The following is a 115,343-nucleotide window of genomic DNA, read 5'->3' as shown; positions in this document are numbered from 1 at the left end:
AGTGCCAACAAAAGGTTCAGCCAAAAGAGCGGGGAAGGTACTTTCAGATAAAATAGGCGTAGTCACACTTAAATGATTAATTTCACCGATAAGAGGCCCAATATTAACATCTGCAAAATTGATAGAAACAGAAGTAAATTGACTCGAACTTCCAGCCCCAAAAATTGGCCAATCCCCATCGCCATAAAGAGCATGCGCCTCTTCAATTAGATAGACTAAATTAAGCCAGCGTATACTTGGGTTACTTAAGCGATCGTTTAATCGATAGATAGCTTCTGTACGCAATTTTGCCGTTTCAACATAATACTCAACCATTGCCGTATTTAAATTTATCGCTCGGTTACTTGCTTGTATTAAATCATCATTATCAGATGAACCTGAGATGTTAACTCGACTCTCCTTTGGATCAACAGCGTCAACAATTGCGGTTACCGTTGACATAACATCACCTAATGCGCCTAATGAAGCAGTAATCCCTTTTAGCATTTTCATACTTTTCATTAACGACTTTAATCGTAATGTATTTTTTTCCCCTCTTGCTGCTACAGACAATGATTTCTGTAATTGAACATGTTGTTTTTTAATATCCTTAAGCTCTTCAAAAGCAGAGGTTAGTTCATTCTTTACATTTAAAGATTCTGACTTCCAACTGTGAAGTAAAGGCATAGTATTTTGTTCTATTCGTTGAAGTTTAAACAGTTTTTTTCCTGTAATCTTCGCCTCTTCAGCGCTAACTTTAGCCCTTTTTAATTTATCTTCAGCCGCCCTAAGTCGATCAAGCATTTCTGATGCACTAGCTCGTTGGCTCTCAGGAAGAAAAGAAAGAGCCTGTTTGTATTCTTGATAAACATCCGAATTTAATTGCTCTAGGATAAGTAGAGAGCCTTCACTTGTGTCTTTTAATGCCCCTACCATAGAGTTTGTCGTTTTAAAACTGGTTGCTGCCGCTTTAAATGCTGAGCTTTGGGCTGGTTTAGAGACTGCATTTTGAGCCACTCTTTCCACCTGAACAAATTCATCACTTAAATCAAGTTTATTCCCTAAATCGACGAGAAAGTCATTCATATCTATATTACGAGAATATAAATATGACTGATAATTCTCTATTGAATAATGATAGCTACTCAAATTACCAAATACTGGTAAGGCTATAAAAAATAAACTCATTACTAATTTTAGTCTCATTTCACTTACCTAAACTTAAAGCCCGCACATAATATACGATTAGATATGTGACAATTTAATGACCTAAATAAATGCATGATATGTTTAGCGGGTTTAGTAAATCAGCGCTCTACCAATACACTGCAAGCGTTACCTCTTTTCCATTTAATTAAATATGACAATTAACTCTAATGTAAAAATCAGACCTAAACTAATTGTAATATGACTCTCCCTAAATCTAAGCGCGTATTGGTAATTGGAAAAATCAAGAAACCGATTAATAATAACTGCCTTAATAAATCTAGTAAATACATAAGACTGCGCCAAAGCTGCCTTATTTTACAGGTAGATATATGAAAAACCTTGACATACACTCCTAAAATTTTATAACAGACCATTTTTATTTATGAAGTGTATTAAGTTGGTATTTATGAGTAGCATTAAGCATGAAATTGAAAACTTGATGAAAGGTACAAATGAAATAACAGCGTCGATATATGATTTTAAGAGAGAGCTGCCATTTATTTCAACGCACCCTACTTTTTATCATGAAGGTTTTTTTTATATCCTATCCTCAGAACTGGCCAGGCAAACATATTATTACGACATTGGTGGAAAAATATCTGTAATTATCATCAATGAGGCGACAGTAAAGGGAAATTTATACTCTCGAAAAAGAGTGACATTGGAGTGTGAAATTAAAAAATTAGAAAAAAAAGAGCTAATACGGAGTATGTTTGAAAAATAGCTTGGTGTTTTTTCTTCGGGGATTTTCGATGTTGATGATTTTAAATTATTTATAATAAAGCCAATTAAAGGTTTGTATTTTAGAGGTTTCGGCCGAGCATTTGAGTTTATATCAGACTGTGTTGAAACTATACATGTTAAAGAGCCGCACAAAACTAAAAAAGGTAATACAATGGCAAAAATACTCAAAAAAAGTTTAACTATAGAAAAGTGATAATCAGTACGAAAAAGTAAGCTATAACTCGAGTGAATCAAAAGATATACGAATTAAAGTTGAAAAAATTGAACAACATCATGATTACTTTTAGTTCGCAGAATATTAAATAATGAGAGCCTCATTATAACTAAGTTTAAGGTGATTCTTATCGTTGCCATTACCACCTAAAAAAATGAGTAGCAGTTAAATCAATAAATAGATCAACATCGTATTAATAAATATAATACTTCCAATTAGAAAGCTTATTTCTTAGATTAATCTAACTAACAAGAAGGAATTATTGCACTAAAAAACGGCCCCCCTTTTAAAGAAGTGCCGTTTGATTATTTAATGACGGTTTCTAATGTAACTCTAGCTTAATTATTTAACGCTAGTTACCCGGCTAACACGTTCGCCAGTAAATGACGCAGAACGAATTTGAACGTCACCCGTTACTTTTGGTTTGTTCGCATTGTCGTATGCAGCCCATGTTTTACCGCCATCTACAGAGTATTGTAGTGTTACGCCAGGGAATGAAATATTCATGCTTAGTTCGCCGTTTGCAATTTCTGCACCTGGGACTGGTAGACGGTAATCAATGCCCGCTCTTTCAAGCTTAGCTAATTCACGTTGACCCATAGTGTTTGCAAAGTTCGTCCAATCAGTAAGCTGTGCTTTCTTATTCACTAGGTTTGTTTCTAGAGAGTATTTAACACCTGCTTTGTATTCATTTTCCCAAGATGCTTCATGCCATGCACGCTCTGCTGCTGCGATAACACGTGGGAATACCATGTATTCATATTGCTCATCAGTACGTACGGTTTCAGACCAAAGTTGTGCAGACAGACCGTAGAAAGGTTTCTTAGGTGTTACTGTACCTGCACTTTCAAAGCCGTTACCGTCACGGTCAACTGATGTTTCCGCATTTTGAGGTAGGTTTTCTGGTGCAAAACCGAACATCTTACGTGTATCTGTTGCACGAGTTGCCCAGTAGTAGCCACGCTCTTTTGCGTCAACTTCATATGGGAAATCCATGTAAACGTAATCTGGGTTAGAGATAACTACGTCGTAACCTTTTTCAGCCCACTCGTACGCTGAAGCACCGCCGCCCCAGTATAAAGTATCCCAGAAGTTTGCACGTACTGATTCAGTTGCGAATGCATTAGCGCCTTCAGAATATTTCAGACCATCTTGCCACGCTTGAAAGTGTGGGATGCCTTTAGCTGCAACAATTTTAGATACTTGCTCAGCAAAATGGCTTGGTAGATGTTCGAAATCTGCAACTTCACCGCTTGCAATCAGAGACTGACACTGTGGCGATTTTTCAAATGGGAAGTCTTGCTTAGATAAGTCTAAGTCACCTTTCCATGCAATTTTTTCTTCATCGTTGATGTCTTGGAAACCAGCGTGAAGTTTGATGTTTTTCGCTTCATCACCACCGAAGTGCCATGTTGATAGAGGAACACCTGCCGCTTTGTGCATTGCTGCAACTTCAGTGATCACTTTATCTACAAATGTTGAAGATGAATCTAAACATGGGTTAATGAAGCTTTGTTTATTGTAGAACTGAACCGTTGTTACGTTTGATTCGTCTTTTGGATCCATCAGGCGGTATTGGTTCGCCTCTTCCATCTTACCTTCAGCAGCAAGACGCGCGTAACGAGCTTCCATTGACATAACTGCTGCACGTGAGTGAGCTGGCATATCGATTTCTGGAATCACTTCAATGTTACGGTTTTTCGCGTACGTTAGGATCTCTAGGTAATCTTCTGTTGTGAAAAAACCAGAACCAAAGTTATCTGAATCAGCACCTGAACCTAGCTGAGGCAGTAGACAAGATGTTTCTGACTCATCAAAACAACGATTACCACCGATGTCAGTTAGTTCAGGAAGACCAGGGATCTCTAAACGCCAACCTTCATCGTCCGTTAGGTGAAGATGTAATTTGTTAAGCTTGTATGCTGCCATTTGGTCAACTGTCGCAAGAATCGCTTCTTTTGAGTGGAAGTTACGAGCAACATCAACCATTACGCCACGGTATTCAAAACGTGGAGCATCTTCTACGTTTAGAGTCGGGATTTCTGAACTATCTAGGCTTACTAGTGCTAATAAAGATTGCACGCCGTAAAATGCACCGGCTTCATCAAATGCTACAACCGTAGTTTTGCCTTCAGTTACATCTAGTTTGTATGCACCAGATACGCCATCTTTAAATTGGCTCTTATCTACAGAAACAGATACAGGGTATTCACCTGAAGTTTCTAGCCCTAGAAGTTCAGCACGTTGATTTAATGCAGCAAGTTGGTCTGCATCAATGCCATTAGCAGTGATCGAGATACCTTTTGCTAAATCAACCGTTTTATTCGTTAGTGTCGTCTTTAAAGGCGTTGGAATAATGTGAGCAGATGCATCTACTTCAGCTACATCAGCATTTTTCTCAAAACGTGTATTAGCTGTTGCTGTTACATTATTATCAGTAAGTGTGCGCTTTAATTGAACGCCGATGATTTCATCTACATATTCGCCAGTATCTTCAGTATCCAAAGAAATGATATTACGAGCTTCAGCACCTGGAGCCGTTACAAATGCACCAGGCATGAAGTCAGTTTCAAATAACTGCCAGTACTCAGCTACCAGTGGAAGAACTACTTCTTCGCCAGCAGCAAAACCATCAAACTTATCTGTTGGTTCAAGTTTGTGTAAATCACCCGTTACACGAGTAATCTTAAATTGGTCATTTTCAACATCTAGAATTAAACGAATGCTGTGAAAATAGATTGTCCAATCAGCAGAATCAACCGCTTCACCAGTGTTGGTGATTGTCATGTTTACTTTGTTACATGATGCCCATTCAGCCTGAAGTTCTTTACAAGCAAGGCCGTCATCAGCGCCTTGGTTAGTAATCACTGTGTAGTTAATATCTAGGTTTTCAGCCAGCTGGTTAACTGTTGATTGTTCAGAAGAAGTAGAAGAACAAGCCGCTAAGCTTGCCATAATAACAGTAGAAAGAAGGGTTCTTTTCAACATGATTCCATTCCTAAAAATAAAGTAATTAAAATTCAAATCTGGAATTACAATACAAAAGTTTTTTAGTTTTACAAATTAAGATAAATCCAAATTATGCTTTGAATCACACTTAATTCTATATTTCACGGTATAAATTAAAATAATGAGAGTTACATCAACCTATAACAGAACGGAATACTAGCAGCCCCACTAAAAATATAATTATCATTATGTGAGGTAACCCACAATAACCCCCAACTAACTGAGGTACAAAATAAAAATTTAAGATCAGCAATACACATTACAACCCCAAGATACTTAATTCACAGTGAAATAAAGTTTTACATGTATGTGTGTATTTACTTAAAACTTTATTTTTCTATTTACATTTTGACTTCATAAAAGTGCAATCGATTGCACTCTCAATTTTCAAAGAGAGCAATGTAACAATAATTAATTAAGGAGATTTAAATCACTAAAAATCACAGTTAAAGACATTATGATAGGTGATTAGCAAATAACCGATATTATAGGTATAACCATGAGTACATTAATTGCCATTGCGATTACTACAGGCATTCTTTCAGGTCTTTGGGGCTGGGTAGCAGTAAGCTTAGGATTATTAAGTTGGGCTGGTTTTCTTGGTTGTACTACCTACTTTGCATCCCCTACCGATGGACTAAAAGGCATAGGGTTAAGTATTGCTACTAATCTTAGTGGTGTCTTCTGGGCTATGGTCATCATTAAACTTTCATCAATGGTAAGCCTAGAGATCATTGGTTATGTTATTACAGCTATTGTTGCTTTCTTTATGTGTGCACAAGCAAAAAAGAGTTGGTTAAGTTTTATTCCTGGTACCTTTATTGGCTCATGTGCAACTTTTGCGTCAAATGGTAACTGGCAACTTGTTATTCCATCTCTAATCTTAGGGGTTGTCTTTGCATATGCAATGAAGACATCTGGTTTGTGGCTAAAAGAAAAATTAGAAAATAATAAATTAATGGCAGTGAGCAAAAATTAAAGAAAAATCCCAATTAAGAAAAGCCTCTAACTAATCTAATGATAACTCGTGGGGCTAATTACAAAATTTATAACGCAGATATAATCGATTTTAACAAGCAGGAATGATCAAATACTTATGTAGATTGGTATTATTCATCCTTGAATATCTTCCTGAGCTTCTAGCGTTGTAAAGTGACAGGATTGATTTAAACACATTTCATAACTTTAAAAACAATCACTTATGAGACATCTTTGTAAATATATTCAAAAAAGAAGATTATTTTATAACTGACAAATACAAAAACGCCGCTTGATATTGCTATCAAGCGGCGCTCTTAAAGGTGGCTCCCTTTGCTGGACTTGAACCAGCGACATACGGATTAACAGTCCGGCGTTCTACCAACTGAACTAAAAGGGAACAGGTATTTCATCTCATAAAGAGAAAACATGGTGCCGACTACCGGAGTCGAACTGGTGACCTACTGATTACAAGTCAGTTGCTCTACCTACTGAGCTAAGTCGGCACACTATATCTTTTGTCATCATCAAACTAACTTAGCTCAACAATGGAATATGGTGGAGGGATAGGGATTTGAACCCTAGAACCGCTATTAACGGTTGCCGGTTTTCAAGACCGGTGCTTTCGACCACTCAGCCATCCCTCCACGGGACTCTATCTGAAGCATCTGCCTCATCAAGTGATGTCGCGCATTATAGAGAAAATGAGATCAGGCGCAAGCCTTTTTTTGAAAAAAAATGTTCGTTTGATTAAAAGTAACTCTAATTGATTGATTTTTATTAAAATTGAATAAATAACCGACAACTATCAAATGGTTATAGATGAAATACAATTACGTCCATTTCCTTTCGCTTTATACAATTCTTTATCTGCCGTTTGTAATAACAAAAGCTCAGAGTATTCATCTTTACTTTCTGCTAAAGCGACACCAATACTAATACTGACTTTTTGATGGAATGAGTATTCATGAAGGATATCTAAGTTATAAATACATTGGCGCAATAACTCTGCCGTTTGTTTTAATTGCTCTAGATCAGTATCAAATTGAATAAGAGTAAACTCTTCACCTCCATATCGATAGACTCGATCGGTTTGTCTTTGCAGTGCTCCCATTAACGCTCTTGATACTCGAACCAGTGCTTCATCTCCTGCAGAGTGACCATAGTTATCGTTAAATTGCTTAAAATGATCGATATCGAACATAATGAGGCCAACATTTACTCCCAACCTGCGCCCTTCAGCCCATTTACTTTCTAAATCCGAATCAAACATACGTCGATTTAATAAGTTAGTTAACCCGTCTAATGAGGCATGCTTTTCAAGTAAATCCGACTTCAACTTTAATCTTAATTGATTACGAACTCGTTTCTGTAAAATAACCAAATTAAAGGGTTTGGTAATAAAATCTACTGCTCCTAAATCCAAAGCACGAATTTCATCTTCTGTTGAGTGGTTAACGGTAATAACAATGATGGGAATGTCTTTTGTTTTATCGTCATTTTTTAACCTTTCAATGACTTCAAAGCCCCCCATAATAGGCATATGGATATCCAGTAGAATTAAATCAATCTCCTCTCTATCGATAGCCTCAAGAGCTTCAATTCCATTTTTAGCTACAATAGAAGTCAAAGGTTTCAATAAATGCCGTAATACCTGACTACTTATTGGCTCATCTTCAACAATCAATATTTTTTGTTCTACTAACATACATCCCCTATTTTTATTACCTACATCAACCCATTATTTTTTATAGGTTAACTGAAGTTTTGCAATTTTTTCTTGAAGAATTTCTCTTCTAAAAGGTTTAGGTAAGTAATCATCCATTCCACTATCAAAACATTTTTGGATGTCATCGTCCAATATTGAGGCCGTTAACGCAATAATAGTAGTAGTAGATGTCATGTTTTCGTTTTCTTCCAATTGTCGAATAGCTTTAGTGGCTTCGAAGCCATCCATTACTGGCATCATACAATCCATTAATACCACTAAAGTTTCGTCATGGTAACGTTTATATAATTCAACCGCTTCTGCACCGTTATTTGCTATTTTGTATTCAATACCCAGCATCTTAAGGTTAATAGAAGCGACTTGTTGATTCACTTTATTATCTTCAACAATTAGAACCATCCCTGACTGTATTTGCGGCCCCCTCTTTTCAACGTCAGCCTCTGCATTTTCATATGAACGCTCAAACACTGAGCACAATAGATTTTCGAGACGAGCTCCTAATAGGGGATAAGTAACATAGCCATTAACACTTTCGATTTCTAGATTCGTATCCGTGTTATTCCTAATCAGTATGATAGGTAATGTTGGGTATTTTTCTTTCACTAGATCAACTTGATCTAAAAAGTCTTCTTTTTCTAATACAATTAAAGACTCTGAGGTTTCTTGAACTTTAATCTCTTCAACTGAGTACACTTTTTCTATGCTATAACCGTATTCATTCACTTCGTTAATTAGCAGCTCTTTAGGCGATTTAGAGCAATAAATAATCGTTTTATTCTCTCTATTTTTAGCACTCTTTTGAGGAGAATGATCTTTTTCTAATTCAAGAGAGAAATAGAACTCACTGCCAACGCCTTTACTTGATTTCAACTTAATTTCATCCCCCATCATTTTGATCATTTTTGATGAAATAGCCAAGCCTAACCCTGTACCACCATAGTTCTTTGATGTGTCATCATCTTCTTGTTTAAATTCTTCAAATACTTGGTCATGCTTATTTTCTTCAATCCCTAACCCTGTATCTTTAACTGAGAAAAAATATTGGTAAGTCGTCTCTGTTTCTTCTTTGAGTGATAGTTCAAATGAAATAGATCCAGCATCGGTAAATTTGACTGCATTTGACGCTAAGTTCATCAATACTTGTCTGATTTTTTGTTCATCCGCCTTGACGTAAGTAGGAAAGTGTTCGCTCATGATTATCTTTATATTTACCCCTTTTTGCTGTGCTTTAGGTGCAATCAAAGCGGCGGTATCAAAAATAACTTCTTTGAGTTTACAACTGTGTACATTCACTTCGATATTGCCAGATTCAATTTTAGATAAATCAAGCACATCGTTAATTAGCATGAGTAATGTTTGAGATGATGCGTTTATCGTTGCTAGGTAATCTTTTTGGATGGCAGTCAATGTAGATGCGGACAATATTTCAGTCATTCCAATAATGCCATTAAGCGGTGTTCTTATTTCATGAGACATATTCGCCAGAAAAGAGCTTTTCGCTTTATTGGCTTTTATTTCTTGATTTTGCGAGCGTATGATCCGTTTTTCTAAACGAGAAGTCATCACAACGACGCCACTTAGAACACTCACAATAAGACAAAAAAGAACAACGGACAGTATTTGGCTATAGAGATAAAATCGACTGATTTCTTGAGTGATTTGTAAGGAAACAGTATCAAATAAGACATTTAATCGTGCCTCTATCGCATGTACCGCCTTACGCAATTCTCCATGTAAGCCTAATCGGTGATTATAACCAGCTATGGCGTGAATGCTTTGAATATTAGCAAAACTATTTTTAAAAATTAGATATTGGTAACTTACCTTATCATTATTAAAGCGAGCGATATCTGCTCCCATAATCTCAATCAGTTGAAATATTTGATCGCGTTCATACAGAATGGTTGCTTCTTCTTTTCTTGATATATTGGAGTAAAAATCATAAACCTTTTCTTGTAGTACAAGCATGGTTTTATTTAATGCCAAATTATTCAGCGATAATAACCCTTCTTCTAGACTGATTGATTCCTTTTTTAGCTGCTCAAATAACCCTTTTTTATTCCCCTCCCCATTTAGTATACTTAAAAGTTCAGTTAATTCATGAAACGAGTCCCCATACTTATGGATGTCTTGTATTAACTCTAAACTGTTACCGCCTATATCAATTTCCTCAATCACGAGTACTCGATAAATTTGGGCTAATCTTACCTCGAAATGTTCAATTCCAACTTCTAAGCGATCATGATATTTCACCTCGTTTCGACTTATAAAATCTTTTTCATATCGACGTAACATTAACATGTCATTTTTAGCGAGATTTATTTCTAATTGCAGTTCAGTGAGTCGCTCTTCATGCTCATGAAATTGATAATTCATATAAAAATACATCAGTAAAAGTGTCGTAATGATGATTCCAGCCATCTGCAGCAACAGCTTTATAGAAAGAGAAGTTAAACGTTTCATGCATATCCTTATGACACTTCTAGTGATAAAGATAGTCTAGGATACTTTCTCATAATAAAAAAAACCTTGGCCTCTCTTTATCGTTAGATATTGAGGTAAACCAAGGTTTTCGTCTTTTGTCACTACAATAAAGTGTTATTGATCATTCAGTATAGATAGATCATCATCAGTATTTGTATCTTGAGCTGGAGAATCAAAGCTTGCGCTGTCATCCATGACATCCACACCAACATCAGTATTATCTACGGTTGTCCAATCTTGGTTTTGTAGATCGCCTCCATCTTGAACTCCTGCATTATTACTGTCTGCACTTGTCCCTTGCATCTCATAGTTTGAATCAACATCAATTAAACTAAATCCAGTGGCACCATCAATTGGGTCGTCCATTGCGGTCATTCCAACCATTTCAACTCTGACTTCTCCAGAGAAACTCTCATCAATGGCAAGAGCAACAGGTTGCGATATATCACTCACGACATATCCACCCTCTCCATCAGATAGTCCTTGAACTGGTTCTATGCCTTCAGGTAACCCATTAATTTGAATATGATCAACCTCATCATTACTAGAGATCTCACTAGGTATATCTACATTAAGAGTATCACCCGGTGCTGCGGTGTAATCAGCCTCACTTTCTGATGAATTATCAACACGCAACGATTCAGAATCATCAGTCTGAGCATTGGATGAAGATGCGTCATCAATATTATTTTGAGTCAGCGCTACCTGGTGGGTTCCTCCATCAGAGGTAGTGAAATCCACATTAATTTCGCCGTCATAATCAGGGGTAGTCCAGAAGCTCCATGTCCCGTTATCATTATCAATCAGAGTGCCGTTATCCCCCGAGTAAGAAACACCAGAAATACTATTTTCAGGCGTATTTTCTTCTAATGTATTAAGTAAATCCGAACTCAACAATAACGCATAACCATCATCATCAAAAACAAAAGAAGACTCATATTCCGGTTGGCTACCAAGCTCTTGAGTTACAGAGTTATCCGCAGGGTCTTCCACTTCATCCAATGATACGACTGACACGGTCACAAAGAAATTACCATTAAAATCTGCTGGCGGTGTCATGGTCATACCATCAAGATTCCAATCACCAATATCGATATTCTGTCCTTGCTCGGTTATCGTCACGCTATGCTCGCCATCTCCGACAGCAAATCCAATTGGATACCCTGTCATCATGACACTGGTCATAATTTCTGATGTATCTAATTGTTCAATATTCAGTCCGAAATGTCCTGTTGAATCTTCAGGGAAAACCAGAGGCCCATCGAAGCTTGTAGTAATTGCAACACCATCAGCAACAGGACGAATATAGACGTTCATATCCATGCTGACTTCTGTTGTGCCATCAGTCACAACAACTTGTAAACCGGTAGTGCCAGCAAAATCATCCGTTGGGGTGAATGTCCAAGTACCGTCTTCATTATCAATGACTGTGCCTTCCGCTTCTTCTCCTTCAGCGGTAATCACTCGTGATACGGTTAAGACGCTATCAACATCACCAAAAAGATCAATCAAATCAGCACTATTGAACGTTACTTCACCGTCTTCATCCGTTGCTAAATGTGCATTGCCTGATTGGAATGGCGCATCATCAACAGGAATGATAGTCAGGTTTACGGTTCCTTCCGTTGTTAACTCTCCATCACTCACCGCATAAGCAATATCTATCGGGCCATTGAAATGTTCAGGCACAATAACTTGATACATTCCTTCTTGGTTTTGAGTAATTGAAGCTTGAGCAGGTGAGCGAACACTGACGCTTTCCAACGTAAGTTCTACGCTATCGACATCACTTACTTGCGATAAAATGAAGTTAGGGTCAATCAATAAGACTTCGTCTTCATTTTCACTTATCACCAATGTAGGGGCAACAGGAGCATCATTAATTGCGGTTACGGATAATTGAAGTTCTGTAGCAACAATATGTAAGCCATCACTTACATCAAAACTCACATCAACAGCACCATTAAAATCAGCGTCTGGTATAATTGTGTATGAGCCGTCTTCATTTAAAGTAACGGTTGCTTGCCCGTTGGTAACCACTAAATTTGTTGCTATTAAATCATCACCATTAATGTCACTTGCATTTGCTAATAGATCCGCTTGGCTTAATGTTATTGAATTATCTTCATCAATGACAGCAGTTATTGGCGTCACTTCTGGCGCATACTCTATAGCATCAACATGGATTGTTTGTGTCGTCGTTGAACTGTCTTGATTAGACTCTTCAGTCGACGTAGCTTCAATAATCAGGTCAAACTCATCGCTATATCCCTCTGGTAATTCAAGAGAAATAATTTGATCTAATATAATCGTTGGTATAACTACCGGATCATCACCAATGATTGGAATTTCACCACTATAGATAGATTGGTTCGTTTCACCTAAATTAATTGTAAAAGTGAAATCATCATAATCTCTATCGCCACCACCATAGATATCTTCTATACCATAGACTAGCTCACCCTGCTCATTCATTGTTGTTCGAGTATGCTCTACTCCGTCTTGATTTAGGTTGATGCTATTACCACCATGATAAATGGTATCTCCATTTTGACTTTGAATCAGAGTTTCAATGCCACTTTCATCAATAAAAACAAGTTGAGGATCTATTGAATCCATTGTGGATGGTGACCCATCTTCATCTCTAAAAGCAAATTCGCCATTGTGCATCTCAGCAAAGTGATTATGATTAAATCCATTTGGTACAACGAATAAATTAAAGCTTTTCCCTTCTTCAATATCAAATGAAAAAGAAGAAGAACCAGGAATGAGATCACCACCAGAACCTTGCTCTGAGGCATTTTCATACACTAATTTAACATCTGAAATTGCCCCATCAGCTTCAACAATATAGTAACCTGCAGAGTTTTGATAACCGGCCTCTTCTCCTTGGAAAGTAACGGTAACATTAGTATCCGCATAGCTCGTTAATCCATAATTTTGGTCATTAATAATTGCATCGCCATTATAGTGAATGACACTCCCTTCAGGCGCGCCTCCCATTGTGACAACTAAGCTTTCTGATAAATCTTGGTCTACAAGTTCTGCAGCTAAATTCAGTTCAATAACATTTGCATTATCTCTAATGTCATCGCCATCATTAATCGCTTGGCCTTCACTATCAGTAATTACCAAATCAGGAGCATCAGCAACAGCATCAACAGTAATGGCAATATTCGCATTCACACTATCAGTACCGTCACTGACGCTGAAGTCGAGATTTAACGAACCACTAAAATGTTCATTTGGTGTAAACGTATGTGTTCCATCATTATTAGAAATCAGAGTCCCATCGTCACCAAAATAAGTGACTGATTCAACACTTAATTCATCGCCGTCAACATCAGAAGATCCCGTAAGAAGCTCTTCGTCTGTAATAATCAGCTCACCATCTTCGTTTAATGTAAAGGTATGATCTTGAACTACCGCTAAATCATTTACCGCTGTAACAGACACATCAACTTGGGCAGGAACAACTGCACCATTACCATCATCAACACTGTAATTGATTGAAAAATCACCATTAAAGTTTTCATCTGGTGTAATAGTGTAAGTACCATCACTATTGTCAGTAACTACACCATTTGGAACAGAAATATTGCTAATCGAGCTTTCGCCACTGACTGAATGTTCCCCTTCTCCCTCAGAGCTACCAGAACCTTCAGTATTGTTGTCAGGTTCATTACTTTCATCATCAGTGCCATTTACTACATCACTAATATCAATAGCGTCTAAATTACCACTCACTTCAGCTTGGCTAGGTACTGCAAACTGACTCTCTGAAGCAACAAATTGTGCTGGGACAATCACACCATCAACAATATCAAAAACATGCCAATGATCACCTGTCGGGTTTTCAGGTAAGTTAGGCACAAATGAGGTAACTAAAGTGTCTCCAACAAACACATCAACCTTCACATCATCAACACCTTCAACATCCCATGAGCGAGCGGTGTAGTTATGCACTGAATAATGCATATTTGCATCAGCGTAATTCGGAATTGAAATCGTTTCAGGGCCATAACGATTGGTATCATCTACATCTTGTAGGACGCTTCCATCTCCCAATTGATGCGACATATCTTGATAATAGATATGATCAAGTTCATCACCTGTCTCGGTGTTATACAACCATAAGTGATTATCCAAGTCACGAGTTTCGCTCGAATCACCCCATGTCACAACAATACGCATATCAGTCACATCCATGACCTCAGATATCGCTATTGTACCGCTGTTTAATGTTTCCCCTTCATTCACAGAGAAGCACGAAGTAATACACCCTTCTTCAGTAATGAATACCGTACCTTCCTCTAAAACGAATCCAGTGACAGAATATGAACCATCCGTATCAGTAACTGTGCTCGCACTATTGCCAAACCCATCACTTAACTCAATAGAGACGCCAGAAATAGGCTCTCCGCTTTCGGCATCAACCACAATCCCTGTTGCTGTTGTTTCTGTTCCTTGCGCTCCAATATTCGCAGTTAAGTCATCACTATCTACATCAGTTGCAAATTGCAGTAATTCTTCTTGAGTAACAGTATAAGAGCCATCTTCCTCAATCGTGATTTGAACATCAGCTGAAATAACAGGCGCATCATTTACAGGGTCGACCGTTAATAATAAATTCGATACAACGGTATCAGTTCCATCATAAATGCCATAATTGACATTAATCATTCCGTTAAAGTCTTGATGTGGCGTAATAGTGAATGACCCGTCATCATTAGCAACTATTTCTGCATTTTCAGCCACTAAATTCAGTGCAGAAAGTGCATCACCATCAATGTCCGCAGCATTAGCAAGTAGTTGAGCTTGAGTTATCGTAATTGAGTGATCTTCGTCAGTAGATGCTGAAATATCGCCAGACACAACGGTTAAATCATTCACTGCATTAACGGTTAAATCAATCCCTGTTTCTACAACATCAATGCCATCAGTAACGTCAAAACTAATCGCTAGCTCGCCATTGAAATTCTCATTAGGCGTGATCGTAAATGAGCCATCTTCATTCTCGATAATTTGTGCATTTCCACCCACAGAAAGATTAGAAGCAGTAAGATCATCGCCATCAAGATCAACCGTATGCGCAAGTAACTCGGCTTGAGTTAACGTAATAGAACCGTCTTCATCAATAGCTAACTCAAGATTACTGGAAACAATTGGGGCATCTTGCTGCGGAATGACATCAATAGTCACTGTTGCAGAATCAAATGAACCATTACCATCGGTAACTACATAATGAAAATCAGCCTCTCCTGAATAATTTGGTTCTGGAATATAAAGTACCTGACCGTCTTCAGTTAAGCTCACTTCCCCATGAGAATTATCAGTTGTATGCACATCAATAATAGTAAGAAGATCACCATCCGCATCTGAATCATTTGCTAATAAATCACCGACGCTTAACAATAACTGCCCATCTTCAAGCACTTGTATTGGTGTTGACGTAATGGTGTCATCAATATTAATCAGATCTTCTGTTACATCAATCGCTTGATCTGCTGTGTTGTAATTCAAATCAAGTGAAAGCTCACTGTTAATTTCACTGCCATCAGGCTGAATTGTAATTAACTGGAGATCTTCTGATAACGTACGTGAAACCGTCATATTCTGAACGACATACGTACCACCACCACCGCTAGTCCCTAATTCAAAGTGATGAACGGGTTGATCGGTTGTAAATGAGTATAAGTCTTGATACTCGCCTGATTCTCTAAACCCCCCCTGAGAATCAATAACATTACCTTCACTATCATAGGCCGTAATAACTACTTCTGTTGCTTGCGGATGCGATTCATCAAACCAACCGCCGAGACCATCCAATTGAAAGGTAATTTGATTAACATCCTCCCCATCAATCGTCACAACCAACGTATCGTCATTGGATAATCCATTATCTGATTGGTCACCAATACCGGCGCCCATCGAGTTTCCTGCCCCATTCCAAGCAAACAGGTCTCCATTGCTAACTTCAGTTGTTATTGTGACGCCATCTTCAGTAAAGATTGCGGTATTTCCATCAACAACCCCCCAATCAGAAGCTGAAGCTGTTCCATCAAAAATTGCTGTTTCTGTATTGTTATCAAAACTACCAACTTGAATATCACACGTTGCAGATTGAACGTCTTCCACATTAGGTACAAATTGAACTTCTGTATCAGCAGGATATTCCTCACCGACCACCATTTCTACCCATTCATACTCATCATTTAAATACTCTAATGTACCGTGCTCAGGTGCGGAATCTAGACGAATAAGAGGTTCACTAGCTGGCAGTGCCGAATCATCAACAGCAACAACAGGATCATTAATAGAGACAATTTGAATATTTGCTGTTGTACTTGCAGTCGCTCCTTCGTTATCAACAATAACAACGTTAAAGTCTAACTCTCCGTAATAATTAGGATTTGGCGTAAACGAGTAAGTACCATCTTCATTCTTAACTAATTCTCCTTCAAAGCCAGAATACGTTACCGATTGAACGAATACGTCCCCCTCAACATCACTTGAGTTAGCCAATAACTGTTCAGTTGTAAATGTCAGTACATGATCTTCATCTACTTGATAAGCGGTTGCTCCCGCAACGGGGATGTCATTAACGCCTTCAATCGTTAATTCTATACTGGCTTCAACCGTTGCTTCACTGTCTGAGACAGTAAAACCAAGATTAACATGACCATTAAAATTTTCATTCGGAGCAAAAGAAAAACTGCCATCTGGATTTTCAGATAACACACCATTCATTCCGGTATAAGTTACCGCATCAATGTGTAAGGTATCATTATCAATATCAGCAGAACCCGCCAATAACTCTTCGGCAGTAAAAGTAATGACACCGTCTTCTTGCATCGTAAAAAGCTGATCAACAACAGTTGGGGCATCATTCACAGGAGAGACATTAACAGCAAAAGTCATCGTATCGATTGTTGTATCTGAATGCTCCAACTCGTCAGAGTAAATAGAACGCTCAGATTCAACATTAACACCAAAGGTATGGCTATCCATCGCCTCATCACTAAATGCGCCACCTTCAGAGTTAGCACCTTGAGCACCACCACTAACAGAAAAAGACGATACTTCGGGCTCTTCAGCATTTCCATTATTAACACTAGACGTTGGGGATCCTTCTTGAGGTTCCTCGCCACCAACATCTTGAATTTCTGTATTTGATTGTGCTGATGTCGAGTTAGGCTCTTCAGTACCACTTTCATCAAGCTCGCTATCAACCACATTTGAACCTGTGTCGTTGTCAGCGTTATTGCCTTCTTCTTCATTTACGGCTTCAACATTGTTCTCCTCACCTTCTTCTGCTGTGGGTGAGTCATTTAAGTCTTCATTGCTATTGTCTTGCGATTCTTCTTCTGCCACTAATGGAGCAACAGCATCAGTTCCTGTGGCAACGGTATTTGCCGCGGTCGATTGTTGATTATTTTGGTTACCAGTCAGACTATCCGAAGAAGATGCGCCATCCTCCGTAATTACTTGTTCAACAGCACCATTTAGATCATCATTTTCGTTATTATTCTCACTAGCCATGTGTTGCTCCTTGCCATTTATACTGACTTAAACACACCAATAAAGAGTATGCAGTTCATCAGAGAGCATAGGAAAGAGAGTAAGAAAAAACCAAAAAACAAATTTATTATGGATAATAGGAAGTTCTGTCCTATAGTGATTATATGTATTGAATTAATAGGTTAGTGGTTGTGATTAATATAGAAATGCTAGAAGAAATGTTTGGCGGCGATAAAGAGATAACTCAACAATTGTTTGAGTTGTATCTTGCTGAGAATGCCACAATGGGCAGTACCATATTAGAACAATATGAAGCGAATGATTTACCGACATTATTTCATACAGCACATACACTTTCTGGCGCATTAGGAAATTTATGTGAGATGGATATCTTACCTGCGATTAAGGAAATTGAAGCCGCAGCAAAAACAGAAAACACACCAAATAGGGACACCATAAACACCGTAGTAGAAGGGCTAAACAACATAAAAGATCAAATGGAAAACCATCTATCTAATTAACCGAATTCTTGGCAATACATCAATGGCATAAAGAACAAGGATGAACTTAGCCCATGAGTAATTTAGATAAAATAATAGAAAAATCCATCAATAACACTCATGTTGAGCGATTTAACAGTACAGGCACTAATGAAACAAAAGTCTCTACCCATAAGATCTTTATCATTCTTGTTATATTCGCTCTGTTCTTTCTGATCTGGTCTTCTCAAGCCAGTATTGATATTACTGTTTCAACACGAGGTGAAGCACTACTCGACTCGGATGTTGAAAAAGTACAGCACCTTGAAGGAGGGATCCTAAACGAGGTGTATGTTTCCCCCGGTGATTTAGTTTTTAAAGGCCAAAAGATTGCTTTATTGACTTCAAAAGATCGTGTATCTGAATTAAGTTCAACGCAATACGAAATTACCGGATTGCAAATAGAACAACAAAAATACAACGCTCTGATCAACAATAATACGCCCAACTTTAGCAACTACATTGATTTCCCAGAACTCGTTGAGACACACTCTTTATCATGGGAAGAAGAAAATAATCGTAATCGTTCAAGTGACGAATTAATTTTGCACGACATTAAACATAAACAAAGCTTAATCGCTTCAATGTTACGTCGTGTAAAATCATCCAACTCCCAACTCGGCTTAATCAAGCAACAACTCAAAATCAAACAACAACTGTTTGATGAAGAAATGGCTTCTTATATTGATGTTCTCAACATGAAAGTTCAGCACATGAACATGGTTAGAGAAATCGAAAATTTACGTGAAGCGATTTTAAATGAAGAATTTCAATTAACTCGCCTTGAAAAGCTTTTAGATGATACTCAAAAAGCCCGCAGTACCGATTACTACGCCAAGCTCACTGAAGTAAATAAACAACTAAAAATCAAACTTACCCAATTACCAACGATCAGCGATAAAGTAGATCGCTTACTCGTTTTCTCTCCTGTAGATGGAACCGTCGATAAAGTTAACTATAACTATTTATCTGCCATTATTTCCCCTGGAGATAGCATTGCTGATATTACCCCTTTGAGAAATACCCTTCACGCTGAAGTAAAAATACCTCGTAAAGATGTGGGATTTATCGAGAAAGGCCAAGAAGTTAAATTAAAATTCGATGCGTATAATTTTGCCAAATATGGTGTCATTACTGGCAGCATATCTTCTATTTCACGCAGCTCGTATGAAGAAAAAGAAGAAGAATACTACCTAGCAACAGTCAATATTAGTCAAAATTATTTAGAGCGTAATGGCATTAAATATCACATTTCTCCTTATATGGAATTTACGGCTGACATCAAAACAGGCAGTCGAAAAATTATCGATTACGCATTGAAGCCTGTAATGGCGGCATTAGATGAATCTTTTGATGAAAGGTAATGAATAATGAAACGATTTTTGCAGCCAAACACGCCGGTTATTCATGTCCTTTTTTTTATTACGTTAGGAATAATCCTTGCACAAGGTGCCTATTCTCTGCGAGAAGTATTGTCCGTAAATGACAACAACGAAAGCAAAAAACAAGTCTTACTGGTAAACAAATCAAGAGAAATATTAAATGGTATCAGTAGATTAAATGCCACATTAGAAGTGTGTACCCAAAGCAATTCAAATTGCAGTACCGCACAAGTGCAGTTATTTACGAGTGAGTTATCACGTGAAATTGATAATTTTCATGCCCTTATTGCGAATGAGAAATCTCTTGCATCATCCACAGGTATATTAGGGTTTGATTTAATTCAACTTTACATTAAAAAATACAATCGTACCTTTGACTTGAATGAACTCAAACAATCACTGGGCCTAGCCTTTACCAACAGTACTTCAATCATAGACAGTTTATTACTCAATCACGCGAGATTAAGCAAAGATAAACAAGATAATCACCTTTATATTCTACTGATATTAAATGGAAGTTTAATATTGGTTTTTGGTCTCTATTACTTTTTAAATACCCAATTAATACGGGTAGCTAACACCGAAAAAAATCGTATTTCCACCACTTTTAAAACCATTTCTAATGATTTAAAAACCATTGACCATGGTAAAGTGAAAGAGCGAATTTCAAACGTATCAACAAGCAGTATTGAAAAAAACATTTACGCCAAATTACTCTCTAGCTATGACCAACTTGAAGAACAAAAGTCAAAAACAGACTTATACCAGCGATTATATAATCTATTAGGTTATGAGGTTCGTGGTATTACAAACACCATTCAAGGTGGAGTAAAACTATTAATTAAAGATGCGGATGAAAGTGGAGCATTACTGGCTAAAGAAATTATGTCTGCCACAAACACATTAGAAAACCTTGCTGATAATTTTAATCGTCTCTCAAACATTGATGCAATGAGTCACAATAAAACCATTCATTTCTATCATCTAATAAGTGAACTCATTGTCTTAACTTCAACCAAAGCCAAACAACAATCCAAAAGTATTGAATGCTTTGTAGATAATGCCATTCCTCTAAAAATGTACGGCAACCAAACGGGGTTATTTTGGTTATTACTACTGCAAGTTTCAAACATGATTTCAGGTTCTAACCAGCCTAAAATACTATTAAACGCAACCTGCAGCAGCTCTGATCGTGTCGATAAACTCACTATAAATTTGCACTTGTATTTATATTTAGACGATTACGATACGATGACAAACCTTGATGATTTGGCGTGGGAGCAAGCACCAGAAAAGAACGTCGCGAATGATGAGTTATCTAACAATCTACTCAACGGTATTAATAACTACGTAGCAATAACGCAAGATTTAGGGTATGCAGAAAGACTGTATATTTCTTTTGATATAAATACATCAGAATACCAAACACACAATAATCGCTTAGCTGGCAAAAGCATTCTGCTTTGTGGTGAATCCGGCATTCAAGTCGATGTCATTGCAAATACGCTATCTAATCAAGGAGCAACCGTACTTGTTGCTCATACTGCCAATGATATCTTTAAATCTATGAAAGAATTAAATGCCAACGACGGTATCTTCTTAACCGATCGTATTAAAGGCATCACCCTCGATTCTTTCTGTAAAACATTAAAAGCACGCTTAACCAAGCGAAACATTAAACTTTTCTTGTCAGTCTCTAATTCTGCCGATATTGATGATATTTATAACCACGTTGATTACGTCTTCTATCACCCGTTCACCCCTGTTGATTTTATCGATAATATCCTCACCACATTAAATAGTGATTCAGGAGAAACAGAAGAAATCACAAGCCGATTCTTAATTGTTGAAGATGATAAAGTACAGCAATTCATTTTAAGCAAAATTCTCACCGGCTTCGAATTCCAGAGTGAAGGCGTTGATGATGGAGCTAAGGCTCTGGCGTTAGTAAAAGAAAACAACTTCGATATTATCTTCATGGATTGCATTATGCCTGGAATGGGGGGGATGGAAGCCACATCATTAATACGCCAATACGAAAAAGAACAGCGCTTACCACCAACAACCATCATAGGTGCAACCGCATTAACCAGTAACAAAGAACACAAACAATGTATTGATGCCGGAATGGATTACGTCATCAGTAAACCATACAAAAATGAAGAAATTTATGCTGTCATTAAGAAGTACATGGCCATAAGGAAAGTAGGTTAATGACAAAATCAACTCGTCCGCATGCATTTTTAATGTTAAGTTTATTGACGACATGGCATCCTATCAGCCATGCCAGTGAGTTGTCAGCGTTAATTAATGAAGCATTAGAAAACAATTATCAAATCATAAACTCTAGATACGAAGTAGAATCTTCTGAGTTCGATCAAAGCATTAGTGGTGCCTTCTTTTATCCAACCATTAATGCTAGTGCAAACACCACGTGGAATGATTCAGAAGTCGATTCCACTACCCCATCAAACAGTGAATACAATAGTTATGGTTATCGTGTATCGGTCTCTCAAACCATTTTAGATATGTCAAAAATTCGCTCTTATCAAGAAAGTGGCATTGACTTACAAATCAATAAACTAAAGCACGATAAGATCGTTAACGACATTATTATTCAAGTGGTAGAGAATTACTTTTCATACTTGAAATATCACTCTCAGAAAAAAGCGACCGATGCTCAATTTCGCTCATCAGAAGCTCGATTAAAACAGATCAGCCGTAACAATGAATTAGGCAATTTACCTAAAACTGACGTGTATGAAACTCAAGCTCAAAAAGAATCCACCTATAAGAAATTGGCCGACATTCGTAAACGCATTAACCTTGCTTTAGTGCAGCTACAATCCACCACTCAGGCTCCTATCAGACCGTCTTACGATGTTAAACTTAATAATCAATATGCTGAAATTGATTACTATGAAAAAAGCACTCTTGAGAAAAATCTTATTAGCAGTAACTATGATATTGCGATTGCGAAATCAAATTTAGATAAATCCAAACGCTCACTGACTCAATCTCGTTCTGATTTCTATCCGACACTATCTGCATCGGCTAATTATGAATACACCGACAGTAATTTTGATAGTTCAAAAACAGACGACGCTACCTATGCGCTTACTTTAGATATACCGATTGTAAATGGTGGCTCGGATTACTACGATTACCAAAAAAGTAAAACAAAAATTAGCCAATTTTCATCGCAATATGATCAAGCCGTAAATGATAATCGCGTCAACTTTGAAGAACTTATCTACAGTATCAATACCAATGTCGAATCTTTAGCTATTTTAAAATCCATCATAAAATCTAACTACCTTGTCTATAAAGGCAATCAACGCGCATTTAAGTTAGGCACAAAAACCTTAACTGACTTACTGAATTCTGAATCTGATCTGTACGACAATATTCGTGAGTATCACTCAAATCAGTACGATTACATCATTAACATGACCAAGCTTTACGCTTTATTTGGGGCGGTTGATTTGGCTTCTCTTGAAGATATTTCCAATAAAATGGAGCCCATCAGTGACACTTTTGATATTACTATTTTAGAGCGATTCACTGCAGGAGGAGTTAAGTAATGAATAAACTCCATTATTTACCACGACTTGGATTCTTCGACACTGTCTTTTTATTTGCATCAAGTTTAACAACAACCCTACTCGGCTTGGTGTTACCTTTTTCTATTTTGATTATTTTTGATCGTATTCTACCGAACAATTCAAGCTCTTCTCTTTACTTCATTTTTGCCATTATTTTGGTCGCTATCTTTCTAGATTATAAAGTGAAAAGCTTAGAGGATTCGATGGTGTCTCGTATTGGTAATCGTTTTGAAAAGAAAATAACCAATCAATTATTTCAGGCTATCTGTCATTCAAACTTATCTCTTTTTAAACGATTAGAAACTGGCGAATATTTAGAACGATTAACCACCATTCCGGGACTAAAATCCTTCTTTAGTGGCGATCTTATTCGCTCTGTTATTAATGCGTTTACCTGCTTAATCACCCTTTTGATCATCAGTGTGATTAATCCGGGGGCCGGGATAATCCTCACTCTTGCCTCGCTATTTTTATTATTGGTCTCTCTTCGTTTATCCAAAACAAAAATAGAATTAATGGAAAGAAAGTCTGATATTGAAGGCGTAACTAACTCAAAAGTGATTGAGATTATTTCTTATCCTTTAGATATTAAAAGTCGCTCAATGGAATATCGCTTAGAAAACCTTATGGAAACAATGGTAAATGAACGAGAACACCACACGACAGAATTTGAAAAACAAGAATCTCGATTTAATCTCACTTTACATTTAATTCAACAGCTCGCCGTTACCCTTACTGTCGTAAGTAGTGCTATCGCCGTGATTAGCTTAGATATTAGCCAAGGGGTAATGGCGGCAATTATCCTACTAACGAATCGTTATTTTGCTCCATATCAACAAACAATGAGAACCATTAGTCAATGGCGTGTGAACAAGAGTTATATCCAACGATTAAACGATATTTTATCAATGGAAGAGTCCCAACAAAGGGCAACCGCTCCTCAACCAACACCGCGCGTATTAACCTATCATGGCAGCAATGATTATCACTTTGCGGCAGAAAAGATATCAATTGTCTCTGGGCCGTCAGGTTCAGGAAAATCATCAATTGTTAGAGCCTTTACCAATAAACCTTTAACACAAGAATACCGACTCTCAATAAATGGATTACAAGCAGATAACTATTACCAATCCGATACGATAAGTAATGTGATCCTCGTTGATAAGCACAGTACTTTTGTTGATGGGACAATCATTGATAACATCACCTGCTTTCGCCCTCAGCTTCATAAAGCCGCGTATTCTCTTTGTGAAGCATTATCGATAAAAAGTGACATTGATGATCTTAAACTCGGTTTCTATACCGATATAACCACCACGGGTATCAAGCCTTTTTCTCGAAAAGTACATTTTGCATTACTCATTGTACGAGCATTACTGAGTAATAAAAAAATCATCCTAATAGACGATTTTGATTTGGTTTTTGACGACGATTTCAGCCTTAACTTACTCTCTTGTCTTCGCCCTCGAATTCAATCTTACTTGTTTATTATTGTGAGTAATAAAATTCAAGACACAGACACTAAAATTCAACACACTCCGATAAATGAGGTGGCTTAGTATGGATACATTAATTGCCTTTGATGAGATACAAGAGCGCCTCCATCACTTTAAAAATGGACACTTACACACTCGATTTTCAGAAAGCCCACTATTACTTGGGTTGGCTTATACTTTAGTGGCTCTTGAGTGGGAAGGCACACCAGATATTCTTTCTGATGCATTTTTGTCTGACGATAAGCACTCGATTTCATTCAATAAAACACTGACTCGCCTTGGGTATCAATGCATTGAAAATAACATTACTCACGCTGACCAATTTCTAGAGGTTGACTGCCCTAGCTTTATCACTCTACAAGACCAGCATTATATTTTATTAAACTTTGACGACGGTATCCTCTATCTTTACGACTATGAGAATGACATTACTATAGAAAGCGAAGCAAAAGGAAAGATCTTATCCAAAGTATGTGCGATTTCTAAATATTCTCGTTTATTTAGAGAGCCGCCACCAGAATCACAAGATAAACGTAATTGGATAAAGCACGTGTTTTATCATTACAATAATGAGTTCAAAAGCCTTGCATTATTAAGCCTATTAATTAGCTTACTAGGTACATTACAGCCTTTCTTTATTATGGGAGTATATACCTTTGCATTAACTGCCGATTCCGTCTCAACGCTTTACTGGCTGGCCTCTGGCGCGGTCGTTATTGCGGGTATGGAATACCTATTTAAAAAACAACGCATAACTATTTTAAATACCTCAGGTCAAGAATTAGCACGTTATATTTCTTATCAAGTCATATCAAAACTACTGTGGCTACCGTATGCATTAACATCAAATGCGGCGACCTCCTCTCAACTTGCTCGCTTAAAAGACATTGACCAATTCCGCCAACTGGTGACCGCAGAATCGAGTTTAAGTTACTTTGATTTACCCTTCATTTTTATCTTCTTAATCGCCATTTTCATTATGTCTGGCAGTGCTGCTGTCACTGTTATTATTGGCATCGCTATTATGGTTTTATTCTGTATTTATGCTCGATACATTTACATGCAAGCGACATCAAAAAGCTCCCGTGCAAATGCAATGGTGTCTTATCAATGGAATGAAGTGCTTGGGAACGTTAATTCAATTCAAAAGTTGCCGCTATTATCCGTGATTAAGTCTCGCTTCAATTCAGCCTTAACCCAACGTTTACAAGACTCTCATCATGTTTCTGTTACTAACTCTAAAATACAACAGCTGGGTAGCAGTTTTATTCAAGTCATCGGTACAACAACCATTGTTATCGCGGTGAATGCAGTTATGGCTGGCGATACCAACCCAGGAGCTATGCTTGCCATTATTATTTTAGTTTGGAAAACACTTACGCCAATTATGGGAATTTATAACTCATTAGCTAAAATAGACACCATTAAAGCCTCAACTGCACAAATCAATGCATTAATGTCTTTAGATGATGATAAGAGTCGCATTGAAAAAAGTCCGCCAATTCACCAATTCAGTGGCGCACTGTCCATCAATGGCCTATCTCATCGCTATCAAGGGGTAAATAAAGGGCTAACCAATCTCTCTTTTACCATTAAAGCTGGCAGTAAAGTGTCAGTTTGTGCACCATCAGGAAGTGGAAAAACAACATTAATGAATATTCTTGGCGGTATTGAATCTCGTTTCCAAGGGCGCTTATTATGCGATGGGTATAATGTAAATCAATTCAACAATTTTAGATTCCGTAACAGTATTTGTTATGTTCCTTTTAATATGCATTTATACCACGGTACGGTTCACGCAAATTACACCATGTATAATGGTTATGTCCCGCCAACCTTTATTGACGAAATGCTTAACTTTCTTGATTTATTACCTTATCTTCCTCAAGGAAAAAACACCTTACTAAGTGCTGATTTCCTTTCATCCATACCCGATGGAATACTGCGCAAACTGACCCTTGCCATTGGCATTGGATATTGCAGAAAAAGAGTCGTAATAATGGATGAGCCTTTTGTTGGTTCTGAACATGAGAACAGTAAGTATCTGACCTCATTATTTAACAAATATTTAAGTAATAGTACCGTTATTTTTACGACGACAAGTAAGTCAATGGTTGCCCTTTCAGATCAATGCTTATTACTTGAAAAAGACGGTTCTCAGAAGTTTTATGGTACATCAGATAAAGTATTACAAGCAGCGCCTCTAATGCTGACTTAGGCTACTTATCGTTACCACATGACTGTTCAGGCTGAAATGAAAGGTTACGATAGGTACCGCTTAATGGCTGATTCAAAGCACTAACCTTTCCAGCCCAAGACGATAGTTTATTATCCACAGGCCAAACGTTAGCCATGATTTTTAACCGAGAATCAAGAATGGTTGGCGTCGGATTATTTTTTGACCGCACAACTTCATAACGCATTAATCCATCCACAAACCACTGAATTTTATCTTCTTTCCATAACATCGCGTATTGATGAAACTCTTTCGATGCATCGAAACCTAACGGGATCAACACGGCATTGTCACTAAGATACTCATCATCATTCGCCCAAAAGTTAAACTGCACAACTCTGGTGTTTTTACCTAAAAATTCAATATCAATTTCATTATGCATTCCATTACTGCCTTCATGTTTATCATGCTCGCCTGAAAAGAGAAAAAAGGACGTAATAATCCCAGGAGAAGATATAGGTTTAACTTCTACCGAAAAGCAACCATAACCATAAAAATGCCGACTGCGTAATTCACCTGAACGGTACTTGTTTTGTTCATTACTTTGAGGAGCATCACTCACCTCAATATTCATTCCTACCTCAGAGAAATCAATCGCACCTTCTTCCCATCTATTTAAAAACGGAAAACCATTACTCCAATGGTGGGAACGTTCAAATAAATCACGATTTAACTCCTTAAGAGGCTCAGAGAAATAGCGATCATTACATTCATCCACATTACACGCCCCCGCAGTAAAAGAAGAGAGTCCAACAAGGAACAACGCATCGTATTTATTCATCATTGTCCTTATTATCTATCGGCATCGTTATCGACTTATTATTAAGATTAGTGTCTTTATTTAATATCGCGGTGCTATTTTTCATCTTGTATAACAAAGAGGACAAAATCATTGAATTGGTATTAATGTTATAAGCAGTATTGATCGATTTATCGCTGTATATACCCGTTGGAACAGAGCGAGAATATAAACTATGATTTATTACCTTTTTAACCAATCGTCCAGCATACTCATCGTTATAAATAACTCCCAACCCAAAAGCTACTTTATTACTAAACACTTGAAACACCTCAATTGGTTTTCCCCCTGCCGACGTACTCAGCCAGCTTTTCCCATAAAAATAAAGATTGTTATAAGCAAACCACGGTGCTTGATTCATGGCATCTTCTGCAAATACCCACAATTTTTTACTTTGTATTTCCTTCGCTTTATGTAGGGTATAAATAGTATCAAGCTGATCCCACCACACACTTCCTTTACCCAATTCTAAGCGAGTTAACACATAAGGATCTGGTGTTGAAAATGGCATATTTCTTGAGTCGATATAAAAAGGAACACCATCAATAGAGACTTGTTTTACTGCCGTTCTCTGATAGCTTTCACTGACATCAAAACCAAACAAAGCAAAACCAGAGGCGGCATATTGTAGGTAACCTAAGCGACCTTCCTGGCGATAATGCTCGCTTTTTTTTCCTAATTTAGTGCCATATAACGTATTTTTATGAACCGCAGAAGCAAGTGACCACTCACTTGCAATACGATTAACTAAAGGAGATAATGAAGGTTTTTCTTGTTTGATGATGTGTAACCAAATCAATAATCGACCAATATCTAATGCCGACCAACCATTACCATTACTCGCTGTTTCGCTGTACCTTCCTGATGGTTTACCTGTTTTTGTACTGTATTCTCGATTTGGCAGTTTACCTTGGTACAAAGGTGCATTCAGCAAAGTGGTTAATAATATTTCTAATTTACGATTGGTAAGGTCTTCTGATTGTAACCCTAATCCTTCAAGAGAGAGTTGAGCACTAATATCGCTCGCAACATCCCACATGGTCACGTGTTGGTAACCCTGAACTGAATCAGTAAGCCCTGTGCTTTTATTCCAATTTCGTTCAAAATAATATTGCGCTTTTTTAGCTAATAATTTTTCATTTCGAGAAAGTGCAACCAAAGGAAGGGAAGAGTCGAGAGAAGAAGCCTTTTCTTCTTTCACAAATACTGTCGTTGTCTTTGTTGCTTCAATCGACACCGTACTTTCACCAGTCACATCCTGTTCAAGTTCAAGAGGTGCAATCACAATTGAACGACGCTGAAAAGTGGAAACGGGTTGTTCTGATTGTGTTTCACTAGGCGCAACAGAGCGCTTCCCATAAAAACTAGGGGAACCCGTTTCTGCTATTACCGATATTGAAAATGAGGATAAAACAATCCCTATAAGCACTAGCCAAACTCTAATTAGGCCCATCACACCTCCTTTGTGTGTACCTCCTAAGCATAGGATAACTCAGTGCATTTTCGTAAAAATAATCATCAATGATTTAAAGCATTAAGAAAATACCTTTTCCCATTACGAATACGACATTCTTTTTCCTATACTTCTTTCATTGGATTAATCTTAATACCGAGGTGTGCTTTTGTTTAAGGATAAACTGAAAGAATCACTATCAGACACCAAGAAAGACATCTCTTTCGCGTTGTTATTTAGCTGTGCTATTAATTTTTTGGTTCTTACGTTACCTATTTACAGTTTACAACTTTTTGACCGAGTGCTTGGCAGCTCTAGCCTAGATACTCTTTATGCTTTGTTGTTCATTGCCGTTTTTTTATTAACTGCACAATCTGTGATTGAATATTTTCGTATCGCCTTGTTGCAACGTTCAGGATTAAAACTCGATGTTTCAATCAGCTCTATCATGTTATCCGAAAGCATTCGACAATCAGCCATGTCAAAAAACATTAATAAACAAGGGCTGCAAGATCTGTCTGAGATAAGACGCTTTTTATTATCCCCTTCTAGCTCTGCTATTTTTGATATGCCGTGGATCCCTCTTTTCCTTGGCATTTTATTTATGCTCCATCCTGCTATTGGCTTAATCACCTTATCTGGTTGCGTTATTTTTATTATTTTAGCGGTTGTGATGATGCATTCAGCGAAAGAATCAACGATAGAAAGTAATAAGGTCGCGACAAAAACCACATTAGAATTAAACGATTACCTTCGCAATGCATCGACACTAAAGGCGATGGGAATGTCTGAGAGCATTGGGAATTATTGGAATAAAAAAAATCACAAGATGCTAAATTTACAATGGGTAGTGAACTCTCGTATCGGACAACTACTTGCTATCAGCCGTTATTTTCGAACTATTTTACAAGTCTTGATTTTAACGGTTGGTGTTATGCTAGCGCTGCAACAAGACATTGGAACAGGAGCTATTATCGCCAGTTCCATTATCATGGGTCGAGTATTATCCCCTTTTGAGCAAGCCGTGAATGGCTGGAAATCATGGTATAGCGCATTTAGAGCTTACCAACGACTTAAATATTTTTCTTTTCTTGAAGAAAACGCAGCTAAAACCGCACTTCCAAACCCTAAGGGCGACATTATTTTTCAAAATGTCGGGTTAAAGCTTCCACATAAAAAAGAACCTGTTTTGCAAAACATCAACTTCAAATTAGGTCATGGAAATGCACTCGCTATTTTGGGGAATTCAGGTTCTGGCAAATCAACCTTAGTTTCTTTATTAATGGGGATCCACACACCTAGCGTCGGTTCTATAAAAATAGACGGTGCAGCCATTCACCTCTGGCCTGAAAAGCAGTTTGGCCAACATATTGGGTATTTACCACAGCAAGTGGCTTTATTATCGGGAACGATTGCTGAAAATATTTGCCGCTTCACCAATGCTCCAGATAGAGACATTATTGCTGCCGCTCGCTTAACTTGTATCCATGAACTAATTATCTCCCTCCCTCAAGGTTACGATACATACTTAGAGGAAGGAGGCAGCTCCCAACTCTCTGGTGGACAAAAGCAACGCATCGCCTTAGCCAGAGCGGTATTTTCTAACCCTTCTATTCTTGTTCTCGATGAACCCAATTCAAATCTCGATCCCGAAGGGGAAATCGCGTTAGCCATTGTTCTTCAATACTGCAAAGAAAAGAAAATAACAGTCATCATGATCAGTCATCGTCCGGGATTTTTACGTCAAATGGATTGGGTAATTTCATTAAAAGACGGCCAAGTTCAAAAAGCAGGGCCATCAAAACTGTTCTTAGAAGACATGTCGGCGATTGATAGCGCTAACTCTACCCCCGTTCCACAACCCGCTTGAGCAAGGATGATTTTATGACTCAATTTAATACATCGCGCCTTATTGTTCTTTGCTCTGTGTTTATTCTACTGACTGTTGGTGGATTTATTTGGTGGGCGACAACAGCACAACTAAGCTCTGCATCTATCGCAAACGGCTCTTTAATTGTGGAATCACAGCGTAAAAAAATCCAACATCTACAAGGTGGTTGGGTTAAGGAAATCTATATCACGGAAGGACAACACGTTGAAAAAGGCGACCTTCTCATTGAACTTGCTAACACCAAAGCCGATTCTGATTATTATCGATTAATGCTGCGTTCTATTTCTTTAAAAGCCACTATTGAACGACTGCAAGCAGAGTTAACTGATAATGACACGGTGTCATGGAGCGAGGAATATCATAATGAAACCAACAGTGCAGACGTTATGAATATTTTGAATAACCAGACGCTTCAATTTCAACAGTTTTTATTACGTAACGAGCTGAGAACTAACCAATATACTCAAAATAAAGAGCAACTAACGGAGCAAATTCGAGGTTCGAAATCTCAATTAAAATCTATTAAACGTCAGCTTCAACTAGTCAATAAAGAAATCAGCATGATGAAGGGCTTAGTTAAAAAGGGATATGTATCTCAAACTAAAATGTTTGAAGTACAGCGTCATCAAGCCAGTATTGAGTCTCAGCGTGAAGAGTTACAAACCAAAATAAATGTATCAACCCGACAACTCACGTCACTTAAACAAGATTTTGAAGCCAAAGACATTGAGTTAAAACAATCTCTTTCTTCTCAATCAACACAATTAGAAAAAGAATGGTTAGATACAAATCAAGCTTTAAAAACAGCTCTCGATGTTCGCTCTCGAATAAAAGTAAGAAGTGAACACACAGGAACCATTGTCGGCTTAAATGTCCACAGTATTGGTGGCGTGGTAAACCCGGGTGACATTATTATGGAGATAGTACCAAACAACGAACAGCTCATCGTGCAAGCCATTGTTAAACCGGAAGACATTGATGTAGTAAGAACCGGACAAACGGCTAAAGTGAGGCTAAATGCTTATAACATCCGAAAAACACCCCCAATTACAGGAACGGTGATTTATGTTGCCGCTGACCGGTTAAATAAAAAAGATGAAAAAGAGAACGGTTATTTAGTAAAGGTTCAGCTACTTCAAGAAGAGATAACCAAGCTCTCAAACGTAGAGCTTTACCCTGGAATGCCTACTGACGTTTTAATTTTATTAGAAAAACGAACACTTTGGGATTACCTCACTGCGCCTCTGTTTAATTCATATTACAAAGCATTTCGCGAACAATAAGGACATATCATGATTTTTTGGCTCAGTTTTTATTTCTTCTTCTTTGCCTTAACTGCTTTTATTGGCTATCGAAAAGGCAATTTCATTGCTGGAATTTTGCTTGGGTACGTTCTAGGACCTGTTGGTTTATGTCTTATTTTATTAAGTAAAAACCGCGTTAAATTACCTTGCCCACACTGCCAAACCTTAATTCATAAGCATTCTTATTTTTGCCCACATTGTGATGCAAAAGTACTGCATACTTTAGTTTGATAGAGACCATTTTATGACCAAGCACACCAAAAAACTTCAAATTTTTCTGATGTTCCTTATCGCCTGTCTGTTTATAAGTGGTATGACTCTACTATCTTTAAGTTCATCGATTAATAATAAGAATGAAATGATTCAACGATTAACCGATGAACTCATCGCAGAGCAATTACTATCAAGTTCGTTAACGGATTACGACCAAATAATCATTGAGCTTCAATCAAAGAATGACACCCTACATCGAGATTTAAGTATCACCAGCGAAACCTTGGTGGAAAAAAACTTCACCATCAGCCAACTACAAGAACAGTTAACAACAGAGCGACGTAAGTTGGCTCGTTATAAATCAAGTTACAATAAAAACTTAAAATCACGGTTAGCCAATGAACAAAAGAAATTAAATGCTCAGTTAGAAAAAGATCGCCTCGCCTTACAATCTCAAGAAAGTGAGCTAGAACAACAACGTGTAGAATTAGAGAAATTAAAAAATACCCCACCACCAGAAAAAACCACCTCCGCAGCCGCTCAAAAAGCGATTGATGAAGAGCGAGTAGAAGAATTAATGAAAAAATTTAATGCTTACCAAGTTGATTTAAGCGTTGAAAACCAATGTGATAAAGACTACTTATACCGTTATAACGAGGCTAAAAGTACCCTGAACCACATTAGAACTTATTTACAGAAAAACAAGATGGATTCAAATTATTATCATTTTGTGATTGCTAATGACACGTCAATTACGGCACAAAACCGTAAACTTTGTTTAGATGATTAGCCATTAAAAACAAATAAAAGAACGACAAAAAATGCCGAACATTTCTATTCGGCATTTTATTTTAAGGATGTTTTATTTCAGCATCGAAAGTGGCTATTTATGCAATATCATTAGGATCTGCAATCGTGATTTGGTCTTCATCACAATCACTCCATATGGTGACTTCATCCCCTGCACTGTTTGCAAACGTATAACCATTTAAGTTACTGGTATCAATATTACTGGCTTCATAAGTGTCTTTTAAGCCACTGTCCATCATTGCAGTATTACCCGTGAGCTGCCAGTGAGAACCATCTATATTTAAAGTTTCAACACCTGAACACACAAACTGACCATTAGCTTCTCCTGCGCTGTCATTCACCAATATTTTATCTAGCGCTATTTTTAACTCAGTATTTGACGTATTAACAACCACCCCTTCAATCTCTTGATATGCGGTTTGTGTCATATCAATAATACTGTCTTGACCATCATTGCCTACAACCATGACATCAAAGCCTTCACCGCCACTAAAATGAACGGTTGCCCCATCTGTTGCATCAATATCATCTTGGTCAAAAACAAGCGTATCATTACCAGCACCTGCGAACAGTTGATCGCTACCAGAACCACCATCAAGAGTATCGTTACCTTCCTGACCAAAGATTAAGTCGCTGCCAGAGCCACCATCAAATATATCGTTACCAGCACCGCCGTCTAGGTAATCATCATCGTTTCCACCTGACAGTGAATCATTACCTTCACCACCAGACAGATTATCATCACCTGAACCACCTAATAACGTATCGTCACCAAGATCACCATAGAGAGCATCAGCATTGTTACCGCCAGATAAATTATCATTACCTTCTTGGCCATAAAGAATATCCTCACCAGAGCCGCCTTGAAGTGAGTCATTACCATCCTCTCCCCACAGCACATCGTTTCCGCTGTCTCCTTTTAAGGTGTCGTTGCCCTCGCCACCATAAGCGACATCATCACCAGAGCCGGCTGATATATAGTCATTACCCGAGTTTCCATACAGTTGATCATTGTCATTTTGACCAAACAATCGGTCATCACCAACGCCACCATCAAGAGTATCTGCCCCTGAGCCACCATACAGTTTATCGTTATCTTCACCACCAAAGAGCTGATCATTCCCCGATCCTGAAATCAAGGTGTCATTACCACTATCACCTTGCAGTACATCGTTACCCGCGCCTGATTCAATTCTATCAGCGCCTTCACCACCAGACAGTTGGTTGTCACCTCCAGAGGTAAATAAAGAATCATTACCGATACCACCGAGTAAGGTATCATTGCCAGAACCTGAGGTTAGTGTGTCGTTACCTTCTCCACCATCCAATGTATTAATACCCTCTCCGGCATCAAGCACATCAGAACCTAATCCACCAACTAAGGCATCATTACCTGAACCTGATTTAAGGTTATCATCACCTTCACCACCATCAAGAGCATTGTTACCGCTAAGGGCTTCTAAACGGTCATTACCGGCATCACCAAATAAGGAGTCGTCACCTGAACCACCATACAAAATGTCATTGTCATTATTCCCATAAAGAATATTGTTACCCAATTCCGCGTGTAACTCATCTTGGCCATCACCACCAGACAAACTGTCGTTACCTGCACCTGCAAAGAGTTTATCTTCGCCCGAACCACCTTCTAAAGTGTCGTTACCTTCTCCACCAACAAGAATATCATCACCTTCTTGCCCTTGAAGTAAATCAGCACCTTTACCACCATCAAGATAATCAACACCACTACCCGCAGCTAACATATCGTTACCTTCGCCACCGTATAATGTGTCATCGCCACTGCCTGATGTTGTGTTGTCTGATCCACTACCACCAAATAAGGTATTTGTCCCTTCACCCAAATCAATGGTATTTGTTCCGGCTTCACCATAAACAATATCATTGCCAGAGCCTGCAGTTACAGTATCAACTCCATCACCAGAAAATAAAACATTATCGCCTTCACCGCCTTGAATGACATCGGCACCTTCACCGCCATATAAGGTATCACTAGCCGCGCTACCAACTAAAGTATCATCGCCAGAGCCACCATATAACTGATGACTGCCCGTTGCTGCTGCTGTAAGTGTATCGTTACCGCTACCACCAATTAACGTATCTTGCCCATCATCGACGAGCGTATCATTACCGGCACCACCATCAAGATAATCATATCCTTCACCACCAACAAGATTATCGTCACCATCACCACCAAATAGGTTGTCATTGCCAATTCCGCCATCAAGTGTATCGTTACCAGATCCACCATCCAGAACATCATCACCTAGACCAGCAGTAATATGGTCGTCATTTCCGCCACCATGCAATTCGTCATTTTCAGCCGAACCAACCAGTTGATCGTTACCTTGCCCACCAATTAATACACTGCCATTATCACCGGCGTATAAAGTGTCATTTCCGCCTTCACCAACTAAACGGTTACTGCCTTCTTCACCATAAACAATATCATCGCCTGAACCGGCATAAACCGCATCATTCCCAGAGCCTGCATAAATAATATCTGCTGAGCCTCCAGAAAAAATAGCATCATCACCATCACCAGCTTGAATTATATCTATCCCTGAACCCGAGAAAATCTGGTCATCACCAGCACCACCTACAACGTTATTATCCCCATCACCCGCATACACAGTATCGTGACCAGAACCAGTATCAATGGTATCACTACCCGCATCGGCATAGACCACATCACTTCCTTCACCCGTAGCGATCTGATTAGCGCCAGAACCAGAAAAAATGAGGTCATCACCCGTACCAGAGTCGATAACATCGTTGCCATAGTCAGTATAAATTGTGTCATTACCATCACCCGAGACGATGGAGTTATCGCCTGTTTCACCGAATACCGTGTCATTCCCTTCACCTGAATCAATCACATCATTACCACTACCAGCGTAAATGAAATCATCCCCTGAACCAGAATTAATAATGTCATCCCCTTCATTAGCATGAAGAACATCGTCTCCGGATCCACCTTCTAAAATATCGGTTCCCTGCCCACCAAAAAGTTGATCGTTCCCTTCGCCACCGATGAGATGGTCATCACCATCATCACCATAAAGGCCATCATCGCCTAAACCGCCAATGATCGTATCATCACCTAACTCACCAAATAACAGGTCATTACCCGCATCACCTGACAGTTGATCATTACCGTCACCACCAAGTAATAAATCATTATCATCTTGGCCTGAAATTACATCATCACCTGCGCCACCAAGGACAAAGTCATCCCCTGCACCACCTTGAATTACATCGTTTCCTGCATCACCTTGCAGTTCATCGTTTCCTTCACCGCCATAGAGTTGATCGACACCAGCCCCACCAAGCAATAAGTCATCTCCAGCGTCACCATATAAAACATCATCTCCATCATCACCGATAATGATGTCATTGCCATCACCACCTTCAATCCGATCATTTCCTAATTCACCAAGAAGAATGTCGTTACCTGCGTTGCCAAAAAGCGTATCATCACCATCACTGCCTAATAAGGTGTCGGATCCATCACCTCCATGAAGTTCATCATCTCCATTACCGCCAATCAGAACATCATCACCTTCTCCGCCGTATAAGCGATCATCGTTGATATCTCCATCCAGAAAATCATTACCGGCACCACCAATCAGTAAATCAGCCCCTTGCTGTCCAAAAATAACATCATCGCCTTCTCCGCCATCAATACGGTCGTCATAGATGTTATGGGCAATAAATTCAACCGATTCAATATCTGTAATTGGAGAGCCTGAGGGATCTTTCAAAACAAAATTAACAACTTGATCATCAGCAATTTCATTTGCGGTAAAACTAATGTCTATATCGATATTGCCATTTTCATCAACAGGAGCTTGAACGGTTTTAATGACATTGCCATTTTGATCGGTTAATTCAACAGTAACGGTGGTTAACACCGTGTTTAGGGTAAATTTTGTCGTGATATTACCGATATCATCCACCAAATAATTACCCAATCGAGCACCATGACTGGCTTCTTCAGCAGGAGCATCTTCTTCGTCTGAGGTAAATTGATAGACGGATTGAGAGGTTCCCCAACTGTCATTCGTTGAATTGGTTTCAGCATTATCTGATGCGTCAGTTACCGATGTTTGTTCAACATCTCCGAAGATAACATCTTGTCCTTCGCCACCAGAAATAACATCACTGCCTTCTCCCCCTGCGACGTGATCATTACCTGCTAATCCTTCAACATGATCGCTACCAGATTGTGCATTCACATTATCATCTTCTGATGTACCTATGATGGAATCATTATATTTGGTTCCTTCCATTTGGACCTCTCTATTATTAATAACAATTACATTAATTAGTAATGAAAAATAAGCGACCATTTAAGTAATGGTGTAATACTAGAATAGGAACAAATAATAGGATATCCAGAGAGAGATAATAAAAGTTAATAAGTTTAAAAGGTGAATGAATAAGACAGAGAAATAGCACCATCAATAAATCTCCCCGTTCCTTCAGATCTATCTGATGAATTCCAACGATTTCCTGAATAATTATTATATTGAAGAGTAATAGTTCCCGGATGCCAATCGAAATAACCAAATCCATAGGTATAATCTGGATTCCATGGTTGTTGTTGATTTTTATCTAAATAATAAAAAGCAGTACCGTTAATATACCAATTTCCAAAAATAGAATACTTACACCCGAGCGAAATAGTCTTATGCCCATTTAAATATTCAGAGGTATCTAAATTGAAGTATTCATGAGTATAATTAAAATCGACTTGGCAACCGATGCTGCCCTCTTCAGTAAATGTAAACCAATCAACCACAGGTTCAACTATCGGGAATTTCCAACCTAAAGACCACGTTCCTTGGTTAAAATTAGTGACCGACTCTCCCTCATCAGGACTAAACCGGTTTCCTCCATAATTCGCATAAACTAAACTTAACGTGTATGGACGCCAATCACTGTAGCCAAAGACATAAGTAAAATCTGGGTTCCACGCTTGCTGCTGATCTTGGTCTATATAATAATATGCCGTACCAGAAATAAACCAACTGCCTAAAATACTGTACTTTAAAGAAAGGGTTACTGTTTGATTGGTATTACTTGGACCAGAGGTAGCATCCGCCGGAATATTCGCTTCAGGAGTTTCAAGCAAGGGGTAGTTGTAGCCTACATTGCCACTTAAACCGTGGAAGAATCCTTGCTCATCATTCCATTGTTCAATCGGAAAATAGAATGAGCTTTGCACCCCATTCCAAATATGCTCACCTTCTGAAGGCTTGTCATCTGGCTCTGCTGTATTTCTTGGAGAAGTAATGTTAGGAGATGTCGGTGCACTTTTATGTTTAGCGCTATTAGATAGATACTCATTTGCTATTGCCCATGATGAGAAACACACACAAGCAAATAAACTAATGATAATCCTAATTATTTGTTTTATTGCATTCTTCATAAAGGCATTCATCCATCCATAGATAAGCCACTCAAACTCTAAAAATCCCTTATTTATAAATACAGAATTAAAGAGATAAAATAAACCTCCAAATAAAAAGGAAGTTTACATATTGTCTATCTCTACTAACTTAGGATGAAATCATTACAAAAACAAACCTCTAAGCCATTGCATGCTCTGTTTTTGACTTTGATTTAGCTTTATCAAACCATTGTTGTAGCGCTTTCGGAGACATTATTTTAGGATCCCCTAATTGATAATCTTCTACGTTCATCAACTCTGGAGGTAAAATATCGATAATCAACTCAAGATCTTTATACGATTTAACCTCTTTATCAAAAATAGCGGCCATTTCGTTACTGTGTGTTGCATTTCTTGCTCTAACCGCCTTCACTAACCCATCTAATAACGTATACCAAGTCGTCATTGGCCCTTGCGTGATGGACGCAGATTCTGCCGCCGAATCAATAAACGCAAAAGGCACCGTAGTAATCGATTTATTTTGCTCCATTGCAGCCAGAATCCAATCAGTATCAAACGAAAAATCATACACAGTTGGCGCCTTTAAAATATCAACTAACGCACTATGGCTATACAGTTTAAACGCCGCTTGTGTATCTTTAATTCCTTGACTAAAAATTTGATTACCTATCATTCTTTGCATATGTCGCAATGTTTTAATACCAACTCCCCAGCGCTCTTCTTGTTTAACAAGAATGGAGTCTTTGTGTTTTCTATTACCAAGGATAACCTGAGTATTACCTTCCATATATGGAGAAAGAAGTAAGCCTATTTGACCTAAGTGAACCGAATTATCGGCATCCGTATAGACAACACAATCCATGCCATCATCTAATGCTTTTTGACAGCCAAGAATAATCGCCCCTCCCTTTTTTGAATCATCAACATGGTCTAAATTCTTTAATGGTCCCGTAATTGTAGGAATTGCATCATCTAATCTCATGACATTTACTTGTGAATTTGACTCACTATTCTGTGCAATTCGATGCGCAATACCAAAGCTGTTATTAGGGCAACCATCATCAATTGGATACAAATGCCAATGCACATTACTCCCTTGCGTAATCCAATTTAATTGTTCAATTTTAGTCTCTAGTGAATTCTCACCATGTGGATTTCTCTTCGATTTTTTATTTAATCGATGATGTTCCCCCCACATTGCAAATACAATACCGACAGTTAACGGGGTCGATATATCCATAATTAACCGACGAGATTCAACTAATTTAACCGCCAACTTAAACATCAAAGGAGGGAATTCTAACTCTATGAATTCTTTATATTCAGAAATGGATATCATTGAAAATGAATGTAATTTATCTGCCAAAAATAATAATTCTTTTTGATCATTCTCACAGGTCAAATCAAATGAATCATTTGAATTAGAAATAATATTTAAAATGGTTTCTCTGTCCATAAGTCTACCCTTTTCTTCTTTCAAATTTAATTGCAGTTAGAAAAATGATAGGAAAGAGAAGGTAGAAAACCAGTAAATAAAAGCAAAATAAAAATTAATATACCCTTCCCTTGAATCCTACGTTTTATATCCTAGGCTAGATAAAAGTATTCAATTACACACAAGACATTTAGGGTAATTACGAAAAGGATTTTCAATGGAATACATTTTAGTAGTAGACGATGACCCTGTTAGCCTTCTGTTTATGTCATCCCTATTAAAACGTTGTGGTTTTCAGATTGTTTCAGCCAAAAATGGCTTAGAGGCTTTGTCTATCTTGGCTGAAAACCCAAACATTCAATTTGTACTCAGTGATTGGATAATGCCAGAGATGGATGGCATTGAATTATGTACCAAATTGAAAGAGCTTGAATTTGATCGTTATATTTTCTTTGTACTTCTTTCAGGTAAAGATGATCAACGCTCGATCATTGATGGCATCAACGCTGGTGCTGACGATTTTATTGTTAAAGGAACTGATGTTAAAGAATTAGAAGCTCGCGTGAAAGCAGGGTTTAGAACCTTAGAGTTACACAATAAAATTACGGATAAAAATCAAGAACTCGATTCGGCTTACGCAACCATCCGTAAAGATCTTGATGCCGCTGGTGATTTAGTTCGTCAGTTACTCCCAACCCAAACCAATTTCACAGGTGTTGAGCTTAATTACATGTCAATTCCAAGTGCTCAAATTGGAGGTGATATGTTGGGTTATATGCAGCTTGATCCTGACCATCTTGCTTTCTACTTATTTGATGTTGCAGGACATGGGGTTTCTTCAGCATTAATGTCATTCTCCGTGCAGCAGAGTTTATCCGTCGTAGGCGGTCCCTCTTCTATCGTTAAAGACATTAACAATAATATTATTCCTCCTGAAGACGTCATTGATAAATTAAACAAACTCTACATCAGTGATGACAAGATCCAACTTTATTTCACCATGATTTATGCCGTTCTAAATGTCAAAACTGGAGAGGTAGATTATTGCTCTGCGGGACATCCACCACTTGTTTGGCACCACAGTCAAACAGAGCAGGCTGAGCTGATTGGAGACGACAACTTTGTGGTTGGAGCTTTTGATTTTGTTGAATATAAAGCGTCAAGCATTCAATTGAATCCAGGCGATAAGATCTGGCTTTATTCGGATGGTATTACAGAAGCAGAAAAAGATAACACCCAATTTTCGGAAGATGGGCTCAGAAAAACCATAATGGACATTCACTCCCATCCAACCCATTTACAAACCGAATTGCTCGTTAATAGAGTAAGAACCTGGCAAGAATCAGATACGTTTGAAGATGATGTCAGTGTGCTTGCTGTTGAGTGGAAAGGTTATTCTAAACAAGAGGATGATTCATGCAATACGAAATTAACAACCAAGGTAAATGCACAGTTCTTCAGATAAAAGAAGAACGTTTTGACGCAAAACTGGCTCCTCAATTTCGTAAAGAAGCAGAGGATTTATTAAGCCAATTTGGCGATCACCTTATTCTTGATCTTGGCAGTGTCCGATTTATGGATAGCAGTGGCTTAGGTGCCATTATGGGGGTATATAAATTATGCCGAGGCAAAACAGTCAGTGTCGTTAACCTACAGAAACCCGTTGAAGATTTATTAAAACTCACTCGAATGGATCGTTTAATTCCAAACTATCCAACCCTTGAGGATGCGATGTTAACTTCAGCATAGAAGGAACCATTATGAAAGGAATGATTTTAGCCGCAGGTAAAGGCACCAGAGTTAAGCCGATTACCCATACCATTCCAAAACCGATGATCCCTATTTTAGGTAAACCGGTGATGGAATCCATGATTGAGCTTTTTGCAAAGCACAACATCAATAAAATAGTTATTAATACCAGTCATTTATCAGAAGTAATTGAAGGCTATTTTAGAGATGGTCACCATTTTAATGCTCAGCTTTCTTATTCTTATGAAGGTGAGATTATTGATGGCGAATTTAAAAGTAAAACATTAGGCTCTGCGGGTGGAATGCAGAAAATCCAACAGTTTTCTGGTTTCTTCGATGATACTTTTGTCGTGGTTTGTGGTGATGCTTGGATTGATTTAGACCTCACCAAAGCGGTTAAACATCATAAAGAAAAGGGAGGTATCGCAACCATTGTGACAAAAGCGGTGCTAAATGAAGACATTCATAAATACGGTATCGTCGTTTCTGATGAGCATGGGCTAATTAAAAACTTCCAAGAAAAGCCCCCTGCTGAAGAGGCGTTATCGAATCAAGCTAATACAGGGATTTATATTTTTGAGCCTGCTATTTTCGACTTCATTCCAAAAGAAGGAGAATATGATATTGGTAGTGAATTATTCCCATTACTCGTTGAAAAAAACATTCCTTTTTATGCCGTAAATATGGATTTTCAATGGCTTGATGTGGGTAACATTACCGATATTTGGGATGTAACAAACGACATATTAAATGGCAAAGTGAATGGTTACCCTATTCCTGGAATGCAAGTTAAAGCAGGAATTTGGCTAGGCATCAATACTGTAATTGATTTTAAGTATTGTAATATCACACCTCCAGTAGTTATTTCTAGTGGCTGTCATATAAAAAATGGGGCGACGATTGAAGGACCAACAGTTATTAGTCCAAATTGTACCGTTGATTCAGAAGCAATTGTTCGTAATTCATTGATTTATGATTACATTCATATTAAAGATTTCATGTTATTAGATCAAAAAACCGTCTTTAATAATTACTGTATTGATAGAGAAGGAAACAGCACCTCTTATTCGGAAATAAGTGAGAGATGTATTTCAAGCGTGATGAATGACACTCTAACGGATATGTCAGCCTTCACTAACGGCACAACGGAAAAGTAACATAAGGAGGGAAGGAACTGTGGCTGCTATTTTTTCAAACACCTATTCAAGTTCTATTGAGGCATCTCGAGTCGTATCGAATGATATTCGACTCTACTGGGAGTCCTTAAACATTGGAGAAGACGCGATAAATCAAATAGAGTTATGCTTGGTCGAGATGGTCAATAATGCCTATGAACATGCCTATCTTAACCAAGATGGGCCAATCATTGAGGTTAAATCATACTTACAAACACCGAGAATGCTGTTAGTTGAGGTATCAGATTATGGTCAGTCTCTTCCTCAAGAAGTCTTAGTGGAATCCACCGAAAGAAGCTTTATTGTGCCAGAAGAAGATAAACCCGAAACATGGCTAACCTCAGGACGTGGGTTTATTATTGTAGAGCAACTAATGGACACCATTGCCTATGAAAATAAAGATGGAAAGAACACTTTTTATCTAGGTAAACGCTTAAACTAATTTAAGCGTTCTCTTTTTCTTTAAAGTGAATTTTATTTAGACTCTTCAGTCACTGTGGGAATAAATGTTCTTCGTTGTAATACTTCAACTTTATTCTTATCTTCAGTACCGATATTGGCTTTATGGATAGGGTTGTATACTGCTTTATTTGTAACCTTGTCTTCTTTTTCATTATTTTTTTCTACTGCTCGATAATCAAACTCCTCATCTGGAGTTATTACAACAGTGTTCGATTTCTCCGAAGAAGATTGTATTACTTGATCTGTTTTAATACTTTCCTTTGTCTCTTTTTCGTCTTGCTTCTCTTCATTAAGCACAGGGATCACACTCTGCCCTCGTGAAAAAGAACGACTTAATCCCGTCAGTTTTTTCTTACCTCCCCCCTCAGAGGCTTTGGATGCCCGTGCTGAATTATAATTGGGGGTTTCTATTGTATTACTCGCATTATAAGAGATAGAAGATCCCACTGACTTCAATCCTAATTTAGGCCCTTTAAAAGTAAAAACACCTAACTTTTCTTCCCATATTTGTAAAATGGTCAGCTCTTGTTGCCATTGATTATCTAAAGAGACACCGACATCAGAAGTGGTCAGTTGAGTTGATAATTGAGTATTAATATTTTCATAGCGACGATGTAAATACTTCTGCATCTGTGGCCACTCTGTTCCACCCGTTAATAAATAACGAGTGCTGTTTGACCAATATTCATAAGCTTTAACATCATTACGTTTATTTGCAGCAATCGCGGCTAATGCCTCTGATAAACCTGCATATTGCCACATTTTTTGAGCGCCTAGCTTAGATTCAGACGTCATGATTTTGTTTGATAAGCGATGCCAATAATCTGCTGATTGTCTTTCTCTTGGACTATTAGCTAACATTGTCCCCTTACCATACATAGCAAGGTCAATCTCAACTACCTTTGCTAAAGAGACTGGAGAACTTAATAACATTACCGCTAAAGAAATCGATGTGTATCTCATCATCGGAATGTCTCCACTAAACAATGACCAGGATGTGAAAAGCGAGATTTAAACTGTACGTCTCTATACTCTTTACTCTTCTCTGGTTGATAAAGTTTACCATTGGCTTTATACAATAACGCCTCTAATACCCCAGCATTAGTCTGTAAAGAAATACTTTTTTCATAGCGGCTGTTTAGCTCATAACGTCCCTCATACCACCCTCTATCTGGATCATATAATTCTTGGACAAGGACCATCAATCTATCGGTATAATCTGTTCGCCATAGTGCCCACATTTGAAAAGCAACACGAGTAGAAACCAACGCCAACTCATCATACGAACTGCCATCTTCCGATAAGGTAATCCAAGGTGTCCCTAAGGCATAAATAGCATCATAAACAAAGTAAGGATCACCAGAAACAATGTGCTCACCTCTCGCGGTATAAATACGCTCATTGTCCCAGCGAGCCTCTTGAATTCGATAAACAGAATCCGCCATTGCAGACATCACTTCATTACTATGACTTGCATCACTAGAACTGCTGTCTGTAATGTCATCCCAATTAAATTCTAACCCTAAGCGTAAATAAGGCGTGCTATAAACAGGTCTAAGAACATCAAATAGGCGTGGATCTCGTCCATCAAATAAAAAATCGATTCCATACATGGTGGCAACATTGTAAGGATCTAGCCTCATCGCCTTTTCTGGTACAATTTGCCAGTCTAAATAGCCATAAGAGGTATACTCCTCAACACCTAAACGGCCTTCTTTATAACGAAACACATTACCGTTATTTACTGTCCCGCCAAACAATTCACCGTCCTCATTAACCAGTTCGCAGAAGTTCCACTTTAATACCGCTTTATCAATGTACTCAATAAATTGAGGGTTATATTGCTTCACGATGGCAAGAACAATCAATAAACGGCCAACATCAATAGAAGACCAGCCAATATCATTAAGTTGATTACCATAATCAACCATTTGACCCGTTTGGGTGCTATAGACTTTATTCGGTATTTGACCAATACTGAGTGGCATTTCATTGAGAAAAGTTAAAACAAGCGAAAGGCGCTCATCGTGCTCTTTACTAGTAATAAATTCAAATTCACGCGCAGCTGTCAACGCTAATAAATAATCCGCAATTCCTGACATATTAGTAGTAGGGTAATTATCAATACTGTTTACAAGGCCTGTTTTTAATTGAGTATTATTTTCTACATACACCCAAGCCAGGCGAGCCCATTCAAGCTCATCCTCAGTTAAATCACCATACCGACCTTGCCGTATTGCCTGTGATTGATTAAGAGAACTCACTCCGTCTTGAACGCCCTTATACAACACACCACAAGATGACAAAAGAAGGCTAATTAAGATCAGTACTACACTTTTTAGCATTCATATTCCTTTATCAATACTACAAGCGGGAAGGTTTCATGGGTTTTCGTGGTAAACATTGCCCCTCATAACCAAAGGGTGACTCTAGTGCTTTCTCCCAAAGGCTTGGAGGAACATTATCTTTATAAGTTAAGAGTTTTCCTTGCTCTTTATAAAGTAAAATTTCCAGGGTGATACCATTATTATTAGAGGTAAACGTATTAATTAAGCCAGTTCCGTTTTCAAATACACCTTCATAAAAACCTTTATCTCGATCATATAAGTTCGAAATATGATCAAACAATAAATCAGTATATTCCGTATCCCACAGAACCCACATTCCCATTGCACCTTTTACTGCAACCGCTGAATATTGCGGTAAAAAATCTCCGTTTTCAGAAATCGTATTCCAAGCAAATCCATCGGTATAAATAGTGTCATAAACGAAATATGGGGCACTGGCTAATTGGTGCTCTGTTCGTGCAGTAATGATGCCCGTTTGCTTGTATCGCTCTTCTTGAACTCGATAAATATTCAAGGCAAATTCAGCCATCCAACCATTAGAATAACTCGTATCATGCTTACTACGGTCACTGGTTAGATCCCAACCTAATTCAATCGCATCAAGTACATAACTTTCGGTTACCACATAACTGTGAGCTTTCAATTTGCGAGGGTCTCGCGTGTCATATGGGACATCATATCCATATAAGTTAATCGTGCCATATGGCTCAGGCATTGATGCTTGAGAGGTATCAAACCCCCATAATTGGAATCCTTTTGCTGCGTATTCTTCGTACCCTAAGCGCCCTTCTTGAAGGTACTGAACCGGTTTTCCTTGCTCGAATAACGCCCCAAACATGGTGCCGTTTTCATCAACAACATTACAAAAATTCCAACGTAGAACAACAGAATCAATACTGGTCGCAAACTCTGGGTATCTATTTTTTAAAATATGAAGCCAAATAAGTAAACGCCCTAGATCTAAAGCTGAGTAACCAATTTCCCCCGGTTGATTACCGTAATCCACTTTTGCTGCATTCTGGGTATTGTAAGCTTTATTTGGCAGTTCCCCACGGAACAGATCTAGAGTGTTTAAAGTTGTCAAAAACTTAATCAAACGCATATCGAACTCTTCTTTCTCGATAATGCCTAGCTCATACGCACTCGTCATTCCCGCAAGGTAAGACGCAGCATCCCACCAGGTCACTGATGGGTAGTTGTTTACCGCATTCACAAGTCCTGTTGATTCTTGATAGTTATTTTCAAAATACGTCCAAGCGACTCTCGCCATGTCCATTTCTTTTTCTGTTAATGTACTTTGGCGTGCTTGAGGCACTGTCCAATGGTCTTTTTTATCGACAATATCTTCTGAAAAATGATCGTATTTATTACCACAGCCAATGATAAATAAACTCAGTAATCCAATTGAGATATAACGCATAGAGCTCTCCTTTCCCAATGCTTATTACTTAACACCAACACTTAATAATGAACCATTTTCAATATACGCAAGAGATTCTAAGACAATACCATTGGTGTTTGCAGTAATGGCTTTGTTAATTTCTCCGGTGAGTTCATAGCGACCTGAATACCAACCTTTATCTTCAGAGAATAACGTTTGAGCTTCCTGAATTAATATCTCGGTATACTCTGTTTTATACAAGGCATACCAGCCAAATGCAGCCTTAGTAGATAACGATTTAAACTCTGATGCATCTTCACCAGTATCAGTGATCGCATTCCATTCTTTACCATCAGAAAACACAGTGTTATAGACAAAGTAAGGGGCCTGATCTAAGTTATCCTCACTTACCGCAGTTACAATACCCGTGTCGTTATAGCGAGCCTCTTGAGCTTGGTAAACACGATGCGCAAATATTTTTGATACACTGTCCGCACCAAACTCTAAACTATCAAGAATATAAGACTCACTCACTACGTAGTTATGAGCATGATATTTTGCGGGGTCTCGAAGGTCTGTTGGAACCTCTACCCCACTGATGGTTTTAAATTCAAGATAATCAATATATTTCATCGCATTAAAAACATCACGTCCCATCAAAGACATGGATTTAGCAGCGTATTCTTCGTAACCGATTCGACCTTCTTGAACTAGCTCAAACCCATCTGAAGACGTTGATAAACGAGAACCATATAAATACCCCTCTTTAATCATATCTCCGACATGCCATGCATTCAGTACATTGTTCACTTGCTTATTAAATTGTGGGTACTGCCAAACAATAATATTCATCGGAACAAGAATTCGACCAATATCAATCGCGGACCAACCAATGCCTTCTGGTGTAGGCTTATTACTGTAATCCACCATTTCCAAAGTAACGGTATTGTAAGCTTTATTTGGCAAACGATTATCTACTAGAGGTAAACGAGCAAGGGTTTGTAGCACCTTTTCCATTCGAATAGTAAAGACATCATCAGTGATTACGTTCAGTTTCTCTGCCGAGATTAACCCCATAATGTAAGAGGCGGTATCCCACATCGTCGTTGATTCATAACCATCTACTGAATTTACTAATCCGGTATTTTCTTGATAATTGTTTTCAAAATATTGCCAAGCAGTATTCGCCCATTGATACTCTTCTTGAGTTAAAATACGGCTCGTTTTTAATGGGATCGGCTCAGAACTTTCAAAGGTTATGTTACCTAATACTTGAGGAGCCTCTCGAGTTTCTATCGTAAACGAGATGAATAATGCGGTCGCCAATCCAAGAATAAATACGATATGATGACGAGCATTCACAACGGCTTTTTTAAATTCCATATTCTACTTCCTCTTTTCCTTGTCCTGATTCTTGTTGTTCATCATCACTTGGTTTTGGATTCCAAAATGCCGAGGCTATCATGCCCCACATCGCCATCATATTATTAATAATCCAAAACGTATTTAGCACTAAACCACCAAACGAGTAACTTCCATATGTTCCTGTTGAGTAGCCAGTCCACGCATAAATTAAGCTAAATAAGCTCAAGCCAAATACCGCCATTTGAGGAATAACCAGCTTAAAGAAGGTTCCGTTTTGTCTCTCTTTAGGTGTCGTAGGAAAACTAATTTTCTTCCCTCTTAATACTGTCCAAAGTGCTTTAAAATTAACAGGGAAGAAGGAAAGGAAGTTTGTCTTCCCTTTGTAACCAGCTACCCCCCAAGTCCCCACCATCATTGCGAGTTCAGCAGTAAGAACAAAAGGTAAGAAGTGCATATAAAAAGTGACATCATAAGCACTGACAGGGGCGATGCTCGTTAAGAAATAGACGATTGGGCATAATAAGAAAATAATGTTCCACACGGCAGATAAGTTCGACCAAAAGCTCGCACCATACATTAGCTTTTGCTTTAAGCTCATCCCTTTCCTAAATAAAGGGTTATCATTCATAAAGATATCGATAGACCCGCCAGAATATTTAAACCGTTGCACAGTCCATGTTTGTAAGTCTTGTGGAGACAACATTTTACTTTCAACTTCAGGATGCATGACTGAACGCCAATTCCTTTCTGAATCAGAATGCAGAACTAACGAGGTATACAGGTCTTCTGATACGTGGAATTTATAAGGAGTAAATTCGGTATCAATAAAAATCTCTTGCTTTAGATTATCAGAAACATCTTTATCTACTGATTTTTCTTTGGTCATCTTTCTGATTTGTTTTTCTATTTCAGATTGTTCTTTTACTATTTGTTCGCTGTAACTACGAAGTGCGGCTTCCATAACAGCTTCACGGCGGTGAATAGAACCTGCGCCACAACAAAATGAAGCATTTGCCCAATTTCTACGACGCTGAATGACGTCGTAAAACATTTGAGGATCATTAACAAAAGGATCTTCCCCTAACGTAACTGGACCATAAAACTTCTCAATACCTCTCCCTATTTTCCCTGAAAACGAACCAAATTTACGAGTTAAAAAGGCTGGTAATCGCTCTCCTTCAGGAATATCAAAAAACCATTGTGGCGTCTGAACCCAAGCAACATCAGGATCTCTAAAGTAACCTAATGTATGCTCTAAAATGGTAGAAAACGGACGGGTATCTGCATCACAAATAACAACGAAATCACCATAAGTTTGCTCCATTGCATTACGTAAGTTACCTGCTTTAAATCCGGTATTGCCTTCACGAGTGATATAACCTATATTCATTTCTTTGGCAAGTTCAGCCATCGTTTCACGTTTACCATCATCAAGGATAAAAATATTGATATCAATGTCATGAGGGTACGTCACCTTTTGAGCATCTAAAATACTCAATTTCACTAATTCAGGTTCTTCATCATAGGATGGAAAAAAAACATCAACACTGATCGGTCTATCTTCGTCGGTATCTAACACACATTCTTTGATTTTATGTGGCGGTTCTCTCTTTGGCTCATCCTTTGTTTTCCATAAATTGAAGGTAAACAATAATGACCCAATAAATGCACAAGACTCAGCAAAAGCCAAAGGTAAAGAAAACCACAAAGCATCATAATTCAGAGCGAAATTCCAACGCCACCATAAATACCAAATACCAAGTGTCAAATTACACGTAGCTAAATACTGATACATTAGCTCTCTTGAGTGGCTATGAGGAACTGGCTCTGGTGGTTTTCGATATTCGAATTTCTTAAAATAAAAATCCATTTAATCACTCCAAAATGAGACAGAGAAAATCAAATTCCATCACTAGAATTCATTGTGTTCATAAAAAATAACTTAGGATAAAAAAAGCAAAAAAAGTAATTAAAACAGGCTTTTTTTCAATTATGCGATAACCAACTGTTTTTCTCTTTCTACCTGCTTTAGAGACCAATGAACCATTTTAATAAATTCTTTTGGCTTACTGATGTAATACCCTTGAATATAATCACAGCCAAGTTCTTTAAGTTCATCAAACAACTCAGTGTCTTCAACCCCTTCAGCAACCACGTTGCAACCCAAACTATGAGCAAGATAAATAGTAGAAGCCACAATAGCGTAATCACTATTACCAATAGACATATTACGTATAAAGGACTGATCAATTTTGATTTGATTAAATGAAAGTATCCTAAGAAGCGATAATGAAGAGTAACCAGTACCAAAATCATCAATACTAATGTAAAAACCGAGCTCTGATAATTTTGAAAGCATAAGGTAAGCAGAATCAACATCAGTCATTAGTGCACTTTCTGTCACCTCTAAAATTACATCTGATGGTTTTAACTTTTGACTCCGCACTAAACTAAATAGTAAATCGTAAAGATCATCATCATGAAGATCCAATGTAGATACATTAATATGAACTTGTGGGTGTAAATTCTCCCTTTTAAAACCAGCAATATCATGAGTTACTTGGTTTATCACCCAATGCGTTATTCCTTTGATATAGTTATTATTTTCTGCAATTTTAATAAATTTATCAGGAGGGATCATTGAACCATCTTCTTGAGGCCACCTTATCAATGCCTCATAACCATGAATGGTTTTATCAATACTATTCACTATAGGCTGATAATGTAACTCAAATTCATTATTAGGAATGGCGTAAATTAATTTATTTAAAATTTCAACTTCTTCATGGATAGATTTAGTATAAGTACTGCGATAAAAATCAATAATTAACCCCAATTTTTTTGCTTTGTAACAAGCAATATCAGCTTGCTTAACAATCTCTTCTGCAGTGTTTATTTTCGAAGTAGAAATAACACACCCCATAATTGGTTGCAAAAGAAAATGCTGCGCATTCATCAAGATCGGGGACATCAGTGCTTCATGCATCTCAGTTGAAATATTAATTAGTTCATCTTTGCTTGTCGAATAGCTAATAATAATAATTTCACGATTGTCATGAAAGAAATCTAAATGTTTATTTTTTAATGTTTTTTTTAATATAAGAACAGCATGTGATATCACTTTTCCAAAGACTTTATCAGTTGATGTATCAATGAGTTTCTTATTATTATTAATTTTAATTTTAATAAAGCTAAACGGAACCCCTAGTTCAATTTTATTAGATAATGACTTAGTATAAGTAACCTTATTATTTCCTGAAGATAAAATACCATAACTATGATTAATTTTCTTTATTACTAAGAAATGATTAAGTAGCCTTCTTATTATCCATAATGTCATTACTAATGCTTGTGTTGAGATTGTAGACATGACTAATACCGCAGTACTAGAGTTTTCTACAAAGCCATGCTTTATAAAATAACCTTCAACATATAAAAAGCCACAAAGATAAAAAATAAAAACAATTGATAAATATGTTTTTATACGCTTAACATTATGAAATCCTATTTTCTTGATGAGATACATAGAATAAATCAGTGCTAGTACATTAAAAACAGTTAACACATTAAAAACAGTTAACACATTAAAAACTATATTAATATCCATATAGAGTTCCTCAATGCTAGACAGGCTATTACCCTAATGCTGATTCTAAATTTAAATTATTTGTTGAAAATATAGCATTTAACTTAATTAGCGTTTCTGATTGTATTTGCCTAACTCGTTCTTTTGATAAATCTAGGGCATGACCTAATTCTTCAAGTGTTTGAATATCATGACCAAATAATCCATAACGATTAATAATAATTTGCTTTTCTCTCCCTTGTAGAGAGTTAATCCAAGATGACAAATTCTCTTCTAAATTAGCCTTAGAAAGAAACTCATCTGGATCTTTTGCATTATCATTAATACATAAATCAACAAGAATTGAGGATTTGTCTTCAATTAATGCAGAGCGAAACGTTGTAGATGAAGGAACTAAGCCCATGATTTTATTTACTTTAGATTCATCTTTTTCACAATAAAAAGAGATATCGCTAATTGAAGGTTCTTTTTTAAGAGACTTAGTTAACTCACGAGCAGCTCTCAGGTAAACATTCAATTCTTTAGTAATGTGAACGGGCAAGCGTACTGTTCTTGAGTGATTAAATAGAGCACTTTCAATCGATTCTTTTATCCACCATACTGCATAAGTCGAAAAACGATAGCCTAGTTCAGGATCAAACTTATCAATAGCTTTCATTAATCCTAAATTACCTTCTTCAATAATATCAAGAGGAGACAAATCGGTTTGATTTCTATTTCTATATTTATTTGATACCTTAACCACAAGTCTCAAGTTGGATTCAATCAGTTTATTTCTTGATTTCATACAACCAGACTTATAAGAACGGCTATAGCTTACCTCTTCCTCAGCAGTAAGGAGTTGATATTTATTTATTTCTTTTAAATATAATGAATATGAATCTAAACTTCCATTGTCAGTATTTTTATTTGAACGAATCATAAGTTATCCTTTACCTAGCAAACGTAACATTTTTTCCGACTGTATTTTCAGCGGTATAAGTAAACTATGGTCCAAATACGATTAACACACAATACTGTAACAAGTGTTTTATGCTCTAAATAAAAGTTATGGGATATCAATCACGAATAAACAACGTCTAGTATCATAATTAAGACGTCAGGATATTGACACCAAGACAAATATACTTTAACGACAATAGTTTAAAATTGATTAACAATGCCATTTAAAATATAGTTATAACAATAAATATCATTATATTCATCTAAACCTTATACCTGCGAATAGTAACCTATCCTGATTTTACCTCTTTACTCCCTATTAACTTAATTAATCCTCACTAAGGTTTAATTGATAATTAAATCAAAATAATATTATTCACTTTATTCATAACCTATAATTAATGAAATTATCACTTTGCTAAAAAGATTAAAATCTAAGCATTAAGCATCATTACCCCCTATCATGTTTAGATGAAGTAAATAATAAAATCAGTAATATAAACAAGTATTACGATATTAAATAATTAGATTTTTTGAACAACTTACTACCTTTCTTTATTTAATATCCTATGCTCTTAAGATAAGTCAGGACGAATGACTTTTTCAAACAAGGATTGTTTTTATGTCATTAATGAATAGATTTTCACTAAAATCAAGGTTGCTCACCTTGGTAATTATCCCTTTAATTATTTTGTTTTCCTTCTCTACAGAAGAGATCAAAAGACAGCAAGAAAACTTAACTACGCTTGATTCAATCAACGAACGTTTATTGTTTAACGATGCTTTATCTACTTACATTACAGCTATGCACAACTTACGCTTGAACTCTTTATATGAAAATAATAATGACATTGAAAAATCATCATCAAAAATAGCACTGGAACTATTGCAAACCAATATACATGAAGACAGTAATTCCGAACTGCACAGTTCACTCAGCGAACTTATCAAAATAAACGCTAAAATCAGCAATTTTTCCTCTAATGATATCGAAAAATGGTCACATTCAATTTCTGATATATTAAATACAATATACTCATTAGAATACGTAGAAAACTTTCAAACCCAATTCAAAAATATCAACCAAAAACAAAATCTTATATTGCAACTTCAATGGCTAAGTTTCTGGGCTACACAAGAAAACTGGTATATAAATCTTGATATTAATACTCAAAATCAAGAATACCATGATGAGCTACATTCCCTTTTTTATCGTCAAGAGTTATACATTGATCAGTTTATCTCTATGAATGCTAACTCTGGAGATATAGAGCTACTGCTAAAAACATTTAGCAATGACAGTTTTATCATCAGCATGCAATTTCGCAATGATGTCATCGAAAACAAAGCTAAGAACTATTCACTTAAAAATATGAACTCAAGCATTCAAGCACTTCACCACCGTCTGCTATTGATCCAATCAGTCACGAAAGTGCTAACTAATGATTTAAAAGTAGCTCTTCAAAATCAGTTAAAAAAGATTCATTATTCCATTTTGATTTCAATTAGCGTTCTGACCTTATCACTACTCATTATTTCTTATCTTGGAATATCATTATCAAAACGTATTATTTCTTATTTAACTACCATTACAGAATCAATGTCAGCAATTGAAAGAAATCACGATTACAGCATTAAAGTTGATGTTGAAGGTAAAGATGAACTTTCTTTATTTTCTAAAAATATAAATACCCTAATTTTAGAAAGAGCCATAAATGAAGAGAAAATTATTGGTGCCAAAGAGGAGGCAGAACAAGCTAACTTAGCTAAAAGCTCTTTTTTAGCAAACATGTCACATGAGATAAGAACACCATTAAATGGCATCATTGGTATGTCTGGCATCTTATCAGAAACAAAGCTGTCCCCTATCCAGCATGATTATCTCAATACTATAGAAACATCATCTCAAACATTGTTAATTCTAATTAACGACATTCTCGATATATCTAAAATTGAAGCAGGTAATTTAGCTCTGCATGTCCACAGTACCAATGTTAGAGAGCTTATTTTTGATACCATATCTATTAGTGTCTCTAAAGCAACAGAAAAAAACCTTGAGATAAATGTTCAAATAGCACCAAACTTACCTCGCTATTTAATGCTAGATGATCATCGAATAAGACAAATCTTAATGAATTTAACCTCCAATTCAATTAAGTTTACGCATGAAGGGCACATTACTATCGCAGCCGATTTTGTGGCAACAACTCCAAATAAAGGCTTAATTACTATTTCAGTATCAGACTCTGGTATAGGGATAAATAAGGGTGCCCAAAAGAAAATTTTTGATCCTTTTACTCAAGAAGATAACTCAATCACTCGCCAATATGGTGGTACAGGGTTAGGCCTTGCAATTACCCAGCAGTTAATAAAATTAATGGGAAGCCAATTAAAACTCACCTCCGAAAAGCACAAAGGAAGCCAGTTTTCTTTCTCAATTGAAACCGAAATAGTAAATGAAAATGTCCTACCATTAAAAGAATTAGAGCAAATATCGATAATTTTAGTCGGTAATAATGCTGACTTTGAAAGCAACATAATTGAAGAGCTTAAGTATCAAAAACTATTTAAATCAATAGCAGTAGATTCTATTAATGACATTGTTTTATTTGAAAATGAGCAAGCTATAATTCTTTATTGCATTGATGATTGCGTTAATATGTGCTGTAAAAACAAACTCTTAACGCTTCGTGACAAATATCCTGCAACACCTCTTGTCTTAATTCAAAATCACCAAAATCGAGCGGCTAATTTCGAATCAATTATTGATGGTTTAATCACTTACCCTTTATTAGGTCATCGCTTTACCAAAACGTTAACTAACTCGCTCACTTTCCATTCAGAAAACATATCTACACTATTCACTGATGTTCAAAAGAAATCAGTTTCACAGCATATAGAAGGTAGCCATGCTCCGAAAGAACGCAGCGTCAAAGAACACATTTTAATTGTTGAAGATAACCTTGTTAATCAAAAAGTCGCTTCATTATTTTTAAATAGTTCAGGATACACTTTTGATATTGCAAGCAATGGACAAGAGGCCATCGATAAATTTACAGAAAGTGATATCTATAATCTAATTTTAATGGATTGCATGATGCCAATTAAAGATGGATTTTCTGCCACTAAAGAAATCAGAGAAGTAGAAAGAAAGCAAAACAGAAAGCAAACACCCATTATTGCACTCACAGCCAGTGTTCTTGATCAAGATATCTCTAAATGCTATGAATCTGGAATGGATGACTATGTTGCTAAGCCGTTCAAAAAAGAAGTCTTATTAGAAAAAATAACAAAAATAAAAACAGGATAAGATTATGAATTTATTAAAAAATATAGAGCAAAAAAAGAAGATAGACCAATTCAATATTCTTATTGTCGATGACTGTCGAGTGTCATCTTTATCACTTTCAAAGCTTCTCATATTATTAGGTTTTAATACGATAAGTTTCGCACACTCTTACCAGCAAGCGCTTCAAATGTGTTCAAAAAAACATTATTCTTTACTGCTGATTGATTACCACCTAGAACAAATCTTAAACGGTTCTGAGCTTTATGATTTATTGAAAGAAAAAGGGTTTATTCAACCATATACAAGAGTGATCACTATTTCTGGAGACAATACGACTCAAACGGTACTTAGCACCCTTTCAAAAGGAAATGGGGACTACCTTTGTAAGCCAATTAGTCAATCAATTCTTAGTTATAAAATGACTGATGCATATCAGGAGTTTAAAATATTTAAACATCTCTATTTTTTAAAAAAAGAAGGAGATAACCCGAAAGCGTTGAAAGAGAAAACCCTTTCTTTAGCAAAAACTAAAAACCTTAATGAACTAGACTTTTTCTTATTTGATCTTTTTCTCCCAAATAATAAAGAAGAGTTAATCGAACTGTGCCAGCAGCCCGAATTTATTAATCGACGTAATTACATCTTAGTAAGGTTACAACTAGAGGCCGAACTTAATTTAACAACACCAGATGAATTAATACAGAAGACGTCCTCTCTTTGTCGTAAACATCCTTTGTTTGCTGCGGCTTTTGATTTTTTAAGCTCATTACAGAGCCAACAGTTACGTTATGAAGATGCTCTTTTTTCAGCAAATACGGCTTTAGAACTCACGCCAAGCGTACCATCGAGAGCTTTACAGACATTAAAATTAGCTCTACATTGTAATAATAAAGGCTATTTTCTGAGGTCATCCCATTTACTAGCTAACCATTTGCCCATTGCAGATCAAAACTGGAGTTCATACGTCGCGGAGTGCTTTAGTTACTTTGGAGAATACATTCAAAACTGCCAATCTGAAAGTGATAAGAAACAATTACTTCTTGAACAAAAGAACTTCGTTCGCCGTTCTGAATATCGCTTAACTGAAACACAAAAAAAACAATTGAGTATTTTATTTAGCTTTAGCGAATGCAAGCTACTAATGAAAGAAGGGCACATTGTTAAAGCAAAAAAAATCACATTAAAAGTCACCCAACCCTATTTTGATAATTTACATCGACTCAACTCCGTTGTTCTTGTTGAGCTATTATATTTACTGTCATTCTTTGGCGAACTATGGCTACTAGAAAAAGTAAACATGGTTATCAAAACAAAGCATCAATTTAACGATTATTGCCTTGATTACTTAAAAATACTCAAGAACGATACTCAATTAAAAGAAGCTATACAGGTTCTTTCATATACTATAAACCAGGTGGATAACTATCCATTATCCATCAATACATTACATGAAAAATTAGACCGCTATCAGAAGGCATTTGTGCAATTCCCATACTCATCAGAATTAAACATTGGTATATTAGAATGCTACATTGCTTTGAGCATGGATAACCCAACAAAAATAAGTTCGATGGTATCATTAATTCAAAATATGCCTCTCTCTCAACATTTAATGGAAAGAAGAGACGCAATACTTCAGAAATTGCATGCTAATGAGAATTTTATCGAAGAAAAAAGTGGGCCATTAATACATTCAAAGATTGAAGACGAAGACGATAATAATGTATTACCTAGTTTATTAAATAAACTACCGACAAAAGAAACATAGCGTTCAAAAAAATCTTTTTATAAATACCCTAGGGATAAGAAAATCTCTTATCCCTAGGGTAAATTACCCATTACTCCCAAACAAGATCTCCTCCATCGATTTCAAATTTTCTTTGTAAAGGATCGCTGCCATCATAAGACCAAATTTCAGCGACAATACTTGATTGACTCTCTGCGACAGAAAATTCAATCATTCCCTCACCATTGCTAATAGAGGAATCAATCACTTTGCTGTCGTAATCAACGATAAATCCTCCGTCTTCTTTATCTTTAAACCCTGAATAAATAGTGAGATGAGTTCTCTCTGGTAATGAGCCGCTGAGATTAATTTTCAATGCTTGGCTTATTACTGGATTAAATGCAAACCCTTCAGGAGCCACTAAATCCTGTGTTTTTACTGGTTCTGAATTATCTGATGCAATAGGACTATCTGCCACTAGAGGTGGATTACTTCCTGTCCCTCCATCCGAAGAGCCGCCGCCTCCGCCAGAACCAGAAGACGATCCCCCCCCACTGTCACTACAAGCCATTAAGAACAGTGACGCCATAGTTACAATAATTACCTTTTTCATAATAACGTCCCCTTCTTAATAATATTTATTGGTTATTGCATTATTGATGTCATACCAATCTGTATGTGTCTCACCACCAGAGAGTGTGTAGTCTGCAAAATCAGGATATGCCGTCGTTAAATCCACGTACTCTCTTGGCCATTGCCATTCATCGTAAATAAGTAACGCCCACGGCATATTATTCACTGTTTTGAAATATCGAGAGGTACTTGGGTCACTGGTATCTTGAGCAAGTTGATAAAATTCCGTATTAAATTGCTCAGTTGGAGCTTGATCCGCTAGATGTATTTCATAGGCTCGACCAGGAGCTTGAGCAAAAACAGGGCCATGATAATAGCCAGGAGTAGCAAACAAGAATGGGTCATACGGCATTGCTGGCATATTTTCTGTTGCTACTGGTGTTGTTAAACTAAACTGAAGTTCAAACTCTAATCCAATGTCTTCTCGGCAACCATTGTTAGTTCGGAAGAAATAACAGCCATAACTTGATACATCAATAGCATCATTAATTAAAATGAAACTTGCTTCACTCATCCCCGTTTCTTGTGGAGATCCACTTTGGAGTACTGAGTTGTAATATAAGCGTGTTTTCGTTATATCAATATCACTCGCAATTATGTTTTCCAGTCTAACAGCAAAGCCACTGTGATAACTAGCACCTACTGCTGCTAACTTACCACTAATAATAACTTTTGCGACTTCTCCATCCTTCAATACTTCAGTAATTCGGTATCTTAATACTAAATCATTCATATCGTAATCAGCGGTTTCAGGCCAATTATCTTCATAAGCTAAAGTAACGTAACCGGTAGCTGATGGGAAATGACGCTGTGTTGTATTTGCATCAACAATCGTTATTTGGTGATCCTCTACCTCACCAGAGGTTGACCCACCAAAATACGCCAAACCACTCTGTTGACTAAAACGGAATCTTGACCAAGTACTACCAACCGTTGCTCCAAATGGCACGCTAATAACAAGATTATTACTGCCTGTCACTAATGCTTTATCAGTGATAACTTGCTCACCTTCATCGGTAAAATCACCGTCATTATTCCAGTCAAACCATGCAGATAGCACCCCTTCAGTTGAAGCAGTCACACTAATTACAGAATCTAATCCCGGTTCTAGTGCAGTCACAAAGCCAACACCATCTTCATCATCACTGGTAATTGAATCATCAGAATCAGGAGACTGAGCCGCATAATAGTCACCATCAACACTATTACCTAACCAAGTCGTATCATCAAGCGCATGACGGGCACCATTAGAAGCAAGAGTTGAACCATAACTGTCTGGAGCATCACCAAAGTCAATGGTTGCTGGTTCATCAGTATCAATCAGTGGTGCATTAGCACAACGAGCCCCATCATTTTGGCTAGAGAATGGACCATCCGCAAATTTAACCGCAGGAACCACTCCAGAATCAATAATGGCTTGAGTCGATAAATTCACACGATATACCTGACCATCTTGATTACGAGAAAGGTAAAGGTTGCCATCAACATCAAAATACATGGCGCCAAATGTGCCTGTTTCACCGGTATCCCCAATATAAGTTGCTACGCCAGTAGAAATATCAAATTCATACAAACCACCACTGCCATTATCTACACCATATAAATGATCATTGCTTGGATGGAAAGCAAAATCCGTTAAGCTCACAGACGCTGTCGACGTAATTAACTCTGCAGTGAGTGTGGCATTAACATTACTATCTAAAGGAGACAGATCAATTTTATAGAAACCAGTGCCACTTCTATAAACGTAATAATGATGTTGATAAACATCCCCTACATAAAATGTTTTTCCAGAAGGAAGCCCACTGACATTCAAGGTTGTTGCTTGGAAATTTTGCCCTAAACGAACAACAGTATAATTAGTTGTATCATACCCATATATATATCGGTCAGTTTCATTAAAACCAACCCCATTTATATTTGAAGACAACCCAGTATCATCTTGTAATAAACTGTTTGTCCCAGTAACTAAATTAATACCATAAACTGAAACAGGTTTGCCTTGGAATAAATAAGCCTTACTAGGGCATGAATCAAAAGCAACCGCAAAGACTTTTGGGCTGACTAATAAGAGTATGAATGTCATTATCTTAATAAATAGATACATAGCTTGTCCCTTCTAGTTATGATGTTCTACTTACTGATCATTCAAAAGACATGCCAATTTTAACCTATTGATTAATAAGAAAACTTTAACTTATAATTTTATCATTACTATAATGAAAATCACTTTGCATCTCTATTCAAGCGTTTAAATCAAACTATATCGTGACTTTATATTCGGATTGAATTAGTCAAATAATATCCTTTCGTATTATCTTATTTCTCTGTGACTTCTTCCTTCTATATTCTTCTTTTTTCTTATTCTGCAAACTGCATTGCAAATTGAGAACATCACTTTAAAAACACATTCCCAATTTAAGAAAATATAATAACCATATGAAATATAAGTAATATATTTTTTGGCACACTTACTGCTCTATTAAACCTATCAACACTACATGGATTTATTCTTAGGAGCTTATTATGGAACTACATCAATTTGAATCTAACACAAATACTCTAGTCCTATCCGTTCAAGGTGATATGGACGCCGTAGGTTGCCGAGATATTCAACCAACCATTGATCAAGTTATTGAGCAAGAGCACCGTCAGGTACATATCGATCTCGCTCAAGTCGCTTTTTTGGACTCTTCAGGCATTGGGGCAATTGTATACCTTTACAAACGACTCGTTGAAAAAGAGCGCACTATGCAAATCCAAAACGCACATGGCCAACCATTAGAATTGCTTAAATTACTCCGTATTGAAAATGCAATTCCAGTAAATAACACAACACATTAATTGTCTCGTTTTAATGGATGATCATTCACATGGAGAGCCGAATCATGAACAAACAAAAATTGCTCATTCTAAGCTTAGGATTTCTTTCTATTTCAGGTTGTACCTCGTTTGCCGAACCTGGTGAAGGTGGAGAAGCAGAAAACTATCCTCAAGCGGCATTCTCTCCTGTGATGCCAGATCAACCTTTAGGCCCAGAGCATGGTTTACGTTTTGATTGGGAGCTTGCGGCTCGTCACCTTGATATTCTTATTTTAGAAAAAGCAGAGTGGTGTTTTCCTGCAACCGTTCATCAAGCAAAACAGAATGAAGCTCGTATTGCTCGAGAGCTAGAAGGTGGATTACAGCTAGATGCTGCTAATGATCTGATTATTCAACGAAACTTACTCAAACGATTAGAACGCCAATTAGATTACGTAAAAAGACAAGAAACATGTCAACCACCTTCAGATTCAAATTCAGGAAATTCAGACATTGAGTTAGCACAAAAAATCTATGATCTCTTAAACCGAGACAACCAATTTGCTTTTAACTCAGCTGAATTAAATCCTAAATACATTGTAAATCTATCTGAAGCATCTCAGTTACTTATTAAAAATCAGGATTTTAAATTACTCGTAACAGGCCACGCGGATGCTGTTGGAGAAGAAGATGGAAATCAAGAATTAGCACTTAAAAGAGCAAAACAAGTAAAACGTTATTTAAGTATATTCGGACTTGCTCAAAATCGTATTCATGTTGATGCTGTTGGCTCTAACGACCCTTATTTTGAAGGAACAGAGCCTCACGTAAGATTAACAAACCGCCGAGTTACGATTGAGTTATTAGAACTTGATCAACCTTTACAACTTGACCAATAACAGAGGACAAGATCATGCGTATTTTTCATATTTTACTCATCACCATGTTGTTCTCTTCTATCTCAATGGTGCATTCAAAAGATAAAAACAATACTGTACGTGTAGGTGACGTTATTACTATCATGTTACCCGGTGAGGATTCTTTAAATAAAGACTTCCAAGTCGATAAACAAGGACGAGTAATACTGCCTGAAGTCGGACCTTTATTTGTCGCAGGAAAAACAGAAGCTCAAATGGTATCGAGTGTGACTTTAAGCTTAAAAACCATATTACAAGACTTACGAAATCTTCAAGTATTTATAAGTAAACGCCAATTAATCGTAAATATTCAAGGTTATGTAAAACAACCAGGAGAATATACGCTGTCCGATGGTGATTCTGTACAACTGGCACTTTATGCTGCAGGGGGCTTACGCTCTGGTGCTCAACTAAACCGTTTGCAGCTTCGTCGAGAAGATAAAGTCAGCACGTTTAACTACAAAGCGTTTTTAGATTCTGGTGACCAATCATTGCTCCCTGCTCTTCAATCACTAGATACCTTGTTTATCCCTGCGTCACCGATGGTTGGGAATATAGAACAAGAATTTGATCCATCAAAATTATCCCAAGCGGGTGATGCTACTGATGGTAAAAAAGCGATTAAAGTCTTTGGTGAAGTAAACGCACCAGGTACCTTCTCTTATAAATCAGGAACAAACCTTGTTGATGTGTTAATGCGTGCTGGTGGGGTTACCCGTTACGCAGGTGTCGAACAAATTCGAGTTATCTCAAAAAACCAACCTGCCCTATTTAATCTAAAACGTTATTTAGATACCGGTGATGACAGTTTATTACCGCCACTTGAAGTCGGATCAACCATCTTTGTTCCAAAACAAGAAGAAGAAATAAAATCCGGCTCAAACATGGTCTATGTCATGGGTGAAGTAGCAAAACCGGGTGCTTTTGAAGGTAAAAAAGGCGCTACCTTTATGGATATCTTAGCGAACTCAGGTGGCCCAACACGATTTGCAGAATCTCGCCAAATACGAATTATTAAAGCCAATGGTGCGGTGATTAACTTTGATTTATCTGGTTATACAGAAGGCACGAACTACCAACGTCCCCCACCAATTTCAGCAGGTGACGCGATTTTTGTCCCAGAGAAAACAGACATGAATGAAAAATCATGGTTAAAAATAGCACCAAGTCGTGCCGTCCGAGTATTAGGCGAAGTACAACACCCCGGACGTATTGAATGGTCAGATGAAATGTCATTTTTAGATTTATTAGCACACGTAGGTGGGCCAACACTTCGAGGTGACACCACTCGAATCGAAATCGTAACCCCTGACCGTGAAGGTAATAATCAAGTTTATACTTTTAATTTAGATTCATTTATTACTAAAGGGAAGCCAGACTCAGCCCTACCAACCATTCGAGCTGGAGCAACCATTCGAGTGCACGATTTACCTCAAGATCCATCAGATAACAAAGCCCAATGGGTTCGTCAAAGTTCAGACAGCTCTATCTATGTATTTGGTCAAGTAAACGCAGCTGGTCGTTACCGTTTTACCAATGAAATGCATTTCCTAGACATCCTTTCAGCAGCAGATGGGCCAACATTGGATGCCGACATCCATAATATTCGAGTAACTCATCGTGATAAAAGCTACTCAAAAGTAAGTAAATTAAACCTAGCACTGTATTTTGAAACAGGTGATGAATCACTACTTCCAATAGTAAAAACTGGTGACACTATTTACGTTCCGGAGAAGAACCGAATTTGGGTTGATGAAAGTAAAGAAACCACGATTCGTGTACTTGGTGCCATCAATAAACCCGGTCGTTACCGTTTTAATGATTCAATGACCCTATTAGATTTACTGGCAGAAGCAGGAGGCCCAAGCAATGTCGCTTATCTTGAGAAAATCAGTGTCGTAAACCATTCATTAGACAAAGGGCAAGCAAGAACCTTTGATCTTGTAAAATTCAGCCGTACTGCCGATTTTAGAAGCTTACCAGTACTAAGAGCCGGTGATACCATCTACATTCCAAATAAAGATGAAAGCGTCATGGAGCAAGTTCGTGTCGTAATGAAAGACGTATTCCAAGTCGTCGCAACCATTGCTTTAATAGGAGCCTTGTAATGAAAATCCCCCCATGCAATATGGAAATAGAACAAGTCTTCTTACAGCTTGAGCAACAGGAGTGTCGTTCGCTGTGTATCACCTCAACGAACTCAGGAGAAGGAGTGACTTCGTTAGCTCAAGCGTTAACTGAACGACATTTATTGGCAGGTTATCGAACTTTATTGGTGGATCTAAATTTACAAAACCCTAGTTTAACCGCGTTGTCTTTTGTAACTGAACCAAACAAAGATAAAGAACCCACACCACATTATCTCGCCCTTACTCTGCAAGATAATGTGGTGTTATCAGGACTACCCATACCAACAGATAAAGCTAATATGATGGAGCTACGCCAACCAAAAAACCTTAAACATCATATAGAACAGTGGTTAACTGACTTTGATAAAGTAATTATTGATTCATCTTCCCTATCTCAACTACAAGTTGATAGCATTCCTGCACAAACTGTCGCTGGATCATGTGACGGAACCATTATGGTAGTGCTATCAGGTCAAACCCTACAGACTGAATTTAAAGCAGCTATCGAATCATTAGAAAATAATAAAGCAAATATCATCGGCCATGTCTTCAATGATAAATATCACCCTAGTTTAAAAAATGAATTATGCCGAGAAATTGAACGCTTGCGCTTTTTACCTACTCGTTTATCAACTAAATTAATATCAATGATTAACAAGAATCGATTCTTATCAACAGTGGTGTAATGATGACTAATTCCATTCTACTTTTTGAAGACACTCAAGATGCATCATTAGATTCTGTTAGGATACTACGCCAATCACTCTCTAAAATTCTTGACCGTCTAGATACCCAAAAAACGTTCAAACACCAATGCTTACTGTGTTTTTCAGAGTGGAGTACCAATCTTGTACTTCACCCTAAACAACCTAGTGAAATCATTACCATTGCATTAAGAAAAACCACGAAACATTGGCAACTCGATATTTGCGATACTGGCGAGCAATGGGATCCAACCACTCAGCACACAAATGACAACCTCAGTAATTTCAGTTTAAAGTGTGGAGGCCGTGGCATTGATATCATTCAAGATCAAACCGATGAGATTATTTATAACTCAAGCGATAAAAATAATATGCTAACCATGAAATGGGAGCGTGCCGCTTATCAAAGACAACACCACTTATTGATTGTTGAAGATGACCCAATGTTACGCACGCTTTACCAAGCCTATCTTGGAAAAGAATTTACAATTACCACTAAGAATAACGGGAAAGATGCACTTCAATTCTTAAATAATGAGACCGTTGATTTAATTATCTCTGACATTCAAATGCCAGAAATGGGCGGTTTAGAGCTAAGGGAAGAACTAGAAAAATCGACATCTTTCGTTACCCCTTTTATCTTTTTATCACGCTTACAAGATACTCATACATTAAATAATGCCAACCAATTAGGCATTGACGACTTCTTAGAGAAACCCATTAAAAAAGAACAATTATTGCACTCAATTCATCGTGTATTAGCCCGATTTAACCAAGTATATAAAGCGCTTTCTCAGCAAGTAAATAAAAAAATAACTCATAGCCTTTTGCCACACACTGAACTAGATTCAACGCATTGGAACATTGCGACTCAACAGCGAAATACAGGGCATGGCGGTGGTGATTTCTTACTTTCTAGAACAGAAAATAACGTCTCACTGTTATTACTTGCCGATGTCATGGGCCATGATGAAAGTGCGAAGTTTTTCGCTTATGCCTATGCTGGCTATGTTCGTGGGTTAATGCAAAATTCAGACATGGCTCAACCAGCACAATTGTTATCCCAGCTCTCAAATAATGCATTTAAAGACCATCTGTTATCACAAACCATGTTAACAAGTTGTTGTTTAAGCTTTGTTTCTAATGATACGATAAAAGTCAGCAGTGCAGGACACCCTGCACCTCTGCATATTTCACCTAACGGGTTAAGTAGTATCGATATTCAAGGAACATTACCAGGCCTTTTACCTATCACGGACTATCAAGAACAAACCCTTACGCTAAAACAAGGTGAGCGTTTAGCATTATTTACTGATGGTTTATTTGAATCTGGCAATACAGTGTCTGAAAGAGAGACCTTAGAACGCGCCATAAAATCAACATTATTAGCAACTCTAGAAAAACCAATCGAAGAAGCACTTGAACAAATAATGCAATGCTTTGACAAATTGGCAGGCACACCACCCAATGATGACGCATTATTACTTTTAATCGAAAGAAATAATTAATGAAATGGTATGCAAGCAATGAGAGGTTCATTATGAAAACACAGCAACGTACAACCCTAGCTACATGGATTGGCATAATCATTCTTATTGCATTTCTGGCTGTCGCCATTCAACTAACTAATGGCCTCATACTTATCATATCAATAATGAGCTTTTCCTTTTTACTTGGAGCTCTCATTGCTCGATCTCACTATTTACATATCGATGAAACCCTCACAACTCAATTCCCCACTTCGACAACAAATACAAGAGCAGAAGCAGAAGCAGAAGCAGAAGCAGAAGCAGAAGCAGAAGCAGAAAATAAACCTAAAGAAATAGAACAAACAAAGGTTGGGGAGAAAAAATCGATACACTCTGTGACACCGACTTTATCTATGCAAGCTTCCACCGAAGAAACAATCCCACAAGAAGATGACGAACCATCGACAATATTAGTCGATGAAAAAATTCTTCAACAAATAATCAAAGATACCGATGTAGAGGTCATGCCTGAATTAATTAAGTTCTATATCATTGAATCTAAAGATAGAGTTGAAACAATCACAAACGCAGCCCATACTGAAGACTTATATGTACTGGAGTTTGAAGCCCATACGTTAGGCAGCAGTTCACTCACTCTTGGTAACGTTGCTTTATCAACCTTAGCTCGTCAAATAGAGCTACACTGTATTCAACATGAATTTAGTGATGCATTAGCAAAAGCACGTTTACTACCAAAGATAGCAAAAGAGTCATTTTTGGCATTAGAACAGCGAAACGCATTAGGCTTCACAAATTAAAATCAAAAACACAGTACAATGAAAACTGCTAGGTAAAACAGGACGTTGCTTATGCTACAAAAAGTACTTTTAGTTGAAGATTCGACCTCTTTGGCTATCCTCTACAAGCAATACGTAAAGGATGAGCCGTATGAATTCTTCCATGTGACTACCGGAGAGCAAGCAAAAGCTTTCATGGAGAAGAATCCACCACAATTGGTGATTCTGGATTTGAAATTGCCTGATATGTCAGGGCAAGATGTACTCGCATGGATGAAAGAAAAACAATTGCCAACCGCTGTTATTGTCGCAACGGCACACGGCACCATTAATATCGCCGTAAATTTATTACAAAGCGGTGCGGATGATTTTATTGAAAAACCCATCCAAGCAAACCGCTTAAAAGCGTCTATTACTAATCATTTAAAACGCAATAAATTAGAAGGATTAGTTGAAGATCTTCAAAACACATTTAACCGAAAAAAATACCAAGGGTTTATTGGTTCAAGTTTACCAATGCAAGCGGTATATAAAATCATTGATGCAGTTGCACCAACCACTGCAAGTGTCTTTATTTACGGCGAAAGTGGGACAGGTAAAGAAGTATGTGCAGAAGCGATTCATTACCAAAGCCAACGCAATAACAAGCCTTTTGTTGCCATTAACTGTGGTGCCATTCCACGAGATTTAATGGAGAGTGAAATTTTTGGTCACATAAAAGGGGCATTTACCGGCGCAACGACAGATCGAAAAGGTGCTGCTATGATGGCAAATGGTGGTACCTTATTCCTAGATGAGTTATGCGAAATGGAATTAGAAATGCAGAAAAAATTACTGCGTTTTCTACAAACAGGACGCTTTACTCCATTAGGTGGAAGCAAAGAACTCAGCACTGATATTCGCATTATCTGTGCAACCAACCGAGATCCTCTCACCGAGGTCAACGAAGGTCGTTTTAGAGAAGATCTCTATTATCGAGTTCATGTTGTCCCTATTCAAATGCCACCACTGCGCGATCGTGGAACAGATATCATTGATATTGCCTCTTTCTTCTTAAAGAAATACGCAAAAGAAGATAAGAAAAAATTCAAAGCAATGAAACGAGACGTTGAATTAAAACTATGTAATTACGCATGGCCAGGCAACGTACGTCAATTACAGAATATCATTAGAAACGTTGTTGTGCTTCATAATGAAACTCATGTTGCTATGGAGCATTTACCACCACCATTAAACCAACCACTGATGTCACCAACAGTGAAGACACAAGTTGCCGCTCCCAAAACTATTGTTTCGCAAACAGTACAAGAAGAGGTGATTCAATCACAACATGAGATTATCACTCCACAGCCACCCCATGAGCATACAGATACACAGCAAGAGATTGATACCAGCATAATCCGACCAATGGCCGATATTGAAAGAGAGGTAATTCAAAACGCCATTGACCATTGTGACGGAAATGTCCTTAATGCAGCGGTATTGCTTGAACTCAGTCCATCGACTCTGTATCGAAAGAAACAGGCATGGGAAGCGTATGAAGAATCAGAATCATAAAGCAAATGCTGAGATCTGGTTATTAATTGATAGCCGAGATGTGGGAGGAATTGAATCCCACATCTTACAACTCGCGCAGGGATTAAAATCATTTCAACGATCAGTTCAAGTGATTTTTCTACACCAATACGATAGTACCCATCCTCTCACCTATTTATTAGATGATGCCAATATTTCCTATCGTTTTTTAAATGGATCATTACGAGATTTATTTCATTATACCCGCAAGCACTCTCCTGCTGTTATCCATTCTCATGGCTATAAAGCAGCGCTTTATTCTCGACTATTACGCCTATCGTTACTTACCTCCCATCAAAAAATCCGATTTATAAATACCTTTCATGCAGGGGAAATTAACAAAGGTAAATTAGCAATCTATGATTTTTTAGATCGATGGAGCGCGCCACTGAGTCATCACAACTTTGTCGTTAGTGAGCAGATAAAATCTCGGATACCGAGTAAAACAGCGGTTCTGAATAATTTTATTACCACACAGAATCTTGCTAGATCCCAAGGTTCACAAGTGGCCTTTGTTGGACGCTTTAGCTACGAGAAAGCCCCTGATCGATTTATTCAATTAGCCCAAAAACATCCCGAGCATCAATTCCACCTTTACGGCTCAGGCCCGATGGAACAAGAACTCCTAAAACAAGCAACGTCTAATGTCGTTTTTCATGGCCATAAAAACTCAATGGACCTTATCTGGAACAATATCGGATTATTAGTCATTTGCTCTCGCTATGAAGGCTTACCAATGACAGCCCTAGAAGCAATGGGAAGAGGCATTCCTGTTATTTCAACCCCAGTAGGAAATCTACACAAACTCATCAAGCATGAAAAAAACAGTTGGATAGTAAAACCAGAGGTATTATCTCAATCTCTCACTCATTGGTTTTCACTCTCTAATCAACAAAAAGATCCCATACAAAAAGCAGCACAAAAAACGATTCAAAACACCTTTTCAACTGAATCCATTATCCCAATAATATTAACTGCATATCAGGCATAATCTACTCACCGCTATACACTCCACTTTTATTTATTTTATTCAGTTCTCAAATTGAAAATAATCGTTCTCAAATTGAGAAACCTCATGATGAAAAAAATATAACCTCATAAAATCAATGTATTAAGAAACATTATAATTTGGCACTCCCTTTGCTCTATCTCTATATATCAAAAGAAAAAGCAAGGGAGGTGAGTTATGTCAAGCAGAGATAAAAAGACCTTACTGTTCGTCCATTATGGTAATGATTGGATCCGAGGATCTGAAATCTGTTTAATCAATCTCATCAAAAGCATTAACCATCAAAAGTACAACTGTATTTTATGGTGTAACCAACAATGTCTTGCAGATAAAGTACAAAAGCAACTCAGTGCAAGTTATGTCACGCCATTTACGGTATTACTTGGTTGGCACTCACCCCGCTTTTCTCTTTCTAATTGGCATGAATTCTACCAACAAGGTAAAGCCATCATCAATCAACACAACGTTGATTTGATTCACTGTAATAGTGCAGCACCTTGTCAATGGATGAACCTCGTCGCTCGTCATACCCAAACGCCCCTAGTGACACATTTACACGTTCAATACCCCTTACTAGAGCGATTAAGCTTAGGTCTTCACTTTAGTCCTAAATTAATCGCAGTCAGTGATGCTATTGGTCAAAATTTATTGCTTGATGGTTATCAGAAAAAAGACATAACAATAGTTCCAAATGGGATAAATACAAAAAAACTCAATGCTCAAAAGCCAACGCGATTAAGAGATCAACTTAATATTGATAAAAACGCTTTTGTATTAGCGACATCAGGTTCATTAATTTATCGAAAAGGTGTTGATTTAATTATAGAAAGTTTACACAAGCTCAATGCTGAAATCCTTAATATACATTTAATCATTATTGGTGATGGTGAGGAGCGTCCTGCTCTCGAACTACAAACCAAACAATTAAATTTAACCAATAATATTCATTTCTTAGGTGAGCAATGCAATGTTGTTGGGTTGTTAAAAAGTGACGTTAATGCCTACATCAATGGTGCACGTGATGAAGCTTTCGGTCTTGCTTTAGTTGAAGCCTCGCTTGCAAAACTACCTGTTATCGCTCCGATGGTTGGAGGAATACCAGAAGTCATCACTCACTACGAAACAGGGTTATTAACCCAACCCAACGACAGTGACTCCTTTGCAAAGGCCATCATGGTATTCATTCAGAATCCCTATTTAGCAAGACGAATGGGACAAAGGGGAAAAGAGACCGTATACCGCCATTTTACTCTTTCACACTATAGCAAACAGTTTGAAACTATTTATGAGCAACAACTAGATATACCTACCGATTCAACGTATTCAAAACCATTCTGGCAAACGGTACAACCCCTATTATCCAACGTTTTACATTTATTATTTAAAAGTAATGAGGTGAAATAATGAAACAACTTCCTTTATCACCAACATTAAAAAGCACATCGCTTTATGTCAGCAGCATTATTTTAATGAAAGGGATCTCGTTATTTATGTTGCCTTACATTGCCAATCATATTTCACAATCGGAATTAGGCCGATTGGAGTTTTTAGTGACATTTTCGATGCTTCTAAGCGCCGTTCTTGGATTTTCGTTACATAAAGCCTTATGTGTTTTTATAGAACGAGAGCAAGACCCTCACAAAAAACGTAAAATAACTGGCGAAATATTTACTTTAGCCATGATCATTGGTGTGATATCTCTTGTTGTAATTTGGCTATCGACCCCTTTCATTAATGAGTTATATCCTCAATACGCAACAACCTCTGAACTAGAGCTTTTATTAATGCCCTTAGCATTTGAAGGGATGATTATTGTTGTACTCAACTCATTACGAATAAGAGAAAAAGCCGAACTGTTTTTCTTCTTAACTACAGGGCGAGCACTCTTACAAATACTCTTAACTATTCTATTTTTACATCAAAATTATGGTATTTCAGGGATCTTATTGGCAGGTTTTATCAGCGCAGCCTTACAAATTTGCGCTCTTATATATATTCAAACCAAACAAAATAGAAAGGTTCATGGCACTGGATACCTATTTAACAAAGACATTACTGCTCTTTGTTTTCCCTACAGTTTACCGCTACTGGTCGGTGGCTTAGTCGCATTTGTTTTAAATGGCGGTGAGCGATGGATTTTACTAGAACATACCTCATTTGATGAGTTGGCAATTTACTCTGTTGCCATTCAGTTTGCCTTAGTCCTTACATTATTAATGGAACCATTCAGTATACAGTTAAGCCAAAAGCGTATTAATTATTTACAATCAAAAGGAAAGAAAAGTACCACGAAAGTAATTGAAACCCACATTGTATTGCTGTGTATATTAACAACCATTGCTTGCTATTGTGTCCCTGTGTTTATTGAATGCTTAATGTCTGCAAATTATCATCAAGCCAAAAATTCAGCTATAGCCTTGATCATCGTTTCAGCAATAAAAGAATTAAATAGGTTAATAAACATTGGTAATACAACAGAAGAAAAAACGAAAAAAATATTATGGATTAATACATTATCAATTCTATCCGGGCTTACATTACTTATATTTACAGCACCATCTTATGGGATTAATGCAGTGTTATTCTCATTAATCACAGCGCAAAGCATGCAAGTAACATTAACGTATATTCTTACACAGCATAGTAGTCCATTACCTTACTCTGTAGGGAAGTTAACGGTACTGTTTCTTATCACAGGCATATCAATAACACTCAGCTTGTCCTCACTACCAAGTACCGTACATTTGGTTGCTACCATAACCAGTGCTTTGTCTATATTCATATTCGCTTATCAATTACAACTGATCACCCTACCTATTCATAAAAGCAGAAAATAGGAAAAATGATGATAAGGAATGATGCACCACTTCAATCAAAACCCTTTCAATGGTTTGCCGCTATTGTCTGCTCATTGCTAGCAGGGGTTTTATGGCGCTTATTTCCTCACCCTGCATTAATTATTGTATTAGGTATTTTACCTCTAGTTGTTCTCTATACGCTTAGCCGTCCATTCTTAATGGTGTTGCTTTTTGTCATTTTCTCTTTCTTTAGAATTCATGAAGTATTTCCTCAATTGTATAGTTTAAAAATCCCTCTTTTGCTTTCTCTGGGCTCTTTAGCCGCACTAGGCTTGCAAGTCGGGATAACTAAAAAAATCAAACTATTCTGGTGTAAGGAATTCACACTACTTACTTGCTTCATGTTGTTAATCATTATAGGTATTGTCTTTGCCAGTAATCGCCCTATTGCCATTGAATACTTCAAAGGGATCTATTGGAAAATAATACTCATGACATTCGCAATCGCTGTCTTAGTACGAAGTCCTCAGCAACTTTCATTTACGCTAAAGACCATTACAATTGCAGGTGTATTAGTGGGGATCGTCGCGATTCAAAACAAACTTGGTGGTATTGGTTTGGTAGAAGGTACTCGTGTCACCATAGGCCGAGAATTTGGATCCATGCTTGGTGATCCTAATGATCTCGCCCTAGTTTTGTTGTTCCCAACTTCTTTTGCCGTCGGGCTGCTTGTTACTCATCAACTACCTTGGCATCAACGCATGCTTGGCCTTGTTGCTATTCCAATTCTCTTCTGGGCTGTAATAGCCACTCAAAGCCGCGGCGGATTATTGGGTATGATTGCAGTATTCGGTATTTATGGATTACAGCGCATTAAATCTAAAGCCCTCTTATTTTCTATCGCCATCATGGCAGGCTCTGTCTTGTTTATCGTTGCTGGCATATCCGATAGATCGTCAGGTGGTGCAGCCGAGGCTGGTGTTGATGAATCCGCCATGGGCCGTTTATATGCATGGGAAGCCGCCTTTAAAATGGCTATGACTCACCCATTAACAGGAGTTGGCTTAGATAACTTTTTTGCTAATTATTTTTATTACAGCCCTCATTGGGATGGATTAAACCACGCCGTTCACAGTACATGGTTTGGTGTACTCGCAGAGACTGGATTCCTTGGGCTTATTGTTTTCATTAGCTTAATTGCTGTATTAATTAAAAATGCCAATAAAACCCTACAAGCAATAAAGCCAGTACAGGATATAATTGATCCTGCCATATATACCTGTGCTCAGGCTGTATTTGCAGGGCTAATTGGGATAATCGTTTCTGGGACCTTTTTAACCCAAGGCTTTAACTGGCCTATTTACATCTTAGCGGCACTGGTTGTTGCAGTAGGAAAAACCAGTGAGATAGCATTAAAAAAATTAGCCGAACAATGATGTAATACTCACGAAAACCCTCCAAACACATTAATATCAAATCGATTCTCAAAATGAGAAACTCGCCAAAGCAAAAAACACAACACCTTCAAATTATTGATAAATAAATAAAAAATAACTGGCACAATCCGTGAAGTATTCATTGTATGCATTATCAAAAAAGGAATGCCACTATGAGTACCTTATCCGTTTATCGCTTAAAACAATGGTTAAAAGAAGGCGACAGTCCGTTAGCTTCTAGCTTATTTCAAATGGCTAAATCGATTCGTTATTTCGAATTACCAACACCTCGCCTTCTGAATCAGATCTTTTATGGATTACATCGAGCTATTACGACTCAATGGCAAGCTTTCACTCATCTCGTTTTCTACGTGCCAGCATTTAAAGGACGTTTAAGCTCGTATGGGAAAAGAACCTTATTATATGGAGGACTGCCTTTTTTTAGCGGTCCATTAACCATGAGCATTGGTGATGACTGCCGAATATCAGGTCAAACAACCTTTAGTGGACGAACTACTTCAGACAACCCCACACTAACCGTTGGAAATAATGTTGATATCTGTTGGCAAACAACAATTGCAGTCGGCAGTAAAGTCGTTATTAGCGACAACGTTCGCATTGCTGGACAAGGTTTTTTGTGCGGTTATCCAGGACATCCAATTGACCCAATCGATCGCGCACTAGGTAAAGCAGATTTAAATAGTCAAGTCGGTGACATTGTTTTAGAAAAAGATGTTTGGCTTGGATCTCGCGTAAGCATTATCGGCAATGTAACCGTAGGGGAAGGCACTATTGTCGCCTCAGGCAGTGTCGTTACCAAAAGCTTACCTCCATTTGTCTTAGCTGCTGGCAATCCTGCAAAAGTGATCAAACAACTGGATATAACAAGCGCTGAAACCATCAAAGAGGAGAGCCGTCATGAAGCATGATCTGATTGTTTTTGGCGAAGATTGGGGAGGCTTACCCTCTAGCACCCAACATTTAATTAAACAACTCTCCCTTACTAGAAAGATAATCTGGGTGAACTCTATTGGATTACGCCAGCCAAACTGGTCATTGCATGATATTAAACGCGCTTGGAAGAAGCTAACACAGCCTAAAGCTGAAAAGGAAACAAAATCAACAGCTAACCACTCTCCCTTTCAAGTAGTTAATTTAAAAACGATTCCAGCCCCAAAGGGAGTATTTGCCCGTTGGGTTGCAAAGCTATTAATCGTCAAACAATTGAAGCCATTGATAAAAAAAGCGGAATTAAAAAATCCAATCTTATGGACTTCATTACCCACAGTGGCAGATGTTTGTGGCAGTTTAGGGGAATCAAAAATCATATATTATTGCGGTGATGATTTTGGTGCTTTAGCCGGCGTTGATCACGATGTTGTACTTGCGCATGAAAAAAGATTGATAAAAAAATCAGACATTATTTTGGCTGCAAGCCCTGTCTTGTGTGAAAAATTCCCTAAAAACAAAGTAAAATTTTTACCTCATGGTGTTGATTTTATTCTATTTAATCAACCTGTTTATAGGGCAAAAGACTTACCTAATGATGGACGTCCTATCGCCGGATTTTATGGTAGTTTATCAAAATGGCTTGATTATGACTTACTTAATCACGTTATTGAGGTTAACCCTGATTGGCACTTCATCTTTATTGGCCAAAACGAATTGCCTTATAACCCTTTTGTTAAACGAGAAAATGTTCATGTATTAGGCCCAAAACCACATCATCAATTACCACGCTATAGCCAACACTGGCAAGTGAGCTTATTACCCTTTATAAAGAATGAACAAATAAGAGCCTGTAATCCACTAAAACTGCTTGAATATTTAGCAACAGGGACCCCAATTATTAGTACAGATTTTCCGGCATTAGTCCCTTATAAATCAGCGATTCACACTGTAAATTCAGTCAATGAATTCAACTCCAGTTTAAATACAATTCAACAAAATTGGTTTAATCCCAACAAATTAGAACGTCATAAACAAATGCAACAACAAACAAGGCTGATTAAAGCACATACATGGCAAGCTAAAGCAAAACAACTTGATTCTTGGTTGGAGGCATTATGATCACATTAAGCCAACGTATTTTCATTATTTTAGAGTCAGCGTGGCGTCGACGTTACCTGATTGCGATTCCTATATTATTAATGCCAATAATAGGGTTCACAATTGGGAAATTAGCTCCTAAATATTACGAATCACATACCAGTATGTTGATTCAAGAAACCGCCAAAATGAATCCATTTCTTGAAGATTTAGCGGTTTCAACCATGCTGAAAGAGCGCTTAAGTTCATTACAAACATTATTGCACAGTCGCCATATTTTAGGTTTGGTTGCTGAAGAAAGAGGGTATATACATAACTCAATGTCTCCTCAAGCCATTGATAACGCCGTAGCTCACTTATCTAATAATTTATCTGTCACTATGGCAGGTAAAGATCTTATTCGTCTTGACTACAGTTCGACAAAACAAGAAGGAATGAAAGACACACTTGAAGCTGTCAGCCGACATTTTACTGAGCAATTACTCGCACCAGAACGTTCATCAATGAAAGACTCGAGTCAATTCTTAGCAGAAAACATCTCTTTTCGTCGCGAAGCATTAGATATAGCAGAAGAAAAATTAGCTCAATTTAAAAGCAGAGAAAATACGATTTTACCCGAGATGCAAATCACTAGTTTAGATCGACTAACCAAACTAAAACAGCGCTTATATGAACGTCAAGCTGAACTTGCTGGAGCCCAAAAACGTTTAGGTTCTATTGATTTACAATTATCAAAAACCAACCCTGTGATTGGTAAAATAGAAGAACAAATCATTCGAATTCGTGGGGAGCTTACCTTACTTCAAGCCAAATACACCCCACAACACAGTAAAGTTCAAGGGAAATTAAGAAACCTAAATCGATTAGAAGAAGAGCGAAACCGTTTATTATCTCAAACACAGCCAAGTCTGAGCAGTGAGCAGCTATGGGATATCGCGAGCAGTAATAGTGTAGAAGATTTAGCAAAAGCACCTCCAATCCTTCTTTCTCAACTTGAAGAACTACAAAAAGCCACCAGTAAAGTAGATGCGTTAACAGAGGAAACTAACGTACTAGAAAGTATGATAAAAGACCTTGAAGTACAAGCCGCTAATTTTGGTAAAAATGAAAAAGAGTTGTTCCAATTACAACGAGATTTAGCATTAAAACGTCAGCTGTACACAGATCTCGTTGAGCGATTTGAGATGGCTAAATTAACCAGTTCCCTCGGCGTTTTTGAACAGGATAAACGAGTGAAAATCATTGATAGGCCTTATACACCAAATAGCCCATCGAACTTACCTAATATTTTATTTGTCATCGCTGGTTTATTCGGAGGTATTGGGCTAGGTATTGGATTAGCCATCATTGCTGAATTGTGCGATACGACCATACGAAGAAAAGATGAAATATCGGCGTTAAGTTCTGCACCAATATTGAGCCGTATTCCTGTACAAAAAATGCCTCATTTTGAGAAAAATCGCACTAACCAAAGAAGAACAAATAACACATACTCAACACATCAATTATTTGATCAGCATACTTAATTACTGCCGTTTTAATTTCATTCTCATTTTGAGAAAACCAATAAAAACAAACATAAACCATTGATTGTAAACAATATAAAAATTGGCATAAACCCTGCTATCTATTACTTACTAGTGCAAAAAGATAATTTAAGAATAAAACATAAAAATTATTATGAGGAGCCAACCATGAAAACTATTCTTCACGTCGTTCAACATCTTGCACCTGGTGGGCTAGAAGCCATGGTTCTAGATATGTTGGCGTTTACGGATCCGAAACACCAAATCATGGTAGTAAGCTTAGACGGTACTTTAGATAGTGCACTCAAAGGTTGGCCTAGATTAAAAGAATACCAACACCAGCTTATCTTTTTAAATAAAAACCCTGGATTCTCATTGTCCGTCATTAATCAATTACTGACCATTTTTAAACAATATAAGATTGATGTAGTTCACTCTCACCACATTGGTCCTTTGCTTTATTCAGGTTTCGCAGTCATGTTTAATCGTAAAGTAAACCATGTTCATACAGAGCATGATGCTTGGCATTTAAATACAAAAAAACATTTCTATTTACAAAAACTGGCTCTTTCCTTATCTAAACCAAAACTAGTCGCTGACGCTAATTTTGTAAAAAACACATTAGAAAATATTTTTCAAGAATACCCAATCCACACCATAAAAAATGGTATCGATCCTTGCAAATTTACCGCAGGAAACAAGCACCAAGCAAGAAAAAAATTAGGTCTCAATTTACCTGAAAACGCAAAAGTTATTGGTAATGCTGCTCGCTTAGAAGCCGTAAAAGGGCATCCAAATTTAATAGAGGCCATGACCTTTTTAAAAGATGATTACCACTTACTATTAGCTGGTTCGGGAACTCAAAAGAAGTACTTACAGCATTTAACTCGTCAATATAAATTAGAAGATAGAATCCATTTTCTTGGTCACGTTGAGCATATGCCTGCTTTTTATCAATCTCTTGATGTTTTCTGCCTCCCATCAAATAACGAAGGCTTCCCACTTTCAACCTTAGAAGCTCAGTCTTGTGGAATACCTTGTGTTGCCCACAATGTTGGAGGCGTTTCTGAAACCTTGTGCCCAATATCAAGTAAATTAGTAAATAACAACCTTCCATTATCACTAGCCACAGCAATAGAAGAACTAACAAATCAACAAATACAAGATAATCCAAGAACATTTATCTTAAATAATAACAATGCTAAATCCATGGCAAGTGCCTATGAGAACCTATATTTTTCAGGAGTATCTATATGAATACTGCCCTTATTACCCTTACCTCCCTTAGTATTTTTGCAGTGGTTTACCATCATGTACTGTATCCACTGTTTTTACGTTGGTTTTCAGCACGGCACCCACAACACAGCGTAGATGTCACACTAAGAGGTTTTCATCAATCAAAACTTGATCGCACCTTACCTACAATCACCATGATTATTCCAGCCTATAATGAACAAGAATGGATAGCGGATAAAATTCGTAATCTATCTTGTCTTGATTACCCCTCAAACAAGCTATCAATCATTATTGCCTGTGATGGATGTACAGATAAGACACTTGAAATTGCTTATAACACCATTCAAGAAGCCGTATGCTCTGATGTGCACATTGAAGTGCATGACTTTGGGCACAACCAAGGAAAAGTAGCACTACTTAATCAGTTAATACCTCAATACAACAGCGATATCATTGCCCTTAGTGACGTATCAGCTCTACTTTCATACGATGCCTTACTTATCGCAGCAAAACACTTTGAAAATCCAAATGTAGGCGTCGTAAATCCAACTTATCATCTGCTTGATCCTAGCTCAGAGGGAGAGAAAAAATACTGGGAATACCAAACTAAAATCAAACAACAAGAATCAACTCTAGGCTCTAGCTTAGGCTCGCATGGTGCTTTCTATTTATTCAGACAAGAATTATTTATCTCATTAGATAAAGACGCCATTAATGATGACTTTATCTTACCAATGAAAATAGTAGAGCAAGGATATCAAGCCATTTATGAACCAAGCATTAAAGCTCTAGAATTAGAACACGTAATGCAAGATGAAGATTTCACCCGACGTCTAAGAATATCGGCAGGTAACCTGCAGCAATTACTGCGCTTATTTCCACTGCTAAATCCTAAATACAAAGGCACTGCGTTTACTTTTTTCTCAGGAAAAGGGTTAAGATTAACCATGCCTTATTTCATGATTTTCGCTTATATCGGTTCTATTTTCCTTCTATCAAATCCAATTTTCTTAGCCGCATTTATCGGGCAAACCTTAGGTTATAGCATTGGATTAATGGGGTTTCTTTTCCCCACCTTATTCTCAAATAAATATTGCCAAACGTTAACCTACTTGGTTACAGGGCACACCGCAAACTTACTAGGTGGACTTAATTACCTATTTAATAAACCAACCTCTTTTTGGCATCGAGTACATAAATAATTAAGGAAGGATATTATGATGGATTCTTATTACACCATTAATCAGCCAATCATTAGAGCTAAACGTACTTTCGACATTTGCTTATCACTTATTGGTTTATTGCTCACTTTACCTCTTTTTCCTTTTATCGCATTAGCGATTAAGCTCAATTCAAAAGGCCCCATATTCTATCGCCAACTACGGGTTGGAAAAGCACTACCAGAACAAGTGCATGTTTTTGAAATGATTAAGTTTAGAAGCATGATACAAGATGCAGAAGTAGCAACAGGGGCAACACTAGCAACCAAAGGAGATAACCGTATCACTCTCGTTGGTCGTTTTTTACGAAAAACCCGCTTAGATGAACTACCTCAGTTTTTTAATGTGCTGAAAGGAGATATGTCTTTGGTTGGTCCAAGACCTGAAAGACCAACCTTTTACAATAAGCTAGAACACGAGATCCCCTACTTCAGCGAACGTACTTATGGCGTGTTACCTGGGATCACTGGACTTGCTCAAATCAATCAAGGTTATGATACCTGTATTGATGATGTTCGCTCAAAAGTAGGGTTTGATCATAGCTATGCGCTATCATTAAGATCAATATCAAGTTGGTTAAAGTCAGACATCTCTATTTTATTGATGACAATCAAAGTAATGATTTTTGCTCGAGGGCAATAATCAATATTTCTAACATCCACAGAGATAACTGCTTATTTTATAAATAGTAAGACATCACAGTATTACAATTGAGACGAATACTAGGTATATTTACCTGCTAATATGACAATATATGTAAATTTTTGCTGGTTACTGGGTGTCTTAAAATGCAGAAGTCACTAACGTCTTCGATTATCATTCCTGAAAAAATACAACAAGATTGGCAGAACATGCTAAATGTTCTTACCGATATTGCGAAGGTGCCAGCTGCTCTGGTTATGCGTATTAATGAAGAAAATATGGAAGTATTCTCATCCAGTACTTCCAATAGAAATCCCTATACAAAGGGGAATAAAGAACCTTTAAACCAAAATTTGTATTGCGAACACGTCGTTAAGCACCGTCATCAACTCATCGTTCCAAATGCATTAAAAGACCCAAAATGGAAAGACAGCCCTGATGCCTCTCTTAATATGATTGCATATTGTGGTTTGCCTTTATTTTGGCCAGACAACACTCCCTTTGGCACTGTTTGTCTTCTTGATGATAAAGAAAGTACATTCAACCCAATCTACCAGCAATTATTAAAAACATACCAACAGTCGATTGAAGCGCAGCTTAGCACTCTATTTCAGCATTCGGAGTTATTAAAGAACCATCAAAGACTACAACTAGAAATCGCAAAAAATAATAATCACATACATGAAATAAATACCAAATTAGCCAATGAAATTGACTGCCGTAGAGCCGCAGAGCAGAAAGTTGAATACCATAAAAATCATGATATTGGCACAGGATTCTTAAATCCTATCGCACTCTATCGTCATATGGATAAATTGATAAACACGAGCCATCAATTTGTTTTATTGCATGTCCACTTTGCAAATAGCAGAAAAATACAGCAAGAACACGGGCATTCAGTGTTCGATCTTCTATTGACTCAATATCGCTCTAAATTGACCAAAATAACTGATACCTCTGTAACGGGTCGTTTGGACTCCTCCGATATTTTATTAATTGTCCATGCAGATAAAGAAAAACTTCCTCAACTCTGCCGGCATCTTTCTGAAATTGGACAAGCAAGTTTCTCAAATAATAGTAAGACCATACATCTACAAAGCTATATTGGTGCTGTGCATTCTAAAGACGGAGCATCTCGCATTGAATTATTGCAATGTGCTTATAACACCGTGATCGAATGTCAAAATTTAGGTAAAACATTTACTATTTCTGATCGCTCTCTACCTATAAAGTCAACACTCTCTGAGCATAGAATCGAAGGCTATTTATTAGAAGCCGTACGTAATAATGATCTATTTTTAAGCTATCAACCAAAAGTATGTCCATACACAAAGCGTTGGTTAGGTTGCGAGGCACTACTACGCTGGGATCATCCTCATCTAGGAGCGATCTCTAATGATGTATTAATTCAATTAGCTGAACGAAATGGCCTCATATATGAGCTAGGTAACTTTGCTCTTAGAAGTGCTGTTCAACAAACGTCCGAATGGGTGTTACATTCCCCAAACTTTGTTACTGCCGTTAATATCTCTGCCGTGCAATTAAAAGACCCATATTTTGTTCAACATATTCAACAACTGTTAGAACTCTATAATCTCCCAGCTAAAAATTTAGAACTAGAAGTGACTGAAAGTGGGTTAATTGCAGATGAAGTGCTCGCCATTGAGACCTTAACTCAACTACATCAAATGGGGATATCTATTGCCCTTGATGATTTTGGTACTGGTTATGCTTCTTTCCAATATTTAAAAAAATACCCATTCGATACGTTAAAAATAGACAAAAGCTTTATTGAAAATATCGAGCATAATTCTGCCGACCAGAACATCGTTTGTGCCATGATTAATATCGCTAAGAAACTGCAATTAAAAGTCGTAGCTGAAGGCGTTGAGAACATGAATCAAGAACTTTTTGTTAGTCGTGAAGGCGTTGATATTATTCAAGGCTACCTCTATTCAAAGCCGATTACCTCAGACAAACTTGAAGAAGGATTATTTAACCAATCTTCAATTGGAAGCCCCTATTTTCAATTTATCTAGATAGAATAGTAGAGGGTTTATTAAGAATGGTTATTACCCAAAACTATTAACACAATAAGAATTGAGTGCAATTTCAAAATTTGATTCTGTGGGCAGGTAGTTTCTAAACTCAATGATAATCTGTTATTCTTGCCAAAAATATTGTACATAAAAATGAAGTCAGCATGAATATTCAAAAAATAGAGCAAGAAGTTCAACAATGGTTAGACGATGTGGTAATCGGCCTTAATCTTTGTCCATTTGCCGCTAAGCCTAACCGCAATAAACAAATCAAAATTTTTGTATCAGAAGCAACAACAGAAGAGATTCTGCTTGAAGATGTACTGCAAGAATTAATGAACTTAGATTCTAAAACAGCAGAAGAGTTAGAAACAACATTGGTTGCTATTCCAAACATGCTGCAAGATTTCATTGATTATAACTTCTTCTTAGATTGGGTAGATGCTCTTATTAAGCAGCAAGAATGGGAGGGTACATTCCAGATTGCGACTTTCCATCCAAATTATTGCTTTGGTGGTGCTGAACCTGAAGACGATGAGAATTTAACAAATCGCTCCCCTTACCCTGTTCTTCACCTTATTCGCGAAGAAAGTATGGCAAAAGTACTGAAACACTATCCAAATCCAGAAGCGATCCCTGATACCAATATCGCTCGTGTTGAAGCATTAAGCCCTGAAGAGCGTCGTAAGTTATTCCCTTACTTGTTTGTATAAACTACGCTAACTGTATAATTAGATTTACTTGGAGAGCTCTTAATGAAACGAGTCGTTTTATATGTCGCTGACAAATGCCCACACTGTAAAGATGCTCAGCGCTACCTTGATTCTAAAAAAATTGCATACAGATTAACCAATGCAAAAATGCAAAGAGGACGCAAGGAATTACAAGCCATGGGCGCTCGTTCTATCCCTGTTCTTAAAATTGGTGATCAAGTAATGGTTGGCTGGAATCAGAAAAATTTTGATAAGATGTATAACAGTTAATTAAAAACAAAATGGAGCTGATTAGCTCCATTTTTTACTCACTAGATCGCTTTACTACCCAAAGATCTTACTCCAGATACTTGGGTTACGCTTTTTATGATACTCAACTCGTAGCTCGTCAATCTGCGCTAATGTTTCTTTTGCTTTATCTAAATTACCCGCTTCTAAATCCAATTTAATAAGATCTACTGATACCGATAATTTATTAAAACCTTCTTGATACATGTCTTGTTTTTCAGGGCTATAGGTTTCTTGCTTTAGATAATCAATTAATGACTCAAGCTTCATCACTGATTGACTCATTTCTTCAATAGAATCTGCTCGTTCACTTAATTTAAACTCTAATCTCATTTCTTTCATCGCAGCCTTAGTATCAACAGGGGCTTTGATTAGTGTTTTCGTATTGCTCAGATCTGTCGCTTCATTTGCAGTATTTGCCATAGCGCCAACAGAGAAAGTCAAAGCTAACGTTAAAAATAGAGTTCTCATATCAATCCTTTAAATAAACTAATCGTGCAGTGTAAGTTATCATTAGCTAGGCTCACAGGATTAATGTGTTTCAATTCATAATACTGTGAGCATTTAACCAATATGACTTACTTTAATGGCTTCAATAATTGTTTTATAACACTGACTAAGCTCATAAATACAATCATCATGGCAAGTAATGGCAACACAATCCACATGCCTATGTGCAATGTTGGCTCAAGTTTAAAACCCCATTTCACTAAACTAAATACGATTGCTTCTGCGCCCATTACAGCAACAAAGCCTGCGGCTAGTGCCATGATCCCGTATTCACTCCATAACGTCTGACTAATACGCTGACGACTTGCCCCAAGCGTTCGATAAAGGGTAATTTCACGTTGACGTTGATACAAGCTCAAACGAAGTAAAGTGAATATTAATAACACACCACTCACCACACCTAATCCAGCTAATACACTTAACGACCATGTAATTTGAGCAAGCATCGCTTGGATTTTTCCACCCATGGTTCTAAAATCCAATAGGCTTACGGTTGGATAATCACGAGCCAGTTGATTCAATAACGTATTTTCATTGTCATCTACTTTAAAACTCACTAACCATGTTGCGGGTAAATCGGCAATGACATCTGGGGTGAAGATAAAATAGAAGTTCGGTTTCATGCTCTGCCAATCAACAATTCGAATTGAATTAACCACCGCAGAAAAAGACTGACTGTTCACAGAAAAGCTTAATTTATCTCCAATTTCAATGCCCAAATCATTGGCAACGTCTTGCTCTACAGAAACACTATTCGACGCAGTCCATTCACCCGCTGTCACTTCATTATGAATGGGTAACGCATCACGCCACGTAAAGTTAATTTCACGACGTAATGCTTCAGATCCTTGCCCTTCTCCTTTCATCTTTTCTTTGGTGCTTTCGCCATTAATCTCAGTTAAACGACCACGAACAATCGGGTAGCCTTCAGAACGGTCTAGCTTTTCATTATCTAATTTTTGTAGATACTCTTGTTGTTCATAAGGGGCAATATTCATCGCAAATACATTTGGGGCACCTGGTGGAAGCGTTTGTTGCCAATCACCCAACAGATCGGTTCTGACTAACCAAATCACCGCAACTAACATTAATGAACCAGACAGTGCCGCAAGTTGCATCATGCTATTTTTTGGAGAGCGTTTAATTCGGCTTAACGCCAATGTCATTGCCGCTCCCCATTTAAAGCGACCAAACAGGTGTACTAAGCCATAACTAACACCGGCAAGTAGAACAAACAACACCACTAAACCAATAGATACCATCCACACTAGGCTGTTTGTGCCATACATCAATAAGAATGCCACAACAGGTACAGCAATAAGCCATAATCCCTTTTTAGACGAGGCTGTAATTTGAGATTGCAATACCGCTATCGCAGGTGTATCAAGCAAACGTAACAGAGGAATACCCAATGCAGGCAAGCCAATAAACAGCGCAACGACCGAGCCAAACGCAAACGGCTGCCAACCATAACTTGGTAGATTCTCAGGTAAAATATCGGCTAATGGGATACGCAGTAATAACTCTAGCCCAAGACCAATAAGAGAGCCTGCAACCACACCAGTAAAGAACATCAAACCCACTTGGCTTAATAACCAACGTTTCAACCATTGCTTACTTGCGCCCATGCTTTTTAGCATCGCAACCGTATTAGCCCGACTAGTTGCGTAGTGTTGACACGTTAATACCAAGGTAACCGATGCCATTAATATCACCATCAAAATAGTCAGAGATAAATACTGTTTGGCTTTTTGCATTAAATCAGCAGTTCGACCTTGAGTCTCTTCGCTTATCCAACGCTCTCCTGCTTGCAATTCATACTCACTTTGCAGTGACGATATTGCATTGTCATCACCTTTAAATAGCGTTCGATATTGAACTCGGCTGCCCAGTTGAATCGCACCCGTTTTATCTAAATCAGATTGATGAATAAATACACTTGGCATGGTTCTAAACGGGTTAAATGCTAATTCGGGTTCTGATTCAATCACACCACTGATTGGTAATTCAGCGTCTCCAATAGCAATGACATCACCAATATTCAGCTCTAATAACGATAAAAGGCGATCTGCAATCCACACTTCACCTTGTTGAACATGAGTGTGTATTTCATTATTCGCTCCATTTAATAAAAGCTCACCGCGAAGTGGGTAATTACTTTCGACTGATTTCACACTCACCAATTGCATTCCAGTGTCGCTGAATGCCATGGTTTGAAAACGCACTTGAGAAGATAAAACTAAATTTTTCTCATGCGCTTGTTGCAGAATAAATTCGGGGGTTGGATTAGCAGAGCGAAACACGAGATCCGCAGCCATCATAGAGCGGCCTTGGTCTGTCATTACTTTTTCAACCCGGATAGCCAAGGCAGATAAAGCCACCACACACGCCACTATCAAGGTTAAGGCTGCCATCACAGGCCATAATTGACCTTGCCAGATCTCGCGCCAACTCCAACGCAATATCATTTTGTTCCCAGAAGATTTGTTATCTCCTAAGATATTTGGCCTCACAGATTGCTCACTCATACCGTTTTTACCTCTTCATTAATCTGCCCTGCATTAATGGTAAGTGTGCGCTCACATCGTTGTGCGAGCTTAGAGTCATGAGTGATAAGCACCAAGGTTGTGCCGTGTTTTTGGTTCATCTCAAACAAAAGTTCAATGATATGTTCTGCGGTAGATTGATCGAGGTTACCTGTAGGTTCATCTGCAAACAAAATACGAGGTTGCGTCATGAATGCTCGCGCTAATGCCACACGTTGCTGCTCTCCACCAGAGAGTTGAGAAGGAAGATGCGTTTCTCGTCCCGATAGGCCAACAGACTCTAACAACTGTTTTGCCTTCTGAATGTCTTCTCCTTCACCGCGTAAAATCGCAGGTAAAGTAACATTTTCAAGCGCTGTTAATGACGGGATAAGTAAGAAGCTTTGAAACACAAAACCAATGGATTCACTGCGAATTTGAGCACGAGCTTCATCATCTAATTGGGAAAGACTTTGTCCTAATAATTCAATGTCACCAGAAGTAGGAATATCTAATCCCGCGAGTAAAGTCATTAATGTCGACTTACCCGCACCAGAGGTACCAACAATCGCTACACTTTGACCAGATTGAACCTCAAAAGAGATGTCTTTTAAAATGGTAAGTTCTGCATTGTTTGAAATCACAGACTTCCCTACTGAACTCACTTTTATGGCTGCTGTCATGGTCATTTCCTTTTGATATTATTTTTATGCTATTACGCGTATTGTATACGCAAGTGTCAGTTAATCAGCAATTTCCTTTACACTACTTTAACTATTTGTTTCTGGTATTCTATTAATATTACTTATTTATAAGGTTGAACATGCGTAAATTTCTCACTCTTTTTTTGGTTTTATTAAGTAGCCAACTATTCATTATAAAAAATGCTTATAGCCAAACCTTATTGATCCTTGGTGATAGTTTAAGTGCCGGTTATCACATGCCAATAGAACAAAGTTGGCCTTCGCTATTACCTGCTCAATTAAACAAACTAAACAAACCAACAGAAGTCGTTAACGGCAGTATTTCAGGGAATACTACAGGGAATGGCTTAAATCGCCTTCCAGCACTCCTATCTCAACATAAACCAAATTATGTATTAATTGAATTAGGTGCAAATGATGGTTTACGTGGTTTTCCACCACAAAAAATAAATGTTCATTTAGAAAAGATGCTTACTCAAATTAAAGCAGCTAACGCTCAACCTCTATTAATGCAAATTCAAGTACCGCCTAATTATGGAAAACGTTACAGCCAAGCATTTGGTTCACTCTATCCAAAATTAAGTGAAAAATATGAGATACCTTTGCTGCCATTTTTCCTAGAAAAAGTGGTCATAAAACCGGAGTGGATGATGAAGGATGGGCTGCACCCAAAATCAGAAGCCCAGCCTTGGATTGCAGAATTTATGGCAAAAGAGTTGGCGCCTTACTTAAAATAAGTAAAAAATAGATTCAATAAAAAAGCCGGATAATCACTATCCGGCTTTTTATTTAATATTAGAGGTAGATCACCTAATCAAGATCATCAGATGATGAATCACTGTGATCATCAGAACTGTCATCTGATGAACGTTGAGTGCCACACAACGTATAGTACTTAGGTTTAAAGTTAATCTTGTTTTGATACTTCAACCAACATTGTGCAAATTCTGAAATCTCAGCAGGCTGGTGCTGTACTTGCTCAACAAATCGTAATTCTGCTTCTGATTCAGCGCCCATTACACCGTTTAGTAATGATTGCATTGTTCGACCGTAGGTTTCTAAAATCAACGCTTCGCGGATTGTAAAACCACTGCGACTAAAACCTCTTTTGAAGTTTTTGTCATCGTAAAATTTAGTAAGAGTTCGCATTGATGCTTCTTCGTGACCACAAAAAAGGTATATGTAATTCAGAGTGAGGCCGTTGTACAACAAAAAATATTAGCGCTTTCAATTAAAATATTTTATTGTTGGCAATACCACCATCAAAGAGATGAAGATATTGGATACTGATCTGCTTAAAACCTTCCTAGAAGTTACAAAAACGCGTCATTTTGGGCGTGCTGCAGAGCATTTATTTCTCACCCAATCGGCCGTGAGTTTCCGCGTTCGTCAATTAGAATCGCAATTAGGAAATCCGCTGTTTACTCGTCAACGTCACAATGTGCAACTTACCGCGGCTGGTGAACGATTATTGCCTTATGCTGAAGCGATTTTGCAAACATGGGGACGAGCAAAACAAGATGTCGCCCTAACAGAAGAATACAATTCACAAATCACCATTGGGGCAAGTGCATTAATTTGGGAGTTTGATGGTATCTCTGATTGGATAAACGGTATTTACGACACGGTTCCGGGATTAGCATTACGGTTAGAATCAATCCCTCGACAAGATCTTGCGAAGTCGTTATTAGATAAAAGTGTCGATCTTTTTATTACCAGTGAACCACCAAAAATTGATGGGATCCGTGTTTTTAAAATTCGAGATTATCAATTGCAACTCGTTTCTCAAGTCAAAAACTGCACCATGAGTAGTATTCAAACATTACCCTTGGTTTATTTAGATTGGGGCGCTCGCTTTGCTATTCAGCACAGTAAGATCAGTGAATTACAAAGAACGCCTATTTTGCACAGTCACTCTTCTCGCATGGCGTTAGATTATCTAATGACTCACCCAAGCGTTGGTTATTTACCTGCACCTGTGATTAATCAGAATGTTGAAAGCAACGAGCTCTATGTTGTCGAAGATGCTCCTATCATGGAACAAGCACTGTATTTAGTGTGGCAAGAAAAAAGTGACAAATCAGAGCTAATCAATCAAATTACCGACATAAAACCTCGGATGGTGACAGAAAGCGTTTAGATGTATTAATAACACTAGTTTAATAAAAAACTGCCGAGTAATCAGTTAAATTATTGATTACTCGGTTTCTGTTTTATAGTAAACAAAATATAATAATAGAAGAATCAATACGTTATTATATTTTTTAAGCCTATCCTAACCTGACTTTAAAATAAAAAATTATGAATAATTCTTTCATGCTCGACTTTATTACCTTGTAATTCATTGAGATAATTATTTCTTTTATGCATTTGAATATTTAAGACTATTGTGTCTTTTTTATCTTCCCCTAAAAAACTAATTGCACGCCTCATTACATCTCTGTCTTTGTAACTCAAATAATATATTTCACACATGACAAGCTGAATGGCCTCACTCATTGTCATTCCGTTTGTTTGTAATTGCTGAAATATTTTTTTATCTAAAGACGCATTGTTTATTAAGTTCATATTCTACCTATAGTTAAGATAAAACATCCTTGTGAAATTTATGTCTTTAATGATATAAATTTACTATATTAATAAAAATGGCATCTTGAATTTAAATAATTCCAAGATGCAGAATATCCTCCAATAGGTTTATATCGCCTCTGAATCGAGCTACTATCGAGTACTGAGTACACAGGGGCAACTTCACAAGCGAGGTCGTCAGCGGAGCAGACAGAAGCAAGCGAAGCCAACCAGTTACACAGCGACGGACTCGAACCAAGTCTATACGTGGGATATCACTTATTTACCTTCAAAGGTTCGAGGCCAACACTATTACTTGTATGTCATTGAGGACATCTACAGTCGAAAAATTGTTGGTTATGAAGTGTATGAGCATGAATGCGGTGAGCTGAGCTGGCGTCACAACTTCTACAACGAACGTTGATGCGAGAGCAGTGCTTCAATCAAGCGCTGGTTCTTCACTCAGATAATGGTGCGCCGATGAAGTCGTTGACGTTTAAAGCAAAAATGGAAGAGTTAGGTATTACTTCATCGTATAGTCGCCCAAGAGTCAGTGATGATAACCCGTATGTTGAGTCATTGTTCCGCACGGTAAAGTACATGCCAAGCTGGCCAACAAAGGGCTTTGAAACAATCGACAGTAGTCGAAGTTGGGTTGAAGCCTTCGTACGCTGGTACAACACGGAGCACAAGCACAGTAAGCTGAATTATGTCACGCCTTCAGAGCGTCACAATGGAAAAGATAAAGAGATCTTGAAGCGCCGAGTGGAGGTACTACTCGCTGCAAAAGAGCTAAACCCTGAACGCTGGCCAGGTGATATCAGAAACTGTGCGCCTGTTGGTGACGTTCACCTAAATCCAGAAAGAGAAGTAGCTTAATAAGCAAGCAAATGATGACAACTACCTTGAAAAACACCGCTTATGCATAACAAACATTCCCAAAAAAACAATCGCGCATTCTATAAGTAAGAGAAATAATTGATACCTAATAATAATTAATTCTTAAAGGGTAACAATGATGATTTAACAATAATTTCTCGGTTAACATTTATAACCTCACTATGCACTTTCCTATTCTCTTTAGCTTGTAGATAAGTTATCTTTCCTTTAAAGAACAATTTCCTAAGGCTCACTTAGCATTTCAAAATATCATTGATTTATGGAGTAAAAGATTGAACGAACATCAAGATCTATCCTTTCAAATTGAGACGCTTTTTAACGTCGAACAAGAAGATCAATTTAAGCTTCTCGGCGAATACGTTGAAAATGGTCTAGATAACGGTTCATTTGCTCGTATCTTAGAAGCTTTCCCTGTCGACCAACGTGTGCAATTATGGCGACGCTTGCCGCTAGAAATGCATATAGATGTTTTAACAGAAATGCGTGCGGACGCTCGTGTCGCTATCCTTGAAGAGCTCTCTGATGCTGAATTAAACTTCACCTTAGCCAAACTGGATAACTTATCGTTAATCGAATGGGCAGAATCTCTACCTGATGAAATCTTCAGCCTTGCTTTACAGCTTATTAGCCGCGATGAATTGGATTTATATGATGATGCAAAGCAGTATGAAGATGATGAGGTTGGTCACTGGGCAGACCGTAAAATTGCAACCTTGCCTTTCAATGTCAGTGTTGGACGTGCGAAAAAACTATTAAAAACTAACTTATTTGAGTCTCACCAATACATGCACTTAATAAACCGTGCTCATAAGTTTCACGGCATTGTGCAATACACCGATATTTTAACTGCGGATGACTCAGTTAAAATTAATACGTTAAAATTAGAAGACTGCTTAGTTCTGAATGTACATCAACCTCTCAATGAAAGTATTGAAGCCGTTGAACACTCAGCGGTACCAAGTGTGGCGATTATCGACGACGATAACGTTTTAATTGGGCAACTTGATTGGCAATTTGCGATTAATACCCAGCGTGAAATTTACGAAACTCGCTTAATGGCCGGTACTGGTATGGATGAGGGCGACGATCTTTTCTCTCCTATCATTAAGAGTTCAAAAAAACGTGGGGTTTGGCTTGGTATTAATTTACTTACCGCTATCTTAGCTTCTGTAACGATCGGATTATTTGAAGATGTAATCACTCAAGTCGTTGCACTGGCAGTATTAATGCCAATCGTGGCCTCTATGGGCGGTATCGCTGGCAGCCAAACATTAACCTTGATGGTTCGTGCGATGGCGCTAAATCAAATTACCCCGGGTAACCGCTTTGCGTTATTAAAAAATGAATTAGGAATTGGCTCAATCAACGGTTTGCTATGGTCATTAATCATCGGTGGTCTTGCTGGTGCTTGGTTCCAGTCGTTCGCGTTAGGTGCCACCATTTCACTAGCTATTATCGTTAATATCATCACCGCGGCCTTATTTGGTGTACTTATTCCTATCACATTAGATAAGTTTAAATTAGATCCGGCACTTGCTGGTTCTGTAATTTTAACGACAGTGACTGATGTTGTTGGTTTCTTCGCTTTCTTAGGAACAGCAAGTTTAGTAATGATGTAATGTTGATACCAAAACACTGAGTCAATCTCAATGGCTCAGTGCTGCTCTCTTAATTCCTCGATACTCACTCACCCGCTTTCAGTGCATCAAACCTTTCAAAAAGAAAATCTAGAAATAATCGAATTCGCTTTGACAAGCATTATAACTATTTCTAACCTAATGCTTGACCCGTCTACAAGTGCAGGGTTGATAATTTAACCTTGATGAGCAAGAGAACACACTATGTTGACTGTAACGCAAATGGCAAAACACCATAATATCTCCCGTACTACGGTCCTATATTATGAACGAGCAGGGTTACTTTACCCTGCTTATCGTTCTGATAATGGCTATCGTTGGTATGGAGATAAAGAATCTAAGCGATTAGACGCAATTATGGCTTATCGTTCGTTTGGCGTACCAATCACAGACATTATGCCGCTACTTGATCATCAAGACGATATGACACAAGAAAGTATTTTGCGTAATCAATTTAATGCACTTGAAAGTGAGATCCAACGATTACGGCAACAACAGAATGCAATAGTCATGCTATTAAAACAACCTACATTATTGGAGCAAAATATGGTTACTAAAGCACGCTGGGTCGAAATAATGAAAGCGGCAGGTCTTAACGAACAAGACATGCAAAATTGGCACAAACAATTCGAGAAAATGGAACCTGATGCTCACCAAGAGTTTCTAGAATCATTAAGTATTGATGCTAAAGAAATTACTGATATCAGAGCTTGGTCTAAAGCGTAATACATAAAAACGAAGACGCCTAAAGCAACTGGCCCTAGGCGTCTATTTTTTAATAAAGAAAGAAACTCATCAGACCCGTTTTTTAGATATAAATTTGGAAGAAAAACCCGTCACAAACATGGTTCCTGCTACCACTAAAATAGTACCGATAATCGCATTCATTCCAACGGTTTCACCTAAAAACAAATATCCCCACAAAATACCAAACGCAGGAATAAGGAAGGTCACAGAAAGGGCGGACGACGCACCAAGATCTTTAATTAATCGGAAATACAATAAATACGCAAGACCAGTACAGACTGCACCAAGCGCAAATACTGACAACATAATATCTGAGCTAATTGTTTCTCTTACTGGAATAAAAGGAACCAACGGTAGCACCAAGATTACAGAAGCCCACATACTGCCGTGCGCATTATTAAAAGGTTCAACACTTGGGGCATTCTTGGCGTAGTTTGTAGCAATACCGTAACTAAACGTCCCCATCAAGGCTGCAATCATCGGAATTATCGCCTCATCACCGACATTAATAGCTTCCCAACCGACAAGAACACCAACCCCAATAATACCTAGAACCAAACCAAACACGACCTCTTTAGTTAGCCAAGTTCGAGTCCATACCGCACCAATAATCGCTCCCCAGATCGGCGCTGTAGAATTAAGAATAGCTAACGTAGATACGTTTAATATTTGAGCTGAATAGGCGAATAGCAAGAAAGGTAAAGCCGAATTAAACAACCCCAGAGTAAGGAAATGCTTAATATTGGACATAAAACGTAAAGACTTTTTCAAAAAGAATGAAACGACAAGTAAAGTGACTGCTGCAAAAGCAACACGAGCTTCAATTAACACTGCAGGGCCAAGTGGATTTGCGGCAATCCTGACAAATAAGAATGACCCTCCCCACAAAGCTGCTAAGGTAAATAAGCTCAGTATATTAATCATCCATGGCTCCAAAAGATGGGGGAATTTTTAAGTGTGAGTTATAATAACAAATTACTCAACCCCATCGTTTAGAAAGTGACCTCTAGCGCTCGCCTTGCACTTCAAAATCATCTGCAATTAAACGAGCCTTACCATCTTCTTGAATCGTCCAATGCTCATTATGTACTACGCCAAACGCTTTATTCATCGTCCAGCTCGCTGTTAGCAAATAACCATTATCGCCAATCTTTTCCCATTTAACGTCGGTATAATCCACATCAGCAAATCCTTGGTCCATGATGTTTTGCCAAAATGCTTGGATCTCTTCACGGCCAGTAAACGTTCCAAATGGGCGAGCTTCCATCACCGTGCCTTCTGCGTATTGAGCAGCACAACCAGCAGCGTCTTGAGAATTAAAAGCCTGTTGCCATGCTGAAATACCGGTTTTGCATGCTGCTAAAATTTGTTCTTGAGTCATGATTGTTTCTCCTAATGTTTGTATGAGATGAACTATACGTGCATTATTAACAGCGAAAAACAGACAAATAAGAAAACACTGTTTAATATAACAGAACAATAAAGTCAGATAATACCATTCAAATAAGTAGAGATAGCATGCAAAAACTAAAACAAATGACCCTATTTATGACCGTGGTTGAATCAGGTTCCATCACTAAAGCTGCTGATAAACTTGACCTATCAAAATCAGTCATAAGCCAACATATCAAACAATTAGAAACTGATTTAGGTTTACCTCTATTAAAACGAACGACACGAAAACAAAGCCTTACTGCCTCAGGTGAGCATTTTTATTTACAGTGTTGCGAAATGCATCGATTAGCTGAAAAAGCCTGGAGTGATATTTTACATCAACAAGAATTTCCACAAGGAAAACTGACAGTAACCGCCCCTCACGCCTTAATGAATGACATTATTATTCCGGCGTTAAGCAGCGTATTTAGCGTCCACAAAAACGTGAAATTAAATCTAATAGCGCATGATGGTCAACTCGACCTAATGCAAGAAGACATTGATTTGGCTATCCGTGTTGGTGAATCAAAATTAAGTAACCTAAAGCAAAAGCGCATTGGAACCATACAAGACGTATTATGTATTACCAAAGACTATCCAGAATTTACTCTTGATAGCATTGAAGCCCTTCCTTACATTGCAAACCATTGGCAGCCTAAACAGATCTCACATCAGTTAGTAAATACGACAACACAATCTTCTCGAGTTATACACTTTACAGCTACGCATCAAGTAAACACGGTTCAAAATAGTTTGGCGTTAATAAAAAATGGATTAGGCGTTGGCCTTCTTCCTGAGTTTATTTATTTACAGCATCAAGATGAGTTAAAAGAAGTATTACCGAACTTTGAAATGAAAGCCTCTAATGTCTATGCGCTGCATCCATTCCATGGACAAGTCCCAATTGGTATAAGAATGGCTATTGCAGCAATTGAAAGTAAGTTAGATTAACAAATACTTTTATACATTCAGCTTATTTTTTAAATCATAGCTTGTCTCAATCTTTAGCAACGCATAGATATAGAAAAAAGGTATCATGTACGGATACATTATATTACGCATCAAACATACCTCTAACTAAAGGAAACGGTTATGAAAATCCGCTTTTATCTTCTAGCAGCACTCACTATGACATCACTTTTTGGCTGCGGAGGAGGTGAACAATCTCTAAAAGTAACAGCAAGCGCATACACTTCAAGTGTTGGTGAAACCGACGACACACCAAACCTTGCCGCTTGGGGCGATACGCTAAAACCAGGAATGAAATCAATTGCGGTATCAAGAGACCTTATCGATATGGGCCTTACTCATAATCAAGAAGTAACAATCGAAGGACTTGATGGCACCTATCTAGTACTAGATAAAATGAATAAGCGCTGGAAAAAGAAGATTGATATTTACATGGGTGAAGATGTCGAGAAAGCAAGACAATGGGGTAAAAAAGAAGTCGTTATCCATTGGACTGTAGAAGAAGAAAAGAAGTAGACACTTAATAACTATCACTTCAACACTTTCAATTAAAGTGGCCTCATAATGAGGCCACTTTTTTATATCTAAATATAACGATCCTAACTGCCGATCACACCACCATTATCTTTAGTCACCATCACAATAGTTGAGCGTGGTTTACTATCTCCCCCTTGAGGAAAATGTCCAGATGGATGCTGCACACCAACAAACATGGTTTTTTGATCTTCAGAAAAAGTGAGTCCGGTAATTTCACAGCCAATTGGCCCAGTTAAGAAACGACGCACTTCGCCTGTTTTAGGATCACCACACAACATTTGATTATTACCCTGTCCTGCAAAGTCTCCTTTGTTTGAGTAATTGCCGTCGGTTTGAATCCATAAACGCCCTGCTTTATCAAAACCAATGCCATCAGGGCTATTAAACATGTTGTCTTTATTGATGTTGTCACTGCCCGCGTACAAATTACCTTTATGAACCGTTGGGTTCCCTGCTATTAGGTACAAATCCCATTGGAATGTATCACTCACATGATTTGCATTAGTTGGTGCCCAACGCACAATTTGACCATAATGGTTTTCAGCTCGTGGATTAACGCCATCGACATCTTGACCTTCTTTTACCCCACGATATTTATTATTCGTTAATGTACAGAAAACGTGTTTTTTATCTGGATGAACTGCAACCCATTCCGGTCTGTCCATTGTGGTTGCACCCACTTGTGTTGCTGCTCTACGAGCAAAAATCATCACTTCAGCTTGGCTATTAAATCCATTTTCTTTGGTTAACCCATTCTTACCGTAAGTAAGTTCTAACCACTGGCCATCGCCTTCTAACTTATCGTCTTTCATTGTAAATTTAGCAACGTACAAGGTGCCTTCTTCAAGAAGGTTACGATTGACTGCGTTATTACCTTCTTGGTATTTATCTTTTGATACGAATTTATACAAATGCTCGCCACGTTCATCATCACCAAGATACACCACGACATGACCATCATCATTCACCACTAATGCAGCATTTTCATGTTTAAATCGACCTAGCGCGGTTCGTTTTAATGGGGTTGAGGTTGGATCATTCGGATCAATTTCAACCACCCAGCCAAAACGATTTGGTTCATTCGGATTTTTAACCACATCAAAGCGATCATCAAAATTATGCCATTGATAATCACTTTGCTCTGCTTTAATACCATAACGTTTATCATCGGCAGTTAAGGTTGCGTTTTGCTCTGAACCAAAGAAATCATTAAAATTTTCTTCACAAGTTAAATAAGTGCCCCACGGCGTTTCACCATTTGCACAGTTATTGAAAGTACCTAATACTTTTTTACCTGTTGGGTCAGCTTTGGTTTTTAATAAATTGTGGCCAGCTGCAGGGCCTGTCACTTCCATTTCTGTGTTTGCGGTAATACGGCGGTTTGCTTTACCTGTTGGATCCATCGTCCATTGACCGTTCTTTCTTACGATTTCAACAATGGTAATTCCTACCGCAGCTTGTGCTTTGGCAACATCATCTGCCGTCATTGCTTTGCCTTGATGTGCAAACAAGTATTCATAATTGGTGTATTCATTATTAACTGCAAGAATGGCGCGATCTTTTGATAAAGGGAACACACTCATACCATCGGTATTATCACCAAATTGCAGTGCTTGTGCTTTTGAATCTTGCTTTCCATTTGAGTTAAATTGAGGTGCGTTAGCAAAGATTGGGTCCCCCCACGACATCAACGTACTAGAGCGATAACCTTTAGGAAGAAGAATAGAATCACTGGTAGAAGTGGTAATGGCCTCAAAATTTAATAATGAATTATCCATGCTACCTGCAATGGCTTTCGCTACTGGATTTAACGCTAAAAAAACGCCTGCACCTGCCGCCGCGGTTCCCATTAAAAAACCTCGACGAGATAAACGTGCATTCACCATGTTGCTAAAATCTGATTCTTTCTCTACAAAATTGCTCATCACACTTCCCTTTTGAAATCGTTATTTTTATAAGTTCGTTTATACAATTATCTGTAGCCTAAAGGGAGTTTATGACAGTTTCGTGGAAGATTTATGGCGGTTTTATTTCTTGCGATTAAATTAAGATCCAGTTTAAAACAGTGAAAGAGACTATTTATATTTAAAATGTGATTATCCACTAGTAAATCCATATTAAACACGGTTAATAAAATAGAAATAAATGGTGGGTAAAATACACATGAGAAAAAATACACATACACACATACACACAAATTATAAATAAAATCAGCAACTTAATACCAACGCCCTTATTTTTAAAATAACCATTTATAATAAACTTAATTTTCTATATAAACAAACCATGAGCTAACATCTAAGTTATTAATCTCATACAAATAAACCAACCAATAAATGACATTATCATCAATAAAAACAGTTTATATTTAAATAATTAATATAACAATACGGTTATAAATTTATTTTTTATTGAATTAAGATCATAAATTTAACTTTATAAACTTTGAAAATATATTTAAAAAACAAAAAATACACCACGCAAATAAAATAGATTAGAAACATAACAAAGAGATATAAATAAATGAATAAACAATATTTCGTCTTGCTAGGACTAACACCGCTCGTCTTTCCTGTACAGAGTGCTACCATTCTTGATGTTCAAGACGTCGATATAACAAAGCTTCTTAATCCATTAAGTACAACAAATGCTGCAGGCCCCCCTAACCAATATAGTTTCATAGAACAAACTCATATTGAACAACAAGGAAAAAAGTGGGTTCGTCATCAACAACGATATCTCGGTATTCCCATCTATGGTCAATCTGTCGTGTCATTAAAAGATCACTATGGCGTAGCTCAAGCCATCACTGGCAATGTTGTCCAAGATATAGAGAATGATATTGGATCTACCTTACCTCTAATCAATCAAAATCAAGCTATTAACATTGCGAAAGAAGCAAATAAATCCAGCATAAAAAGAACAACAACATCTGTCCATACTAACACAGAATCCGCCGAATTAATGATTATAATTAATAGTCAAAAAATGGCACAACTTATATACCACGTTTCTTATTTAACCGTTAAAGATAAATCCCCATCCCGTCCAATCACGATAATAGATGCCAAAGATGGTCGCATTCTCGATCGTTGGGAGGGCATTACTTTTAAACAAGCTGAAGGGGCTGGTGGTAACCAAAAAAGTGGACGCTATTATTTCAATGACAATAGTAAATTTGGTGGATTTGAAGTTAATGATGCCTGTCAAATGGACAGCAAAAACGTCGTGACTCTTGATATGAATAGCAGCACCTGGAGCGGACGCATACATCAATTCACTTGTCCTGAGAATACAGCTCGTTCAGCCAATGGCGCCTATGCTCCAATGAACGATGCACAATATTTTGGTCAACAAGTCTTTGATATGTATGACGAGTGGTTAAACACTCGGCCGATCCGTCAAAAGCTAACGATGCGCGTTCATTATGGTAATAACTATGGTAATGCATTTTGGGATGGACAACAGATGACTTTTGGCGATGGAGGGTCTTACATGTATCCATTAGCTACTTGGGATGTCATAGCCCATGAAGTTAGCCATGGCTTTACCGAACAAAATTCTAATTTAGAGTACCGTGGTATGTCTGGAGGTATGAACGAATCCTTTTCCGATGTCTCCGCCGCTGCATTGAGCTATTTTGTTCACGGTTCTTTCAATTGGAAGATGGGGGAACACGTAATGAAACATTCTGAAGCGATGCGTTTTTTCATCAAACCATCACAAGATGGTGCCTCCATTCAACATGTTAGCCAATATTATAATGGCATTGATGTTCACCATAGTTCGGGGATTTTTAACCACGCTTTTTATCTTCTTGCAACTAGCCCAGATTGGAATATCAAAAAAGCATTCTTAGTTTATGCAACGGCGAATAAACTATTTTGGCAACCACGTTCAACCTTCCAACAAGGGGCTGAAGGGATTTGTCAGGCTGCAACACAACTTGGTTATGAAACGCAGTCGATAACTACGGCCTTTGAACAAGTAGGAATAACGGTACAACACTGTGAAAGCTCAACGCCGCTCCCACAGCCACCGAGACCCAACCCAGAAACGCCAACGCCCTCGAATGAAGCCACGTTAGTATTAAATCAGCCAACCGTAATAAAAGGAGTTTACGGTGACAAACCACGCTTTAGACTGAATAATCCACCATCCAATGGTTACGTTAGTATTGATACTTACGGAGGTCAGGGAGATATTGATATATTCATTGCCACGGATCGCCAACCAACACCGACGGATTACGACTGTTCCTCTCAAAATTCTGACACCTACGAAAGTTGCTTATTCTTAGATCATCCAGCCAATAGCTATCATGTATTGGTCGTAAGTAAGTCTGATTTTTCTGACGTCAGTTTACTCATTCGAGGAAACAGTAACCCGACACCGCCGCTACCTACTCCACCGATACCACAACCTGACGATTATTGTGCATATATACCAGAATGGAGTCCATACACCCACTACTATTACCAGGAAGTCGTACAATCGAATGGCTATATGTTCCGCTCCATTCAACCATCATCAGGTTGGCACCCTTATTTCTACCCAACAGTATGGCAATACCTTCGCCCTTGTTAATTAGTAAGCGCTTAATGAACTAGTGATGCTTTACTCTGCATCACTCATTTCAACGAGCCACGGCATAAGATCCGACATATCATCAGCTGGATCACGTTTAGGTAACTCCGTAAATAAATACTGGAAGTAATAATACGGGTTAATGTCATTAGCGCGGCATGTCATTACCAAGCTATACAAGTTAGCACTCGCCTTCGCACCCTCGACAGAAGTCGAGAACATCCAGTTTTTTCTACCTGTGGTAAACGGCCTAATGTCTCTTTCTGTGGCATTATTATCGATACTAATATCACCATCCTCAAGATAGGTGAGTAATTTACGCCATTGCTTTTGAGTGTAGGCGATGGCTTTACCTAATGCCCCTTTTGGTAAGACATTTTGAACATCAAGCCACTCTTTAAATTCACTCAATATTGGCTCTGCTTCCTGTTTTCTTATCTTCTGCCGTTCATTTGCGGATAATCCCTTTGCCTTTTTTTCTACGCCGTAAAGTTTGGCGATGAAGTTGAGGGCTTTTTCGGGTTTTCCCGCTTTTTTAGAGGGTGACGCTTTTTGTGCATCGGTGAATTTTCTACGAACGTGTGCCATGCACGCGGCTTGTGTTACGGCATCTAATGTGTCGTATACGCTGTAGCCATCAGAGAGTAAGTATCCTGAGTAATCACCTAAAAAGTCTTTTGCACACGTTGCTGCACGGCTTGGGTGATAATCATAGATAACTACAGGGTTTTTAATGAACTCACCACTCCGGTAAACCCACATATAAGATTTGCTTTGCGCTTTTCTATCTTCTTCGCGTAGCACTTGTACTGTGGTTTCATCTGCGCAGATAAGCTTTTCATTAAGCAGTCTTGATTTCATTTCATCAATGACTGGTTTCACTTTGTTACCCAACTGAACGCACCAATTGGCTAACGTCGCACGACTTATATCAATGCCTGAGCGGTTTAATATGTCGACCTGACGATACAATGGCAAGGCATCCACGTATTTAGCGGTCACGACTGCCGCAAAGGCGTCAGCCCTGATAAAAGCCAGTTGAGTTGTTGCCTGCTAATGTGGAGCGCACCATCAATATTTGGTGTTGGCCATTTGAAGGTTCCTTTTTCTAAGCGACGATAATAAAGCCAAAAGCCATTGGTATCCCAAAACAAGATCTTGAGTTTATCTCGATTGCGATTACAAAAAATAAACCAGGCTTCACTGAATGGGTCCATTTCCAGCGTTTTGGCGACAATGAGTGATAAGCCATCAATGGGCATTGTGATTTTTCTCATTTCTCATTTGCATTTGAAAGCAAGACAAAAATAAGATTGCTTACCATATATAAAGTTAACAAAGAAGCAAATGGATGTATGGAAAGCTTATATCCCATTACAGGTAACTATAATGGGACATGTTCATTCTCTTTAGAAACAATCAGTTAAGAAGAAGGGGAAAGAAAGGAAGTAAGCAATAATTAAATTTTAAAAAAATCTAATTCAATTTTTTGAGTGATGGCCAATCTAGACAACTCATCAGAAGATTGTCTAGTTTGATTAATAACAGATACATTTTGAGTCACTAGATCAAAAGTTCGTGTTGTATTATTTGATATATCTTCAGTCACATGAAATTGCTCTTGTGATGCAGTAGCTACTAATGTATTAATATCAGAAATTGATTGAACAGATGCAACGATACTATTAAATGATGCTTTTACATTTTCAGTTAAATCCACAGACTCTTGAATTGACTGAACATTTTCCATCATGTTCTTATTAGCTTTTTCAGATTGAGTTTGAAGCTTACTGATTATATCCTGAATATTAGTTGTTGATTCTTGAGTTTTTGCTGCCAAACTTCTAACCTCATCCGCAACTACAGCAAACCCTCTTCCCGCTTCACCAGCTCTTGCTGCTTCTATAGCTGCATTTAATGCCAACAAATTGGTTTGTTCTGAAATACTACTAATAACATTAGTCACTTCACCTATATTTATAGCATCATCTCTCAATGCACTAATCATTTTAGCTGTTTCTTGAACAGAGTCATTAATATTAACAGTTAACAAAATAGAGCTCTCTAACATACTATGACCATTTGTAACATCAGCTATAGCTTTTTGAGCCTCTTCTTCCGCATGAGCAGCATTAGTTGTTACCTCTTTTGAAGTGCTAGACAGTTCACAAATAGCCGTTGATATTTCTTCAACTTGTCCTAATTCATGTTGAGAATTATGTTCAGCTTCAAGCATCACTTTAGTTAATTCTTCAGATGATTTTTTCACACTATTAGATATGGAATGACTAGCAGTTACTATCTCTGATAATTTTTTATTTAAAATTACGACTGACTTATATATACCACTATCATTTTCTGATGAGTTAAGCTCCTGAGTAAGATCTCCATTTGCTATATTAAATAATATTTCAGATATTTTTTCAGGTTCACCACCAATTGGCTTATAAATTAAATTATTTACCATATAAAATATAGATACTAATGCCGCAAGTAGAATAACAGTAAATATAATTACGGATTCTTCGAACATCGATGTGCTAGGTTCATATACATCACTTTCATATTCATAGATAATTACAGTCCAATCGTATCGCGATAAATGCGAAGCACTCGCAACAACATAGTCATCTGTATTCTTATCTAAAAACCTCATATATCCATCATCAAATTGCGCATACGTTGGTTCAATGTTACTAATATTCTTACCAACTTCCAGCGGATCTTTAGCAGCAACAATATATCCATCATCATTAAAAGCAAAAATCTGATTTTTTTCAGTTAAAGTATCAATAAAATCATTAATTACAGCTTGTTCTATCTCAACACCGACAACGGCTACAATTTCTTCCTTTTTGTAAATCGGCACCACAAAAGTAAACACATCAATATTATTACTATTTCTGTAAACATCTGTAATTACTTCTTTTTCACCTGAAAATCCTCTAATGTACCATTCTCTTTGCGCTTTTTTAGCATTAAAATTAGGCGTAAAACTTCCATTTTGCTCAAAGGTAGAACCATCTTTAAATCCAACAAAAGCACTTTCTGTATCACTTGTTTTAGCTAAATTACGTAAAAACTTTGCCGTTGTTTTTTTATTTAACGTACCGTCATCATTAAAAGCGATTCCAAAAGAGCTCAATGAAGAAAAATAACTATCTAATTTTTCATCTAATGCTATTGAGATTAAAGTAGCTCTGCTCTCTGTTGAACTTTGAACAGACTCACTATTAAAGTTTTTGAATTCTCTATACCCATTCCACGTCAAAGAAGAGGAAATTAACAGTAATAATATTAATGTAAATAGTAATATTTTATTTTTTAACGGCATTATTTTAACCTAATTCATAGTAGTCAATTTTCGATATAACTTGATATCATAATTCTTATTACGTATATACTCATTCGAGTTTATACAGAGTTCAATCTACCATAAAGATATATTAAATATAAGTTCCAAGGTTAATTTTTAATAATTTTTAACTAAATATTGCTTCCAATTAGTCTCAGTTTTTTTATATCTGAACTTACAATACTCTTTAATATCAAACAGATACTCATCTTCAATTTCATTAAGTAGATTATTATGCTTAATTTCTTGATTACCATAAACCAAACACAGTATTGAAAAATAACGTTGTAAATCAAAACTATACTCACCAATAAATTCTCCGAAATCATAGTAGTTAGGTTTATGCTCTGATTCAAAAGAGAACATTTTAGCCGCATTGATAGCTATATCATCCCCGCCTTCAATATAACCAAGTAATAAAAAAGTCGCAAAATCATCCACCGCATCCTCTTCCTTACCTAAGATCACAAGTTTGCGCTCTGCGATAAAAGCATGCCCTGCTTCATGTAATAAAGTATGTAGCAAGCTATCTAAAGCACCTTGCTGAGGATATATATTTAACATTTCTTGATGTTTACTTCCTACAAAGTAGGAAGCTGATCTTTGAAAAAAGGAATAAGGAATAAGGAATAAGGAATATTAATTGGGTTATAAGAGGGTTCTTCCAAGCCGCCATATTGAAGAATTAATTGATTATTAAATGGAAAATACTCTTGAGACAACGTCAAAAAAATTGAATTAACATCACTATCTTTAATTATTCTTTTGACAACTTCATCCGATTTACTTTCCGGTTTCATATACTGAATAACGATATTACTTTTATTCACGTAACCATTCGATGAAGGTAACATTAAAAGTAAAAGTGCTATATTCTTCATAGAAATTAATTATAGTTAAAATTAGATTTATCCTATATCACTAGCTACCTTTTTTATATCAAATAATAATTATTACTATTTAGCTATCTACCGCATAAAAATCTCCCCCCTCAATTACAGAGAACTACATTGTTAGGTACTCAGTTAAAAGAAAAATAACCTTTTATGAACAAGAAAGGTCAGAAAAGATTGAGAATCATCTGAACATCAGTACAATGCGAAAACCAACAACGTTGTAAACCATTCAATTTTACATTTATATAAAGGCCTGTTACGTGGATAAACATGAAGAAGTTTTAGTCGCTATTCGTCAGATAATTCGAGCTATCGATTTACAATCGAAAAAACTAAACAAAGAATATGGATTAACAGGTCCTCAACTTATTTTAATGCGTGCGATTCAAAGCATGCATAATGTAACGATCAAAGAGCTATCAAATCATACGAACGTAAGCCAAGCGACAACGACTACCATTATCGATCGCTTAGAGCATAATGGTTACGTTCAGCGCATTCGTAGCGAATCAGATAGACGAAAAGTGCATGCTAATTTAACTGAAAAAGGGGCAGAATTACTAAGTAAAGCACCTTTATCTTTACAAGATAACTTCGTTAATAAATTTCATAATCTAGAGTCGTGGGAACAAAGTCTTTTATTATCTTCAATGCAACGAGTTTCTTCTATGATGAATGCTGAAGACATTGATGCTGCCCCCGTTCTACAGCTCGAAAGCATTGCTAAAATCTAGTTATTTTTATTTCTAGATACGATTTAAACAAAAAAGCCTCTAATCAAGAGGCTTTTTTTTATTGCATAAATAATCGTTATATAAACCATTTCCACCAAATAAAAACAGCTAAAAAACCAAACAAATAAATAAGACCAACAATAGACAGGACTTTAAGTTTTGGCCCCATTTTTAATTCGTCAGGTAACTCAGTTCTTGTTACTAAAATGTAATTAAGAACGGCAAAGATAGGTGTTGTTATGAAGGCCATTATCATGGCAAAATTTAGCATTCCCATTAATGAAGATATAAATAAAGTAACAATCAGCATCGCTATTGATGAAACAATAATAACCCACCAATTATAGTGCTTAGGTTGATTTAATGGTTTACCTTGCAATAACAATTGAGCTTCTGATACAGCACGAGAATAGCCATCAATAACAGTAATGGTACTGCCAAAAATACAGAAAAAAGCAATCACAGTAATCAAATAACGAGACCATTCACCAATTGTTGCCGCATAAATACCAACTAATTGATGAGAGAAACCAATTCCAGACGCTTTAAATTCAATACCCGAACCGTATAAAACCAAAGCTCCTAAAGATAGGAAAACAACAGCAAGTAATGCCGTTCCAATATACCCAACATTAAAATCAAACAGTGCCGATTGTGCTGTTACTTTCTGAGTTTGGCATTGTCGTTTTAACCACACAGATGTGATACTTGAAATCTCTATTGGCGCAGGCATCCATCCCATCGTGATCACTAAAAAACCAATAGAAGCAATTGACCATACTGATGGGCCTTGATAATCAACAGGGGCAACAGAACCATTAGAAAAAGCAACGCTTAATGCAACAAGAGTCGTTACTGTAAGTACAGCCATTATTATTTTTGAGAGGATCTCTAACGCCTTAAAGTGCCCAGCAAACAATATGGTCACGCAAGTTGCAAGAATAATTCCAGAAAGAACATTCAATGATAAGTCAAAAGGCAAAAAATACCCTAATAGACTTGCGCTAAATAGTAATAACGCCGCCGTATTAATTACCGCAGAAATAGCACTTAAGACTAAAAACACCCATAAATAACCACGCCCTAATTTGTGGTAGCCTTGAATAATACTGTCACCGGTACCAACAGTATATTGAACGCCCGCTCGAAAAAATGGATATTTAAGTAGATTAACCGCAAGAATTAAAAACAGCAGCTCCCAACCATAAATCGCCCCTGCTTTAGTTGAAGCAACGAGATGAGAACCACCAACCGCAGCAGCAGCCATCATTATGCCAGGTCCTAGTGACCTAAATAAGTCTTTCATTTGTAACTTTGGCTTCATGCCATTTTGAGAGCAAGATGGTTCCATATGCGATCTTCTTTTCTATTTACATTGATATTAACAAATGCCTTAAATGAATAAACTTAACTTACATTTAAGCTAACAATTAAGTTACATAAAGGTTTCTAACAAAGCAATTTAAAAAATGAATAAATACACCAAATTCCAAACAATGACTAAACCATCAATAGCACTTGGTATTTACTTGTTCTTAAAAAACATTCATTCACACAGAAAATAAAATAAGCTCGTATCAATTAGAATATTAATAAAAAAGGCCGCTAACATTAGCTAATGCCAGTCAGTTAAGCGAACATCAATAAAAACAAGGGCTTCAGACGAATTTATTACAATCATTCTGAAGCCCTTGTTGTATCTATCTTTCACTCTCTTAACGGGTACTTTGCCATATCTATTAGACATTGAATAAATAGTGCATAATTACTCAATAAAGTGACTAACTGATCGGCATTAGCTAACATTAGCGACCTTTCTTATCGTATTTATCATGAACATGATGGTAAGTCTTCACAGACTCTTTGGAACAAGAGCGTACTCACTTTTCTCTAGCTGCCAATCTTTCAATAAAATCATTATTGAATATGGCTAGAACCGTAATAAAGATCGCCATTGATTAACTGGAAATTCAATGTATGAGATGTCCCATAATTATCCACTAGATAAACGTTGTGATTTTTCCTATGAGTAGTAGCAAGAGGCATAGGCCAAGCTTTTGTCGTGGATTTTTGATATTCTTGACAATATCTCACATATCCCACTCCGGTTGGAAGCGGGCGAAAACCCCAACGAATACACTTGTTGGTAGTGTGAGTGGTTATTAAGTTTTTCCCATAACCATAAGCAAGATTAAATAACGTTTTAGAGTCTAATGGAATATCAAGCGACCACGGATCAGATATTTTATAAGACGTTGTATAATTATTCATGTCTTTAGGTAAAAACTCAACAAAATACAGATAACTTCCATTAGAATTAACCTCCAACATTTTTCCATTTTTAGGGTCTGAATAAACATTATTGTTACTGCTTTTCCCTCGAAGATGTCCCTTACCCACAGTAAATTCTATGTTATTTAAGTGGCTTTTAGGTGATATGGAGTAACTTTTAATTTTTAGCTTTTTATTATTTGTTTCATTTGTATAGTTAATATCGAAATCATCAGTTGTATATTTAACTGGTCGCTTGGCATTAATAACCACACTATCTTGGTTTGTAGAATCGAAACAAGTTGTATCTGTAATTTCTCCGTAATTATTGTGTTCTGCGGTTAATTCAACACAGATATCCATATAGTCAACCTCTCTAGAGGTAACATATACTGCTTCCGCAGCCTGAGCGCTTTGTAAATTCGAACCAATTCTGGAGCGAGAGTCGATTATATGATCAAATTCATTTTCAATATGTGAAACCTTCCAAGTTGATGGTAAATCAAGACCTATATCTTTTTGCTTAAGTTCTATTTTTGGATTATAAAAGCCATCAGATAAATCGTATTTAACTATTAATTTTGCCTGCATATTTCCGTTAGCGTATATATTTAATTTATCACCAAGGCTTGAATGGATACTCAAAGACCTTGTTGCAGACAAAGGTGGCCCTGATGGAGATGGCGGAGTAGACGAACCTGGTCGACCATTATCCCAGCTACCATCAGGTGGCAAAGAAATAGATAGAGCACTTGATGATAAAAATACTGATAATATACTCGAGATTATTAATATTTTATTTTTCATAAATAGAATCCTTATTTAATTAAAAATAATTAAAATTATGTATTAAATCTATCAATGTAATAAACTTACAATGATATTAAAAACATTGATAATAGTTACGTGGATGGTATAGGTAAGTAAATATTAAAATAGTTCAATTACTGATAAATAGTTATCTACTTTTCTAACACCCATAATAATTTTAGATTCAGTACCATAATAATCAGTCACTCTAATGGCACTGCTATTTCTGCTTATACTTTTTGATGCTATAACATCTCTATCATAAACTTCAACGTCACCTGAACCTACGCTTGTTATAATATCGCAAGGAATATTTGTATTAGAGCTAGAATATGGTACTGAACAATTCAGATAACTTTTATAGCCTGCTTGATACTTTCCTCTATCTAATCTCATAATTTCAGTGATAATTGAGAATAAATAGTTTGGATCACTTTTAAATGCATAAGGGATGTTTTTTTCTAAGGTACGTCCTTTAAAACTATTCCATCCAGCAGACTCAACGTATTTAATTTTATTAACATTCATACTCGGTAATACTGCCCAAGCCATAATGTGCGATAAATGATACGGCTCGTCACTTGTCAGTGTTGTATTGCTGTATTGACTAATCAAACTATCCTGTAAATAAAGCGTAGATGTACTCTCTGATAAAAGATGATCAACTTCAATATCTAAAATAGTCGGTGTTTCGCTTGTTTTCCTTAATACTTGCTCCTTAATTTCTTGAGTCAATATTCCTGTCGGTTGATTTAGCGTATGCTGATATTCGTAGTCATCTATTTCTGAAGATATATCCCACGGTAAAAGCTCAAAATTATTTTTTGTTAAATACACGGGGTTGATTGCATTAACAAACACACTTGCTTGGTTAGTTCCAGGCTCACATGTTGAAGTCGTGAAATCTTGCCCATCTTTACTTGCCGTTAATTCAACACACACTGATACTGATCTTGGCGAATTTGTCGATAAATAACGCTGTACAAAATTAGAGCTTCTTAAATGACCAATTCGTTGCCCACCAATATTATGTAGGTATTTATTTTCGTGCGAAGACTGCTCCCAGTCATCTAAATCTTGCCCTGTATTGTATTTTTTTAGTGTCACACTTTTTAATGAATACCCAGGTTCAAGATCATAAATAATATCTAATGCAGCTTGCATATTACCATTCGCATATATATCTGTACTACTTAACCCGCTGTCAGATACTATCCTTAAATCTCGAACCCATGAGCCAGGTGGATTCGAATATACATTTAATGAAACAAGTGTGGATAAAAAGACACTTGATGTAAATATAAATTTTCTCATAATATAAATTTCCTTTTTAATTTAGTTGAATAACAAACTCACTACTTAATCATTTATTTCAGCCACCCCCTCCAATATATAAATATTATTTAAGATATGTATCTTTATTAATTATATTTATGCAGCACCAATAAGAAGCCCATCACCAATAGTTTTATCAACAAAACGGGAATAAAAACCTTGTCTTTGATTAATACCTTGTTGTAATGCATTAATTACTTGAGGTGAATGGGCTGCAGAATTCGACACAAAAACGGATGAAGATTGGGTAACCTCTGAAGTACTTGAGGTACTGTTCACTTGTGTTTGAGCAATAATTTGATCGGTAATTGACCAAGGGTCTTTAGAAACAGACAAACCTCGTTTTGCCCAATCCACTCTCATATCAAATTTTTTGTCCGACTTAATCCAACTCTGTTTTGTTTTACCAAACGATTTTCCGGTGAATGACGTCACTAACTTAGGGTTCCAATTATCCACCGTTTTAATGATCCCTTTAGAAACTCCACCACCAAATTTAATGATTGAACCCCATAATTTCAGCTTTTTATCATCTTGTACCGTCGCGGCCATTACCATTGAGGCGCCAACGACGCCAACCATGTCGGCTGATAGACCCGCAAATTTGATGGCTGGAGCTTGGGATATTTGACCCAATATATTTTTATTAGAAAAGCCTGTAATTTTAATAAACGTCTTTGATCCCCATGCTTTATGCGCAAAGGACATTCCGCTCCCTGCTTTGATCGTTGAGGCAACGCCTTTCAGTCCTCCAGCAACGGCTCCCACTAAACCAAAAGCCGCCGACGCAATTCTTAGCCCCTTCGTTGCTGGGTTTGAACTATCATCAATACCAGCGACCGTCATGTCAAGGACACCACTTATGGCACCTGCAACACCTCCTATTACGCCTAACGCAATGGCAAGGGTTGCTCCTCCTGTGACCACTGCGGAAACCGCAACGGCAATCCCTACAATAAAACTGAATAACCCAAAGAAAAAACCTCTAAAATTAAATTCTCCCGTAGGATCAAATTGATTAATTGGATCATTAACACAATAACTATATCCATTAACCCCCCCCTTCCCATGAGGCGACTCTAAATTATCAAATTGCAAAAAACTCTGTGAGAGTGGATCATATACACGATAGCCATTGCCTGTATGGTAAAGTCCTATATGAGTCTCCAAACGGTGTCCATGATAGCCAAATTGTCCTAAATCAATAGATAAAGGGAGCACTTTGTCAAACACCATTGCATTCACAGGAAACGCTTTGTATGACCACAATGTCGCCCCACTAACACAAGCTGTTTGTTTTAAAAAATCACGTCGAGATAAATTATTCAACATTGAATTATCCTCATCCAAAAGGTAGATATGATGAGCTAGTATCAGTTACCAGCTCGCTAGTAGAACCTAAGTTACTGTTCGTTCCGTCAAGGTAGCTATAACTTGCTTTAGTACCTTTCAAATCTGTACTAATGGTCAGTGCGTTACCACTGTGCGCCCCTGAGAAAGCCATTGATTCATTGGCCCTCATGATTGCAACTAGCTCATCATGGTGATAATAAAGTTGAGCAATATTCCCTAATGCATCAACGGAAACACTTTGCATTCCAATCGCATCGTAGTGGTACGTGCGTATTACTTTTTCTTGATCATCTCGTATCTCAGACAACTGGCCATAATTGTTATAGCTGAGTTGATAGTCTCTCTGCGATAAATTCACTCGATTACCAAGTGCATCGTATTCAAAAGATTGGTTGGAAAAATCCCTATGAGTATTGTAAATATTGAGTAATCGAGTCGGCATATCAGTATCGAATATTCGACTTTCAGTATTCACAACTCCATTTTGATACTGTGTGGTTAAATCCGTAATATTGTCAAAATGGTCATAATAAAACTGCTGCTTTACGACTTCTCTTCCCACGACATCTTTCGGCGGGCTCACTCCTTCGCTTACAAACTCAGTAATTCGGCCAAGCTGGTCATAATCAAACGTTTCTGTTTGAACAGCTCCATTAATTGTGGTTTTTCGCTCGATAATCCGCATAGACTGGTCGTAGGAAAGTTCCATTTTTAACATCTCTTGACCATTACGAACCCAACGACGGCTACTTTCCATATCATTAACACCATAGTCCAAATACATCTCTACTTGATCATTTCCATCCTCATAATGCTGCGAGATAAGTCGATCAAATTGATCATAACTGAGGTCAATGACTGCTGTTGCATCGCGACTTCCAAAGACAAGTTGTTGAACACGGCCAAAGTCATCATAAGTAAGTGCTTTCGTGTTTCCGGTAAAATCGCGCATAGACAACAACAATCCTTTTGCTGAATATGAGAACGTGGCGTTTTCTGTTGTCGCACCTAAGCTTGTCACCGTTTTTTTACTTGGATTTCCAAATGCATCATACTCATACTGACTGCTTGTCATTGATGCCGCATCACTTACAACTAACCCACGTTTGTTATAATTAAAACTTCGCGTTGAGGATGAATCATTACTGATTTCTTGCTTTGTAACTAACCCAAGCACTGGGTGATATGTGTATGTCGCCGAATAGCCATTTGGCAGAACGACGCTTTGATAACGGTTTGAATCATCATAATCTTTGTACTGATAGCGCAACCCATTCATTTGCCTTTCAATCAAACGACCAAAGTCATCGTATTGATTACTAATAATGGTCGTATGGGTATTTTCATTATCACCCAATAGCCCCTCTCGAGTATGAAGCGTTAGGCTTTCTTCTTTGGTTCTTTTGTCATAGCTCATTCTATCGACAAATGACTCTGAAGCGTTCTTACCCACAAAGCGAGTTTCTTTTTCTATCACACGATCAAATGCATCATATTTAAATTCAATTACCGCACCACGACTTGTTTCTGTTCGAATTAAACGGTTTGTTAGATCATATTGATAAGGAATTTGATAGAGAAGTTGGTCTGCTCGATCAAAATATTGCTCTAAAATCGTATTACCCCACGCGTCTTGATGAGAAATAACGCGCCCTTTTCCTTCAATGCCTTTCGTATGGGTGCGAGATGCATAATCAAATTGGTTTATTTCTACCGCTCCAGAGGGATAGATAGTGCGATTAATGTGACCATACAAATCATATTCATAACGCGTTGTTAACTCTAATGCTCTCGTACCAAGGTTATCGTATTGCGTTGTCGAAATCTTCTGGCCAAACCCATCATACTGATTGGTGTAAGCTAGTATGGTTGTACTATCAATTCTTGTGGCCATTGAAAGGACATGACCATTAGCACTGTAAGTTTGAACGGTAGTTTCCCCCTCAGAATCTTCAATATTTAAAACATAATTGTCACTATCAATGTAGCTCTGATACGTTTTTTCAGAATAAAGGCTATTCGATTTAAATAAGCGCTCTTTGTTTATTTGATTCAACTCATCGTAATTAACTTCAACTTCTACACCTTCTGGTTCTTTTTTATAAATAAGTTGGCTATCCACAAAATCATAATGTTCAGTATTAGAATAATGTAATGACCCATTTTCAGTGAGTACTTGGTAAACAAGATGATCCTGATTAAAGTCATACGTGTAGGAATAACGCATCGGAGTCGCACCAGAAACCACAGAAGATTCCTCTCGTTTCTTCCCGTAAACTTCAATATCTTGACGATTTTCATAAAACTGATAATTAGTTTTCTGCCCGTTAATCTCTTCTGTCTTCAGAACGTAAAAAATATGCTCATCTAATAACGAAGGTAATGTCTTATAGGTAAATTCCTTTTTATGTACTACATTTCTTCCTCTATCTAAAATACTTTGTGATAAGGGAATGTTTTTAAATTTATTCTGTGAACTTAGCTCATATTCACTAATTGTCGTTATTCCACGCTCATCAGTGTGTTCTATATTATTGCCCCATTGATCAAACTGATAAAATTCCAAACTTTTACTCGTTGAAGATGCATTAAAAAATGAAACGTCTTTCTTTTTTAAAAAAGTATATTGAGGAACCTGATATTCAATACCAACAGCATTATTTGCATAATACTCATAATTTACTTCTTGGTATAACACCCCTTTTGAAAGATAACGTTCTTGTTCAACTAAGTGGTATTTGGTATATGTTTTTTGAATTTCAATCTCATTATCGATAGTTTCTATTGCAGAGTATTTATAATCTTGGGCTGCTTTAAAAAGCGTATCTTCCCCTGCTATATAAGCTCTATCACTAGCAAATCCAAGATAATTTTTATCTGAATAAGTATAAGTATGTGTTCGAATAGGTAATGCACTTCCTTGAGATACAATCATCTTCGTAACTTGTGGCACATACTTAGTTGGCGCGCCATCAGGCATTAAAAAGCCGCGTTCATAATAC

The 115,343-nt window shown here is 37.4% G+C and carries 82 protein-coding genes, 3 tRNA genes and 2 pseudogenes (2 of these 87 cut by a window edge); 47 read left to right on the top strand and 40 right to left on the bottom strand.

Going from position 1 to position 115,343, the window contains the following annotated elements:
- Window positions 1-1,185 carry the 5' portion of a hypothetical protein gene (locus AC2IP4_RS17455; RefSeq protein ID WP_375319911.1) on the bottom strand. It extends 1,095 nt beyond the left edge of the window, so 1,185 of the gene's 2,280 nt are visible here — the first part of the coding sequence; its start codon is at window positions 1,183-1,185; its stop codon lies beyond the left edge, outside the window.
- 409 nt (window positions 1,186-1,594) lie between these two features.
- Here AC2IP4_RS17455 and AC2IP4_RS17450 point away from each other — a divergent pair, with 409 nt between their 5' ends.
- The gene (locus AC2IP4_RS17450; RefSeq protein ID WP_486307329.1) at window positions 1,595-1,912 is read left to right on the top strand and encodes a hypothetical protein; all 318 of its coding nucleotides are present in this window, start codon (window positions 1,595-1,597) and stop codon (window positions 1,910-1,912) included.
- 576 nt (window positions 1,913-2,488) lie between these two features.
- On the opposite strand, the gene AC2IP4_RS17445 is transcribed toward AC2IP4_RS17450, so the two are convergent.
- Window positions 2,489-5,134 carry a beta-N-acetylhexosaminidase gene (locus tag AC2IP4_RS17445; protein WP_486307328.1) on the bottom strand — a complete coding sequence of 882 codons (2,646 nt, stop codon included), beginning with the start codon at window positions 5,132-5,134 and terminating at the stop codon, window positions 2,489-2,491.
- A 520-nt stretch (window positions 5,135-5,654) separates the two neighbouring features.
- Here AC2IP4_RS17445 and AC2IP4_RS17440 point away from each other — a divergent pair.
- A complete protein-coding gene (locus AC2IP4_RS17440) occupies window positions 5,655-6,134 on the top strand; it encodes a DUF1097 domain-containing protein (RefSeq protein ID WP_486307327.1) in 480 nt (159 codons plus the stop codon).
- A gap of 323 nt (window positions 6,135-6,457) precedes the next feature.
- Here AC2IP4_RS17440 and AC2IP4_RS17435 read toward each other — a convergent pair.
- From AC2IP4_RS17435 to AC2IP4_RS17410, 6 genes are all read right to left on the bottom strand, one after another.
- Window positions 6,458-6,533: transfer RNA gene (locus AC2IP4_RS17435), tRNA-Asn, on the bottom strand.
- 30 nt (window positions 6,534-6,563) lie between these two features.
- Window positions 6,564-6,639: transfer RNA gene (locus tag AC2IP4_RS17430), tRNA-Thr, on the bottom strand.
- 50 nt (window positions 6,640-6,689) lie between these two features.
- Window positions 6,690-6,780: transfer RNA gene (locus AC2IP4_RS17425), tRNA-Ser, on the bottom strand.
- 161 nt (window positions 6,781-6,941) lie between these two features.
- Complete coding sequence (locus AC2IP4_RS17420; RefSeq protein ID WP_375319914.1) at window positions 6,942-7,841, bottom strand: diguanylate cyclase; 900 nt, start codon at window positions 7,839-7,841, stop codon at window positions 6,942-6,944.
- Between the two features lie 33 nt (window positions 7,842-7,874).
- Window positions 7,875-10,325, bottom strand: a complete 2,451-nt coding sequence (locus AC2IP4_RS17415; RefSeq protein ID WP_486310773.1) for a hybrid sensor histidine kinase/response regulator — start codon at window positions 10,323-10,325, stop codon at window positions 7,875-7,877.
- Between the two features lie 135 nt (window positions 10,326-10,460).
- The gene (locus AC2IP4_RS17410; protein WP_486310772.1) at window positions 10,461-17,888 is read right to left on the bottom strand and encodes a tandem-95 repeat protein; all 7,428 of its coding nucleotides are present in this window, start codon (window positions 17,886-17,888) and stop codon (window positions 10,461-10,463) included.
- Window positions 17,889-18,058: 170 nt separating this feature from the next.
- Here AC2IP4_RS17410 and AC2IP4_RS17405 point away from each other — a divergent pair, with 170 nt between their 5' ends.
- Genes AC2IP4_RS17405 through AC2IP4_RS17380 form a run of 6 tightly spaced genes read left to right on the top strand, consistent with a single transcriptional unit; the run spans window position 18,059 to window position 27,107 of the window.
- Window positions 18,059-18,388, top strand: a complete 330-nt coding sequence (locus tag AC2IP4_RS17405) for an Hpt domain-containing protein (RefSeq protein WP_061012449.1) — start codon at window positions 18,059-18,061, stop codon at window positions 18,386-18,388.
- 53 nt (window positions 18,389-18,441) lie between these two features.
- The gene (locus AC2IP4_RS17400) at window positions 18,442-19,770 is read left to right on the top strand and encodes an HlyD family type I secretion periplasmic adaptor subunit (protein WP_060993190.1); all 1,329 of its coding nucleotides are present in this window, start codon (window positions 18,442-18,444) and stop codon (window positions 19,768-19,770) included.
- A gap of 6 nt (window positions 19,771-19,776) precedes the next feature.
- Window positions 19,777-22,002, top strand: coding sequence for a response regulator (locus tag AC2IP4_RS17395; RefSeq protein WP_486311201.1), 2,226 nt, complete (start codon window positions 19,777-19,779; stop codon window positions 22,000-22,002).
- Entirely contained in the window at window positions 22,002-23,372 is a 1,371-nt protein-coding gene (locus tag AC2IP4_RS17390; protein WP_486311200.1) for a TolC family protein, read from the top strand. The genes AC2IP4_RS17395 and AC2IP4_RS17390 overlap by 1 nt, the downstream gene beginning before the upstream one ends.
- Window positions 23,372-24,952 (top strand): ABC transporter transmembrane domain-containing protein, encoded by a 1,581-nt coding sequence (locus AC2IP4_RS17385; protein WP_486311199.1) that lies wholly within the window; start codon window positions 23,372-23,374, stop codon window positions 24,950-24,952. Before AC2IP4_RS17390 ends, AC2IP4_RS17385 begins: the two co-directional genes overlap by 1 nt.
- 1 nt (window position 24,953) lies before the next feature.
- Window positions 24,954-27,107, top strand: a complete 2,154-nt coding sequence (locus AC2IP4_RS17380) for an ATP-binding cassette domain-containing protein (RefSeq protein WP_486311198.1) — start codon at window positions 24,954-24,956, stop codon at window positions 27,105-27,107.
- 1 nt (window position 27,108) lies between these two features.
- On the opposite strand, the gene AC2IP4_RS17375 is transcribed toward AC2IP4_RS17380, so the two are convergent.
- A complete protein-coding gene (locus AC2IP4_RS17375; RefSeq protein WP_486311197.1) occupies window positions 27,109-27,909 on the bottom strand; it encodes a family 16 glycosylhydrolase in 801 nt (266 codons plus the stop codon).
- On the bottom strand, window positions 27,899-29,377 hold the full coding sequence (locus AC2IP4_RS17370; protein ID WP_486311196.1) for a DUF3131 domain-containing protein: 1,479 nt from the start codon (window positions 29,375-29,377) through the stop codon (window positions 27,899-27,901). Before AC2IP4_RS17370 ends, AC2IP4_RS17375 begins: the two co-directional genes overlap by 11 nt.
- Window positions 29,378-29,546: 169 nt before the next feature.
- Between AC2IP4_RS17370 and AC2IP4_RS17365 the strand changes: the two genes are divergently transcribed.
- The 4 genes from AC2IP4_RS17365 to AC2IP4_RS17350 are packed head-to-tail and all read left to right on the top strand — an operon-like array spanning window position 29,547 to window position 33,575.
- Window positions 29,547-31,247, top strand: a complete 1,701-nt coding sequence (locus AC2IP4_RS17365) for a type I secretion system permease/ATPase (protein WP_375319923.1) — start codon at window positions 29,547-29,549, stop codon at window positions 31,245-31,247.
- 14 nt (window positions 31,248-31,261) lie between these two features.
- Window positions 31,262-32,551, top strand: a complete 1,290-nt coding sequence (locus AC2IP4_RS17360; protein ID WP_486311195.1) for an HlyD family type I secretion periplasmic adaptor subunit — start codon at window positions 31,262-31,264, stop codon at window positions 32,549-32,551.
- A 9-nt stretch (window positions 32,552-32,560) separates the two neighbouring features.
- Window positions 32,561-32,803 (top strand): hypothetical protein, encoded by a 243-nt coding sequence (locus AC2IP4_RS17355; RefSeq protein ID WP_061036844.1) that lies wholly within the window; start codon window positions 32,561-32,563, stop codon window positions 32,801-32,803.
- Window positions 32,804-32,816: 13 nt separating this feature from the next.
- Window positions 32,817-33,575, top strand: a complete 759-nt coding sequence (locus tag AC2IP4_RS17350) for a hypothetical protein (protein WP_375319925.1) — start codon at window positions 32,817-32,819, stop codon at window positions 33,573-33,575.
- 97 nt (window positions 33,576-33,672) lie between these two features.
- Here AC2IP4_RS17350 and AC2IP4_RS17345 read toward each other — a convergent pair whose 3' ends face one another.
- The 3 genes from AC2IP4_RS17345 to AC2IP4_RS17335 form a co-directional block, all read right to left on the bottom strand.
- On the bottom strand, window positions 33,673-37,905 hold the full coding sequence (locus AC2IP4_RS17345) for a beta strand repeat-containing protein (RefSeq protein ID WP_486311194.1): 4,233 nt from the start codon (window positions 37,903-37,905) through the stop codon (window positions 33,673-33,675).
- 134 nt (window positions 37,906-38,039) lie between these two features.
- Window positions 38,040-39,047, bottom strand: a complete 1,008-nt coding sequence (locus AC2IP4_RS17340; RefSeq protein WP_486311193.1) for a hypothetical protein — start codon at window positions 39,045-39,047, stop codon at window positions 38,040-38,042.
- Window positions 39,048-39,207: 160 nt separating this feature from the next.
- Window positions 39,208-40,485: a glycosyltransferase family protein gene (locus AC2IP4_RS17335; RefSeq protein WP_375319927.1), complete on the bottom strand. Its 1,278-nt coding sequence runs from the start codon at window positions 40,483-40,485 to the stop codon at window positions 39,208-39,210.
- Window positions 40,486-40,681: 196 nt separating this feature from the next.
- Between AC2IP4_RS17335 and AC2IP4_RS17330 the strand changes: the two genes are divergently transcribed.
- Genes AC2IP4_RS17330 through AC2IP4_RS17315 form a run of 4 tightly spaced genes read left to right on the top strand, consistent with a single transcriptional unit; the run spans window position 40,682 to window position 43,830 of the window.
- On the top strand, window positions 40,682-41,929 hold the full coding sequence (locus tag AC2IP4_RS17330) for a SpoIIE family protein phosphatase (RefSeq protein WP_061004058.1): 1,248 nt from the start codon (window positions 40,682-40,684) through the stop codon (window positions 41,927-41,929).
- Window positions 41,881-42,213, top strand: a complete 333-nt coding sequence (locus AC2IP4_RS17325; RefSeq protein WP_061004056.1) for an STAS domain-containing protein — start codon at window positions 41,881-41,883, stop codon at window positions 42,211-42,213. The genes AC2IP4_RS17330 and AC2IP4_RS17325 overlap by 49 nt, the downstream gene beginning before the upstream one ends.
- Window positions 42,214-42,224: 11 nt before the next feature.
- On the top strand, window positions 42,225-43,370 hold the full coding sequence (locus tag AC2IP4_RS17320; RefSeq protein ID WP_061029010.1) for a nucleotidyltransferase family protein: 1,146 nt from the start codon (window positions 42,225-42,227) through the stop codon (window positions 43,368-43,370).
- 19 nt (window positions 43,371-43,389) lie between these two features.
- The gene (locus tag AC2IP4_RS17315; RefSeq protein WP_061004052.1) at window positions 43,390-43,830 is read left to right on the top strand and encodes an ATP-binding protein; all 441 of its coding nucleotides are present in this window, start codon (window positions 43,390-43,392) and stop codon (window positions 43,828-43,830) included.
- Window positions 43,831-43,862: 32 nt separating this feature from the next.
- On the opposite strand, the gene AC2IP4_RS17310 is transcribed toward AC2IP4_RS17315, so the two are convergent.
- The 7 genes from AC2IP4_RS17310 to AC2IP4_RS17280 all read right to left on the bottom strand — a co-directional run bounded on the left by AC2IP4_RS17310 (window position 43,863) and on the right by AC2IP4_RS17280 (window position 53,452).
- The gene (locus AC2IP4_RS17310) at window positions 43,863-44,816 is read right to left on the bottom strand and encodes a hypothetical protein (RefSeq protein ID WP_486311192.1); all 954 of its coding nucleotides are present in this window, start codon (window positions 44,814-44,816) and stop codon (window positions 43,863-43,865) included.
- Window positions 44,813-46,195, bottom strand: coding sequence for a DUF3131 domain-containing protein (locus AC2IP4_RS17305; RefSeq protein WP_375319929.1), 1,383 nt, complete (start codon window positions 46,193-46,195; stop codon window positions 44,813-44,815). Before AC2IP4_RS17305 ends, AC2IP4_RS17310 begins: the two co-directional genes overlap by 4 nt.
- A 19-nt stretch (window positions 46,196-46,214) precedes the next feature.
- Window positions 46,215-47,618 (bottom strand): DUF3131 domain-containing protein, encoded by a 1,404-nt coding sequence (locus AC2IP4_RS17300; RefSeq protein ID WP_375319930.1) that lies wholly within the window; start codon window positions 47,616-47,618, stop codon window positions 46,215-46,217.
- Between the two features lie 24 nt (window positions 47,619-47,642).
- A complete protein-coding gene (locus tag AC2IP4_RS17295; RefSeq protein ID WP_486311191.1) occupies window positions 47,643-48,962 on the bottom strand; it encodes a DUF3131 domain-containing protein in 1,320 nt (439 codons plus the stop codon).
- On the bottom strand, window positions 48,952-50,814 hold the full coding sequence (locus AC2IP4_RS17290) for a glycosyltransferase family 2 protein (protein ID WP_486311190.1): 1,863 nt from the start codon (window positions 50,812-50,814) through the stop codon (window positions 48,952-48,954). The genes AC2IP4_RS17295 and AC2IP4_RS17290 overlap by 11 nt, the downstream gene beginning before the upstream one ends.
- Before the next feature lie 120 nt (window positions 50,815-50,934).
- Complete coding sequence (locus AC2IP4_RS17285) at window positions 50,935-52,551, bottom strand: EAL domain-containing protein (RefSeq protein WP_486311189.1); 1,617 nt, start codon at window positions 52,549-52,551, stop codon at window positions 50,935-50,937.
- A gap of 28 nt (window positions 52,552-52,579) precedes the next feature.
- Window positions 52,580-53,452, bottom strand: a complete 873-nt coding sequence (locus AC2IP4_RS17280; RefSeq protein WP_375319934.1) for a sigma-70 family RNA polymerase sigma factor — start codon at window positions 53,450-53,452, stop codon at window positions 52,580-52,582.
- A 642-nt stretch (window positions 53,453-54,094) separates the two neighbouring features.
- Between AC2IP4_RS17280 and AC2IP4_RS17275 the strand changes: the two genes are divergently transcribed.
- Together AC2IP4_RS17275 and AC2IP4_RS17270 are read left to right on the top strand one after the other, a co-directional pair.
- Window positions 54,095-56,782 carry an ATP-binding protein gene (locus AC2IP4_RS17275; RefSeq protein ID WP_486311188.1) on the top strand — a complete coding sequence of 896 codons (2,688 nt, stop codon included), beginning with the start codon at window positions 54,095-54,097 and terminating at the stop codon, window positions 56,780-56,782.
- Between the two features lie 4 nt (window positions 56,783-56,786).
- Window positions 56,787-58,529: a response regulator gene (locus AC2IP4_RS17270; protein WP_486311187.1), complete on the top strand. Its 1,743-nt coding sequence runs from the start codon at window positions 56,787-56,789 to the stop codon at window positions 58,527-58,529.
- Window positions 58,530-58,599: 70 nt separating this feature from the next.
- Here AC2IP4_RS17270 and AC2IP4_RS17265 read toward each other — a convergent pair whose 3' ends face one another.
- Window positions 58,600-59,100 carry a hypothetical protein gene (locus tag AC2IP4_RS17265; RefSeq protein ID WP_375319937.1) on the bottom strand — a complete coding sequence of 167 codons (501 nt, stop codon included), beginning with the start codon at window positions 59,098-59,100 and terminating at the stop codon, window positions 58,600-58,602.
- Window positions 59,101-59,115: 15 nt separating this feature from the next.
- Complete coding sequence (locus AC2IP4_RS17260; protein ID WP_375319938.1) at window positions 59,116-61,227, bottom strand: LruC domain-containing protein; 2,112 nt, start codon at window positions 61,225-61,227, stop codon at window positions 59,116-59,118.
- Between the two features lie 419 nt (window positions 61,228-61,646).
- Between AC2IP4_RS17260 and AC2IP4_RS17255 the strand changes: the two genes are divergently transcribed.
- The 20 genes from AC2IP4_RS17255 to AC2IP4_RS17160 all read left to right on the top strand — a co-directional run bounded on the left by AC2IP4_RS17255 (window position 61,647) and on the right by AC2IP4_RS17160 (window position 84,451).
- Window positions 61,647-61,964 (top strand): STAS domain-containing protein, encoded by a 318-nt coding sequence (locus AC2IP4_RS17255; protein WP_375319939.1) that lies wholly within the window; start codon window positions 61,647-61,649, stop codon window positions 61,962-61,964.
- A gap of 29 nt (window positions 61,965-61,993) precedes the next feature.
- A complete protein-coding gene (locus tag AC2IP4_RS17250) occupies window positions 61,994-62,821 on the top strand; it encodes an OmpA family protein (protein WP_375319940.1) in 828 nt (275 codons plus the stop codon).
- A 14-nt stretch (window positions 62,822-62,835) separates the two neighbouring features.
- Window positions 62,836-64,947 (top strand): SLBB domain-containing protein, encoded by a 2,112-nt coding sequence (locus AC2IP4_RS17245; RefSeq protein ID WP_445819218.1) that lies wholly within the window; start codon window positions 62,836-62,838, stop codon window positions 64,945-64,947.
- Window positions 64,947-65,654, top strand: a complete 708-nt coding sequence (locus AC2IP4_RS17240) for a CpsD/CapB family tyrosine-protein kinase (protein WP_375319941.1) — start codon at window positions 64,947-64,949, stop codon at window positions 65,652-65,654. The genes AC2IP4_RS17245 and AC2IP4_RS17240 overlap by 1 nt, the downstream gene beginning before the upstream one ends.
- Window positions 65,654-67,180 (top strand): SpoIIE family protein phosphatase, encoded by a 1,527-nt coding sequence (locus AC2IP4_RS17235; RefSeq protein WP_486307795.1) that lies wholly within the window; start codon window positions 65,654-65,656, stop codon window positions 67,178-67,180. Before AC2IP4_RS17240 ends, AC2IP4_RS17235 begins: the two co-directional genes overlap by 1 nt.
- 32 nt (window positions 67,181-67,212) lie before the next feature.
- Entirely contained in the window at window positions 67,213-67,959 is a 747-nt protein-coding gene (locus AC2IP4_RS17230) for an Hpt domain-containing protein (RefSeq protein ID WP_486311186.1), read from the top strand.
- A 51-nt stretch (window positions 67,960-68,010) separates the two neighbouring features.
- On the top strand, window positions 68,011-69,495 hold the full coding sequence (locus AC2IP4_RS17225) for a sigma-54-dependent transcriptional regulator (protein ID WP_486311185.1): 1,485 nt from the start codon (window positions 68,011-68,013) through the stop codon (window positions 69,493-69,495).
- Window positions 69,476-70,504: a glycosyltransferase family 4 protein gene (locus AC2IP4_RS17220; protein ID WP_486307793.1), complete on the top strand. Its 1,029-nt coding sequence runs from the start codon at window positions 69,476-69,478 to the stop codon at window positions 70,502-70,504. Before AC2IP4_RS17225 ends, AC2IP4_RS17220 begins: the two co-directional genes overlap by 20 nt.
- A gap of 195 nt (window positions 70,505-70,699) precedes the next feature.
- Entirely contained in the window at window positions 70,700-71,926 is a 1,227-nt protein-coding gene (locus tag AC2IP4_RS17215) for a glycosyltransferase family 4 protein (RefSeq protein ID WP_486311184.1), read from the top strand.
- A complete protein-coding gene (locus tag AC2IP4_RS17210) occupies window positions 71,926-73,359 on the top strand; it encodes a lipopolysaccharide biosynthesis protein (RefSeq protein ID WP_375319947.1) in 1,434 nt (477 codons plus the stop codon). The genes AC2IP4_RS17215 and AC2IP4_RS17210 overlap by 1 nt, the downstream gene beginning before the upstream one ends.
- An 8-nt stretch (window positions 73,360-73,367) precedes the next feature.
- Window positions 73,368-74,756 carry an O-antigen ligase family protein gene (locus tag AC2IP4_RS17205; RefSeq protein WP_375320839.1) on the top strand — a complete coding sequence of 463 codons (1,389 nt, stop codon included), beginning with the start codon at window positions 73,368-73,370 and terminating at the stop codon, window positions 74,754-74,756.
- Window positions 74,757-74,929: 173 nt separating this feature from the next.
- A complete protein-coding gene (locus tag AC2IP4_RS17200) occupies window positions 74,930-75,685 on the top strand; it encodes an acyltransferase (protein ID WP_375319948.1) in 756 nt (251 codons plus the stop codon).
- Window positions 75,675-76,826, top strand: a complete 1,152-nt coding sequence (locus AC2IP4_RS17195; RefSeq protein WP_486311183.1) for a glycosyltransferase — start codon at window positions 75,675-75,677, stop codon at window positions 76,824-76,826. The genes AC2IP4_RS17200 and AC2IP4_RS17195 overlap by 11 nt, the downstream gene beginning before the upstream one ends.
- A complete protein-coding gene (locus AC2IP4_RS17190; protein WP_486311182.1) occupies window positions 76,823-78,331 on the top strand; it encodes a GumC family protein in 1,509 nt (502 codons plus the stop codon). The genes AC2IP4_RS17195 and AC2IP4_RS17190 overlap by 4 nt, the downstream gene beginning before the upstream one ends.
- A 168-nt stretch (window positions 78,332-78,499) precedes the next feature.
- Window positions 78,500-79,588, top strand: coding sequence for a glycosyltransferase (locus tag AC2IP4_RS17185; RefSeq protein WP_375319951.1), 1,089 nt, complete (start codon window positions 78,500-78,502; stop codon window positions 79,586-79,588).
- Window positions 79,585-80,769 (top strand): glycosyltransferase family 2 protein, encoded by a 1,185-nt coding sequence (locus tag AC2IP4_RS17180; RefSeq protein WP_375319952.1) that lies wholly within the window; start codon window positions 79,585-79,587, stop codon window positions 80,767-80,769. The genes AC2IP4_RS17185 and AC2IP4_RS17180 overlap by 4 nt, the downstream gene beginning before the upstream one ends.
- Before the next feature lie 15 nt (window positions 80,770-80,784).
- Window positions 80,785-81,429, top strand: coding sequence for a sugar transferase (locus tag AC2IP4_RS17175; protein ID WP_375319953.1), 645 nt, complete (start codon window positions 80,785-80,787; stop codon window positions 81,427-81,429).
- Window positions 81,430-81,575: 146 nt separating this feature from the next.
- A complete protein-coding gene (locus AC2IP4_RS17170) occupies window positions 81,576-83,468 on the top strand; it encodes a bifunctional diguanylate cyclase/phosphodiesterase (protein WP_375319954.1) in 1,893 nt (630 codons plus the stop codon).
- A 164-nt stretch (window positions 83,469-83,632) separates the two neighbouring features.
- Window positions 83,633-84,181, top strand: a complete 549-nt coding sequence (locus AC2IP4_RS17165; RefSeq protein WP_375319955.1) for a DUF1415 domain-containing protein — start codon at window positions 83,633-83,635, stop codon at window positions 84,179-84,181.
- A 42-nt stretch (window positions 84,182-84,223) separates the two neighbouring features.
- On the top strand, window positions 84,224-84,451 hold the full coding sequence (locus AC2IP4_RS17160; RefSeq protein WP_045104395.1) for a glutaredoxin family protein: 228 nt from the start codon (window positions 84,224-84,226) through the stop codon (window positions 84,449-84,451).
- 54 nt (window positions 84,452-84,505) lie between these two features.
- On the opposite strand, the gene AC2IP4_RS17155 is transcribed toward AC2IP4_RS17160, so the two are convergent.
- The 3 genes from AC2IP4_RS17155 to AC2IP4_RS17145 form a co-directional block, all read right to left on the bottom strand.
- A complete protein-coding gene (locus tag AC2IP4_RS17155) occupies window positions 84,506-84,940 on the bottom strand; it encodes a cytochrome b562 (protein WP_375319956.1) in 435 nt (144 codons plus the stop codon).
- A gap of 107 nt (window positions 84,941-85,047) precedes the next feature.
- Window positions 85,048-87,507 carry an ABC transporter permease gene (locus AC2IP4_RS17150; RefSeq protein WP_486311181.1) on the bottom strand — a complete coding sequence of 820 codons (2,460 nt, stop codon included), beginning with the start codon at window positions 87,505-87,507 and terminating at the stop codon, window positions 85,048-85,050.
- On the bottom strand, window positions 87,504-88,187 hold the full coding sequence (locus AC2IP4_RS17145) for an ABC transporter ATP-binding protein (RefSeq protein WP_375319958.1): 684 nt from the start codon (window positions 88,185-88,187) through the stop codon (window positions 87,504-87,506). Before AC2IP4_RS17145 ends, AC2IP4_RS17150 begins: the two co-directional genes overlap by 4 nt.
- A gap of 140 nt (window positions 88,188-88,327) precedes the next feature.
- Between AC2IP4_RS17145 and tesA the strand changes: the two genes are divergently transcribed.
- A complete protein-coding gene (gene tesA, locus AC2IP4_RS17140; protein ID WP_375319959.1) occupies window positions 88,328-88,945 on the top strand; it encodes a multifunctional acyl-CoA thioesterase I/protease I/lysophospholipase L1 in 618 nt (205 codons plus the stop codon).
- A 73-nt stretch (window positions 88,946-89,018) separates the two neighbouring features.
- Here the strand turns inward: tesA and AC2IP4_RS17135 are convergent, their stop codons facing one another.
- A complete protein-coding gene (locus AC2IP4_RS17135; RefSeq protein WP_486307824.1) occupies window positions 89,019-89,417 on the bottom strand; it encodes a MaoP family protein in 399 nt (132 codons plus the stop codon).
- Window positions 89,418-89,487: 70 nt separating this feature from the next.
- Between AC2IP4_RS17135 and hdfR the strand changes: the two genes are divergently transcribed.
- A complete protein-coding gene (gene hdfR / locus AC2IP4_RS17130) occupies window positions 89,488-90,348 on the top strand; it encodes an HTH-type transcriptional regulator HdfR (protein ID WP_375319961.1) in 861 nt (286 codons plus the stop codon).
- 146 nt (window positions 90,349-90,494) lie between these two features.
- On the opposite strand, the gene AC2IP4_RS17125 is transcribed toward hdfR, so the two are convergent.
- The gene (locus AC2IP4_RS17125) at window positions 90,495-90,776 is read right to left on the bottom strand and encodes a hypothetical protein (protein WP_375319962.1); all 282 of its coding nucleotides are present in this window, start codon (window positions 90,774-90,776) and stop codon (window positions 90,495-90,497) included.
- Between the two features lie 127 nt (window positions 90,777-90,903).
- Between AC2IP4_RS17125 and AC2IP4_RS17120 the strand changes: the two are divergent.
- From AC2IP4_RS17120 to AC2IP4_RS17110, 3 genes and pseudogenes are all read left to right on the top strand, one after another.
- Window positions 90,904-91,655: pseudogene (locus tag AC2IP4_RS17120) on the top strand (IS3 family transposase); the annotation flags it as partial.
- 293 nt (window positions 91,656-91,948) lie between these two features.
- Window positions 91,949-93,295: a magnesium transporter gene (locus tag AC2IP4_RS17115; RefSeq protein WP_105055660.1), complete on the top strand. Its 1,347-nt coding sequence runs from the start codon at window positions 91,949-91,951 to the stop codon at window positions 93,293-93,295.
- Between the two features lie 222 nt (window positions 93,296-93,517).
- A complete protein-coding gene (locus AC2IP4_RS17110) occupies window positions 93,518-94,039 on the top strand; it encodes a MerR family transcriptional regulator (protein WP_375319963.1) in 522 nt (173 codons plus the stop codon).
- Between the two features lie 69 nt (window positions 94,040-94,108).
- Here the strand turns inward: AC2IP4_RS17110 and AC2IP4_RS17105 are convergent, their stop codons facing one another.
- Window positions 94,109-94,984: a DMT family transporter gene (locus AC2IP4_RS17105; protein ID WP_486311180.1), complete on the bottom strand. Its 876-nt coding sequence runs from the start codon at window positions 94,982-94,984 to the stop codon at window positions 94,109-94,111.
- A gap of 82 nt (window positions 94,985-95,066) precedes the next feature.
- Entirely contained in the window at window positions 95,067-95,441 is a 375-nt protein-coding gene (locus AC2IP4_RS17100; RefSeq protein ID WP_375319965.1) for a YybH family protein, read from the bottom strand.
- 137 nt (window positions 95,442-95,578) lie between these two features.
- Between AC2IP4_RS17100 and AC2IP4_RS17095 the strand changes: the two genes are divergently transcribed.
- Window positions 95,579-96,445, top strand: a complete 867-nt coding sequence (locus tag AC2IP4_RS17095) for a LysR family transcriptional regulator (RefSeq protein WP_375319966.1) — start codon at window positions 95,579-95,581, stop codon at window positions 96,443-96,445.
- 141 nt (window positions 96,446-96,586) lie between these two features.
- Entirely contained in the window at window positions 96,587-96,979 is a 393-nt protein-coding gene (locus AC2IP4_RS17090) for a 3D domain-containing protein (protein WP_105055655.1), read from the top strand.
- Window positions 96,980-97,062: 83 nt separating this feature from the next.
- Here AC2IP4_RS17090 and AC2IP4_RS17085 read toward each other — a convergent pair whose 3' ends face one another.
- Complete coding sequence (locus AC2IP4_RS17085) at window positions 97,063-98,925, bottom strand: PhoX family protein (RefSeq protein WP_375319967.1); 1,863 nt, start codon at window positions 98,923-98,925, stop codon at window positions 97,063-97,065.
- Window positions 98,926-99,523: 598 nt separating this feature from the next.
- Here AC2IP4_RS17085 and AC2IP4_RS17080 point away from each other — a divergent pair.
- Window positions 99,524-101,587 (top strand): M4 family metallopeptidase, encoded by a 2,064-nt coding sequence (locus AC2IP4_RS17080; RefSeq protein WP_486307785.1) that lies wholly within the window; start codon window positions 99,524-99,526, stop codon window positions 101,585-101,587.
- A 30-nt stretch (window positions 101,588-101,617) separates the two neighbouring features.
- On the opposite strand, the pseudogene tnpC reads toward AC2IP4_RS17080, so the two are convergent.
- From tnpC to AC2IP4_RS17055, 5 genes and pseudogenes are all read right to left on the bottom strand, one after another.
- A pseudogene (gene tnpC / locus AC2IP4_RS17075) lies at window positions 101,618-102,610 on the bottom strand (IS66 family transposase); the annotation flags it as partial.
- Window positions 102,586-102,804 carry an IS66 family insertion sequence element accessory protein TnpB gene (tnpB, locus tag AC2IP4_RS17070; RefSeq protein WP_486307823.1) on the bottom strand — a complete coding sequence of 73 codons (219 nt, stop codon included), beginning with the start codon at window positions 102,802-102,804 and terminating at the stop codon, window positions 102,586-102,588. The gene tnpB and the pseudogene tnpC, both read right to left, overlap by 25 nt.
- A gap of 242 nt (window positions 102,805-103,046) precedes the next feature.
- Window positions 103,047-104,921, bottom strand: coding sequence for a methyl-accepting chemotaxis protein (locus AC2IP4_RS17065; RefSeq protein ID WP_375319970.1), 1,875 nt, complete (start codon window positions 104,919-104,921; stop codon window positions 103,047-103,049).
- A gap of 138 nt (window positions 104,922-105,059) precedes the next feature.
- A complete protein-coding gene (locus AC2IP4_RS17060) occupies window positions 105,060-105,506 on the bottom strand; it encodes a DUF4344 domain-containing metallopeptidase (protein WP_375319971.1) in 447 nt (148 codons plus the stop codon).
- A gap of 17 nt (window positions 105,507-105,523) precedes the next feature.
- Complete coding sequence (locus AC2IP4_RS17055; protein WP_375319972.1) at window positions 105,524-105,772, bottom strand: hypothetical protein; 249 nt, start codon at window positions 105,770-105,772, stop codon at window positions 105,524-105,526.
- Between the two features lie 326 nt (window positions 105,773-106,098).
- On the opposite strand from AC2IP4_RS17055, the gene AC2IP4_RS17050 reads away from it, so the two are divergent.
- A complete protein-coding gene (locus tag AC2IP4_RS17050; RefSeq protein ID WP_105055652.1) occupies window positions 106,099-106,572 on the top strand; it encodes a MarR family winged helix-turn-helix transcriptional regulator in 474 nt (157 codons plus the stop codon).
- A gap of 76 nt (window positions 106,573-106,648) precedes the next feature.
- Here AC2IP4_RS17050 and AC2IP4_RS17045 read toward each other — a convergent pair whose 3' ends face one another.
- The 5 genes from AC2IP4_RS17045 to AC2IP4_RS17025 form a co-directional block, all read right to left on the bottom strand.
- Window positions 106,649-107,923: an NRAMP family divalent metal transporter gene (locus AC2IP4_RS17045; protein WP_486311179.1), complete on the bottom strand. Its 1,275-nt coding sequence runs from the start codon at window positions 107,921-107,923 to the stop codon at window positions 106,649-106,651.
- Between the two features lie 566 nt (window positions 107,924-108,489).
- Window positions 108,490-109,650: a hypothetical protein gene (locus tag AC2IP4_RS17040; protein ID WP_375319974.1), complete on the bottom strand. Its 1,161-nt coding sequence runs from the start codon at window positions 109,648-109,650 to the stop codon at window positions 108,490-108,492.
- A gap of 123 nt (window positions 109,651-109,773) precedes the next feature.
- Window positions 109,774-110,967, bottom strand: coding sequence for a hypothetical protein (locus AC2IP4_RS17035; RefSeq protein WP_375319975.1), 1,194 nt, complete (start codon window positions 110,965-110,967; stop codon window positions 109,774-109,776).
- A gap of 117 nt (window positions 110,968-111,084) precedes the next feature.
- Window positions 111,085-112,320 carry an RHS repeat-associated core domain-containing protein gene (locus tag AC2IP4_RS17030; protein ID WP_486311178.1) on the bottom strand — a complete coding sequence of 412 codons (1,236 nt, stop codon included), beginning with the start codon at window positions 112,318-112,320 and terminating at the stop codon, window positions 111,085-111,087.
- A 10-nt stretch (window positions 112,321-112,330) separates the two neighbouring features.
- Window positions 112,331-115,343, bottom strand: partial view of an RHS repeat protein gene (locus AC2IP4_RS17025; protein ID WP_486311177.1) — the 3' portion only. The gene runs 770 nt beyond the window's last position; only the last 3,013 of its 3,783 coding nucleotides appear in the window; its start codon lies off the right edge, out of view — the gene reads right to left on this strand; the stop codon is at window positions 112,331-112,333.

It is taken from the genome of Aliivibrio thorii (assembly GCF_057368585.1).
Note: the sequence above shows the minus strand (reverse complement) of the source record. Positions and strands in the feature narration are given on the sequence as shown.

Excerpts from the sequence above, each read along its gene's own strand:
- AC2IP4_RS17450 (WP_486307329.1), top strand. The coding sequence starts at position 1,595 with ATGAGTAGCATTAAGCATGAAATTGAAAACTTGATGAAAGGTACAAAT.
- AC2IP4_RS17400 (WP_060993190.1), top strand. The coding sequence starts at position 18,442 with ATGAGTAATTTAGATAAAATAATAGAAAAATCCATCAATAACACTCAT.
- AC2IP4_RS17195 (WP_486311183.1), top strand. The coding sequence starts at position 75,675 with ATGAAGCATGATCTGATTGTTTTTGGCGAAGATTGGGGAGGCTTACCC.
- AC2IP4_RS17350 (WP_375319925.1), top strand. The coding sequence starts at position 32,817 with ATGACCAAGCACACCAAAAAACTTCAAATTTTTCTGATGTTCCTTATC.
- AC2IP4_RS17420 (WP_375319914.1), bottom strand. The coding sequence starts at position 7,841 with ATGTTAGTAGAACAAAAAATATTGATTGTTGAAGATGAGCCAATAAGT.
- AC2IP4_RS17440 (WP_486307327.1), top strand. The coding sequence starts at position 5,655 with ATGAGTACATTAATTGCCATTGCGATTACTACAGGCATTCTTTCAGGT.
- AC2IP4_RS17335 (WP_375319927.1), bottom strand. The coding sequence starts at position 40,485 with ATGGACAGAGAAACCATTTTAAATATTATTTCTAATTCAAATGATTCA.
- AC2IP4_RS17295 (WP_486311191.1), bottom strand. The coding sequence starts at position 48,962 with ATGGAATTTAAAAAAGCCGTTGTGAATGCTCGTCATCATATCGTATTT.
- AC2IP4_RS17445 (WP_486307328.1), bottom strand. The coding sequence starts at position 5,134 with ATGTTGAAAAGAACCCTTCTTTCTACTGTTATTATGGCAAGCTTAGCG.
- AC2IP4_RS17275 (WP_486311188.1), top strand. The coding sequence starts at position 54,095 with ATGTCATTAATGAATAGATTTTCACTAAAATCAAGGTTGCTCACCTTG.
- AC2IP4_RS17300 (WP_375319930.1), bottom strand. The coding sequence starts at position 47,618 with ATGCGTTATATCTCAATTGGATTACTGAGTTTATTTATCATTGGCTGT.
- AC2IP4_RS17305 (WP_375319929.1), bottom strand. The coding sequence starts at position 46,195 with ATGCTAAAAAGTGTAGTACTGATCTTAATTAGCCTTCTTTTGTCATCT.
- AC2IP4_RS17225 (WP_486311185.1), top strand. The coding sequence starts at position 68,011 with ATGCTACAAAAAGTACTTTTAGTTGAAGATTCGACCTCTTTGGCTATC.
- AC2IP4_RS17065 (WP_375319970.1), bottom strand. The coding sequence starts at position 104,921 with ATGCCGTTAAAAAATAAAATATTACTATTTACATTAATATTATTACTG.
- AC2IP4_RS17285 (WP_486311189.1), bottom strand. The coding sequence starts at position 52,551 with ATGGATATTAATATAGTTTTTAATGTGTTAACTGTTTTTAATGTGTTA.
- AC2IP4_RS17060 (WP_375319971.1), bottom strand. The coding sequence starts at position 105,506 with ATGTTAAATATATATCCTCAGCAAGGTGCTTTAGATAGCTTGCTACAT.
- AC2IP4_RS17080 (WP_486307785.1), top strand. The coding sequence starts at position 99,524 with ATGAATAAACAATATTTCGTCTTGCTAGGACTAACACCGCTCGTCTTT.
- AC2IP4_RS17355 (WP_061036844.1), top strand. The coding sequence starts at position 32,561 with ATGATTTTTTGGCTCAGTTTTTATTTCTTCTTCTTTGCCTTAACTGCT.
- AC2IP4_RS17105 (WP_486311180.1), bottom strand. The coding sequence starts at position 94,984 with ATGATTAATATACTGAGCTTATTTACCTTAGCAGCTTTGTGGGGAGGG.
- AC2IP4_RS17215 (WP_486311184.1), top strand. The coding sequence starts at position 70,700 with ATGTCAAGCAGAGATAAAAAGACCTTACTGTTCGTCCATTATGGTAAT.
- AC2IP4_RS17250 (WP_375319940.1), top strand. The coding sequence starts at position 61,994 with ATGGAGAGCCGAATCATGAACAAACAAAAATTGCTCATTCTAAGCTTA.
- AC2IP4_RS17185 (WP_375319951.1), top strand. The coding sequence starts at position 78,500 with ATGAAAACTATTCTTCACGTCGTTCAACATCTTGCACCTGGTGGGCTA.
- AC2IP4_RS17390 (WP_486311200.1), top strand. The coding sequence starts at position 22,002 with ATGACAAAATCAACTCGTCCGCATGCATTTTTAATGTTAAGTTTATTG.
- AC2IP4_RS17100 (WP_375319965.1), bottom strand. The coding sequence starts at position 95,441 with ATGACTCAAGAACAAATTTTAGCAGCATGCAAAACCGGTATTTCAGCA.
- AC2IP4_RS17175 (WP_375319953.1), top strand. The coding sequence starts at position 80,785 with ATGATGGATTCTTATTACACCATTAATCAGCCAATCATTAGAGCTAAA.
- AC2IP4_RS17145 (WP_375319958.1), bottom strand. The coding sequence starts at position 88,187 with ATGACAGCAGCCATAAAAGTGAGTTCAGTAGGGAAGTCTGTGATTTCA.
- AC2IP4_RS17205 (WP_375320839.1), top strand. The coding sequence starts at position 73,368 with ATGATAAGGAATGATGCACCACTTCAATCAAAACCCTTTCAATGGTTT.
- AC2IP4_RS17415 (WP_486310773.1), bottom strand. The coding sequence starts at position 10,325 with ATGAAACGTTTAACTTCTCTTTCTATAAAGCTGTTGCTGCAGATGGCT.
- AC2IP4_RS17170 (WP_375319954.1), top strand. The coding sequence starts at position 81,576 with ATGCAGAAGTCACTAACGTCTTCGATTATCATTCCTGAAAAAATACAA.
- AC2IP4_RS17035 (WP_375319975.1), bottom strand. The coding sequence starts at position 110,967 with ATGAGAAAATTTATATTTACATCAAGTGTCTTTTTATCCACACTTGTT.
- AC2IP4_RS17310 (WP_486311192.1), bottom strand. The coding sequence starts at position 44,816 with ATGATGAGATACACATCGATTTCTTTAGCGGTAATGTTATTAAGTTCT.
- AC2IP4_RS17330 (WP_061004058.1), top strand. The coding sequence starts at position 40,682 with ATGGAATACATTTTAGTAGTAGACGATGACCCTGTTAGCCTTCTGTTT.
- AC2IP4_RS17345 (WP_486311194.1), bottom strand. The coding sequence starts at position 37,905 with ATGGAAGGAACCAAATATAATGATTCCATCATAGGTACATCAGAAGAT.
- AC2IP4_RS17200 (WP_375319948.1), top strand. The coding sequence starts at position 74,930 with ATGAGTACCTTATCCGTTTATCGCTTAAAACAATGGTTAAAAGAAGGC.
- AC2IP4_RS17150 (WP_486311181.1), bottom strand. The coding sequence starts at position 87,507 with ATGAGTGAGCAATCTGTGAGGCCAAATATCTTAGGAGATAACAAATCT.
- AC2IP4_RS17180 (WP_375319952.1), top strand. The coding sequence starts at position 79,585 with ATGAATACTGCCCTTATTACCCTTACCTCCCTTAGTATTTTTGCAGTG.
- AC2IP4_RS17110 (WP_375319963.1), top strand. The coding sequence starts at position 93,518 with ATGTTGACTGTAACGCAAATGGCAAAACACCATAATATCTCCCGTACT.
- AC2IP4_RS17160 (WP_045104395.1), top strand. The coding sequence starts at position 84,224 with ATGAAACGAGTCGTTTTATATGTCGCTGACAAATGCCCACACTGTAAA.
- AC2IP4_RS17090 (WP_105055655.1), top strand. The coding sequence starts at position 96,587 with ATGAAAATCCGCTTTTATCTTCTAGCAGCACTCACTATGACATCACTT.
- AC2IP4_RS17040 (WP_375319974.1), bottom strand. The coding sequence starts at position 109,650 with ATGAAAAATAAAATATTAATAATCTCGAGTATATTATCAGTATTTTTA.
- AC2IP4_RS17410 (WP_486310772.1), bottom strand. The coding sequence starts at position 17,888 with ATGGCTAGTGAGAATAATAACGAAAATGATGATCTAAATGGTGCTGTT.
- AC2IP4_RS17325 (WP_061004056.1), top strand. The coding sequence starts at position 41,881 with ATGCAATACGAAATTAACAACCAAGGTAAATGCACAGTTCTTCAGATA.
- AC2IP4_RS17380 (WP_486311198.1), top strand. The coding sequence starts at position 24,954 with ATGGATACATTAATTGCCTTTGATGAGATACAAGAGCGCCTCCATCAC.
- AC2IP4_RS17030 (WP_486311178.1), bottom strand. The coding sequence starts at position 112,320 with ATGTTGAATAATTTATCTCGACGTGATTTTTTAAAACAAACAGCTTGT.
- AC2IP4_RS17235 (WP_486307795.1), top strand. The coding sequence starts at position 65,654 with ATGATGACTAATTCCATTCTACTTTTTGAAGACACTCAAGATGCATCA.
- AC2IP4_RS17045 (WP_486311179.1), bottom strand. The coding sequence starts at position 107,923 with ATGGAACCATCTTGCTCTCAAAATGGCATGAAGCCAAAGTTACAAATG.
- AC2IP4_RS17260 (WP_375319938.1), bottom strand. The coding sequence starts at position 61,227 with ATGTATCTATTTATTAAGATAATGACATTCATACTCTTATTAGTCAGC.
- AC2IP4_RS17340 (WP_486311193.1), bottom strand. The coding sequence starts at position 39,047 with ATGAAGAATGCAATAAAACAAATAATTAGGATTATCATTAGTTTATTT.
- AC2IP4_RS17245 (WP_445819218.1), top strand. The coding sequence starts at position 62,836 with ATGCGTATTTTTCATATTTTACTCATCACCATGTTGTTCTCTTCTATC.
- AC2IP4_RS17375 (WP_486311197.1), bottom strand. The coding sequence starts at position 27,909 with ATGATGAATAAATACGATGCGTTGTTCCTTGTTGGACTCTCTTCTTTT.
- tnpB (WP_486307823.1), bottom strand. The coding sequence starts at position 102,804 with ATGGACCCATTCAGTGAAGCCTGGTTTATTTTTTGTAATCGCAATCGA.
- AC2IP4_RS17270 (WP_486311187.1), top strand. The coding sequence starts at position 56,787 with ATGAATTTATTAAAAAATATAGAGCAAAAAAAGAAGATAGACCAATTC.
- AC2IP4_RS17385 (WP_486311199.1), top strand. The coding sequence starts at position 23,372 with ATGAATAAACTCCATTATTTACCACGACTTGGATTCTTCGACACTGTC.
- AC2IP4_RS17320 (WP_061029010.1), top strand. The coding sequence starts at position 42,225 with ATGAAAGGAATGATTTTAGCCGCAGGTAAAGGCACCAGAGTTAAGCCG.
- AC2IP4_RS17085 (WP_375319967.1), bottom strand. The coding sequence starts at position 98,925 with ATGAGCAATTTTGTAGAGAAAGAATCAGATTTTAGCAACATGGTGAAT.
- AC2IP4_RS17165 (WP_375319955.1), top strand. The coding sequence starts at position 83,633 with ATGAATATTCAAAAAATAGAGCAAGAAGTTCAACAATGGTTAGACGAT.
- AC2IP4_RS17095 (WP_375319966.1), top strand. The coding sequence starts at position 95,579 with ATGCAAAAACTAAAACAAATGACCCTATTTATGACCGTGGTTGAATCA.
- tesA (WP_375319959.1), top strand. The coding sequence starts at position 88,328 with ATGCGTAAATTTCTCACTCTTTTTTTGGTTTTATTAAGTAGCCAACTA.
- AC2IP4_RS17190 (WP_486311182.1), top strand. The coding sequence starts at position 76,823 with ATGATCACATTAAGCCAACGTATTTTCATTATTTTAGAGTCAGCGTGG.
- AC2IP4_RS17255 (WP_375319939.1), top strand. The coding sequence starts at position 61,647 with ATGGAACTACATCAATTTGAATCTAACACAAATACTCTAGTCCTATCC.
- AC2IP4_RS17360 (WP_486311195.1), top strand. The coding sequence starts at position 31,262 with ATGACTCAATTTAATACATCGCGCCTTATTGTTCTTTGCTCTGTGTTT.
- AC2IP4_RS17125 (WP_375319962.1), bottom strand. The coding sequence starts at position 90,776 with ATGAACTTAATAAACAATGCGTCTTTAGATAAAAAAATATTTCAGCAA.
- AC2IP4_RS17265 (WP_375319937.1), bottom strand. The coding sequence starts at position 59,100 with ATGAAAAAGGTAATTATTGTAACTATGGCGTCACTGTTCTTAATGGCT.
- AC2IP4_RS17280 (WP_375319934.1), bottom strand. The coding sequence starts at position 53,452 with ATGATTCGTTCAAATAAAAATACTGACAATGGAAGTTTAGATTCATAT.
- AC2IP4_RS17230 (WP_486311186.1), top strand. The coding sequence starts at position 67,213 with ATGAAAACACAGCAACGTACAACCCTAGCTACATGGATTGGCATAATC.
- AC2IP4_RS17370 (WP_486311196.1), bottom strand. The coding sequence starts at position 29,377 with ATGGGCCTAATTAGAGTTTGGCTAGTGCTTATAGGGATTGTTTTATCC.
- AC2IP4_RS17240 (WP_375319941.1), top strand. The coding sequence starts at position 64,947 with ATGAAAATCCCCCCATGCAATATGGAAATAGAACAAGTCTTCTTACAG.
- AC2IP4_RS17395 (WP_486311201.1), top strand. The coding sequence starts at position 19,777 with ATGAAACGATTTTTGCAGCCAAACACGCCGGTTATTCATGTCCTTTTT.
- AC2IP4_RS17220 (WP_486307793.1), top strand. The coding sequence starts at position 69,476 with ATGAAGAATCAGAATCATAAAGCAAATGCTGAGATCTGGTTATTAATT.
- AC2IP4_RS17155 (WP_375319956.1), bottom strand. The coding sequence starts at position 84,940 with ATGAGAACTCTATTTTTAACGTTAGCTTTGACTTTCTCTGTTGGCGCT.
- AC2IP4_RS17290 (WP_486311190.1), bottom strand. The coding sequence starts at position 50,814 with ATGGATTTTTATTTTAAGAAATTCGAATATCGAAAACCACCAGAGCCA.
- AC2IP4_RS17210 (WP_375319947.1), top strand. The coding sequence starts at position 71,926 with ATGAAACAACTTCCTTTATCACCAACATTAAAAAGCACATCGCTTTAT.